Origin of the sequence: Escherichia sp. MOD1-EC6300 (assembly GCF_002965045.1) — a bacterium.
GTDB classification, from domain to species: domain Bacteria; phylum Pseudomonadota; class Gammaproteobacteria; order Enterobacterales; family Enterobacteriaceae; genus Escherichia; species Escherichia coli_F.
The window spans coordinates 57,672-173,014 of record NZ_PTRH01000011.1 but is presented as its reverse complement, the minus strand read 5'-3'; the positions used below and the strand labels follow the sequence as shown (position 1 = coordinate 173,014).

Genomic DNA, 115,343 nt, shown 5'->3' with positions numbered 1-115,343 from the left:
TGACCAACGACGTCTCGGATAACTCGGGGCTTGGTCAGCACACCACGACCGCCGCGCGGCTGTATCACTTCCCGCACGGCGGTGATGTGATTGATTCCCCAGGTGTGCGTGAGTTTGGTCTCTGGCATCTGGAACCGGAACAAATTACTCGGGGTTTTGTCGAATTCCATGACTACTTAGGTCTGTGTAAATATCGCGATTGCAAACACGATACCGATCCGGGCTGCGCTATCCGGGAAGCAGTTGAGGAAGGGAAAATCGCGGAAACCCGTTTCGAAAACTATCACCGTATTCTGGAAAGCATGGCGCAGGTAAAAACGCGTAAAAACTTTTCTGATACGGATGACTGACAATTAAGCTAACCGTCGTTAGAATCGTCCCCTTTTTTTCAGGATCCGGCATGTAGGCCGGATCAGGAACGACAAAACAATGGCCTGGAGGCTACCTTGTTAAATTCATTTAAACTTTCGCTACAGTACATTCTGCCGAAATTATGGCTTACTCGCCTGGCGGGTTGGGGCGCAAGCAAGCGGGCAGGATGGCTGACAAAACTGGTTATCGATCTGTTCGTTAAATACTACAAGGTCGACATGAAAGAGGCGCAAAAGCCGGACACCGCCAGCTACCGCACCTTTAACGAATTCTTTGTCCGTCCGCTGCGTGACGAAGTACGCCCAATCGATACCGATCCTAATGTACTGGTCATGCCTGCCGATGGCGTTATCAGCCAGTTAGGTAAAATCGAAGAAGATAAAATCCTGCAAGCTAAAGGCCACAACTACAGCCTCGAAGCTCTGCTGGCAGGTAACTATCTGATGGCGGATCTTTTCCGTAACGGTACGTTTGTGACCACTTACCTCTCCCCGCGTGACTACCACCGCGTACACATGCCGTGCAACGGTATTCTGCGTGAGATGATCTATGTGCCGGGCGATCTCTTCTCCGTTAACCATCTCACCGCTCAGAACGTGCCGAATCTGTTTGCCCGTAACGAACGCGTGATCTGCCTGTTCGATACCGAATTTGGCCCGATGGCGCAGATTCTGGTCGGGGCGACGATTGTTGGCAGCATTGAAACTGTCTGGGCGGGCACCATTACGCCGCCGCGCGAAGGCATCATCAAGCGCTGGACCTGGCCTGCCGGAGAAAACGACGGTTCTGTGGCGCTGCTGAAAGGCCAGGAAATGGGTCGCTTTAAACTCGGCTCTACCGTTATCAACCTGTTTGCACCGGGTAAAGTTAATCTGGTTGAGCAACTGGAAAGCCTGTCTGTCACGAAAATTGGTCAGCCACTGGCAGTATCTACCGAAACCTTTGTTGCGCCAGACGCAGAACCTGCCCCGCTTCCTGCCGAAGAGATCGAGGCAGAACACGACGCCAGCCCATTGGTTGACGACAAAAAAGACCAGGTCTAATCCATCAAAGGAAACGCTGACGTGCGCCTGATTATCACTTTTCTGATGGCCTGGTGCCTCAGTTGGGGGGCGTACGCCGCGACGGCCCCCGATAGTAAACAAATCACCCAGGAACTGGAGCAGGCAAAAGCGGCGAAACCCGCGCAGCCGGAAGTCGTAGAGGCACTCCAGTCCGCCTTAAATGCGCTTGAGGAACGAAAAGGTTCCCTTGAGCGCATCAAGCAATATCAAGAAGTCATTGATAATTACCCGAAACTTTCCGCTACTCTGCGCGCGCAATTAAACAACATGCGTGACGAGCCGCGCAGCGTATCGCCGGGAATGTCTACCGACGCGCTGAATCAGGAAATTCTCCAGGTCAGCAGCCAGTTGCTGGATAAGAGCCGTCAGGCCCAGCAAGAGCAGGAGCGCGCCCGCGAGATTGCCGATTCGCTGAATCAACTGCCGCAACAGCAAACCGATGCCCGCCGCCAGTTGAATGAAATCGAGCGCCGCCTTGGAACGCTTACCAGCAATACCCCGCTTAATCAGGCGCAAAATTTTGCATTGCAGTCTGACTCTGCGCGACTGAAGGCGCTCGTTGATGAACTGGAACTGGCACAGCTGTCTGCCAATAACAGGCAAGAATTAGCGCGCTTGCGCTCAGAGCTGGCAGAAAAAGAGAGCCAACAGCTGGATGCATATTTGCAGGCCTTGCGTAATCAGTTGAACAGCCAACGCCAGCTTGAGGCGGAGCGGGCGCTGGAAAGCACCGAACTTCTGGCAGAAAACAGCGCCGACTTGCCGAAAGATATCGTCGCGCAATTCAAAATTAACCGCGAGCTGTCGGCGGCGTTGAATCAACAGGCGCAGCGGATGGATCTCGTTGCCTCGCAACAGCGTCAGGCTGCCAGCCAGACGTTACAGGTCCGGCAGGCGTTGAATACGCTGCGTGAACAATCACAATGGCTGGGATCGTCCAACCTGCTCGGCGAAGCGTTGCGGGCGCAGGTGGCACGGCTGCCGGAAATGCCAAAACCACAACAGCTTGATACCGAAATGGCGCAGTTGCGTGTGCAACGGTTACGTTATGAGGATCTGCTTAATAAACAGCCGCTGCTACGACAAATCCATCAGGCCGACGGTCAGCCGCTGACCGCCGAGCAAAACCGTATTCTTGAAGCACAGCTGCGCACTCAGCGTGAGTTACTTAACTCATTGTTACAGGGCGGCGACACGTTACTGCTGGAGCTGACCAAGCTGAAAGTCTCCAACGGGCAACTGGAAGATGCGCTGAAAGAAGTGAATGAAGCGACGCACCGATACCTGTTCTGGACTTCTGACGTGCGCCCGATGACCATCGCCTGGCCGCTGGAGATCGCCCAGGATCTGCGTCGTCTCATTTCGCTGGACACCTTCAGTCAGTTGGGCAAAGCCAGCGTAATGATGCTGACCAGCAAAGAGACGATTTTGCCGCTGTTTGGCGCGTTGATTCTGGTCGGTTGCAGTATTTACTCGCGCCGCTATTTCACCCGTTTTCTTGAACGTTCGGCGGCGAAAGTCGGCAAAGTAACTCAGGATCACTTCTGGCTGACGTTGCGCACTCTTTTCTGGTCGATTCTCGTCGCGTCACCGCTCCCGGTGCTGTGGATGACGCTGGGTTACGGCTTGCGCGAGGCGTGGCCTTATCCGCTGGCGGTCGCAATTGGTGATGGCGTAACGGCCACCGTACCGCTGCTGTGGGTAGTGATGATTTGCGCCACCTTTGCCCGTCCGAACGGCTTGTTTATCGCTCATTTCGGCTGGCCACGCGAACGGGTTTCCCGTGGGATGCGTTACTACCTGATGAGCATCGGGCTTATTGTGCCGCTGATTATGGCGCTGATGATGTTCGATAACCTCGACGACCGTGAATTCTCCGGTTCGCTGGGACGGCTTTGTTTTATCCTCATTTGCGGTGCACTGGCGGTAGTCACCCTCAGCCTGAAAAAGGCCGGGATTCCGTTGTATCTCAACAAAGAAGGCAGCGGCGACAACATTACCAACCATATGCTGTGGAACATGATGATTGGCGCGCCGTTGGTAGCCATTCTGGCGTCGGCGGTGGGTTATCTGGCAACGGCGCAGGCACTGTTAGCAAGGCTTGAAACCTCAGTTGCCATCTGGTTCCTACTATTAGTGGTTTATCACGTTATCCGTCGCTGGATGCTGATCCAACGCCGCAGGCTGGCGTTTGACCGGGCGAAGCATCGCCGGGCAGAGATGTTAGCGCAGCGTGCGCGTGGCGAAGAGGAAGCGCATCATCACAGTAGCCCGGAAGGGGCAATTGAAGTCGATGAAAGCGAAGTCGATCTCGATGCCATCAGTGCACAATCCTTGCGGCTGGTGCGCTCAATTTTGATGTTGATCGCCTTGCTTTCGGTCATTGTGCTGTGGTCAGAAATCCATTCCGCTTTCGGCTTCCTTGAAAATATTTCGCTGTGGGATGTCACTTCCACGGTACAGGGCGTAGAAAGTTTGGAGCCGATTACCCTCGGTGCGGTGCTGATTGCCATTCTGGTGTTTATCATCACCACGCAGCTGGTGCGCAACCTGCCCGCGCTGCTGGAACTGGCGATTTTGCAGCACCTCGATTTAACGCCGGGTACGGGTTACGCCATCACCACCATCACCAAATATCTGCTGATGCTGATTGGCGGGCTGGTCGGCTTCTCAATGATTGGTATTGAATGGTCGAAATTGCAGTGGCTGGTCGCCGCGCTCGGTGTTGGTCTCGGTTTTGGTTTGCAGGAAATTTTCGCCAACTTTATCTCTGGCCTGATAATCCTGTTCGAAAAACCGATTCGCATTGGCGATACGGTGACGATCCGCGATCTCACCGGTAGTGTGACGAAAATTAACACCCGCGCCACCACCATCAGCGACTGGGACCGCAAAGAAATTATCGTGCCGAACAAGGCATTTATTACCGAGCAGTTTATCAACTGGTCGCTCTCTGACTCGGTCACGCGCGTGGTGTTGACGATTCCGGCCCCTGCCGATGCCAACAGTGAAGAAGTGACGGAAATCCTGCTAACCGCAGCGCGTCGCTGCTCGCTGGTGATCGACAACCCGGCACCGGAAGTCTTCCTGGTGGATCTACAACAGGGGATTCAGATTTTCGAGCTGCGTATTTACGCCGCTGAGATGGGTCACCGCATGCCACTTCGCCATGAAATCCATCAACTGATTCTGGCGGGCTTCCACGCCCACGGTATCGATATGCCATTCCCGCCCTTCCAGATGCGTCTGGAAAGCCTCAACGGTAAACAAACGGGGAGAACATTAACTTCTGCGGGCAAAGGTCGTCAGGCGGGAAGTTTGTAAGGTCTTTGTGGCCGGATGAACCCATCCGGCTCACAAGCAAAACTGATAGCGCAGAAAAAACTGCCACAACCAGTAGCCGAAAATAGCCAGCGCGGTGGCGTACATAAACCAGCCGCGTTTTTTTCGCCACAAAGCGAACCAGAGAAAAGGGAAAAAGAGCGGTAACGTTATTATCACACCGACATCGCGAGTATCGTCATCTTCGAGATACATCAAAACATCACAGACGTTGTTAATCCCGCGTCCATCAATCATCCACTCTTTGTCCAGCGCGGAGGTAATGGTTATCCAGAGGAACGCCACAATGAACCAGATGCAGCACAAGACAAACATGCGCGCACTCATGAGATAATCGGTCGCTTAATTTCGCTATAGCGCATACGAAACCCCGCTAATTCCCTGTCATTGCGCCCTATCGTCAGGCAGACGATAGGGCATCGGGTTATTCCACCGCCCACTGCGGATTTTTTGCCACTCTACTGCAATAGTTCTGGTAAATCGCCATCGCTAACAGCGAGAAGAAGACAGGGCCGCCAATCATCCACAATGTGCTGTCCCAGTCTCCGGCTTCAACCACAGGTTGAATGATGGTGAAGACGTTCGCAAATGTCACCACCAGTACGACAACCACCGTCGCAATCATTGCCGACATACGCGTTTTGAAAATCACAAACGGTCTGTCGAGATCCTGACGTGCTTTAAAGAACGGGAAAGCCAGTGCAAGGAACAGGTAAGGAAGCGTCATAGACACGTTCGCCATCAGCGTTAGCTTGTTAAAGAATGCCGATGCGGTGCCACCACCAAACGAAACCAGCAGGATGAAGACAGTAACCAACCCGCACTGCATCCACATGGCGATAGACGGCATGCCCATCGCATTCAGCCGCGTCATCGGTTCCGGCCACAACGCTTTCGGCGTCCCCTGGATGATGGCTTTCAGCGGTGAATAGCAAAGCGTAAAGAACGCACCGGTATAAGCGAGGAACATCGAAAGTCCGGTAATACGCGCAAACCATACGCCCAGCGACAATGACGCTTCAGGTGACAAATGCAGTGCGTTACCCAGCGTCATCCCGAGGCTCTTCATCAGCACATAGGTAATATTGCCAAGGTTAACGGAACCATTACTTAATACCTGCTGCCAGTTTGTGCTGACGCCCCATAAAAATATTGCCAGCGAATAACCGATTGAAATAACAATAGCGGCAAAAACAATACCTTTGGCAAAGTTCTTTTCTGGATTTTCCGTTTTATCGACCAGACCACCAACCGCTTCAATTCCGCCATAGGCAAAAATGGCAAATACCACAAACGATAGCATTGCCAGACCGGACTGATAACCTGGATTCGGTGATGTCAGGAAATTAATATCCTGCGCGAAATGCCCACCATTTAATAACAAAATAGTAATGCTTACTAACAGTAATACTAAATTCAGGCACATTACTGCAATACCGCCCACCGCAGTAATGCGGGCAATTTTATTAATCCCTTTTGAAGCAACGACGGTGACCAGAATCATCCATGCCACTGCCAGCAGACCAACCACCTGCGTAGGTTCCAGTCCGGCAATATGCCAGTGCTGGGTCATGTCGCTACCGTAGAGAAATGTTGAGAACGGTACCCAAACTTTCGCGGAGGTGCTCACCATCCAGATGATATAAGAGGAAAACCACATAAACGTACCAATGAAGGCAAAACGGGGTCCGACACTATTATTCATCCAGGAATAGATACCGCCTTCTTCTTTGCGATACGCAGCGCCCATTTCAGCCATCATTAAGGCGAATGGAATAAAGAATAACAATGCAGAAAATATATAAAAGGGAATCGCACTATAACCCATTAAGTAATAAGCCGATGGGCTATTGGCAAATCCAAATACGGAAGTAAAGATCATCAATATGAGTCCTATCAGACTCATCTTTTTTATCGTGTGAGGCATGAAACCATCCTTCATTTCAGCGCGTGTATAAAACGCGCCCACTGAACTGCACCGCCCAACATTGAGCGGGCAGCGTAAAAACCAATACAGAATTGATACCTGGATGATATCAAATATCCAGTCTTAAATTGTGGCCTTTAGCGGAAAAATGAAAACATATGCTACAGAATGGCGCTCATCACGCCATTCTTCGCTGTTAATTCAGTAATTTTTCAGAATTATGCCCGGTCAACGCTAAAGGCGATGACTTCAGCCAGTGTCTCCGCGCCCAGCGCCAACATCACCAGACGATCAACGCCTAATGCCACGCCGGAACAGTCAGGCATACCGACTTTCAAGGCTTCAATAAGATTCTGGTCAATGGGGTGCTGCGGCAAACCGCGCGCCGCGCGCTTACGGTTATCTTGTTCAAAACGTTGTTGCTGCTCACGGGCATCCGTCAATTCATGGAAACCATTCGCCAGCTCAATACCTTTATAATAAACCTCAAAGCGTTCAGCGACCCGATGATCTTCGGTACTGATTTGCGCCAGTGATGCCTGGCTGGCCGGAAAGTGGTACACAAAGGTCGGTTTTTCTTTGCCAATATTTGGCTCTACGCCAAAGGTAAACAGCAGTTGTAGCAGCGTGTCGCGGTCTTCTTCGGTATCGGCAACGTTGCTCAAATCCAGTTTCGCTGCCACTTCCCGCAGTTGCGTTTTGTCGGCAGAGAGCGGGTCAATTTCCAGATAACGCAAGAAAGCTTGTTGATAAGAAAGACTTTCTGCTGCCGGGCAGTCCAGCACCTGTTGCAAGAGATCGTCCACCTCGTTCATCAACCGGTACATATCATAGTGCGGTCGATACCACTCCAGCATAGTGAATTCAGGGTTGTGATAACGCCCCATCTCTTCATTACGGAAGCTGCGACACAGCTGGAAAACCGGCCCACAACCGGCAACCAGCAGGCGTTTCATATGGTATTCCGGGCTGGTCATTAACCAGAGATTCATCCCCTGCGAATGCCCGGGGCCAACGAAACGCGTCTCAAACGGGACCAAATGAATATCGGTTACCGTCGCCTGGCTCATACAAGGCGTCTCCACCTCCAGCACTCCACGATCGGCAAAGAAACGACGGATCTCCGCCATAATCGCCGCGCGTTTTAATAAGTTAGGAATGGATGCGCTCGGCTGCCAGGATGCCGTTTCGCTCATAGTTAAATCTCCATTTTTTGACAAGGGCACGAAGTCTACTCGCAACGCGGCGGCGAGACAAATTTTACGCAGGTATCAATCAACGGTGGGCGGTGACTAAAAAAAGCACGATCTGATGGTTTAGTAATTAAATTAATCATCTTCAGTGATAATTTAGCCCTCTTGCGCACTAAAAAAATCGATCTCGTCAAATTTCAGACTTATCCATCAGACTATACTGTTGTACCTATAAAGGAGCAGTGGAATAGCGTTCGCAGACCGTAACTTTCAGGCACTTACCCTGAAGTACGGGGCTGTGGGATAAAAACAATCTGGAGGAATGTCGTGCAAACCTTTCAAGCCGATCTTGCCATTGTAGGCGCCGGTGGCGCGGGATTACGTGCTGCAATTGCTGCCGCGCAGGCAAATCCAAATGCAAAAATCGCACTAATCTCAAAAGTATACCCTATGCGTAGCCATACCGTTGCTGCAGAAGGGGGCTCCGCCGCTGTCGCGCAGGATCATGACAGCTTCGAATATCACTTTCACGATACAGTAGCGGGTGGCGACTGGTTGTGTGAGCAGGATGTCGTGGATTATTTCGTCCACCACTGCCCAACCGAAATGACCCAACTGGAACTGTGGGGATGCCCATGGAGCCGTCGCCCGGATGGTAGCGTCAACGTACGTCGCTTCGGCGGCATGAAAATCGAGCGTACCTGGTTCGCCGCCGATAAGACCGGCTTCCATATGCTGCACACGCTGTTCCAGACCTCTCTGCAATTCCCGCAGATCCAGCGTTTTGACGAGCACTTCGTACTGGATATTCTGGTTGATGATGGTCATGTTCGCGGCCTGGTAGCAATGAACATGATGGAAGGCACGCTGGTGCAGATCCGCGCTAACGCGGTCGTTATGGCTACCGGCGGTGCGGGTCGCGTTTATCGTTACAACACCAACGGCGGTATCGTTACCGGTGACGGTATGGGTATGGCGCTAAGCCACGGCGTTCCGCTGCGTGACATGGAATTCGTTCAGTATCACCCAACCGGTCTGCCAGGTTCCGGTATCTTGATGACCGAAGGCTGCCGCGGTGAAGGCGGTATTCTGGTCAACAAAAATGGCTACCGTTATCTGCAAGATTACGGCATGGGCCCGGAAACTCCGCTGGGCGAGCCGAAAAACAAATATATGGAACTGGGTCCACGCGACAAAGTTTCTCAGGCCTTCTGGCACGAATGGCGTAAAGGCAACACCATCTCCACACCGCGTGGCGATGTGGTTTATCTCGACCTGCGTCACCTCGGCGAGAAAAAACTGCATGAACGTCTGCCGTTCATCTGCGAACTGGCGAAAGCGTACGTTGGCGTCGATCCGGTTAAAGAACCGATTCCAGTACGTCCGACCGCACACTACACCATGGGCGGTATCGAAACCGATCAGAACTGTGAAACCCGCATTAAAGGTCTGTTCGCCGTGGGTGAATGTTCCTCTGTTGGTCTGCACGGCGCAAACCGTCTGGGCTCCAACTCCCTGGCGGAACTGGTGGTCTTCGGTCGTCTGGCCGGTGAACAAGCGACAGAACGTGCAGCAACTGCCGGTAATGGCAACGAAGCGGCAATTGAAGCGCAGGCAGCTGGCGTTGAACAACGTCTGAAAGATCTGGTTAACCAGGATGGCGGCGAAAACTGGGCGAAGATCCGCGACGAAATGGGCCTGGCTATGGAAGAAGGTTGCGGTATCTACCGTACGCCGGAACTGATGCAGAAAACCATCGACAAGCTGGCTGAGCTGCAGGAACGCTTCAAGCGCGTGCGCATCACCGACACCTCCAGCGTGTTCAACACCGACCTGCTCTACACCATTGAACTGGGTCACGGTCTGAACGTTGCTGAATGTATGGCGCACTCCGCAATGGCACGTAAAGAGTCCCGCGGCGCGCACCAGCGTCTGGACGAAGGTTGCACCGAGCGTGACGATGTCAACTTCCTCAAACACACCCTCGCCTTCCGCGATGCTGATGGCACTACTCGCCTGGAGTACAGCGACGTGAAGATTACTACGCTGCCGCCAGCTAAACGTGTTTACGGTGGCGAAGCGGATGCAGCCGATAAGGCGGAAGCAGCCAATAAGAAGGAGAAGGCGAATGGCTGAGATGAAAAACCTGAAAATTGAGGTGGTGCGCTATAACCCGGAAGTCGATACCGCACCGCATAGCGCATTCTATGAAGTGCCTTATGACGCAACTACCTCATTACTGGATGCGCTGGGCTACATCAAAGACAACCTGGCACCGGACCTGAGCTACCGCTGGTCCTGCCGTATGGCGATTTGTGGTTCCTGCGGCATGATGGTTAACAACGTGCCAAAACTGGCATGCAAAACCTTCCTGCGTGACTACACCGACGGTATGAAGGTTGAAGCGTTAGCTAACTTCCCGATTGAACGCGATCTGGTGGTCGATATGACTCACTTTATCGAAAGTCTGGAAGCGATCAAACCGTACATCATCGGCAACTCCCGCACCGCGGATCAGGGTACTAACATCCAGACCCCGGCGCAGATGGCGAAGTATCACCAGTTCTCCGGTTGCATCAACTGTGGTCTGTGCTACGCCGCGTGCCCGCAGTTTGGCCTGAACCCCGAGTTCATCGGTCCGGCTGCCATTACGCTGGCGCATCGTTATAACGAAGATAGCCGCGACCACGGTAAGAAGGAGCGTATGGCGCAGTTGAACAGCCAGAATGGCGTATGGAGCTGTACTTTCGTGGGCTACTGCTCCGAAGTCTGCCCTAAACACGTCGATCCGGCTGCGGCCATTCAGCAGGGCAAAGTAGAAAGTTCGAAAGACTTTCTTATCGCGACCCTGAAACCACGCTAAGGAGTGCAACATGACGACTAAACGTAAACCGTATGTACGGCCAATGACGTCCACCTGGTGGAAAAAATTGCCGTTTTATCGCTTTTACATGCTGCGCGAAGGCACGGCAGTTCCGGCTGTGTGGTTCAGCATTGAACTGATTTTCGGGCTGTTTGCCTTGAAAAATGGCCCGGAAGCCTGGGCGGGATTCGTCGACTTTTTACAAAACCCGGTTATCGTGATCATTAACCTGATCACTCTGGCAGCAGCTCTGCTGCACACCAAAACCTGGTTTGAGCTGGCACCGAAAGCGGCCAATATCATTGTAAAAGACGAAAAAATGGGACCAGAGCCAATTATCAAAAGTCTCTGGGCGGTAACCGTGGTTGCCACCATCGTAATCCTGTTTGTTGCCCTGTACTGGTAAGGAGCCTGAGATGATTAATCCAAATCCAAAGCGTTCTGACGAACCGGTATTCTGGGGCCTCTTCGGGGCCGGTGGTATGTGGAGCGCAATTATTGCGCCGGTGATGATCCTGCTGGTGGGTATTCTGCTGCCGCTGGGGCTGTTTCCGGGTGATGCGCTGAGCTACGAGCGCGTTCTGGCGTTCGCGCAAAGCTTCATTGGTCGCGTATTCCTGTTCCTGATGATCGTTCTGCCACTGTGGTGTGGTTTACACCGTATGCACCACGCGATGCACGATCTGAAAATCCACGTGCCTGCAGGCAAATGGGTTTTCTACGGTCTGGCTGCTATCCTGACAGTTGTCACGCTGATTGGTGTCGTTACAATCTAACGCATCGCCAATGTAAATCCGGCCCGCCTATGGCGGGCCGTTTTGTATGGAAACCAGACGCTATGTTCAAAACGACGCTCTGCGCCTTATTAATTACCGCCTCTTGCTCCGCACTTTCCGCCCCGCAACAGCTCAACGAGATTGTGCATCGCACAATTACCCCGCTTATAGAGCAACAAAAGATCCCCGGTATGGCGGTGGCGGTGATTTATCAGGGCAAACCTTATTACTTTACCTGGGGCTATGCGGACGTAGATAAAAAGCAGCCCGTCACGCAGCAAACGCTGTTTGAGTTAGGCTCGGTCAGCAAAACATTTACGGGCGTGCTTGGTGGCGACGCTATTGCGCGAGGGGAAATCAACCTAAGCGATCCCGCAACAAAATACTGGCCTGAACTTACCACTAAACAGTGGAATGGGATCACACTATTACATCTTGCGACCTACACCGCTGGCGGCCTGCCATTACAGGTGCCGGATGACGTTAAATCCTCAAGCGACTTGCTGCGCTTCTATCAAAACTGGCAGCCTGCATGGGCTCCAGGAACACAACGTCTGTATGCCAACGCCAGTATTGGTTTGTTCGGTGCACTGGCTGTGAAACCATCCGATTTGAGCTTTGAACAGGCGATGCAAACTCGTGTTTTCCAGCCACTCAAACTCAACCATACGTGGATTAATGTGCCGCCCGCAGAAGAAAAGCATTACGCCTGGGGATATCGCGAAGGTAAGGCAGTGCATGTTTCGCCAGGGGCGTTAGATGCTGAAGCTTATGGTGTGAAGTCGACCATTGAAGATATGGCCCGCTGGGTGCAAAGCAATTTAAAACCCCTTGATATCAATGAGAAAACACTTCAACAAGGGATACAACTGGCACAATCTCGCTACTGGCAAACCGGCGATATGTATCAGGGCCTGGGCTGGGAAATGCTGGACTGGCCGGTAAATCCTGACATTATCATTAACGGCAGTGACAATAAAATTGCACTGGCAGCACGCCCCGTAAAAGCGATTACGCCCCCAACTCCTGCAGTACGCGCATCATGGGTACATAAAACGGGGGCGACCGGCGGATTTGGTAGCTATGTCGCGTTTATTCCAGAAAAAGAGCTGGGTATCGTGATGCTGGCTAACAAAAATTATCCCAATCCAGCGAGAGTTACCGCCGCCTGGCAGATTCTCAACGCTCTACAGTAAAATTTCATCGGGTCCGAATTTTCGGACCTTTTCTCCGCTTTTCCTTGCTGTCATCTACACTTAGAAAAAAACCAGTAAGGAAACATTTATGCGCCTGCTCCCTCTCGTTGCCGCAGCGACAGCTGCATTCCTGGTCGTTGCCTGCAGTTCTCCTACGCCGCCGCGTGGCGTGACAGTAGTGAATAATTTCGACGCCAAACGTTATCTCGGTACCTGGTATGAGATTGCCCGTTTTGATCACCGCTTTGAACGTGGACTGGAAAAAGTCACCGCAACATACAGTCTGCGGGATGATGGCGGCCTGAATGTCATTAATAAAGGCTATAATCCTGACAGAGAAATGTGGCAGCAGAGTGAAGGGAAAGCGTACTTTACCGGCGCACCAACTCGCGCTGCGCTGAAAGTGTCATTCTTTGGTCCTTTCTATGGCGGTTATAACGTTATTGCGCTCGATCGGGAATACCGCCATGCGCTGGTTTGCGGCCCGGACCGCGACTACCTGTGGATACTCTCCCGCACGCCAACCATTTCTGACGAAGTGAAACAGGAAATGCTGGCAGTCGCGACCCGGGAAGGGTTTGATGTCAGTAAGTTTATTTGGGTACAGCAACCCGGTAGTTAGTGAGTGCTGAGTTTCAGACCAATAATCCCCAATACGATTAACGCCAGGCTCGCCAGGCGCATCGGGTTAGCGGACTCACCGAGCAGCACAATACCGGTGATGGCCGCGCCGACTGCGCCAATACCCGTCCACACGGCATAAGCTGTCCCTACTGGTAACGATTTCATCGCCCAGGCAAGTAGCGCCATACTGACAATCATCGCCGTCACGGTAATAACACTTGGCGTCAAACGACTAAAACCGTGGGTATATTTCAGACCAACGGCCCATACCACTTCCAGCAGACCAGCAATAACTAAGATAATCCAGGACATATCAGGCTCCGGAGAATTGGGGCCGTCCCCGGTGAAAAGAGGCGTTTGCAGGTCGTCCTGCAAAGCTGATGGTTGAACGGATATTTTGCCAGGTGGCAGAGGAATTTCAACTATTACCTTTGTAACTATCGCAGAAAAAAACAAACGGCACGACACAGCTGTCGTACCGTTATTGCTTATTGCTGCGCTTTCGTTGCTGCGCCAGAAATCGCGTTACCGCCATCAGAAATGTCTTCACCAACGCCACGCGTGGTGTTGCAGGCAGTTAATACTGTTGAAAGCACCAGAACAGAAAAGATCGCTGCAATTGTCTTCTTCACCATAACGTCTTCCTTTTAGGTAATGTTATTTATGTTTGCCTATAGCAAATTAATAATAGACAACATCGCCAAAAATGATGGAAATCTGATGATTTTTCGGAAGAGAAGAAAAATTAGCTGGCAGCGCGGGAGATGGAGTTGCCGAGATGTTTGATATCTTCGCCGAAACCGCGAGCGGTATTACAGCCCGTGAGCAGCGTGCTGGCAAGCAAAACAAGAACGATAAGGCGTTTCATCATCTCTGACCAGAATAAGTGATGGTGCAGCCAACAGGCCGCACCAAAACCGCATTACTTCACGCGAGAGACGTATTCACCAGAGCGGGTATCCACTTTGATGACTTCGCCGATCTGCACGAACAGCGGAACTTTAACCACAGCGCCAGTAGACAGGGTAGCCGGTTTGCCGCCAGTACCTGCGGTATCCCCTTTCAGGCCTGGATCGGTATCAACGATTTCCAGTTCAACAAAGTTCGGCGGAGTAACGGAGATCGGCTGACCATTCCACAGAGTTACGATACACTCTGCCTGATCCAGCAACCATTTAGCGTTGTCGCCAATTGCTTTTGCATCAGCAGACAGTTGCTCGAAAGTTTCGTTGTTCATGAAGTGCCAGAACTCACCGTCGTTGTACAGGTAAGTCAGGTTCATATCGACAACATCAGCGCCTTCAGCGGAATCAGTAGATTTGAAGGTTTTTTCTACGCGAGTACCGGTCAGCAGACGACGCAGTTTAACGCGAGCAAATGCCTGGCCTTTACCCGGTTTTACGAATTCACTCGCTTCAACCGCGTAAGGTTCGCCGTCTAACATGATTTTAAGACCAGCACGAAAATCGTTGCTATAGTACGTTGCCATAAGGCCCTCTGAAATTTGTTAATTGGTAGCTAAGCCACAAAATGGCGCATATTGTAACCCTAAATACCCCATCCAGAGAAGATTGGTTAACGCAACTTGCCGATGTTGTGACCGATCCTGATGAACTTCTGCGTCTTTTGAATATAGACGCGGACGAAAAACTGTTGGCCGGACGCAGCGCCAAAAAGCTGTTTGCCCTGCGTGTGCCCCGCTCATTTATCGATCGCATGGAGAAAGGCAATCCGGACGATCCACTTTTGCGTCAGGTACTTACCTCGCAAGATGAGTTTGTCGTCGCGCCCGGATTCTCCACCGACCCGCTGGAAGAACAGCACAGCGTAGTGCCAGGTTTGTTGCATAAATACCACAACCGGGCGCTTTTGCTGGTCAAAGGCGGCTGCGCGGTAAATTGCCGCTATTGCTTCCGTCGCCATTTCCCGTATGCCGAAAATCAGGGCAACAAGCGTAACTGGCAGACTGCACTAGAGTATGTTGCTGCGCATCCGGAACTGGACGAGATGATTTTCTCCGGCGGCGATCCGCTGATGGCGAAAGATCACGAGCTGGACTGGTTGCTTACACAACTGGAAGCCATCCCGCATATCAAACGTCTGCGGATTCACAGCCGTCTGCCGATTGTGATCCCGGCACGCATCACAGATGCGCTGGTTGAACGCTTTTCACATTCTACGCTGCAAATCTTGCTGGTGAATCACATCAACCATGCCAATGAGGTAGATGAAACATTCCGCCAGGCGATGGCTAAGTTGCGCCGGGTAGGCGTTACTTTGCTGAACCAGAGCGTTCTGTTACGTGGTGTGAACGATAACGCACAAACGCTGGCAAACCTGAGTAATGCGTTGTTCGATGCGGGCGTGATGCCGTATTACCTGCATGTGCTCGATAAAGTACAGGGCGCGGCGCATTTTATGGTGAGTGATGACGAAGCACGGCAGATTATGCGTGAGTTGCTGACACTGGTATCTGGATATATGGTGCCGAAACTGGCGCGCGAGATTGGCGGCGAACCCAGTAAAACGCCACTGGATCTCCAGCTACGCCAGCAGTAACTGATTAAACAGGGAAGTTTAATCTTTGCACGTTGCATAACCTTTAATTATTCATATACATTGCTGTTATTACTTTTTATATAACCAACACCAATAATTAACCTTTCTTTTCTGTTTATATAGAGTGAGCACGGCTATTTATGTTATTTTAACAACTATTACTACCAAGCCCATTTATCTGGCTTATAAATTAAAATTAATTATTTAATTGAGAAATGGTTAGGGAGAACCTACATGGCCATAAGCATCAAGGGAGTTAATACCGGTGTTATTCGCAAGAGTAATAATTTCATTGCACTGGCGCTGAAAATTAAAGAGCCTCGCAATAAAGAATCGTTGTTCTTTATGTCTGTCATGGAACTGCGAGACCTGCTGATTGCGCTGGAAAGCCGTCTGCATCAAAAGCATAAACTGGATGCTGATGCACGTCTTCAGTATGAGCAGACTCGCGATAAAGTTATTAAGAAAATGGCAGAAAATATCCCAGAAATTCTGGTTGATGAGCTTAAAAATGCCGATATTAATCGCCGAGTTAATATGCTGGAACTTACCGATAATCAGGGCGAAAATCTTAGCTTCGTATTAACGTTACATGACGGTAGCAAATGTGAGTTAGTCGTCAATGAGTTGCAGATTGAAATGCTGGCGCGAGCAATCATTCATGCAATTAATAATGCGGAAATGCGCGAACTGGCATTACGTATTACCTCACTCTTAGATTTCCTGCCGTTATACGACGTTGACTGCCAGGACAATGGCAATCTGGAATATGACACCTATTCCCAACCGGAATGGAAACATAACTTGTTCAACCATTATCTGGCAGTGCTTTATCGCTTTAAAGATGAAAATGGCAAAGAGCAATTTAGCGGCGCGGTGGTGAAAACGCGTGAAGCAACGCCGGGTAAAGAAGTGGAGGCGATCACTCGCCGAATGCTTGATTTCAGCCCCAGACTGAAAAAACTCGCGGGTGTGCCATGTCAGGTCTATGTTCGCACCGTAGCGGCAAATAACACCCAACCGCTAACCCAGGATCAATGCTTACGCGCGCTGCATCACTTACGTGTTCAGTCCATCAGCAAAAGTGCACCACAAGCGAAATAATCTCATCTTTGCTAATGCGAGGCTGGAGTCATCCAGCCTCTGAATCACATCAATTCGGGCACTTATATACCTGGCCGATAATCTGGCTATCCGTCGGGACAAAACTGGACAACATTCCCTGCGACGGGCTGCTGATACCATAAATCACGTTACCACCCATTGCCGCTGCCTGGTTGCGCAGATCGTTTGCCGCACCACGCATAGAACCGCCTTCTTCACCGTGTTGCCCGGAAAGCCAGTTACTTTGCTTACCTGTCGCAGTACCAATCAGCTGGCACTCTGCGCCTGGCTGCTCGTCCACAATGCGTACACTCTGACCGGCAGCACTCAATTCGTTGCTGGAGCTACAACCCGCCATCAGTAGCGCGGCACCGACAATCCCTGCTAAGTATTTTACGTGCATGTTATTCCCCATAATCAATGAGCTGGACGCCACTCGCGTCGTCCGTGTCTGAATCTTATACTAGAAAGATGACCAAAAGAAAAACCCCCAGACATTTCTGCCCGGGGGTTTGTTTATTTCTGCGAGTTGCAGGGCAATTACATCATGCCGCCCATGCCACCCATGCCGCCCATACCGCCAGCAGCGCCTAAGTCAGCTGCATCGTTTTTCGGCAGGTCGGTAACCATGCACTCGGTGGTGATCATCAGACCAGCCACAGAAGCCGCGTACTGCAGAGCAGAGCGGGTTACTTTGGTTGGGTCCAGGATACCCATGTCGATCATGTTGCCGTATTCTTCGGTTGCTGCGTTGTAACCGTAGTTGCCGTCGCCGCCTTTAACGGTGTTAGCAACAACAGACGGTTCTTCGCCGCAGTTCAGGACGATCTGACGCAGCGGAGCTTCCATTGCACGCAGTGCAACTTTGATACCCACGTTCTGGTCTTCGTTCTGACCACGCAGGTCAGCCAGTTTAGACGCTACGCGGATCAGCGCAACACCACCACCAGCAACCACGCCTTCTTCTACCGCAGCACGGGTCGCGTGCAGGGCGTCTTCAACGCGTGCTTTTTTCTCTTTCATTTCAACTTCGGTAGCAGCACCAACTTTGATAACTGCAACGCCGCCTGCCAGTTTCGCTACGCGCTCCTGCAGTTTTTCACGGTCGTAGTCAGAAGTTGCTTCTTCAATCTGCTGACGGATCTGAGCAACACGGCCCTGGATTGCAGCTTCTTCACCCACGCCATCGATGATGGTGGTGGTGTCTTTGTTGATTACAACACGTTTAGCCTGACCCAGGTCTTCCAGGGTTGCTTTTTCCAGCTCCATACCAATCTCTTCAGAGATCACGGTACCGCCAGTCAGGGTTGCGATATCCTGCAGCATAGCTTTACGACGATCGCCGAAGCCCGGTGCTTTAACCGCAGCGACTTTCACGATGCCACGCATGGTGTTAACAACCAGAGTTGCCAGCGCTTCGCCTTCAACATCTTCAGCGATGATCAGCAGCGGTTTGCCTGCTTTTGCAACGGCTTCCAGAACCGGCAGCATTTCGCGGATGTTGGAGATTTTCTTGTCAGCCAGCAGGATGAACGGGCTTTCCAGTTCTACTGCGCCAGTTTCCGGCTTGTTGATGAAGTAAGGAGACAGGTAGCCACGGTCGAACTGCATACCTTCAACCACGTCCAGTTCATCCTGCAGACCGGTACCGTCTTCAACGGTGATAACGCCTTCTTTACCGACTTTGTCCATCGCTTCAGCGATCAGTTTACCTACGGTTTCGTCGGAGTTAGCGGAGATGGTACCAACCTGAGCAATCGCTTTAGAGTCAGAGCACGGTACGGACAGGGCTTTCAGTTCTTCAACTGCAGCGGTAACGGCTTTGTCGATACCACGTTTCAGGTCCATCGGGTTCATGCCCGCAGCAACAGCTTTCAGGCCTTCAGTGATGATAGCCTGAGCCAGTACGGTTGCGGTGGTGGTACCGTCGCCTGCAGCGTCGTTCGCTTTAGAGGCAACTTCTTTCACCATCTGCGCACCCATGTTTTCGAACTTGTCTTCCAGTTCGATTTCACGAGCAACGGAAACACCATCTTTGGTGATGGTCGGTGCACCGAAAGATTTATCCAGAACTACGTTACGGCCTTTCGGACCGAGGGTAACTTTCACTGCATCTGCCAGTACGTTTACGCCGCGCAGCATTTTCACACGAGCGTCGTTACCGAATTTTACGTCTTTAGCTGCCATTATCTTTATTCCTTAAATTCGTATGTTCAGTGTCGTGCGCGGATTACGCTTCAACAATTGCCAGAATGTCGCTTTCGGACATGATCAACACTTCTTCATTGTCGATCTTCTCAGATTTCACACCGTAGCCATCGTTGAAAATAACGATGTCGCCAACTTTCACGTCCAGCGGCTTCACTTCGCCATTTTCAAGGATACGGCCATTGCCGACAGCCAGCACTTCGCCACGGGTAGATTTAGCCGCTGCAGAGCCGGTCAGAACGATGCCGCCAGCAGATTTAGTTTCAACTTCTTTACGCTTGACGATCACGCGATCATGCAATGGACGAATATTCATTGATAACTCTCCTTTGAGAAAGTCCGTATCTGTTATGGGTGACGCCGGACCTTAAGTGGTTTCCCGGCTGGTGACCAGAGAAATGGGGGTGAGGCTTCGCCCCTTCAAGGGGGAAAATGAAAAAAAATTCTGATCAGCACAAAATCGGGTGAAAACACTGATTCACCTCACATTTCATCGCAATTTATTCATCGCCGTCATAAGCGAATCTGATTGTGCTACCATCGAAAATCTACGCAGTTGCCCAAGATTTGGGCGCAATCGGACATCAACCCATGAGTGGACTCAAACAAGAACTGGGGCTGGCCCAGGGCATCGGCCTGCTATCGACGTCATTATTAGGCACTGGCGTGTTTGCCGTTCCTGCGTTAGCTGCACTGGTAGCAGGCAATACCAGCCTGTGGGCGTGGCCCGTTTTGATTATCTTAGTGTTCCCGATTGCGATTGTGTTTGCGATTCTGGGTCGCCACTATCCCAGTGCAGGCGGCGTCGCACACTTCGTCGGTATGGCGTTTGGTTCGCGGCTTGAGCGAGTCACCGGCTGGCTGTTTTTATCGGTCATTCCCGTAGGTTTGCCTGCCGCGCTACAAATTGCTGCCGGATTCGGCCAGGCGATGTTTGGCTGGCATAGCTGGCAACTGTTGTTAGCAGAACTCGGTACGCTGGCGTTGGTGTGGTATATCGGTACTCGCGGTGCCAGTTCCAGTGCTAATCTACAAACAGTTATTGCCGGACTTATCGTCGCGCTGATTGTCGCTATCTGGTGGGCGGGCGATATCAAACCTGCGAATATCCCCTTCCCTGCGCCAGGAAATATCGAACTTACCGGGTTATTTGCTGCGTTATCAGTGATGTTCTGGTGCTTTGTCGGTCTGGAGGCATTTGCCCATCTTGCCTCGGAATTTAAAAATCCAGAGCGTGATTTTCCTCGTGCTTTGATGATTGGTCTGCTGCTGGCAGGATTAGTCTACTGGGGCTGTACGGTAGTCGTCTTACACTTCGACGCCTATGGTGAACAAATGGCGGCAGCAGCATCGCTTCCAAAAATTGTAGTGCAACTGTTCGGTGTAGGAGCGTTATGGATTGCCTGCGTGATTGGCTATCTGGCCTGCTTTGCCAGTCTCAACATTTATATACAGAGCTTCGCCCGCCTGGTCTGGTCGCAGGCGCAACATAATCCTGACCACTACCTGGCACACCTCTCTTCTCGTCATATCCCGAATAATGCCCTCAATGCGGTGCTCGGCTGCTGCGTGGTGAGCACGTTGGTGATTCATGCTTTAGAGATCAATCTGGACGCACTTATCATCTATGCCAATGGCATCTTTATTATGATTTATCTGTTATGCATGCTGGCAGGCTGTAAATTATTGCAAGGACGTTATCGACTACTGGCGGTGGTTGGCGGGCTGTTATGCGTTCTGTTACTGGCAATGGTCGGCTGGAAAAGTCTCTATGCGCTGATCATGCTGGCGGGGTTATGGCTGTTTCTGCCTAAACGAAAAACGCCGGAAAATGGCATAACCACATAATCCGGCGTTTCGGCATTAATCCTGGCGATCGTCTTTATGATCAAGGCGGTCGCGCTCATCATCCTTTCGCTGGTACTCACCATCAAAAGTATTACCGCCACCGGTCCCGGCGCTAAAACCGCCGCCTGGCATGCGAGAAAAGCGCAAATGCGGCATCAACTTCACTGTCAGATGCTTTTGCACCGGCGGTAATAAAAGCAGAAGACCGAGGAAGTCGGTGAAAAAGCCCGGTAATAAAAGCAGCAAACCGGCAATGATCAGCGAAACACTTTTAATCATCTCCGCCGCTGGGTTTTCACCTGCCGCCATTTTTTGCTGCATCAGCACGAAATTCTTAAAGCCCTGGTTACGTACCAGTGACATACCAATAACTGACGTGAATATAACCAGCACGAGGGTCAGCAATACCCCCAATACATGGGCAACTTGAATAAAGATTGAAATCTCAATATAGACATAAAGGAAAATGGCAATAAAAGGTAACCAGCGCAAAGGTTTCTCCTGTAATAGCAGCCGGTTAAACCCGGCTACCTGAATGGGTTGCGAATCGCGTTCAGCTTATATTGTGGTCATTAGCAAAATTTCAAGATGTTTGCGCAACTATTTTTGGTAGTAATCCCAAAGCGGTGATCTATTTCACAAATTAATAATTAAGGGGTAAAAACCGACACTTAAAGTGATCCAGATTACGGTAGAAATCCTCAAGCAGCATATGATCTCGGGTATTCGGTCGATGCAGGGGATAATCGTCGGTCGAAAAACATTCGAAACCACATATATTCTGTGTGTTTAAAGCAAATCATTGGCAGCTTGAAAAAGAAGGTTCACATGTCAAACAACATTCGTATCGAAGAAGATCTGTTGGGTACCAGGGAAGTTCCAGCTGATGCCTACTATGGTGTTCACACTCTGAGAGCGATTGAAAACTTCTATATCAGCAACAACAAAATCAGTGATATTCCTGAATTTGTTCGCGGTATGGTAATGGTTAAAAAAGCCGCAGCTATGGCAAACAAAGAGCTGCAAACCATTCCTAAAAGTGTAGCGAATGCCATCATTGCCGCATGTGATGAAGTCCTGAACAACGGAAAATGCATGGATCAGTTCCCGGTAGACGTCTACCAGGGCGGCGCAGGTACTTCCGTAAACATGAACACCAACGAAGTGCTGGCCAATATCGGTCTGGAACTGATGGGTCACCAGAAAGGTGAATATCAGTACCTGAACCCGAACGACCATGTTAACAAATGTCAGTCCACTAACGACGCCTACCCGACCGGTTTCCGTATCGCAGTTTACTCTTCCCTGATTAAGCTGGTAGATGCGATTAACCAACTGCGTGAAGGCTTTGAACGTAAAGCTGTCGAATTCCAGGACATCCTGAAAATGGGTCGTACCCAGCTGCAGGACGCAGTACCGATGACCCTCGGTCAGGAATTCCGCGCTTTCAGCATCCTGCTGAAAGAAGAAGTGAAAAACATCCAACGTACCGCTGAACTGCTGCTGGAAGTTAACCTTGGCGCAACAGCAATCGGTACTGGTCTGAACACGCCGAAAGAGTACTCTCCGCTGGCAGTGAAAAAACTGGCTGAAGTCACTGGCTTCCCATGCGTACCGGCTGAAGACCTGATCGAAGCGACCTCTGACTGCGGCGCTTATGTTATGGTTCACGGCGCGCTGAAACGCCTGGCTGTGAAGATGTCCAAAATCTGTAACGACCTGCGCTTGCTCTCTTCTGGTCCACGTGCCGGCCTGAACGAGATCAACCTGCCGGAACTGCAGGCGGGCTCTTCCATCATGCCAGCTAAAGTAAACCCGGTTGTTCCGGAAGTGGTTAACCAGGTATGCTTCAAAGTCATCGGTAACGACACCACTGTTACCATGGCAGCAGAAGCAGGTCAGCTGCAGTTGAACGTTATGGAGCCGGTCATTGGCCAGGCTATGTTCGAATCCGTTCACATTCTGACCAACGCTTGCTACAACCTGCTGGAAAAATGCATTAACGGCATCACTGCTAACAAAGAAGTGTGCGAAGGTTACGTTTACAACTCTATCGGTATCGTTACTTACCTGAACCCGTTCATCGGTCACCACAACGGTGACATCGTGGGTAAAATCTGTGCCGAAACCGGTAAGAGTGTACGTGAAGTCGTTCTGGAACGCGGTCTGTTGACTGAAGCGGAACTTGACGATATTTTCTCCGTACAGAATCTGATGCACCCGGCTTACAAAGCAAAACGCTATACTGATGAAAGCGAACAGTAATCGTACAGGGTAGTACAAATAAAGAAGGCACGTCAGATGACGTGCCTTTTTTCTTGTGAGCAGTAACTTAAAAATAACAATCTAATATCAACTTGTTAAAAAACAAGGAAGGCTAATATGCTAGTTGTAGAACTCATCATAGTTTTGCTGGCGATCTTCTTGGGCGCCAGATTGGGGGGAATAGGTATTGGTTTTGCAGGCGGATTGGGGGTGCTGGTTCTTGCCGCTATTGGCGTTAAACCCGGTAACATCCCGTTCGATGTCATTTCCATTATCATGGCGGTTATCGCCGCTATTTCTGCCATGCAGGTTGCTGGCGGTCTGGACTATCTGGTTCATCAGACAGAAAAGCTGCTGCGCCGTAACCCGAAATACATCACGATCCTCGCACCGATCGTGACCTATTTCCTGACTATCTTTGCTGGTACTGGCAACATCTCTCTGGCGACACTGCCTGTTATCGCTGAAGTTGCGAAGGAACAAGGCGTTAAACCTTGCCGTCCGCTGTCTACTGCAGTGGTATCCGCGCAGATTGCGATCACCGCATCGCCAATCTCAGCAGCAGTGGTTTACATGTCTTCCGTGATGGAAGGTCATGGCATCAGCTACCTCCATCTGCTCTCCGTGGTCATCCCGTCCACCCTGCTGGCGGTTCTGGTGATGTCCTTCCTGGTCACTATGCTGTTCAACTCCAAACTCTCTGACGATCCGATTTATCGCAAGCGTCTGGAAGAGGGCCTGGTTGAACTGCGCGGTGAAAAGCAGATTGAAATCAAATCCGGTGCAAAAACGTCCGTCTGGCTGTTCCTGCTGGGCGTAGTTGGCGTTGTTATCTATGCAATCATCAACAGCCCAAGCATGGGTCTGGTTGAAAAACCGCTGATGAACACCACCAACGCAATCCTGATCATCATGCTCAGCGTTGCAACTCTGACCACCGTTATCTGTAAAGTCGATACCGACAACATCCTCAACTCCAGCACCTTCAAAGCAGGTATGAGCGCCTGTATTTGTATCCTGGGTGTTGCGTGGCTGGGCGATACTTTCGTTTCCAACAACATCGACTGGATCAAAGATACCGCTGGTGAAGTGATTCAGGGTCATCCGTGGCTGCTGGCCGTCATCTTCTTCTTTGCTTCTGCTCTGCTGTACTCTCAGGCTGCAACCGCAAAAGCACTGATGCCGATGGCTCTGGCACTGAACGTTTCTCCGCTGACCGCTGTTGCTTCTTTCGCTGCGGTGTCTGGTCTGTTCATTCTGCCGACCTACCCGACGCTGGTTGCTGCGGTACAGATGGATGACACGGGTACTACCCGTATCGGTAAATTCGTCTTCAACCATCCGTTCTTCATCCCGGGTACTCTGGGTGTTGCCCTGGCCGTTTGCTTCGGCTTCGTGCTGGGTAGCTTCATGCTGTAATGACCAATCGCGGGGCTTCAGGCCCCGCTTTCTTTCCCGCCGACTAACATCCTTCCCCCGTCCGTTGTATAGTGACCTCTCTCTTGCGGTTCCATCTGTTCTTGCGAGGTGTTTATGCTTGATGAAAAAAGTTCGAATACCGTGTCTGTCGTGGTGCTATGTACCGCACCGGATGAAGCGACAGCCCAGGATTTAGCCGCCAAAGTGCTGGCGGAAAAACTGGCAGCCTGCGCGACCTTGATCCCCGGCGCGACCTCTCTCTATTACTGGGAAGGTAAGCTGGAGCAAGAATACGAAGTACAGATGATTTTAAAAACTACCGTATCTCACCAGCAGGCACTGCTGGAATGCCTGAAGTCTCATCATCCATATCAAACCCCGGAACTTCTGGTTTTACCTGTTACACACGGAGACACAGATTACCTCTCATGGCTCAACGCATCTTTACGCTGATCCTGCTACTTTGCAGCACTTCCGTTTTTGCCGGATTATTCGACGCGCCGGGACGTTCGCAATTTGTCCCCGCGGATCAAGCCTTTGCTTTTGATTTTCAGCAAAACCAACATGACCTGAATCTGACCTGGCAGATCAAAGACGGTTACTACCTCTACCGTAAACAGGTCCGCATTACGCCGGAACACGCGAAAATTGCCGACGTGCAGCTGCCGCAAGGCGTCTGGCATGAAGATGAGTTTTACGGCAAAAGCGAGATTTACCGCGATCGGCTGACGCTTCCCGTAACCATCAACCAGGCGAGTGCGGGAGCGACGTTAACTGTCACCTACCAGGGCTGTGCTGATGCTGGTTTCTGTTATCCGCCAGAAACCAAAACCGTTCCGTTAAGCGAAGTGGTCGCCAACAACGCAGCGTCACAGCTTGTGTCTGTTCCGCAGCAAGAGCAGCCCACCGCGCAATTGCCCTTTTCCGCGCTCTGGGCGTTGTTGATCGGTATTGGTATCGCCTTTACGCCATGCGTGCTGCCAATGTACCCACTGATTTCTGGCATCGTGCTGGGCGGTAAACAGCGGCTCTCCACTGCCAGAGCATTGTTGCTGACCTTTATTTATGTGCAGGGGATGGCGCTGACTTACACGGCACTGGGTCTGGTGGTTGCCGCCGCAGGGTTACAGTTCCAGGCGGCGCTACAGCACCCATACGTGCTCATTGGCCTCGCTATCGTCTTTACCTTGCTGGCGATGTCAATGTTTGGCTTGTTTACCCTGCAACTCCCCTCTTCGCTGCAAACGCGCCTCACGCTGATGAGCAATCGCCAACAGGGCGGCTCACCTGGCGGTGTGTTTGTTATGGGGGCGATTGCCGGACTGATCTGTTCACCATGCACCACCGCACCGCTTAGCGCGATTCTGCTGTATATCGCCCAAAGCGGGAACATGTGGCTGGGCGGCGGCACGCTTTATCTCTATGCGTTGGGCATGGGCCTGCCGCTGATGCTAATTACCGTCTTTGGTAACCGCTTGCTGCCGAAAAGCGGCCCGTGGATGGAACAAGTCAAAACCGCGTTTGGTTTTGTGATCCTCGCACTGCCGGTCTTCCTGCTGGAGCGAGTGATTGGTGATATATGGGGATTACGCTTGTGGTCGGCGCTTGGTGTCGCATTCTTTGGCTGGGCCTTTATCACCAGCCTACAGGCCAAACGCGGCTGGATGAGCGTAGTGCAAATAATTCTGCTGGCAGCAGCATTGGTTAGCGTGCGCCCACTTCAGGATTGGGCATTTGGTGCGACGCATACCGCGCAAACTCAGACGCATCTCAACTTTACGCAAATCAAAACGGTAGATGAGTTAAATCAGGCGCTCGTTGAAGCCAAAGGCAAACCAGTGATGTTAGATCTCTATGCCGACTGGTGCGTCGCCTGTAAAGAGTTTGAGAAATACACCTTCAGCGACCCGCAGGTGCAAAAAGCGTTAGCAGACACGGTATTACTTCAGGCCAACGTCACTGCCAACGACGCCCAAGATGTGGCGCTGTTAAAGCATCTTAATGTCCTTGGCCTACCGACAATTCTCTTTTTTGACGGACAAGGCCAGGAGCATCCACAAGCACGCGTCACGGGCTTTATGGATGCTGAAACCTTCAGCGCACATTTGCGCGATCGCCAACCGTGAACGACACTTGCAGTGGGAAAGACGGAGGAAAATAGCGTGCAACGTGAAGATGTACTGGGAGAAGCCCTGAAATTATTAGAATTACAAGGGATTGCCAACACCACGCTGGAGATGGTTGCTGAACGTGTGGATTATCCACTGGACGAGCTACGCCGCTTCTGGCCAGACAAAGAGGCAATCCTCTATGATGCGCTGCGCTATCTTAGCCAACAGATAGATGTCTGGCGTCGTCAGCTGATGCTGGACGAAACGCAAACCGCCGAACAAAAGCTGCTGGCGCGTTATCAGGCGCTATCGGAGTGCGTTAAAAACAACCGCTATCCGGGCTGTCTGTTTATCGCTGCCTGTACGTTTTATCCCGATCCTGGCCACCCTATTCATCAACTGGCCGATCAGCAAAAAAGCGCGGCCTACGATTTCACCCACGAACTGTTAACCACGCTGGAAGTTGACGATCCGGCGATGGTAGCAAAGCAGATGGAACTGGTGCTGGAAGGCTGTTTAAGCCGAATGCTGGTGAATCGTAGCCACGCGGATGTCGACACCGCACATCGGCTGGCAGAAGATATCCTGCGCTTCGCTCGCTGCCGCCAGGGTGGCGCACTGACCTGACAGAAACACAGAAAAGAAGCGATTTGCCGCAATCTTAAGCAGTTGAATCGCTTTTACTGAAATTAGGTTGACGAGATGTGCAGATTACGGTTTAATGCGCCCCGTTGCCCGGATAGCTCAGTCGGTAGAGCAGGGGATTGAAAATCCCCGTGTCCTTGGTTCGATTCCGAGTCCGGGCACCAAATTCATATAAACGGACCTCCACGGAGGTCCGTTTTTCGTTTCAGGACGCCATGTGATTTAAGCGTTCTGCCTTCAAATCATTTCTAACAATCTCAACCAAATTTTCCCACATCGCCAGCATGTTGCGGGTATACCCCAGCTCTGGGAAATTTATCCCTAAGCTATGAATGACTCTCACGAAATGTCGTGCGGCTGCGTGATGCAGTTGAAAATCAAATGATGTCATCAAGAGCTTAACGGTATCGTTGCCGATGACATATATAAAGCACAACCTCGGGCAGAACGCCGACTGATGAGATTTTCTGAATGAGAACAAAGAGAAATGTATCAGTCCGCTTGCTCATGCAAAGACTAACAATCCATTAAAATAGTAAGCGCTCCGGGCAATTTTCCATGGATTATTTTCTGCACATTTTTCTTTGGCAAAGATGATGAATAATGATGGTAAGGTAAATTACTTCTGGTGCTCATTAAACTCCTTTCGTAATACTATGTAATCAAGAAGTTTATGGCGGGTAAAAATAACGTCTTACATTCACCAATAATATGTAAATAAACCAATCTATAGATGGTAAAAATAGGTCATGGCAATTATCATTGAACCATTCCCTTTTCGAATGAGTTTCTATTATGCAACAACCTGTAGTTCGCGTTGGCGAATGGCTTGTTACTCCGTCCATAAACCAAATTAGCCGCAATGGGCGTCAACTTACCCTTGAGCCGAGATTAATCGATCTTCTGGTTTTCTTTGCTCAACACAGTGGCGAAGTACTTAGCAGGGATGAACTTATCGATAATGTCTGGAAGAGAAGTATTGTCACCAATCACGTTGTGACGCAGAGTATCTCAGAACTACGTAAGTCATTAAAAGATAATGATGAAGATAGTCCTGTCTATATCGCTACTGTACCAAAGCGCGGCTATAAATTAATGGTGCCGGTTATCTGGTACAGCGAAGAAGAGGGAGAGGAAATAATGCTATCTTCGCCTCCCCCTATACCAGAGGCGGTTCCTGACACAGATTCTCCCTCCCAAAGTCTTAACATTCAAAACACCGCAACACCACCTGAACAATCCCCAGTTAAAAGCAAACGATTCACTACCTTTTGGGTATGGTTTTTTTTCCTGTTGTCGTTAGGTATCTGTGTAGCACTGGTAGCGTTTTCAAGTCTTGATACACGTCTTCCTATGAGCAAATCGCGTATTTTGCTCAATCCACGCGATATTGACATTAATATGGTAAATAAAAGTTGTAACAGCTGGAGTTCCCCGTATCAGCTCTCTTACGCGATAGGCGTGGGTGATTTGGTGGCGACATCACTTAACACCTTCTCCACCTTTATGGTGCATGACAAAATCAACTACAACATTGATGAACCGAGCAGTTCCGGTAAAACATTATCTATTGCGTTTGTTAATCAGCGCCAATACCGTGCTCAACAATGCTTTATGTCGGTAAAATTGGTAGACAATGCAGATGGTTCAACCATGCTGGATAAACGTTATGTCATCACTAACGGTAATCAGCTGGCGATTCAAAATGATTTACTGGAGAGTTTATCAAAAGCGTTAAACCAACCGTGGCCACAACGAATGCAGGAGATGCTCCAGCAAATTTTGCCGCATCGTGGTGCGTTATTAACTAATTTTTATCAGGCTCATGATTATTTACTGCATGGCGATGATAAATCATTGAACCGTGCCAGTGAATTACTAGGTGAGATTGTTCAATCATCCCCCGAATTTACCTACGCGAGAGCAGAAAAAGCATTAGTTGATATCGTGCGCCATTCTCAACATCCTTTAGATGAAAAACAATTAGCAGCACTGAATACAGAAATAGATAACATTGTTACACTGCCGGAATTGAACAACCTGTCCATTATATATCAAATAAAAGCGGTCAGTGCTCTGGTAAAAGGTAAAACAGATGAGTCTTACCAGGCGATAAATACTGGCATTGATCTTGAAATGTCCTGGCTAAATTATGTGTTGCTTGGCAAGGTTTATGAAATGAAGGGGATGAACCGGGAAGCAGCTGATGCATATCTCACCGCCTTTAATTTACGCCCAGGGGCAAACACCCTTTACTGGATTGAAAATGGTATATTCCAGACTTCTGTTCCTTATGTTGTACCTTATCTCGACAAATTTCTCGCTTCAGAATAAGTGAATCCGGGTTGATTCATACTCGGGAATATTTGTTGTTGATTTTTTGTATGCTTTTGTTGGTATAATATGTTGCGGCAATTTATTTGCCGCATAATTTTTATCACATAAATTTAACCATGGAATATTCCGCAATCTATTGTAAACATTGAATGTTTATCTTTTCATGATATCAACTTGCGATCCTGATGTGTTAATAAAAAACCTCAAGTTCTCACTTACAGAAACTTTTGTGTTATTTCACCTAATCTTTAGGATTAATCTTTTTTTTTGAGTAATCTTGTCGCCAGTTTGGTCTGGTCAGTAAATAGTTACGCATCATGACCCGGACTCCAAATTCAAAAATGAAATTAGGAGAAGAGCATGAGTTCTGCCAAGAAGATCGGGCTATTTGCCTGTACCGGTGTTGTTGCCGGTAATATGATGGGGAGCGGCATTGCATTATTGCCTGCGAACCTTGCAAGTATCGGTGGTATTGCTATCTGGGGTTGGATTATCTCTATTATTGGTGCAATGTCGTTGGCTTATGTATATGCCCGACTGGCAACAAAAAACCCGCAACAAGGTGGCCCAATTGCTTATGCCGGAGAAATTTCTCCTGCATTTGGTTTTCAGACAGGTGTTCTTTATTACCATGCTAACTGGATTGGTAACCTGGCGATTGGTATTACCGCTGTATCTTATCTTTCCACCTTCTTCCCTGTATTAAATGATCCTGTTCCGGCGGGTATCGCTTGTATTGCTATCGTCTGGGTATTTACCTTTGTAAATATGCTCGGCGGTACCTGGGTAAGCCGTTTAACCACTATTGGTCTGGTGCTGGTTCTTATTCCTGTAGTTATGACTGCTATTGTTGGCTGGCATTGGTTTGATGCTGCAACTTATGCTGCTAACTGGAATACCGCAGGTACTACTGATGGTCATGCGATCATTAAAAGTATTCTGCTCTGCCTGTGGGCCTTCGTGGGTGTTGAATCCGCAGCGGTAAGTACTGGTATGGTTAAAAACCCGAAACGTACCGTTCCGCTGGCAACCATGCTGGGTACTGGTTTAGCAGGTATTGTTTACATCGCTGCGACTCAGGTGCTTTCCGGTATGTATCCGTCTTCTGTAATGGCAGGCTCCGGTGCTCCGTTTGCAATCAGTGCTTCTACTATCCTGGGTAACTGGGCTGCGCCGATGGTTTCTGCATTCACCGCTTTTGCGTGCCTGACTTCTCTGGGCTCCTGGATGATGCTGGTAGGTCAGGCAGGTGTGCGTGCCGCTAACGACGGTAACTTCCCGAAAGTTTATGGTGAAGTCGACAGCAACGGTATTCCGAAAAAAGGTCTGCTGCTGGCTGCAGTGAAAATGACTGCCCTGATGATCCTCATCACTCTGATGAACTCTGCCGGTGGTAAAGCATCTGACCTGTTCGGTGAACTGACCGGTATCGCAGTACTGCTGACTATGCTGCCGTACTTCTACTCTTGCGTTGACCTGATTCGTTTTGAAGGCGTTAACATCCGCAACTTTGTCAGCCTGATCTGCTCTGTACTGGGTTGCGTGTTCTGCTTCATCGCGCTAATGGGCGCAAGCTCCTTCGAGCTGGCAGGTACCTTCATCGTCAGCCTGATTATCCTGATGTTCTACGCTCGCAAAATGCACGAGCGCCAGAGCCACTCAATGGATAACCACACAGCGTCTAACGCACATTAATTAAAAGTATTTTCCGAGGCTCCTCCTTTCATTTTGTCCCATGTGTTGGGAGGGGCCTTTTTTACCTGGAGATATGACTATGAACGTTATTGCAATATTGAATCACATGGGGGTTTATTTTAAAGAAGAACCCATCCGTGAACTTCATCGCGCGCTTGAACGTCTGAACTTCCAGATTGTTTACCCGAATGACCGTGACGACTTATTAAAACTGATCGAAAACAATGCGCGTCTGTGCGGTGTTATTTTTGACTGGGATAAATATAATCTCGAGCTGTGCGAAGAAATTAGCAAAATGAACGAGAACCTGCCGTTGTACGCGTTCGCTAATACGTATTCCACTCTCGATGTCAGCCTGAATGACCTGCGTTTACAGATTAGCTTCTTTGAATATGCGCTGGGTGCTGCTGATGATATTGCTAACAAGATCAAGCAGACCACTGACGAATATATCAACACTATTCTGCCTCCGCTGACCAAAGCACTGTTTAAATATGTTCGTGAAGGTAAATATACTTTCTGTACTCCTGGTCACATGGGCGGTACTGCATTCCAGAAAAGCCCGGTAGGTAGCCTGTTCTATGATTTCTTTGGTCCGAACACCATGAAATCTGATATTTCCATTTCAGTATCTGAACTGGGTTCTCTGCTGGATCACAGTGGTCCACACAAAGAAGCAGAACAGTATATCGCTCGCGTCTTTAACGCAGACCGCAGCTACATGGTGACCAACGGTACTTCCACTGCGAACAAAATTGTTGGTATGTACTCTGCTCCGGCAGGCAGCACCATTCTGATTGACCGTAACTGCCACAAATCGCTGACCCACCTGATGATGATGAGCGATGTTACGCCAATCTATTTCCGCCCGACCCGTAACGCTTACGGTATTCTTGGTGGTATCCCACAGAGTGAATTCCAGCACGCTACCATTGCTAAGCGCGTAAAAGAAACACCAAACGCGACCTGGCCGGTACATGCCGTAATTACTAACTCAACCTATGATGGTCTGCTGTACAACACCGACTTCATCAAGAAAACACTGGATGTAAAATCCATCCACTTTGACTCCGCGTGGGTGCCTTACACCAACTTCTCACCGATTTACGAAGGTAAATGCGGTATGAGCGGTGGCCGTGTAGAAGGGAAAGTGATTTACGAAACCCAGTCCACTCACAAACTGCTGGCGGCATTCTCTCAGGCTTCCATGATCCACGTTAAAGGTGACGTAAACGAAGAAACCTTTAACGAAGCCTACATGATGCACACCACCACCTCTCCGCACTACGGTATCGTGGCGTCCACTGAAACCGCTGCGGCGATGATGAAAGGTAATGCTGGTAAGCGTCTGATCAACGGTTCCATTGAACGTGCGATCAAGTTCCGTAAAGAGATCAAACGCCTGAGAACGGAATCTGATGGCTGGTTCTTTGATGTATGGCAGCCGGATCATATCGATACCACTGAATGCTGGCCGCTGCGTTCTGACAGCTCCTGGCACGGCTTCAAGAACATCGACAATGAGCACATGTATCTTGACCCGATTAAAGTTACCCTGCTGACCCCGGGGATGGAAAAAGACGGCACCATGAGCGACTTTGGTATTCCGGCCAGCATCGTGGCGAAATACCTCGACGAACATGGCATCGTTGTTGAGAAAACCGGCCCGTATAACCTGCTGTTCCTGTTCAGCATCGGTATTGATAAGACCAAAGCATTGAGTCTGCTGCGTGCTCTGACTGACTTCAAACGTGCGTTCGACCTGAACCTGCGTGTGAAAAACATGCTGCCGTCTCTGTATCGTGAAGATCCTGAATTCTATGAAGATATGCGTATTCAGGAACTGGCTCAGAATATCCACAAACTGATTGTTCACCACAATCTGCCGGATCTGATGTATCGCGCATTTGAAGTTCTGCCGACAATGGTTATGACTCCGTATGCGGCGTTCCAGAAAGAGCTGCACGGTATGACCGAAGAAGTTTACCTCGACGAAATGGTAGGTCGTATTAACGCCAATATGATCCTTCCGTATCCGCCGGGAGTTCCTCTGGTAATGCCGGGTGAAATGATCACCGAAGAAAGCCGTCCGGTGCTGGAGTTCCTGCAGATGCTGTGTGAAATCGGCGCTCACTATCCGGGCTTTGAAACCGATATTCACGGTGCATACCGTCAGGCTGATGGCCGCTATACCGTTAAGGTATTGAAAGAAGAAAGCAAAAAATAATTAGCTCGTACAAGGGAAGTGGCTTGCCACTTCCCTTTTTTGCTCATAAGGAGAACACATGAAAACACCCTCACAGCCGCGCGCGATATACTATATCGTGGCGATCCAAATCTGGGAGTACTTCAGTTTTTACGGCATGCGTGCCTTACTCATTCTCTATCTCACCCATCAGCTTGGTTTTGATGATAACCATGCCATCAGTCTGTTCAGCGCATATGCATCTCTGGTTTACGTTACCCCTATTCTCGGCGGCTGGCTTGCCGACCGCCTGCTCGGCAATCGTACTGCGGTAATTGCCGGCGCGCTGTTAATGACCCTTGGCCATGTAGTGCTGGGCATTGATACAAATTCAACCTTTAGCCTGTATCTGGCGCTGGCAATCATTATTTGTGGCTACGGTTTATTCAAATCAAACATCAGCTGTTTGCTTGGCGAGCTCTATGCCCCTGACGATCATCGACGTGATGGCGGTTTTTCGCTGCTGTATGCTGCGGGCAATATCGGTTCTATCGCAGCCCCCATCGCCTGCGGCCTGGCTGCTCAGTGGTATGGATGGCATGTTGGCTTTGCCCTTGCGGGTGGTGGCATGTTTATCGGTTTGTTGATTTTCTTAAGCGGTCATCGTCATTTCCAGTCCACGCGTAGTATGGATAAAAAAGCACTCACTCGAGTGAAATTTGCCTTACCGGTATGGAGCTGGTTAGTGGTGATGCTCTGTTTAGCCCCAGTATTTTTTACCCTACTGCTGGAGAACGACTGGTCCGGATATTTGCTGGCGATCGTTTGCCTTATTGCTGCACAAATCATTGCCCGCATGATGATCAAATTCCCCGAACACCGCCGTGCTCTTTGGCAAATTGTATTGTTGATGCTTGTCGGAACGTTGTTCTGGGTACTGGCACAACAGGGCGGCAGCACCATCAGCTTGTTTATCGATCGCTTTGTGAATCGTCAGGCATTCAATATTGAAGTGCCGACTGCGCTATTCCAGTCAGTGAATGCGATTGCAGTGATGCTCGCTGGGGTTGTTCTGGCCTGGCTGGCGTCGCCAGAAAGCCGCGGCAATTCAGCATTGCGCGTCTGGCTGAAGTTTGCCTTTGGCTTACTGCTGATGGCTTGTGGCTTTATGTTGCTGGCATTTGATGCCCGACATGCAGCGGCTGGCGGTCAAGCGTCAATGGGCGTGATGATATCCGGGCTGGCGCTAATGGGCTTTGCTGAACTCTTTATTGACCCGGTGGCGATTGCGCAAATCACGCGTCTGAAAATGTCTGGCGTATTAACCGGTATTTATATGCTGGCAACAGGCGCGGTCGCCAACTGGCTGGCAGGCGTCGTGGCACAGCAGACGACAGAGTCGCAAATTAGCGGTATGGCAATTGCAGCTTACCAGCGATTCTTTTCTCAGATGGGAGAGTGGACGTTGGCTTGTGTCGCGATCATCGTGGTATTGGCCTTTGCTGTCCGTTTTCTGTTTAGCACGCCGACGAATATGATACAGGAGAGCAACGATTAACTGTCGTAAAAACAATTGGTTATGAATAAATTAACTTTCAGTTTATCACACTAATAAATCGAGATTAATAAGTCATTTAAACCATTTTTATGGTTATTTATTAGTGATATCAACTTGAGGTAAGCGTTAGTTTCGATAAGATAAACTGAGTTATTAATAGTCGAGGCAGATAATACAGTGTACCGATCTGTCTCTTTATCTACGCTAAATTGAAAGCTGGATTTAGAGGAACCAAAATGTCTGAACGAGAAACACGGGGAGCCAATGAGGCTATTGATTTTAACGATGAACTGAGAAATCGCCGCGAAAAACTGGCGGCACTACGTCAGCAAGGTGTGGCGTTTCCCAATGATTTTCGCCGCGACCATACCTCTGACCAGTTGCACGAAGAGTTTGATGCGAAGGATAACCAGGAACTGGAATCCTTAAACATTGAAGTCTCGGTTGCTGGCCGAATGATGACCCGTCGTATCATGGGGAAAGCCTCCTTTGTAACGTTGCAGGATGTCGGTGGCCGTATTCAACTGTACGTTGCACGAGATAGCCTGCCAGAAGGTGTTTATAACGATCAGTTTAAAAAATGGGACCTCGGCGACATTATCGGTGCCCGCGGTACGCTGTTTAAGACGCAAACTGGTGAGCTTTCCATTCACTGTACTGAGTTACGCCTGCTGACTAAGGCACTGCGTCCATTGCCGGATAAATTCCATGGCTTACAGGATCAGGAAGTCCGTTATCGTCAACGTTATCTGGACCTCATCGCTAACGATAAATCCCGTCAAACGTTTGTTGTCCGTTCAAAAATTCTGGCCGCTATCCGTCAGTTCATGGTCGCTCGCGGTTTTATGGAAGTAGAAACCCCAATGATGCAGGTAATTCCAGGTGGGGCATCTGCTCGCCCGTTTATTACCCATCATAATGCTCTGGATTTGGATATGTACCTGCGTATTGCGCCGGAGCTATATCTGAAACGTCTGGTTGTAGGTGGTTTTGAACGGGTATTCGAAATCAACCGTAACTTCCGTAATGAAGGTATTTCTGTTCGTCATAATCCTGAGTTCACGATGATGGAACTCTACATGGCGTATGCGGATTACCACGATTTGATTGAACTGACGGAATCACTGTTCCGCACTCTGGCACAAGAGGTACTGGGTACCACTAAAGTCACTTATGGCGAGCATGTGTTTGATTTCGGCAAACCGTTTGAAAAACTCACCATGCGCGAAGCAATCAAAAAATATCGTCCAGAAACCAATATGGCGGACCTGGATAATTTTGATGCTGCTAAAGCATTAGCTGAATCTATCGGAATTACGGTAGAGAAAAGCTGGGGGCTGGGACGCATTGTCACGGAGATCTTTGATGAAGTGGCAGAAGCACATCTGATTCAGCCAACCTTTATCACGGAATATCCGGCAGAAGTGTCACCGCTGGCGCGCCGTAATGATGTTAACCCGGAAATCACCGACCGTTTTGAATTCTTCATCGGTGGTCGTGAAATCGGTAATGGTTTTAGCGAATTAAACGACGCAGAAGATCAGGCGGAACGTTTCCAGGAACAGGTTAACGCTAAAGCTGCAGGTGACGACGAAGCCATGTTCTATGACGAAGATTACGTGACTGCGCTGGAATATGGTCTGCCGCCAACCGCGGGTCTGGGTATTGGTATCGACCGAATGATTATGCTGTTTACTAACAGTCATACTATTCGCGACGTTATTCTCTTCCCGGCGATGCGTCCACAGAAATAAATTTCATTTTAACGAACGAAGCAGTCAGACGACTGCTTCGTTCGTCGTTCCACAAATCCAGTTTCGAGGAGAGACGCTTCGTTTCAAGATAACCAGCGGGTCCACTCAACTACAGCTCCTAAAAGAGAGAAAAAAGTAATGCCACAGGCAGGCTCATTGGCCAGGTTATTCCGACCAGAAATGCACTAAGTAAACGAATATGTGTTTTCTCATGTGAGATAAACCAGATAATGACAAAGGATATGTTCACACCAATCACATAAAAAATTAATATTTTAGAGAATAGTGCCATTTTTTATGTTCTTCTTATCCTTCCTGACTACTTGTAAAACTGACGGAAATAGTCATCAACTGTCATAATGTTGAGGTCAAAATCAATATCCGGTAAGTCTAAGCATTTGAGCCTGATTAAATCTTCGATTTCACTTGCGGCTAACGATGTCGTTATTGCGAAGGAATTTTCATTCAATTGTCGTGGTATCCCATATTCATCAGCCACGATAGAGGAGAAATTCATATCATACATCAATGATCTTAACCTTAAGAACACTGAGGAATAAGATGATGGATAATCAAAAGAAACAACATAAGTATTGAACTTGTTTTTACCTTCCATAATATGACTCCTATCAATATTAAACGCTCTGGGGACGCACAACTTATTAACCCCGATCGATGATTCTCATATAGGAGATATTCTTTTTTTTTTGCTCAGTAAAGGGGATGACTTGGGACAAGAAAACGCTCTCTCTGACCATTCTTTGTGCATCCCCCTACCCTTCAGATTCTCTCCTGCATCACACCGCGGAGAGCATGAAAAATATCGTGACTCTGTACTCTCCCATCAACTGCGAATATCATCATACTCCCGCGTTTTATCAAATTCGTGTTTCGCAAATGGACATAATGGGATAATTTTTCGTTTTTCCCGACGCATTTTTTCCACGACTTTCGCAACCAGCTGTTTACCAATCCCTTGCCCTTTCAGGCTTTCATCGACATCGGTATGTTCGATAATCGCTAAATTCTCTCCGGTCGGCACAAAGACAATTTCAGCGATTTGCTTGCCCTGTTCGTCATTAATGTAAAATTTATTGTGGCCTTCGTGTATTTCCATTTTACCCTCGCTTATTTATGACGGTATTTCAGCGCGCCGCTCGGGCACGTATCAATCACTTTAACCACAGTGGCAACGTCGACTTCATCCGGCATGATCCACGGCTTTCGTTTGAGATTAAATAACTTGCCGTTGCCACGTACGCAATTGCCAGAATGCTGACATATCGCAGTGTTGAAATAGACATCGATCTTTTCGCCGGTATAACAGCGATAACCCCCGTCCAGTAGCGCCTGATCCATGACCTTCCCTCTCTCATCAGTATGGTTTTCACTATAAGCATAGCCCTGGAATCTTCATACAGCACTGGCAGTTTCCGTTGCCAGAGTCTCTTCCCCTATATAGCCAATCATTCTTACTCCCTTTGAATTACCCGCCTCATCAGAGATAATGCTTAAGAAATTTGTCACACAAGGAAGCTGATGAGACATTCATTGCCCTACCGTATGTTACGCAAACGTCCGATGAAATTGAGTACCACTGTGATCTTAATGGTCAGCGCGGTACTGTTCTCGGTGCTATTGGTGGTGCATCTGATTTACTTCTCGCAAATCAGTGATATGACGCGAGACGGGCTAGCCAACAAGGCACTGGCAGTGGCGCGTACCCTCGCCGACTCGCCGGAAATCCGTCAGGGCTTGCAGAAAAAACCGCAGGAGAGCGGCATCCAGGCCATCGCGGAAGCCGTGCGCAAACGCAACGATCTGCTGTTTATTGTCGTTACCGATATGCAAAGTCTTCGCTACTCGCATCCTGAAGCCCAGCGTATTGGTCAGCCATTTAAAGGTGATGACATCCTTAAAGCGCTGAATGGCGAAGAAAATGTCGCTATCAATCGCGGTTTTCTGGCGCAGGCTTTACGCGTATTTACCCCCATCTACGATGAAAATCATAAACAAATTGGCGTGGTGGCGATCGGCCTTGAGTTAAGTCGCGTGACCCAACAGATCAATGACAGTCGCTGGAGCATCATCTGGTCGGTATTATTTGGCATGCTGGTCGGGCTGATTGGCACCTGCATTCTGGTTAAGGTACTGAAAAAAATCCTTTTCGGCCTGGAACCCTACGAAATCTCCACGCTGTTTGAGCAACGCCAGGCCATGTTGCAGTCTATCAAAGAAGGCGTCGTTGCCGTGGACGATCGCGGCGAGGTCACGCTGATCAACGATGCCGCACAAGAATTGCTGAATTACCGTAAGTCGCAGGACGATGAGAAACTGTCGACGCTAAGCCACGCGTGGTCACAGGTGGTAGATGTCTCGGAAGTGTTACGCGACGGTACCCCGCGGCGCGACGAAGAGATTACGATTAAAGACCGGCTATTACTGATCAACACCGTTCCGGTGCGCAGTAATGGCGTTATCATCGGTGCCATTTCAACCTTCAGAGACAAAACTGAAGTACGTAAACTGATGCAGCGACTCGATGGTCTGGTCAACTATGCTGACGCACTTCGTGAACGATCCCACGAATTTATGAATAAATTGCACGTGATTCTCGGATTATTGCATCTGAAGAGTTATAAGCAGTTGGAAGATTACATTCTCAAAACAGCCAATAACTATCAGGAAGAGATTGGCTCTCTGCTGGGTAAGATCAAATCTCCGGTTATCGCTGGTTTTTTAATCAGCAAGATTAACCGCGCGACCGATTTAGGCCATACGCTGATTTTAAACAGTGAAAGCCAGTTGCCAGACAGCGGCAGTGAAGACCAGGTCGCGACGCTGATTACCACGTTGGGAAATCTGATAGAAAACGCGCTGGAGGCATTAGGACCGGAACCCGGTGGCGAAATTAGCGTAACATTGCACTACCGTCACGGCTGGCTGCACTGTGAAGTTAACGATGATGGACCGGGGATCGCACCCGACAAAATCGATCACATTTTTGACAAAGGTGTCTCGACAAAAGGAAGCGAGCGAGGCGTCGGTTTAGCACTTGTCAAACAACAGGTAGAAAATCTCGGCGGCAGCATCGCCGTGGAATCGGAACCCGGGATTTTCACACAATTTTTTGTCCAGATACCCTGGGACGGGGAGAGGTCGAACAGATGATCAATGTATTAATTATCGATGACGACGCAATGGTCGCGGAGCTGAATCGCCGATACGTGGCACAAATCCCAGGCTTTCAATGCTGTGGAACAGCCTCGACGCTGGAGAAAGCCAAAGAGATTATCTTCAATAGCGATACGCCTATCGACCTGATATTGCTCGATATCTATATGCAAAAAGAGAACGGGCTCGATTTACTGCCTGTCCTGCATAACGCGCGTTGCAAAAGTGATGTGATTGTCATCTCCTCCGCAGCCGATGCGGCAACCATTAAAGATTCGCTGCATTACGGTGTCGTGGATTACCTGATCAAACCCTTCCAGGCTTCCCGCTTTGAAGAGGCGCTCACCGGCTGGCGGCAAAAGAAAATGGCGCTGGAAAAACATCAGTATTATGACCAGGCCGAGCTTGATCAGCTAATCCACGGCAGCAGCTCCAACGAGCAAGATCCTCGTCGCTTGCCAAAAGGCTTAACACCACAGACGTTACGCACGCTGTGCCAGTGGATTGACGCGCATCAGGACTATGAGTTTTCAACCGACGAGCTGGCTAATGAGGTTAACATCTCGCGTGTTTCCTGCCGTAAATATCTCATCTGGCTGGTCAACTGCCACATCTTGTTCACCAGTATCCATTATGGCGTCACAGGTCGTCCGGTTTATCGTTATCGTATTCAGGCAGAACATTACTCACTACTTAAACAATATTGCCAATAACGATCACGGTTATCTGTAAGTAATAATTATTACAGTAATGCAAAATACCCCTGGCACAAGTTACATCGTTCATCAGTAAAACTTGTGCCAGATCAAATATAATTCCCCCTCTCTCACCGCTGAAAATTAATATCTCTTCGGATGAACGGTGTTTTTAATTTCAAAACGCTAACAAAAGTTAATTAACTATTATGTCGCCCGCATTATGTGTATTTTTACCCACAAATGGGTAGTTAAGAATAATCTATAAACCTGATGATACCTACCCTGAGAACAAAAAATATACCGATAAGTATCAATAAGATAGCAGCAAACAAAACATTAACATCTGCGTAGTACAAACTATAAACCCATCGCCAGAGAGTATTTCTCTCTGAAAAAACCGCTTATCACAGTGCATAAATTTGCCGCTGCTTTAATCAGCCAATATTCACTGTGAGGTATTTACTCAAGCCGGTAACGACCAAACGGATATTTAGTCAAGCTCTGAAAACAGTTCATACAAAACAGAACGTGACTGTGATCTATTCAGCAAAAATTTAAATAGGATTATCGCGAGGGTTTACACATGTTATTTACTATCCAACTTATCATAATACTGATATGTCTGTTTTATGGTGCCAGAAAGGGCGGTATCGCGCTGGGTTTATTAGGCGGTATCGGCCTGGTCATTCTGGTCTTCGTCTTCCACCTTCAGCCAGGTAAACCACCGGTTGATGTCATGCTGGTTATCATTGCGGTGGTGGCGGCCTCGGCGACCTTGCAAGCTTCGGGCGGTCTTGATGTCATGCTGCAAATTGCCGAGAAGCTGCTGCGCCGCAATCCGAAATATGTCTCAATTGTCGCACCGTTTGTAACCTGCACGCTGACCATTCTTTGCGGTACGGGTCATGTGGTTTACACCATTCTGCCGATCATCTACGACGTTGCTATTAAGAACAACATCCGTCCGGAACGTCCGATGGCGGCAAGTTCTATCGGTGCACAGATGGGGATTATCGCAAGTCCAGTGTCGGTTGCGGTTGTATCTCTGGTTGCGATGCTGGGTAATGTCACCTTTGATGGCCGCCATCTTGAGTTCCTCGACCTGCTGGCAATCACCATTCCATCGACGTTAATCGGTATCCTGGCGATCGGTATCTTCAGTTGGTTCCGCGGTAAAGATCTGGATAAAGATGAAGAGTTCCAGAAATTCATCTCCGTACCGGAAAACCGTGAGTATGTTTACGGTGATACCGCGACGCTGCTGGATAAAAAACTGCCGAAAAGCAACTGGCTAGCAATGTGGATCTTCCTCGGGGCAATCGCTGTAGTTGCACTTCTTGGTGCTGATTCGGACCTGCGTCCATCCTTCGGTGGCAAACCGCTGTCGATGGTACTGGTTATTCAGATGTTTATGCTGCTAACCGGGGCGCTGATTATTATCCTGACCAAAACCAATCCCGCGTCTATCTCAAAAAACGAAGTCTTCCGTTCCGGTATGATCGCCATCGTGGCGGTGTACGGTATCGCATGGATGGCAGAAACCATGTTCGGTGCGCATATGTCTGAAATTCAGGGCGTACTGGGTGAAATGGTGAAAGAGTATCCGTGGGCCTATGCCATTGTTCTGCTGCTGGTTTCCAAATTTGTAAACTCTCAGGCTGCGGCGCTGGCGGCGATTGTTCCGGTCGCGCTGGCGATCGGCGTTGATCCGGCATACATCGTGGCTTCAGCACCGGCTTGCTACGGTTATTACATCCTGCCGACTTATCCGAGCGACCTGGCAGCGATTCAGTTTGACCGTTCCGGCACCACCCACATCGGTCGCTTCGTCATCAACCACAGCTTTATTCTGCCGGGGTTGATTGGTGTGAGCGTATCGTGCGTCTTCGGCTGGATCTTCGCTGCGATGTACGGGTTCTTATAAATGCACTTTGCGTGCCGCCCGTGACTGCGCGGCACGCCATTTTCGAATAACAAATACAGAGTTACAGGCTGGAAGCTATGTCAAACAAACCCTTTATCTACCAGGCACCTTTCCCGATGGGGAAAGACAATACCGAATACTATCTACTCACGTCCGATTACGTTAGCGTTGCCGACTTCGACGGCGAAACCATCCTGAAAGTGGAACCAGAAGCCCTGACCTTGCTGGCGCAGCAAGCCTTCCACGACGCTTCTTTCATGCTCCGCCCGGCACACCAGAAACAGGTTGCTGCAATTCTTCACGATCCAGAAGCCAGCGAAAACGACAAGTACGTGGCGCTGCAATTCTTAAGAAACTCAGAAATCGCCGCCAAAGGCGTGCTGCCAACCTGCCAGGATACTGGCACCGCGATCATCGTCGGTAAAAAAGGTCAGCGCGTGTGGACCGGAGGCGGCGATGAAGAAGCGCTGTCGAAAGGTGTCTATAACACCTATATCGAAGATAACCTGCGTTACTCACAAAACGCGCCGCTGGACATGTACAAAGAGGTCAACACCGGCACGAACCTGCCTGCGCAAATCGACCTGTACGCGGTAGATGGCGACGAATACAAATTCCTCTGCGTCGCCAAAGGCGGTGGCTCTGCCAATAAAACGTATCTCTACCAGGAAACCAAAGCTTTGCTGACTCCCGGCAAACTGAAAAACTTCCTCGTCGAGAAAATGCGTACACTCGGTACTGCAGCCTGCCCGCCGTACCATATCGCGTTTGTGATTGGCGGTACGTCTGCGGAAACCAACCTGAAAACCGTCAAGTTAGCAAGCGCTCACTATTACGATGAACTGCCGACCGAAGGGAACGAACATGGTCAGGCGTTCCGAGATGTCCAGCTGGAACAGGAACTGCTGGAAGAGGCCCAGAAACTCGGCCTTGGCGCGCAGTTTGGCGGTAAATACTTCGCGCACGACATCCGCGTGATCCGTCTGCCACGTCACGGCGCATCCTGCCCGGTAGGTATGGGCGTCTCCTGCTCCGCTGACCGTAACATTAAAGCGAAAATCAACCGCGAAGGTATCTGGATCGAAAAACTGGAACACAATCCAGGCCAGTACATTCCACAAGAACTGCGTCAGGCCGGTGAAGGCGAAGCGGTGAAAGTCGACCTTAACCGCCCGATGAAAGAGATCCTCGCCCAGCTTTCGCAATACCCGGTATCCACCCGCTTGTCGCTCACCGGCACTATTATCGTGGGTCGCGATATTGCACACGCCAAACTGAAAGAGCTGATTGACGCCGGTAAAGAACTGCCGCAGTACATCAAAGATCACCCGATCTACTACGCGGGTCCGGCGAAAACGCCTGCCGGTTATCCATCAGGTTCACTTGGCCCAACCACCGCAGGTCGTATGGACTCCTACGTGGATCTGCTGCAATCCCACGGCGGCAGCATGATCATGCTGGCGAAAGGTAACCGCAGTCAGCAGGTTACCGACGCGTGTCATAAACACGGCGGCTTCTACCTCGGTAGTATCGGCGGCCCGGCGGCGGTACTGGCGCAGCAGAGCATCAAGCATCTGGAATGCGTCGCTTATCCGGAGCTGGGTATGGAAGCTATCTGGAAAATCGAAGTAGAAGATTTCCCGGCGTTTATCCTGGTCGATGACAAAGGCAACGACTTCTTCCAGCAAATCGTCAACAAACAGTGCGCGAACTGCACTAAGTAACCTCTTCGGCCCAGCGCCTGGCAGCATGCTGCCAGGTGATCCCCCTGGGCCACCTCTTTTGCGATTGTAATTTCACGCTTGCTGGTGAATAGTCAGTATTTTTCCTGACTTGCGAACTCACCATGACCCGCACACTCAAGCCGTTAATTCTTAACACCGGCGCACTGGCGCTAACGTTAATCCTGATTTATACCGGCATTTCGGCCAATGACAAACTCACCTGGCTGATGGAAGTGACACCGGTGATTATTGTCGTGCCGCTACTGCTTGCCACCGCCAGACGTTACCCGTTAACGCCGCTGCTCTATACGCTCATTTTCTTTCATGCCATCATCCTGATGGTCGGCGGGCAATACACCTACGCGAAAGTCCCCGTTGGTTTTGAGGTGCAGGAATGGCTGGGGTTGAGCCGTAATCCGTATGACAAGCTGGGGCATTTTTTCCAGGGGCTGGTGCCTGCACTGGTGGCGCGAGAAATTCTCGTTCGCGGGATGTACGTGCACGGACGTAAAATGGTGGCGTTTCTGGTCTGCTGCGTGGCGCTGGCGATAAGCGCGATGTATGAATTAATCGAGTGGTGGGCAGCGCTGGCAATGGGTCAGGGAGCGGATGATTTTCTCGGCACCCAGGGCGACCAGTGGGACACGCAATCCGATATGTTCTGCGCGCTGCTTGGCGCATTAACGACGGTGATATTCCTCGCTCGCTTTCATTGCCGCCAGCTACGGCGCTATGGCTTAATCACCAGAGCGCCGGAAGCGATTACCTCTTAACGGTGCAACCAGCCTGGCAGCCAGTCGCCGTGGGCGGCAATCAGGTCGTCAACAAGAGCATATATTTCGTCAATGCCCAGCACGGCGGCAGTATGCGGGTCCATCATCGCGGCGTGGTAAACACGGTCGCGATTTTCTGTGAGAATGGCTTCCGTCAGCAGCGTCTGTACGTTGATGTTGGTTTGCATCAGGGCGGCCAGATGCGAAGGTAGCGTACCGACTTTGGTCGGCTGAATGCCATTAGCATCAACTAAACAGGCCACTTCCACGCAACATCCTTGTGGCAGGTTATCAATCAAACCATCGTTACGGACGTTGCCATAAATCACACTCGGCTCGCCAGTCCAGATAGCGTTCATGATTGTGCTGGCATATTCCCGTGACGGTTTAATATCAATCCGGGAGGCGTTCTTATACTCCTCCAGCTCTTTATGCCAGTTCGCCAGCTGCTCGACGCAGCGTTTCGGGTACTCATCCAGCGGTACTTTATAACGCTCAATCAAATCCTCACGACCTGGCTTAATAAACCACGGCGTGTACTCAGCAAAATGTTCTGACGATTCCGTGACGAAGTAGCCCAGCTTTTTGAACATTTCGTAGCGCACAATATTCTGGCAGCGAGTATTGCCATGAATATTCGGCTTCGGTGCCTGCCCTGCTTCATAAGCCGCCAGCAGTTCCGGGTAGAGATTCACGTAACTGCCGTCGGCGGTTTTGCGCTCCAGTTCCAGGTAAAACGCCATATGGTTGATACCTGCGCAACGGTAACGCAGCGTAGCCGGGTCGATATTGAGGTCACGCGCCAGCTCTTCCGCCGTTCCCTGCACCGAATGGCACAGCCCTACCTGTTTGATATGCGGATAGCGGGCATACATCGCCCAGGTATTCATCGCCATTGGGTTAACATAGTTGAGCATGGTGGCATCGGGGCAGACTTCCGTCATGTCCTCGCAAATTTGCCACAGGTGCGGAATGGTACGCAGCGCGCGCATAATACCGCCCGGCCCCAGCGTATCGGCAATGGTTTGTTCCAGACCGTGGCGCTTACAGACCTCGAAATCAGTCACCGTGCAAGGTTCATAACCGCCAATCTGAAATGCCACCACGACAAAATCGGCATCCTGTAAGGCTTCTTTCTGTTGGGTGTGGCAGGTGATTTTGCCGCTGGCCCCTGCTGAATCCATCAGCTTGCGCACCACAATATGCGACTCTTCCAGGCGGGTGGGATCAATGTCCATCAGGGCAATATGCGCCGTTTTCAGCGCCTCGCGATGGAACACATCACCAAGAATATTTTTAACGAAAATCGTCGAACCAGCGCCGATAAATGTAATTTTGGGTGCAGACATCATGCAGATCTCCTGGCTTGCTTGAATAACTTCATCATGGCAGGCGAATCTGCAGAAAACCTCCGGCTTCCAGGTTGAGCATTCCCATAAACTCAGATCCTGCGTGAAGTGTCAGTAAATCTGAGTTTATGGGAATAAATTACCTGAAAAGCAGAGTTTTCGGCCTCATGGTACTCGGATGATCCCTTCGCCCCTCTGGCAAGAGGACGAAAACCGTGCTCCCACTCGCAGTCATCCTCCCTCACTCCTGCCATAATTCTGATATTCCAGGAAAGAGAGTCATCCATGAATACAGATACGTTTATGTGCAGCAGCGACGAAAAACAGACCCGCAGCCCGCTGTCGCTGTATTCGGAATACCAGCGGATGGAGATTGAGTTTCGCGCACCGCATATCATGCCCACCAGCCACTGGCATGGTCAGGTCGAAGTGAATGTGCCTTTCGATGGCGATGTGGAATACCTGATCAACAATGAAAAAGTGAGTATCAATCAGGGACATATCACGCTGTTCTGGGCCTGTACACCGCACCAACTAACAGATACCGGAACCTGTCAGAGCATGGCGATTTTTAATCTGCCGATGCATCTGTTTCTCTCCTGGCCGCTGGATAAAGACCTGATTAACCACGTCACTCACGGCATGGTGATCAAATCACTGGCGACACAGCAACTTAGCCCGTTTGAAGTGCGCCGCTGGCAGCAGGAATTGAACAGTCCGAACGAGCAAATTCGCCAGCTCGCCATTGATGAAATTGGCCTGATGCTCAAGCGATTTAGCCTCTCTGGCTGGGAACCGATTCTGGTCAATAAAACCTCGCGCACACACAAAAACAGCGTCTCGCGCCATGCGCAATTTTATGTCAGCCAGATGCTGGGCTTTATTGCCGAAAACTATGATCAGGCGCTGACCATCAACGATGTGGCTGAGCACGTCAAACTTAACGCCAACTATGCAATGGGGATATTCCAGCGGGTCATGCAATTGACGATGAAACAGTACATTACCGCGATGCGCATCAACCACGTTCGCGCGTTACTGAGCGATACCGATAAAAGTATTCTCGATATTGCCCTGACGGCAGGCTTTCGTTCGAGTAGCCGTTTTTACAGCACGTTCGGCAAATATGTCGGCATGTCACCGCAACAATACCGCAAACTTAGCCAACAGCGCCGCCAGACGTTTCCCGGCTAAAGACGATATCAGTATCAGCCAAAAAAATAGTTTAGCCGTCGATAATAAGCAGTGAAAATAAATCAAAATAATCACATAACATATTGTTTATAAAAATGAATATATAAAAAATGTTTGTTTTTCATGCGCTTTACAGCCCGAAAAGGCCGGAAGATACTTGCCCGCAACGAAGATTCCTTCATAACCGGGTAAGCAATGATGAAAGTATTAATTGTTGAAAGCGAGTTTCTCCATCAGGACACCTGGGTCGGTAACGCCGTTGAGCGTCTGGCAGATGCTTTAAGCCAGCAAAATGTTACCGTGATTAAATCCACCTCCTTTGATGATGGCTTTGCCATTCTCTCTTCAAACGAAGCCATTGACTGCCTGATGTTCAGCTATCAAATGGAACATCCGGACGAACATCAAAACGTCAGACAATTGATCGGTAAGCTTCATGAGCGCCAACAAAACGTGCCGGTCTTCCTGTTGGGCGATCGGGAAAAAGCCCTCGCCGCAATAGACCGAGATCTGCTGGAGCTTGTCGATGAATTCGCCTGGATTCTGGAAGATACCGCCGACTTTATCGCCGGACGCGCCGTTGCCGCAATGACCCGCTACCGCCAGCAGCTGTTGCCGCCACTGTTCAGCGCGCTGATGAAATATAGCGACATCCATGAATATTCCTGGGCAGCGCCAGGCCACCAGGGCGGCGTTGGCTTTACCAAAACACCCGCCGGACGTTTTTACCATGACTACTATGGTGAAAATCTGTTCCGCACCGACATGGGCATCGAACGGACTTCCCTCGGTTCTTTGCTTGACCATACTGGCGCATTTGGCGAAAGCGAAAAATATGCCGCACGCGTATTTGGTGCCGATCGCTCCTGGTCGGTAGTCGTCGGTACTTCCGGCTCTAACCGTACCATCATGCAGGCTTGCATGACCGATAACGATGTAGTGGTCGTTGACCGTAACTGCCATAAATCCATCGAACAAGGCTTGATGCTGACAGGCGCGAAACCGGTCTACATGGTGCCAAGCCGCAACCGCTACGGCATTATCGGGCCAATTTATCCGCAGGAAATGCAACCTGAAACCTTGCAGAAGAAAATCAGTGAAAGCCCGCTGACCAAAGACAAAGCCGGGCAAAAACCGTCTTACTGCGTGGTAACCAACTGCACCTATGACGGCGTGTGTTATAACGCTAAAGAAGCGCAGGATCTGCTGGAAAAAACTTCCGATCGTCTGCACTTTGACGAAGCCTGGTACGGCTATGCACGTTTCAACCCGATCTATGCCGATCACTATGCCATGCGCGGTGAACCTGGCGATCACAACGGTCCTACCGTTTTCGCCACCCACTCAACCCACAAACTGCTGAATGCGCTGTCACAGGCCTCTTACATTCATGTGCGTGAAGGTCGTGGGGCGATTAACTTCTCCCGCTTCAACCAGGCATACATGATGCATGCCACCACCTCCCCGCTGTATGCCATCTGTGCATCTAACGACGTGGCGGTGTCGATGATGGACGGCAACAGCGGCCTGTCACTGACCCAGGAAGTGATCGACGAAGCGGTTGATTTCCGTCAAGCGATGGCACGGCTGTATAAAGAGTTCACCCATGACGGTAGCTGGTTCTTCAAACCGTGGAACAAAGAAGTGGTCACCGATCCACAAACCGGCAAAACCTACGACTTTGCTGACGCGCCAACCAAACTGCTGACCACCGTTCAGGACTGCTGGGTAATGCATCCGGGCGAAAGCTGGCACGGCTTCAAAGATATTCCGGATAACTGGAGTATGCTCGACCCAATTAAAGTCAGCATTCTCGCACCGGGAATGGGTGAAGATGGTGAACTGGAAGAAACCGGTGTTCCGGCGGCGCTGGTCACTGCCTGGCTTGGTCGCCACGGCATTGTGCCTACCCGCACCACTGACTTCCAGATTATGTTCCTGTTCTCTATGGGCGTAACCCGTGGGAAATGGGGAACTCTGGTTAACACCCTTTGCTCCTTCAAACGCCACTACGACGCCAACACACCGCTGGCGCAGGTGATGCCGGAACTTGTTGAACAATATCCTGACACTTACGCGAATATGGGGATTCACGATCTGGGTGACACCATGTTTGCCTGGCTAAAAGAAAATAACCCTGGCGCACGGTTGAACGAAGCCTATTCCGGCCTGCCGGTGGCGGAAATCACCCCGCGTGAAGCGTACAACGCAATTGTCGATAACAATGTCGAACTGGTATCCATTGAAAATCTGCCTGGACGCATCGCGGCAAACTCAGTTATCCCGTATCCGCCAGGAATCCCGATGCTACTGTCTGGTGAAAACTTCGGCGATAAAAACAGTCCACAGGTAAGTTATTTACGCTCCCTGCAATCCTGGGACCATCATTTCCCTGGATTTGAACACGAAACTGAAGGGACTGAAATTATTGACGGTATTTACCACGTCATGTGTGTGAAAGCGTAACCACTATTCCGCTGAAGGCGTAATTGTTAAATAACATTACGCCGCCTGGCTTGAGGCCTTTTTAGTATGGCAACGTTTTCATAAAAATTGCTGCAAACAAAAATGTCATACTTTTTGCGCGGTCCCACCCCGCGCTTTTTTTCGCCTGTTATTTATCCTGTAAAAAAATATGTACATGAGAAATTACTATAAAAATTTGTAATATTAGTAAAACTCGTTATTTTTATGCATGTTTATATTCATCATACAATTATATAACCATTTCCCGGTATCGCTTTGCTTTAGCGAGAACTGGTCTTTTATTCGCACTCAGGAGTACATGTATGAGGATTTGCAGCGACCAACCTTGTATTGTTTTATTGACTGAAAAAGATGTCTGGATAAGGGTGAATGGGAAAGAACCTATTAGCCTTAAAGCTAACCATATGGCGTTATTAAATTGTGAAAATAATATTATCGACGTCTCCTCTCTTAATAACACTTTGGTTGCTCATATTAGTCACGACATCATCAAAGATTACCTCCGGTTTCTGAATAAAGATCTCTCGCAAATACCAGTATGGCAACGTAGTGCTACGCCCATCCTCACCCTGCCATGCCTGACGCCAGACGTCTTTCGCGTTGCCGCGCAACATAGCATGATGCCCGCTGAAACTGAGTCAGAAAAAGAACGAACACGTGCATTATTATTCACAGTGCTATCCCGTTTTCTCGACAGTAAAAAATTCCTTTCATTAATGATGTATATGTTACGTAATTGTGTAAGTGACAGCGTTTATCAAATTATTGAAAGCGATATCCACAAAGACTGGAATCTTAGTATGGTAGCCAGTTGTTTATGTCTTAGCCCAAGCCTGTTAAAGAAAAAGCTGAAAAGCGAAAACACCAGTTATAGCCAAATAATCACCACCTGCCGCATGCGTTATGCCGTCAATGAATTAATGATGGACGGTAAAAATATCTCTCAGGTCTCACAGTCGTGTGGCTACAACAGTACGTCGTACTTTATTTCTGTCTTTAAAGACTTCTACGGTATGACGCCTCTGCATTATGTTAGTCAGCACAGAGAGCGCACTGTCGCCTGATTTTTAACCTTAACGAAGAGCTATATTAATAACGGCATCAGCGATAACCCGGTCGATAATAATTCAACTATCGAATGCAGGCGTATGATATGACGTAATTTATTGTCACGAAGCTCGCCTTCGCAGGAGTTTAATTATGTCTTCGGATGCTGATGCTCACAAAGTGGGCTTAATCCCCGTCACCCTGATGGTGTCGGGGAATATTATGGGGTCAGGTGTTTTTCTGTTACCTGCAAACCTGGCCTCCACTGGCGGGATTGCCATTTATGGATGGTTGGTGACGATTATCGGTGCGCTGGGGCTCTCGATGGTATACGCCAAAATGTCGTTCCTCGACCCAAGTCCTGGTGGTTCTTACGCTTACGCCCGCCGCTGCTTTGGCCCGTTTCTCGGTTATCAAACCAACGTCCTCTACTGGCTGGCCTGCTGGATCGGCAATATCGCCATGGTGGTCATTGGCGTAGGATATTTAAGTTACTTCTTCCCGATTCTGAAAGATCCACTGGTATTAACCATCACCTGCGTCGTGGTGCTGTGGATCTTCGTCCTGCTGAACATTGTCGGTCCGAAAATGATCACCCGCGTGCAGGCCGTTGCCACCGTGCTGGCGCTGATCCCCATCGTCGGGATTGCCGTATTTGGCTGGTTCTGGTTCCGTGGTGAAACCTATATGGCGGCATGGAACGTCAGCGGCCTGGGCACCTTCGGCGCGATTCAAAGTACCCTTAACGTTACGCTGTGGTCGTTCATCGGTGTGGAAAGTGCCTCCGTTGCCGCAGGTGTGGTGAAAAACCCGAAACGCAACGTCCCTATCGCCACCATTGGTGGGGTATTGATTGCCGCCGTTTGCTATGTACTTTCTACCACCGCGATTATGGGGATGATCCCTAATGCCGCACTGCGCGTTTCTGCTTCGCCATTCGGTGATGCCGCACGGATGGCGCTGGGTGACACCGCCGGGGCCATTGTTTCTTTCTGCGCAGCTGCGGGTTGCTTAGGTTCACTGGGCGGCTGGACATTGCTGGCGGGTCAAACGGCGAAAGCCGCTGCCGATGACGGGCTGTTCCCACCGATTTTTGCTCGTGTAAACAAAGCGGGTACGCCAGTGGCGGGGCTGATTATCGTCGGAATTTTGATGACCATCTTCCAGCTCAGCAGCATTTCGCCAAACGCGACCAAAGAATTCGGTCTGGTTTCTTCCGTGTCGGTCATCTTTACACTGGTGCCATATCTTTACACCTGTGCGGCGTTACTGCTGCTCGGCCACGGCCACTTTGGTAAAGCACGCCCTGCATATCTGGCTGTTACTACCATTGCCTTCCTCTACTGCATCTGGGCCGTGGTGGGGTCCGGGGCGAAAGAGGTTATGTGGTCATTTGTCACCCTGATGGTCATCACCGCCATGTATGCGCTGAATTACAACCGGCTGCATAAAAACCCGTATCCCTTAGATGCACCAATAAGCAAAGATTAATTCCCCTTAATCCAGCAAACATAAAAGCCAACCTTAAGAACTTAAGGTTGGCTTAATTTTGCTTTGCGAGCATATGCGCACTTTGTTCGATGGAAACACCGTGATGTTGAAGCGCCTACTAAAAAGACCCTCTTTGAATTTACTCGCCTGGCTATTGTTGGCCGCTTTTTATATCTCTATCTGCCTGAATATTGCCTTTTTTAAACAGGTGTTGCAGGCGCTGCCGCTGGACTCGCTGCATAACGTACTGGTTTTCTTGTCGATGCCGGTCGTCGCTTTCAGCGTGATTAATATTGTCCTGACACTAAGCTCTTTCTTATGGCTTAATCGACCGCTGGCCTGCCTGTTTATTCTGGTTGGCGCGGCTGCACAATATTTCATAATGACTTACGGCATCGTCATCGACCGCTCGATGATTGCCAATATTATTGATACCACCCCAGCAGAAAGTTATGCGCTGATGACACCGCAAATGTTATTAACGCTGGGACTCAGCGGCGTACTTGCTGCGCTAATTGCCTGCTGGATTAAAATCAAACCGGCCACCTCGCGCCTGCGCAGTGTTCTTTTCCGTGGAGCCAATATTCTGGTTTCTGTGCTCCTGATTCTGCTGGTCGCCGCACTGTTTTATAAAGACTACGCCTCGCTGTTTCGCAACAACAAAGAGCTGGTGAAGTCCTTAAGCCCCTCTAACAGCATTGTTGCCAGCTGGTCATGGTACTCCCATCAGCGACTGGCAAATCTGCCGCTGGTGCGAATTGGTGAAGACGCGCACCGCAACCCGTTAATGCAGAACGAGAAACGTAAAAATTTGACCATTTTGATTGTCGGCGAAACCTCGCGGGCGGAGAACTTCTCCCTCAACGGCTACCCGCGTGAAACTAACCCGCGGCTGGCGAAAGATAACGTGGTCTATTTCCCTAATACCGCATCTTGCGGCACGGCAACGGCAGTTTCAGTACCGTGCATGTTCTCGGATATGCCGCGTGAGCATTACAAAGAAGAGTTGGCACAGCACCAGGAAGGCGTGCTGGATATCATTCAGCGAGCGGGCATCAACGTGCTGTGGAATGACAACGATGGTGGCTGCAAAGGTGCCTGCGATCGCGTGCCTCACCAGAACGTCACTGCGCTGAACCTGCCTGGTCAGTGTATCAACGGCGAATGTTATGACGAAGTGCTTTTCCACGGGCTGGAAGAGTACATCAATAACCTGCAAGGTGATGGCGTAATTGTCTTACACACCATCGGCAGTCACGGCCCGACCTATTACAATCGCTATCCGCCACAGTTCAGGAAATTTACCCCTACCTGCGACACCAACGAGATCCAGACCTGTACCCAAGAGCAACTGGTAAACACTTACGACAATACGCTGGTCTACGTCGACTATATTGTTGATAAAGCAATTAATCTACTGAAAGAACATCAGGATAAATTTACCACCAGCCTGGTTTATCTTTCTGACCACGGTGAATCGTTAGGTGAAAATGGCATCTATCTGCACGGTTTGCCTTATGCCATCGCCCCGGATAGCCAAAAACAGGTGCCGATGCTGCTGTGGCTGTCTGAGGATTATCAAAAACGGTATCAGGTTGACCAAAGTTGCCTACAGAAACAGGCGCAAACGCAACACTATTCACAAGACAATTTATTCTCCACGCTATTGGGATTAACTGGCGTTGAGACGAAGTATTACCAGGCTGCGGATGATATTCTGCAAACTTGCAGGAGAGTGAGTGAATGAAAATTCTGATTGTTGAAGACGATACGCTGTTATTGCAGGGATTGATTCTGGCGGCGCAAACCGAAGGCTACGCGTGCGATGGCGTGACAACCGCGCGGATGGCGGAACAAAGCCTTGAGGCAGGTCATTACAGCCTGGTGGTACTGGATTTAGGGTTACCCGACGAAGATGGGCTGCATTTTCTCGCCCGAATCCGGCAGAAAAAATACACCCTGCCGGTGTTAATTCTCACCGCCCGCGATACCCTTACCGACAAAATCGCCGGGCTGGATGTCGGTGCCGATGACTATCTGGTGAAGCCTTTTGCGCTGGAAGAGTTACATGCCCGTATCCGCGCCCTGCTACGACGCCATAATAATCAGGGTGAAAGTGAGCTGATTGTTGGCAATCTGACGCTGAATATGGGTCGCCGTCAGGTATGGATGGGCAGTGAAGAGTTGATTCTGACGCCCAAAGAATATGCTCTGCTATCACGGTTAATGCTCAAAGCAGGCAGTCCGGTGCATCGGGAAATTCTCTACAACGACATCTATAACTGGGACAATGAACCCTCGACCAACACCCTGGAAGTGCATATCCACAATCTGCGCGACAAAGTGGGCAAAGCCCGTATCCGCACCGTGCGCGGCTTTGGCTATATGCTGGTCGCGAATGAGGAAAACTAATTGAATCTGATGCGTTTTCTGCGCCGACCAATATCGCTGCGCCAACGGCTGATATTGACCATCGGGGCCATTTTGTTGGTGTTTGAGCTGATCAGCGTCTTCTGGCTATGGCATGAAAGTACCGAGCAGATTCAGCTGTTTGAGCAGGCGCTACGCGACAATCGTAACAACGATCGCCACATCATGCGTGAGATCCGCGAGGCGGTCGCCAGCCTGATTGTCCCTGGCGTCTTTATGGTCAGCCTGACGCTATTTATCTGCTATCAGGCGGTACGCCGCATCACCCGCCCGCTGGCGGAGCTGCAAAAAGAGCTGGAAGCGCGCACCGCCGACAACTTAACGCCCATTGCCATTCACAGCGCCACCCTCGAAATCGAAGCGGTGGTTTCAGCGTTAAACGATCTGGTCAGTCGCCTGACCAACACGCTGGATAACGAAAGGTTGTTTACCGCTGACGTCGCGCACGAACTGCGAACGCCACTGGCGGGGGTGCGTTTGCATCTGGAACTGCTGGCGAAAACGCATCACATTGATGTAGCACCGTTAGTGGCACGACTTGATCAGATGATGGAGAGTGTCTCCCAGCTACTGCAACTGGCGCGTGCCGGACAGTCATTTTCTTCCGGTAATTATCAACATGTAAAACTGCTGGAAGATGTCATTCTCCCCTCGTATGACGAACTCAGTACCATGCTCGACCAGCGCCAGCAAACCCTGCTATTACCAGAGAGCGCCGCCGACATCATCGTTCAGGGTGATGCAACCCTGCTGCGGATGTTATTGCGAAACCTGGTAGAAAATGCCCATCGTTACAGCCCGCAAGGCAGCAACATTATGATTAAGCTGCAAGAAGATGGCGGAGCGGTCATGGCCGTTGAAGATGAAGGACCGGGTATTGATGAGAGTAAATGCGGGGAGTTGAGTAAAGCGTTTGTACGTATGGACAGCCGTTATGGCGGGATTGGTCTGGGGTTAAGTATTGTCAGCCGCATTACACAGTTGCATCACGGGCAGTTTTTCCTGCAAAACCGGCAAGAGACTTCTGGCACACGGGCCTGGATACGGCTGAAAAAAGATCAGTACGTGGCAAACCAGATATAAAGAAAGCTGCTGACCACCAGCACGCTGAACACGGTAGTTAAACTTTCATAAACACGGTTTTTCATTGCACTCTCCTCCGTTAACCTGGAGGAGAGTATGCGCGTCAGAGATTAAGTGAACCTTAAGAGTTCAATTGGCCTGATAAGACAGCGTCACATCAGGCCATCCGTTTCAGCTTATTCATCAATTCGCGGATGTTGCTGCACCAGGCGGGTACGTTTCGCCTGCAAATCGGCAATCTCGTGGTCAATATCATCGATTTTCTGCTCGATATTATCGTAATGCTCGACGAGAATTTCCTTCGCTTCCTGTATATCTGACGCCGCCGGTGTCGCACCTTTCAACGGACGATTCGCCGTCTCTTTCATGGTTACGCCGGTGATTAAACCAACCACCGCCACTACCATCAGGTAATAGGCAGGCATCATCAGATTCTGCGAGCTTTCGACCAGCCAGGCCGCCAACGTTGGCGTCAGACCGGCAACCAGCACCGAAATATTAAATGCCGCCGCCAGCGCGCTGTAACGGATATGCGTCGGGAACATCGCTGGCAAGGTAGAAGCCATAACGCCCGTGAAGCAGTTAAGGATCACCGCCAGCATCAGTAACCCGGCAAAAATCAGGCCGATGACGTTACTGTTAATCAGAATAAACGCCGGGATCGCCAACACAAACAGTGCAACACTACCAAGTAGCACAAACGGACGACGGCCAAAACGGTCACTCAGCAAGCCCATCACCGGCTGGACAAACAGCATACCGATCATAATGGCGATAATAATCAGCACCCCGTGGTCTTCGGAGTAATGCAGGTTATGCGACAAATAACTCGGCATATAGGTCAGCAACATGTAGTAAGTCACGTTGGTGGCAATTACCAGACCAATACATGTCAACAGGCTGCGCCAGTATTTAGTGGCAATCTCTTTAAACGAGACTTTCGGACCATCCTGCAAACCTTCGCGGTCGCCCTGTTCCAGTTTATCAACATGCTGCTGGAACGCCGGAGTTTCTTCCAGCGCATGGCGCAGGTAAAGCCCGATAATCCCTAACGGCAGAGCAATAAAGAACGGAATACGCCAGCCCCAGTCGAGGAAGTTCGCTTCGCCGACAATGGTCGAAATTAACACCACCACGCCCGCACCCAGCACAAACCCGGCAATAGAACCGAAGTCCAGCCAGCTGCCCATAAAGCCACGTTTACGGTCAGGGGAGTATTCCGCAACAAATATCGACGCCCCGGTATATTCACCGCCGACCGAGAAACCTTGTGCCATCTTACAGATCAACAGCAGAATCGGTGCCCAAATACCAATCGTGTCGTAGGACGGTATTAAACCAATACAGAACGTACTGATCGACATAATCACAATAGTGATAGCGAGGATCTTCTGGCGACCATATTTATCGCCCAACATACCAAAGAAGAGTCCGCCAAGCGGTCGAATCAGAAAGGGAACGGAGAAAGTGGCAAGTGCAGCAACCATCTGCACGCTGGGGTCAGCCCCCGGGAAAAAAACTTTACCTAATGCGTAAGCAACAAAACCATAAACACCAAAATCGAACCATTCCATTGCATTACCCAGTGATGCTGCGGTAATGGCTTTACGCAGTTTACCGTCATCAATAATAGTGACATCACGAAGGGTAATCGGTTTTACTTTTTTCCTTTTCAGCATAGCTTTCCTCGCAGAGTTGGCCCATTTCCGCAAACGCCAGAAAAATCAGCGCGACGGCCGCAAAAGGGGAGCGGGAATTGCAGGATGCAATCTCTGTAACAAGCGTAGCGGGTTTGCTTACACCCTCCGGTTAAGGAATGTACAATCAAACCAGTTGACGCCTGAATTGGGCAGTTAATGAGCTTTTTACCCTACCAGTGTTTAAATTTGTGATCAACTTCACACATGGTTTTCGTTTAGGAGTCATTGATGTAACTGATTATTTACACCAAATTTACAGAGAAGATTTCCTCGACCATTGCCCCCGCCAGACGCTGCGCTGAACAGAGTCGTGGCATCCCCAGTGCGACAGTTTGCCAGCGTTGGGTCACTGACCAGCAAACGGGTTGTTTATCTGCCGTGGACCACTTTCCCAGCCAACTTAAAAAATCAGCATGATCCCCACCCGTCGGGGCGGTTGAAGAGGTAAACCACTGATGGTAATAGTGACGAGTGGTCGTTGCCGCATTAATACTCTCTGCCAGATGTTGTGTCGCTTTCACGCGCAAATCATCAAGCAACAACGCCACCGCTTGCGGGCTTCCCAGACGGCAGGCATCGCCAAATGCCCCCCAGCGCAACTCCTCCAGAACGATAAAACAGCGCCCAGGCAACGACCAGGCGTTATACGCACCAGCACGCCAGCGGGTAAAAATTTGCTCACTCTGATCACCGGCCTGTACCAGTAATCCTCGTTGCGTTAACGCCTTTTCCTTCCAGCGACAACGGGCTGAAAACAACTCATACAAGGCGGCAATTTGCTGGGGGAGCTCCGGGAAAGCAGAGTGCTGGCGGTGATCCATTTTTTGCAGCAGCGCCAGATGCTGCGCGATCTGCGTCAGCGCCAGATGACCGGGATCCAGCATCGACGCCAGTTTTTCCACCAATGTCAGACGCAGGCTAAGCGGCGCATTTAACATGCCGCCGTTCGTCCATGACTGAAGCTGTACGCGCGCAAGAAGTTCCTGCATCAGTCGTTCACGAAACTGCTGCTGATGGGCTTGTGGATGGCGGGCATCATCGCCCTGCGCCAGATCCACTAAAAAGCGGGGATGAATCGACTCCAGCACACGACCGGGGCCGTCAAGTAACGTCTTGGTCAATATCGTTCTGCCGTGAAAAGTGTTTGAATATCATCGCGTAACAGCTGAGCGTCGATGTAAATCCAGCCATGAGTCATCACAGTCTGCTGCAATTGCTGCTGCATCAGCCTGACCACCGATTCATTTTGTTGACGCAGAGCCAGACTTTCGCGTAAACGCGTCTGTAATTCCGTCAAACATGAAGCAAACTCAGCGAAAAAAGTATTCATGCCTGCCGTAACAGATTCATCGACCTGCTCTGCCAGAACTTTAGCCATTTGTTGGCAATAAAGATCGACTTCTGCGCTTAATGCTCGTTGCAACGCACTGTAATCAACCGTCTCTATCGGGGATTTCTCATTTCCCCGTCCCCAGTCGGGCTGATTCAACCAGCGCGAAAAAGTCTCACGCACAACGCCTAAACGCGTGCTCTGCTCGTCCATTGCGTCCTGGCGCGAAATGACTTCACTGAACAGCTGGCGAGTGTTGAAGTGGGGAACTGCGCCGTGAAAAACAGGAAAATGAAACCCAGAACGAAACCCTGACTCGCTCAATTCCATTTTGACTTGTTGCTCAATGGGCCGAATAACATCGGTTAACACCCGGCAAAGAGTGGATTCAAGCTCGGCAAAACGCAGCGTAAAGTCGCGACTGATGGTGTTCTGCGCCGTCTGTAACAGTGTCTCACAGCAGGTACGAATCTCGCTTAATGACCCCGAATCATCCTGAAACAACGCGGCTAACTGGGCATTCACCGCATCTTGCTGTTGACGCAGAAAGAGGTTGGCGGAGGTCAGGGCCAGCTCGATTTCATGTTTAATCTCGCCGCTCACCTGAGCCTGATTGAGTTGAAATAGCTGCAAACTTTCTTCGATCTGGTGGATATTTTGCCGCAATTGTTCACAAGCGACGTTTAACCCGTGCGCACGAAAATCCAGGTATTCCCGCGCCTGCTGCGCGTAATTCAACAGTTTATGCGCGGCAGATCGCAGAGCATACAACGAGGCGTTAGCGTAAGCGGCATGAAGCAACGCCTGAATTGGCTGGGCGAACAGCGAATCTTCCCACAACTGATCGGCAGCATGACGAATATGTTCGAGGTCCGCCAGGTCGGCATGACGCCAGCGCCTGCCGAGCGCGGCATGGGCAAAATCTTCCACCCAGCGTTGTTGCTCTGGCGCGGGTAACTTACCGTTGTTGGCTAACTCATTACGCGCCCGATTCGCCAGGTAGCCCCACATCGACGACACTGGAAATATCTGCTGTGGCGTAATACAGCCTTTCATCAGCGTCCCGGAAATCAGTGCCCGCACCTGGTCGGCGTCGTCACTGTTACGATCCTGTTGATCGAACTTATTGACCAGCACATACAGCGGCACCGATTGCCCCACCGCCAAAATCGCCTCACGGACCTCGTCATCGGAGATCGATTTCAGTTGCGTATAATCCAGCACCGCCAGTACCGCCGAGGCGCGAGCCAGCTGCTGGTTAAGCATTTTTTGCAGATGCGGTTGCCCGGCTTCATTTGGCCCAGGGGTATCCAGTAACGTCAACTGACCGGGATAACTCTCCAGCCCCGCCAGATGGACAAACTCCACTTCAATCACGGGAATATGCTCAATGGCGGCGTAAGCAGAAAAAGGAAAATCGACGTCCAGCGCCTTCGCCAGTCGCACCAAATCATTCAAACTTTTCAGACAATGAAAAATAGGCTGGGCACCCAGATAATATTTTTCGAAAGCGACGCCATTTTCGATCCGCTGCATAAGCGCACGCATATCTTTATCTATTTCCAGCACATCGGTCAGATGCTTAATATCGCAGTCACGCAGGCGCTGTTGTAATTGTTGAATTAAACAGTCGATTGGCGCGACATGTGAAAAATGCAGTACCGGTTCTTTTTGCCCGGGCGTATGACGAATAAGCGTCGGCAGCGCAGTCATTGGGCGATTGCGATTAGGCAGAACCTCCGTACCAACAATGGCATTAATGGTGGTTGATTTCCCTGCTTTCATAGTACCGACAATCGCCAGCACCATTTCCAGTCGGGAAATTTTACGCAACTCATTATTCAGCATCGCGTGACGTTCGGCGATATTAGGCTGACTCCAGGGTAAAGCCAGTTGTGGCGCATCGTCTCCGGGTACAGAGAGAGGCATTTTTTCCAGTAACTGCAACTGTTGGCGAGAAAGCTGTAACAGGCGTTCAGCCTCCTGACTTAACTCATACAGGGTCTGTGTGTACATAGAAAATTTTTCCTTAAAGCAAATTTTATTACTTTTATTTAGCCAGATTGTTTTTGAGTTCTGTTTTCGGCTTTTATAATTACTGCAAGAAATAATTTTATATTTAGAGTGTTGTTTTTTATTAGAATAAATAACGTCTTCCGATACGTTTAAAACGTCAGAAAGATAAAAATATCATTTGAATTAAAAAAAGAACAAGTAGAGCATTAACCTTATCTTAAATAATAAATGGAGGCAAAAAGATTATTTTCTTTTTGCGTTTCCTTTCAAATGAAAACGATCGTCGTCTAAAATCAGCAGTACCCCCGACAAACTCAGGGATTTTGTGTATAATTGCGGCCTTTTTCGGCAATCTGCCGTTTTTTGGCGCTTTTGCCCTGCTGACTTTTGAGGAAATCCACATGTCATTACCACACTGCCCAAAATGCAACTCCGAATACACCTACGAAGATAACGGCATGTACATCTGCCCGGAATGTGCCTACGAATGGAACGACGTAGAACCTGCACAGGAAAGCGACGAGCTGATCGTTAAAGATGCTAACGGCAATCTGCTGGCTGACGGCGACAGCGTTACCATCATTAAAGATCTGAAGGTGAAAGGTAGCTCTTCGATGCTGAAGATCGGTACCAAAGTGAAAAACATTCGCCTGGTTGAAGGCGACCACAACATCGATTGCAAAATCGACGGTTTTGGTCCGATGAAACTGAAATCTGAGTTTGTGAAAAAGAACTGATTGTATTGCTCAATGTAATATTGGCACATGATCGGTAGGCCGGATAAGGCGCTCGCGCCGCATCCGGCTACGGTGCCGACTGCCTGATGCGACGCTCGCGCGTCTTATCAGGCCTACAAATTCTCGCACCATCCGGCAACGGTGCCTAATGCGACGCTTACCGAGTCTTATCAGCCCCCGCTCATCTGTATAATTTTCGAACTACACTTAACTGGCTTCTCTTAACTGAGGTCACCATCATGCCGTTAAGTCCCTACCTCTCTTTTGCTGGTAACTGTTCCGATGCGATTGCCTATTATCAACGCACGTTGGGCGCGGAACTGCTTTATAAAATCAGCTTCGGCGAAATGCCGAAATCAGCGCAGGACAGCGCCGAGAACTGCCCTTCCGGAATGCAATTTCCCGATACCGCCATCGCTCATGCCAACGTGCGCATTGCCGGAAGCGACATCATGATGAGCGATGCCATACCGTCAGGAAAAGCCAGCTACTCCGGCTTTACGCTGGTACTCGATTCGCAACAGGTCGAAGAAGGAAAACGCTGGTTTGACAACCTTGCCGCTAACGGAAAAATCGAAATGGCCTGGCAGGAAACTTTCTGGGCGCATGGCTTCGGCAAAGTCACCGATAAATTTGGCGTACCGTGGATGATTAATGTCGTCAAACAACAACCAACGCACTAACCCGCCGGGAGGCCCGCCCTCCCGCACTGTCATCGAATTCCCGTTAACTCTTCATCTGTTAGTCACTTTTAGTTAACAAAATCGTCACGATAATCCGCCACGATGGAGCCACTTTTTTAGGGAGGCTGCATCATGCAAACGATTATCCGCGTCGAACAACTGAGCAAAACCTTCAATCAGCATCAGGCGCTGCACGCGGTTGATCTGAACATTCATCACGGTGAAATGGTGGCTCTGCTTGGGCCGTCGGGTTCCGGCAAATCCACCCTTTTACGTCACTTAAGCGGCCTGATTGTCGGCGATAAAAAGCCAGAATGCCGCGTCGAACTGCTGGGCCGCACCGTCCAGCAAAATGGCCGCCTGGCCCGCGATATCCGCAAAAGCCGCGCCAACACCGGCTACATCTTCCAACAATTCAACCTGGTGAATCGCCTGAGCGTACTGGAGAACGTGCTGATTGGCGCGCTCGGCAGCACGCCGTTCTGGCGTACCTGTTTTAGCTGGTTCACCCGCGAGCAGAAACAGCGTGCGTTACAGGCACTGACTCGCGTTGGGATGGTGCACTTTGCCCATCAGCGCGTTTCCACGCTCTCCGGCGGCCAGCAGCAGCGTGTGGCGATAGCCCGTGCGCTGATGCAGCAGGCGAAGGTGATTCTGGCCGATGAACCCATCGCCTCGCTGGACCCGGAATCGGCCCGCATCGTGATGGATACCCTGCGCGACATCAACCAGAACGACGGCATCACCGTGGTGGTGACGCTGCATCAGGTGGATTACGCCCTGCGCTACTGCGAACGCATCGTCGCCCTGCGCCAGGGGCACGTCTTCTACGACGGCAGCAGCCAACAGTTTGATAACGAACGTTTTGACCATCTCTACCGCAGCATTAACCGCGTCGAAGAGAACGCGAAAGCTGCCTGACATCCCCATCATTGAGGAAAACGAATGAACGCTAAGATAATTGCCTCGCTGGCCTTCACCAGCATGTTCAGCCTCAGCACCCTGTTCAGCCCGGCACACGCCGAAGAGCAGGAAAAGGCGCTGAATTTCGGCATTATTTCAACGGAATCACAGCAAAACCTGAAACCGCAATGGACGCCTTTCCTGCAAGATATGGAGAAGAAACTGGGCGTAAAGGTCAACGCCTTCTTTGCTCCGGACTACGCGGGCATTATCCAGGGGATGCGCTTCAATAAAGTGGATATCGCCTGGTACGGCAATCTGTCGGCGATGGAAGCGGTGGATCGCGCCAACGGTCAGGTCTTCGCCCAGACGGTCGCGGCGGATGGATCGCCGGGTTACTGGAGCGTGTTGATCGTCAACAAAGACAGTCCGATCAACAACCTGAACGATCTGCTGGCGAAGCGTAAAGATCTCACCTTTGGCAATGGCGATCCTAACTCCACCTCTGGCTTCCTCGTCCCCGGCTACTACGTCTTCGCCAAAAACAATATCTCCGCCAGCGACTTCAAGCGCACCGTCAACGCCGGGCATGAAACCAACGCGCTGGCCGTCGCCAACAAGCAGGTGGATGTGGCGACCAACAACACCGAGAACCTCGACAAGCTGAAAACCTCCGCACCGGAGAAGCTCAAAGAACTGAAGGTGATCTGGAAATCGCCGCTGATCCCAGGCGATCCGATCGTCTGGCGCAAAAATCTTTCCGAAACCACCAAAGACAAGATCTACGACTTCTTTATGAACTACGGCAAAACGCCGGAAGAGAAAGCGGTGCTGGAGCGCCTGGGCTGGGCCCCGTTCCGCGCCTCCAGCGACCTGCAACTGGTGCCAATTCGCCAGCTCGCGCTGTTTAAAGAGATGCAGGGCGTGAAAGGCAATAAGGGACTGAATGAGCAGGACAAGCTGGCAAAAACCACCGCCATTCAGGCGCAACTGGATGATTTGGACCGCCTGAACAACGCGTTAAGCGCAATGAGTTCGGTGAGTAAAGCGGTGCAGTAATGTGCTCGATCGGTCCCCTCTCCCTTGAGGGAGAGGGTTAGGGTGAGGGGGGAAATACGCACGCTGATGCCCTCACCCCGGCCCTCTCCTACAGGGAGAGGGAGAAAACATTAAACGGAGCCAAACATGCAAACCATCACCATCGCCCCACCCAAGCGCAGCTGGTTCTCGATCTTCAGCTGGGCCGTTGTTCTCGCCGTACTGGTCGTCTCGTGGCAGGGCGCGGAAATGGCCCCGCTCACGCTGATTAAAGACGGCGGCAACATGGCGACGTTCGCCGCCGACTTCTTCCCGCCCGATTTCAGCCAGTGGCAGGATTACCTCACCGAAATGGCCGTCACGCTGCAAATCGCCGTCTGGGGCACTGCGCTGGCAGTCGTTCTCTCCATCCCCTTCGGCCTGATGAGCGCCGAAAACCTGGTGCCGTGGTGGGTTTACCAGCCCGTTCGCCGCCTGATGGACGCCTGCCGCGCCATTAACGAGATGGTCTTCGCCATGCTGTTCGTGGTCGCCGTCGGTCTCGGTCCGTTCGCTGGCGTACTGGCGCTGTTTATCCACACCACCGGCGTGCTCTCCAAACTGCTTTCCGAAGCGGTAGAAGCAATTGAACCCGGCCCGGTGGAAGGTATTCGCGCCACTGGTGCCAACAAGCTCGAAGAGATCCTCTATGGCGTGCTGCCGCAGGTGATGCCGCTGCTGATCTCCTACTCCCTCTATCGCTTCGAATCCAACGTCCGTTCGGCCACCGTTGTTGGCATGGTCGGCGCTGGCGGGATCGGCGTCACGCTGTGGGAAGCGATTCGCGGTTTCCAGTTCCAGCAAACCTGCGCCCTGATGGTGCTGATTATCGTCACGGTCAGCCTGCTGGATTTCCTCTCTCAACGGTTGCGTAAGCACTTTATCTGATAAGCGAGGCATTGATAGCTATGCACTTGTCTACACATCCGACCAGCTACCCAACACGCTATCAGGAGATAGCCGCAAAACTTGAGCAGGAGCTTCGTCAACACTACCGCTGCGGCGACTATCTTCCCGCCGAGCATCAACTGGCGGCACGCTTTGAGGTGAATCGCCACACCCTGCGCCGCGCCATCGACCAACTGGTGGAAAAAGGCTGGGTACAGCGCCGTCAGGGCGTCGGCGTGCTGGTGCTGATGCGCCCGTTCGATTACCCGCTCAACGCCCAGGCGCGTTTTAGCCAGAACCTGCTGGATCAGGGTAGCCATCCCACCAGCGAAAAACTGCTGTCGGTGCTGCGCCCGGCCTCCGGCCACGTCGCTGACGCGCTGGGGATAACCGAGGGCGAGAACGTTATCCACCTGCGCACCCTGCGTCGGGTCAACGGCGTCGCACTCTGTTTAATCGACCACTACTTTGCGGACCTCACTCTCTGGCCGACGCTGCAACGCTTCGACAGCGGCTCGCTGCACGATTTTTTGCACGAGCAAACGGGAATTGCGCTGCGCCGCAGCCAGACGCGGATCAGCGCCCGCCGCGCCCAGGCCAAAGAGTGCCAGCGTCTTGAAATTCCGAATATGTCGCCGCTGCTGTGCGTGCGCACCCTTAACCACCGTGACGGTGAAAGCAGCCCGGCGGAGTACTCCGTCAGCCTGACGCGCGCCGACATGATTGAATTCACCATGGAGCACTGAATGCACGCAGATACCGCGACCCGCCAGCACTGGATGTCCGTGCTGGCGCACAGCCAACCGGCTGAACTGGCTAACCGCCTTAAAGCGCTAAACATCACCGCCGACTATGACATGATCCGCGCCGCCGAAACCGGCCTGGTACAGATTCAGGCGCGAATGGGTGGCACCGGCGAACGCTTTTTTGCTGGCGACGCTACGCTCACCCGCGCCGCTGTACGCCTTACTGACGGCACGCTCGGCTACAGCTGGGTGCTGGGGCGCGACAAACAGCACGCCGAACGCTGCGCGCTGATTGACGCGCTGATGCAGCAATCTCGCCACTTTCAAAACTTATCAGAAACCCTTATTGCCCCGCTGGACGCTGACCGTATGGCACGCATTGCCGCACGCCAGGCCGAAGTGAACGCCAGTCGGGTCGACTTCTTTACGATGGTTCGCGGAGACAACGCATGACCCTGGAAACCGCTTTTATGCTTCCCGTGCAGGATGCCCAGCACAGTTTTCGTCGCCTGTTAAAGGCCATGAGCGAGCCGGGCGTGATTGTCGCCCTGCATCAACTCAAACGCGGCTGGCAGCCGCTGAATATCGCCACCACCAGCGTGCTGCTGACGCTGGCCGATAACGACACGCCGGTGTGGCTTTCTGCGCCATTAAGTAACGATATCGTCAGCCAGAGCCTGCGTTTTCATACCAACGCGCCGCTGGTCAATCAGCCGGAACAGGCGACCTTCGCAGTGACGGATGAGGCGATTGCCAGCGAGCAGCTCAACGCCCTTTCCATCGGCACCGCCGTTGCGCCGGAAGCCGGTGCGACGTTGATTTTACAGGTCACCAGCCTGAGCGGCGGACGCATGCTGCGCCTCACCGGCGCGGGTATTGCCGAAGAACGGATGATCGCCCCGCAACTGCCGGAGTGCATTCTGCACGAACTCACCGAGCGCCCGCACCCGTTCCCGCTCGGCATCGACCTGATCCTGACCTGCGGCGAGCGCCTGCTGGCTATCCCGCGAACCACTCATGTGGAGGTGTGCTGATGTACGTTGCCGTGAAAGGGGGCGAAAAGGCGATCGACGCCGCCCACGCCCTGCAAGAGAGCCGACGCCGGGGCGATACTGATTTGCCTGAACTGAGCGTCGCCCAGATTGAACAGCAGCTTAATCTCGCGGTGGATCGCGTGATGACCGAAGGCGGCATTGCCGACCGTGAACTGGCGGCACTAGCGCTGAAACAGGCCAGCGGCGATAACGTTGAAGCGATTTTCCTGTTGCGCGCCTACCGCACGACGCTGGCAAAGCTGGCGGTGAGCGAGCCGCTCGACACCACCGAGATGCGGCTCGAACGCCGTATTTCGGCGGTTTATAAAGACATTCCCGGCGGCCAGTTGCTTGGCCCGACCTACGACTACACCCATCGCCTGCTCGATTTCACCCTGCTGGCGAATGGCGAAGCGCCGACGCTGACCACCGCCGACAGCGAGCAAGCCCCATCGCCGCACGTTTTCAGCCTGCTGGCGCGTCAGGGGCTGGCGAAGTTTGAAGAGGATAGCGGCGCACAGCCGGACGACATCACCCGCACGCCGCCGGTTTACCCCTGCTCACGTTCTTCCCGTTTGCAGCAGCTCATGCGCGGAGACGAAGGCTATTTGCTGGCGCTGGCCTACTCCACCCAGCGTGGTTACGGACGCAATCACCCGTTCGCAGGCGAAATCCGCAGTGGCTATATCGACGTGTCTATTGTGCCGGAAGAGCTGGGATTTGCGGTGAACATCGGCGAACTGCTGATGACCGAGTGTGAAATGGTCAACGGTTTTATCGACCCGCCGGATGAGCCGCCGCACTTCACGCGCGGCTACGGGCTGGTGTTCGGCATGAGCGAGCGCAAAGCGATGGCAATGGCGCTGGTTGACCGCGCTCTACAAGCCCCGGAGTACGGCGAGCACGCGACAGGCCCGGCGCAGGATGAAGAGTTCGTGCTGGCGCATGCCGACAACGTCGAAGCCGCAGGCTTTGTCTCGCACCTCAAACTCCCGCACTACGTCGATTTCCAGGCCGAACTGGAGCTACTCAAACGTCTGCAACAGGAGCAGAACCATGGCTAATCTGAGCGGCTACAACTTTGCCTACCTCGACGAGCAGACCAAACGTATGATCCGCCGCGCCATCTTAAAAGCGGTGGCGATCCCCGGTTATCAGGTGCCGTTTGGCGGGCGCGAGATGCCGATGCCATACGGCTGGGGAACTGGTGGTATCCAGCTTACCGCCAGCGTGATTGGCGAAAGCGACGTGTTGAAGGTGATTGACCAGGGCGCGGATGACACCACCAACGCCGTATCAATTCGCAACTTTTTCAAGCGCGTGACCGGGGTAAACACCACTGAACGTACGGATGATGCGACGCTTATCCAGACGCGCCACCGCATCCCCGAAACGCCGCTGACCGAAGATCAGATCATTATTTTCCAGGTGCCGATCCCCGAACCGCTGCGCTTTATCGAGCCGCGCGAAACGGAGACCCGCACTATGCACGCGCTGGAGGAGTACGGCGTGATGCAGGTGAAACTGTATGAAGATATCGCCCGCTTCGGTCATATCGCCACCACCTACGCCTATCCGGTGAAGGTGAACGGACGCTACGTAATGGACCCATCGCCGATCCCGAAATTTGATAACCCGAAAATGGACATGATGCCCGCCCTGCAACTGTTTGGCGCGGGGCGCGAGAAGCGTATTTATGCGGTGCCGCCGTTTACCCGCGTGGAAAGCCTCGATTTCGACGATCATCCGTTCACCGTTCAGCAGTGGGATGAACCCTGCGCCATCTGCGGATCGACCCACAGCTATCTCGATGAAGTGGTGCTGGATGACGCCGGAAACCGCATGTTTGTCTGTTCCGATACCGATTATTGCCGCCAACAGAGCGAGGCGAAAAGCCAATGAATCAACCGTTACTTTCGGTCAATAACCTGACCCACCTCTACGCACCGGGCAAAGGCTTCAGCGACGTTTCTTTTGATTTATGGCCGGGGGAAGTGCTGGGCATCGTCGGGGAATCCGGTTCCGGGAAGACCACGCTGCTGAAATCAATCTCCGCGCGCCTGACGCCGCAGCAGGGGGAGATTCGCTATGAAAACCGTTCCCTCTATGGCATGAGCGAAGCCGACCGCCGCCGTTTACTGCGCACCGAATGGGGCGTGGTACATCAGCATCCGCTCGACGGCCTGCGTCGCCAGGTCTCGGCAGGCGGCAATATCGGCGAACGGCTGATGGCGACCGGGGCGCGTCATTACGGCGATATTCGCGCCACCGCGCAGAAGTGGCTGGAAGAGGTGGAGATTCCCGCCAACCGGATCGACGACCTGCCGACCACTTTTTCCGGCGGTATGCAGCAGCGTTTGCAGATTGCCCGCAACCTGGTGACGCATCCGAAGCTGGTGTTTATGGATGAACCGACCGGCGGGCTGGATGTATCAGTGCAAGCGCGCCTGCTCGATCTGCTGCGCGGTCTGGTGGTGGAGCTGAACCTGGCGGTGGTGATTGTCACCCACGATCTGGGCGTCGCCCGCCTGCTGGCGGACCGTTTGCTGGTGATGAAGCAAGGGCAAGTGGTGGAGAGTGGGTTAACCGACCGCGTGCTCGACGACCCGCATCACCCGTATACCCAGCTGCTGGTGTCATCGGTTTTGCAGAATTGAGCCTTGCTTGTGTCGGGTGGCGCTGCGCTTACCCGACCTACGGTACATGTAGGCCGGATAAGGCGTAGCCGCCATCCGGCTTATCAGGCCTACAAAACCATCGTAATACATTGATATTGATTCATTTGTAGGCCGGATAAGGCGCAGCCGCCATCCGGCAAAAACACGAAGAGGCCAAAATGATCCGCGTCGAAAACGTCAGTAAAACCTTCATCCTGCACCAACAAAACGGCGTGCGCCTGCCCGTCTTACAACGCGCCTCGCTCACCGTCAACGCGGGCGAATGCGTGGTGCTCCACGGCCATTCCGGCAGCGGCAAATCAACCCTGCTGCGCTCGCTGTACGCTAACTATCTGCCCGACGAAGGGCAAATTCAGATCAAACATGGTGACGAGTGGGTAGACCTGGTCACCGCGCCAGCGCGCAAAGTGGTGGAAATCCGCAAAACCACCGTCGGCTGGGTGAGCCAGTTTCTGCGGGTCATCCCGCGTATTTCGGCGCTGGAAGTGGTAATGCAGCCGCTGCTCGATACCGGCGTTCCGCGTGAAGCCTGCGCCGCTAAAGCCGCCCGTCTGCTCACCCGCCTGAACGTGCCGGAACGTCTGTGGCACCTGGCGCCATCGACCTTCTCCGGCGGCGAACAGCAGCGCGTCAACATCGCGCGCGGCTTTATCGTCGATTACCCCATTCTGCTGCTCGACGAACCTACTGCCTCGCTGGACGCCAAAAACAGCGCCGCGGTGGTGGAACTGATCCGCGAAGCTAAAACCCGCGGCGCAGCCATCGTCGGCATCTTCCACGACGAAGCCGTACGCAATGACGTCGCCGACCGCCTCCACCCAATGGGAGCCTCTGCATGATTATCAATAACGTCAAACTGGTGCTGGAAAACGAAGTGGTACACGGTTCGCTGGAGGTGCAGGACGGCGAAATTCGCGCCTTTGCCGAAAGCCAGAGCCGCCTGCCAGAAGCGATGGACGGCGAAGGTGGCTGGCTGCTGCCGGGGCTGATTGAGCTGCATACCGACAACCTCGATAAATTCTTCACTCCGCGCCCGAAAGTGGACTGGCCTGCCCACTCAGCGATGAGCAGCCACGACGCGCTGATGGTGGCGAGCGGCATCACCACGGTGCTGGATGCCGTGGCGATTGGCGACGTGCGCGACGGCGGCGATCGGCTGGAGAATCTGGAGAAGATGATCAACGCCATCGAAGAGACGCAGAAACGCGGGGTCAACCGCGCCGAGCACCGTCTGCACCTGCGCTGTGAACTGCCGCATCACACTACGCTGCCGCTGTTTGAAAAACTGGTGCAGCGCGAGCCGGTCACGCTGGTGTCGCTGATGGACCACTCGCCGGGCCAGCGCCAGTTCGCCAATCGCGAGAAGTATCGCGAATATTACCAGGGCAAATACTCGCTCACCGATGCGCAGATGCAGCAGTACGAAGAGGAACAACTGGCGCTTGCCGCACGCTGGTCGCAGCCGAATCGCGAAACCATCGCCGCAATATGCCGCGCGCGACAAATTGCCCTCGCCAGCCACGATGATGCTACGCACGAGCACGTTGCCGAATCCCACCAGCTTGGCAGCGTAATCGCCGAATTTCCCACCACGTTCGAAGCGGCGGAAGCTTCGCGCAAGCATGGCATGAATGTATTGATGGGCGCGCCGAATATTGTGCGCGGCGGTTCGCACTCCGGCAACGTGGCGGCAAGCGAACTGGCACAGCTTGGCCTGCTGGATATCCTCTCTTCCGACTACTACCCCGCCAGCCTGCTCGATGCGGCATTTCGCGTCGCCGATGACGAGAGCAACCGCTTTACGCTGCCGCAGGCGGTGAAGCTGGTGACTAAAAATCCGGCGCAGGCGCTTAATCTTCAGGATCGCGGGGTGATTGGCGAGGGCAAACGCGCCGACCTGGTGCTGGCGCATCGCAAGGGCAACCACATTCATATCGATCACGTCTGGCGTCAGGGTAAAAGGGTGTTCTGATGACGGGAAAACTGATTTGGTTAATGGGGGCCTCTGGCTCCGGAAAAGACAGTCTGTTGACGGAACTCCGCCAGCGGGAACAAACTCAGCTACTGGTAGCGCATCGCTACATCACGCGCGCCGCCAGCGCCGGAAGTGAAAACCATATCGCCCTGAGCGAGCAGGAGTTTTTTACCCGCGCGGGGCAGAACCTTCTGGCCTTAAGCTGGCACGCCAACGGCCTGTATTATGGCATCGGCGTCGAGATTGACCTCTGGCTACACGCCGGATTCGACGTGGTGGTCAACGGCTCACGCGCGCATTTGCCGCAGGCGCGGGCGCGCTATCAATCGGCTCTGCTGCCTATCTGTTTACAGGTGTCACCGGAGATCCTGCGCCAGCGTCTGGAAAACCGTGGTCGTGAAAATGCCAGTGAAATTAACGCCCGGCTGGCGCGCGCTGCCCGCTATACTCCTCAGGATTGTCTTACGCTCAATAATGACGGCAGCCTGCGCCAGTCGGTCGACAAGCTGCTGACGCTGATTCATCAGAAGGAGAAACACCATGCCTGCTTGTGAGCTTCGTCCGGCCACGCAGTACGACACCGACGCGGTTTACGCGCTGATTTGTGAGCTAAAACAGGCGGAGTTTGACCACCATGCGTTTCGCGTGGGCTTTAACGCCAACCTGCGCGACCCGAACATGCGCTACCATCTGGCGCTGCTGGAAGGCGAAGTTGTCGGCATGATCGGCCTGCATTTGCAGTTTCATCTGCATCATGTCAACTGGATCGGCGAAATTCAGGAACTGGTGGTGATGCCGCAGGCGCGCGGTCTGAACGTCGGCAGTAAATTACTGGCATGGGCCGAAGAAGAAGCCCGCCAGGCCGGGGCCGAAATGACCGAGCTTTCCACCAACGTCAAGCGCCACGACGCGCACCGTTTCTATCTGCGCGAAGGCTACGAGCAGAGCCACTTCCGCTTCACCAAGGCGCTGTAACATGAGCCTGACCCTCACACTTACTGGCACTGGCGGCGCACAGGGTGTTCCCGCATGGGGCTGTGAGTGCGCGGCCTGCGCCAGAGCGCGGCGCTCACCGCAGTATCGCCGCCAGCCATGCAGCGGCGTCGTGAAGTTTAACGACGCGATCACCCTGATCGACGCCGGACTGCACGATCTCGCCGATCGCTGGTCGCCCGGATCGTTCCAGCAGTTTTTGCTGACGCACTACCATATGGATCACGTGCAGGGGCTGTTTCCGCTGCGCTGGGGCGTGGGCGATTCGATCCCGGTCTACGGCCCGCCGGATGAACAGGGCTGCGACGATCTGTTTAAACATCCGGGCCTGCTTGATTTCAGCCACACGGTGGAGCCATTTGTGATGTTTGATTTGCAGGGATTACAGGTCACGCCGCTGCCGCTCAACCATTCGAAACTCACTTTCGGCTATCTACTGGAAACGGCACATAGCCGGGTGGCGTGGCTGTCTGACACCGCAGGCCTGCCGGAAAAAACGGTGAAATTTTTATGCAATAATCAGCCACAGGTAATGGTGATTGATTGCAGCCACCCACCGCGCGCGAATTCGCCACGCAATCACTGTGATTTAAACACCGTGCTGGCGCTGAATGAAGTTATCCGCTCGCCGTGCGTGGTTCTGACACATATCAGCCATCAGTTTGATGCGTGGCTGATGGAGAACATACTGCCGTCAGGGTTTGAGGCGGGGTTTGATGGGATGGAGATTGGGGTGGAGTGATGGGTGAGGGGCGATGCCTGCTCTAAACTCAACATCACCGCCCATACTCATCTTCCATTCTCCGCTCTTCATCTTCTAGCTGCCGACGCTCCTGATCCAGCTGGCGCTGGCGATCGTCCAGCTGCCTGCGGCGATCTTCAAACTTGCGGCGGCGATCTTCATATTGTCTGCGCCGATCGTCGTTCACTTCACGCTGCCAGCCGTCGTCGCGCCAATCTTCATAGTCTCGCCCACGGTCAGGGTTATAAGCATCGTTAATCGCCTGCTGAATATTGCCAATGGTGTCGTCGATAATATCGGCCTGGGCCGGAACGGTGGACAGCGTGAGCAGGGTGAATAAAAGAAATAGCGGAAAACGTTTCATTAGCCAACCTCAAAAAGAAACTCTATCCACATTAGTCATTACTCATCCATGCAAGTAGTGGATGAATCTCAATTTTTCCGCTGCTCTATTGCCGTAATCGCCTCCACGCGTTGTTGATGACGACCGCCTTCGTACTGCGCGCCCAGCCACGCATCCACAATCATTTTTGCCAGTTCGAGGCCAACCACTCGTGAACCAAAAGCCAGTGCAACTTCACTGGCGTAATGCGGATAATCAGTGCGCTCTGACGACCTGGTTTCTTTATCAATCCCCTCACTCATTGACCATGAATAAAAGGCTGGCACAGCAACGCAGAATCCTGCGGTGCCAGCGACATGACCGCCCATTGCTCCGGTACGTTTTTTAATAAGAAACACCGGTTGCATTGATTAATTGTGCTCAGTATTTGCCGAAGTACAATATATATAATAAATATATAAAACACCTCATATTATTTACAGAGATAATAAATTCGCGTACTTTTCCCTCTTCAGCACAAATGCCTAATAAAATGGCTCGTTCCGCTCACACTTCCACTTATTAAAATCGCAATTTCCCAATTATGATAACGCCAGCTTTAAATGACGTATTTTGCATGGATTACATATTTACGACACAAATGATAAATGGAGATTTATATGAATAACTCTCGGTTATTCCGTTTGAGCAGGATTGTTATTGCGTTAACTGCCGCCAGCGGCATGATGGTAAATACCGCTCACGCAACAGATGAAGCGAAAGCCGCCACTCAATATACCCAACAGGTTAATCAGAATTACGCCAAATCATTACCGTTTAGCGATCGTCAGGATTTTGACGATGCCCAGCGCGGATTTATCGCCCCGCTGCTGGATGAAGGTATTCTGCGCGATGCGAATGGCAAAGTTTACTACCGCGCGAATGATTACAAATTTGATATTAATGCCGCTGCGCCGGAAACCGTAAACCCCAGCCTGTGGCGTCAGTCGCAGATCAACGGCATTTCTGGTCTGTTCAAAGTCACCGATAAAATGTATCAGGTGCGCGGCCAGGATATCTCTAACATTACATTCGTTGAGGGCGAGAAAGGCATTATTGTTATCGACCCACTGGTGACGCCGCCTGCCGCAAAAGCCGCACTTGACCTTTACTTCCAGCATCGTCCGCAAAAACCGATTGTTGCTGTTATTTACACCCACAGCCACGCCGACCATTATGGCGGTGTGAAAGGCATTATCTCTGAAGCGGATGTTAAATCTGGCAAAGTGCAGGTGATCGCTCCGGCAGGCTTTATGGACGAAGCCATCAGCGAAAACGTGCTGGCGGGTAACATCATGAGCCGCCGTGCGCTCTACTCTTACGGTCTGTTACTGCCGCACAACGCGCAAGGCAACGTGGGCAACGGCCTGGGCGTGACGCTGGCAACGGGCGACCCGAGCATTATTGCGCCAACCAAAACGATTGTCAGAACTGGCGAGAAGATGATTATCGACGGCCTGGAGTTTGACTTCCTGATGACTCCGGGTAGCGAAGCGCCAGCCGAAATGCACTTCTATATTCCGGCCCTGAAAGCCCTGTGTACCGCCGAAAACGCCACGCATACCCTGCACAACTTCTACACCCTGCGCGGCGCGAAAACCCGCGATACCAGCAAGTGGACAGAGTATCTGAACGAAACGCTGGATATGTGGGGTAACGACGCGGAAGTACTGTTTATGCCGCACACCTGGCCGGTCTGGGGCAATAAGCATATCAATGATTATATTGGTAAATATCGCGATACTATCAAATACATTCACGACCAGACCCTGCACCTGGCGAACCAGGGTTACACCATGAATGAAATTGGCGACATGATTAAGCTGCCACCTGCGCTTGCCAATAACTGGGCCAGCCGCGGCTATTACGGTTCTGTTAGCCACAACGCCCGTGCAGTGTATAACTTCTATCTCGGCTATTATGACGGCAATCCAGCTAACCTACATCCGTACGGTCAGGTGGAGATGGGCAAACGTTACGTGAAAGCGCTGGGCGGTTCCGCCCGTGTCATCAACCTGGCGCAAGAAGCGAACAAGCAAGGGGATTACCGCTGGTCAGCAGAGTTGCTGAAACAGGTGATTGCCGCCAATCCGGGTGACCAGGTGGCGAAGAATCTGCAAGCGAATAACTTTGAACAGCTGGGCTATCAGGCCGAGTCCGCCACCTGGCGCGGTTTCTACCTGACCGGCGCAAAAGAGCTGCGCGAAGGGGTGCATAAGTTCAGCCACGGCACCACGGGTTCTCCGGACACCCTTCGCGGGATGTCGGTCGAAATGCTGTTCGACTTTATGGCCGTTCGCCTCGATAGCGCGAAAGCCGCAGGTAAGAATATCAGCCTGAACTTCAATATGAGCAACGGCGATAACCTCAACCTGACGCTGAACGATAGCGTGCTTAACTACCGTAAAACGCTGCAACCTGAAGCCAACGCCTCTTTCTACATCAGCCGTGAAGATCTTCACGCCGTGCTGACCGGACAAGCCAAAATGGCGGATCTGGTAAAAGCGAAGAAAGCCAAAATTATTGGCAATGGCGCGAAACTGGAAGAAATTATTGCCTGTCTGGATAATTTCGATTTGTGGGTGAATATCGTAACCCCAAATTAATGCCACTCACTTTTGGGGGCGCTTAAGCCCCCAAAAGTATTTATTTTAAAAATACATACAACCAATTAATACATAAAATATATAAGTTATGAATGCGGTGGCTGAATAAAGCTATTTTTATTCATCGAGAAAATAGCCATACTGACGCCTTCAATGGATATTGATATTCACTACAGATATTGTTCGCAGCAGACAGGATGTATTTAATATGCCAACAGTTCTCTCTCGCATGGCGATGCAACTCAAAAAAACAGCCTGGATAATTCCCGTCTTCATGGTTTCGGGATGCTCATTATCTCCGGCAATCCCGGTGATCGGCGCTTATTATCCCAGCTGGTTTTTCTGCGCCATTGCCAGCCTTATTTTGACGCTCATCACGAGGCGAATTATTCAGCGGGCAAATATCAATCTGGCATTTGTCGGAATTATTTATACCGCCCTTTTTGCTCTCTACGCCATGCTGTTCTGGCTGGCATTTTTCTAATCTATTTGAGACGCGCTCATGGAAAGTACGCCGAAAAAAGCTCCTCGCAGTAAATTCCCTGCTCTGTTAGTGGTTGCGTTGGCGCTGGTTGCCCTTGTTTTCGTTATCTGGCGCGTAGACAGTGCGCCATCAACTAATGACGCCTACGCGTCAGCAGATACCATTGATGTGGTGCCGGAAGTCAGCGGTCGCATTGTAGAACTGGCGGTCACCGACAACCAGGCGGTGAAACAGGGCGATTTGCTGTTCCGCATCGACTCGCGCCCGTACGAAGCCAATCTGGCGAAAGCCGAAGCCTCCCTCGCGGCGCTGGATAAGCAAATTATGCTCACCCAGCGTAGCGTTGACGCACAACAGTTTGGTGCCGACTCGGTTAATGCCACGGTAGAAAAAGCCCGTGCCGCCGCGAAACAGGCCAGTGATACATTACGCCGCACCGAGCCATTACTGAAAGAAGGTTTCGTCTCAGCGGAAGACGTTGACCGTGCAAGAACGGCGCAGCGCGCCGCAGAAGCAGATCTTAATGCCGTATTGTTGCAGGCGCAGTCAGCCGCCAGCGCCGTCAGCGGCGTGGATGCGCTGGTGGCGCAACGTGCGGCAGTGGAAGCGGATATTGCGTTGACGAAACTGCATCTGGAAATGGCGACCGTTCGCGCGCCGTTTGATGGCCGAGTCATTTCCCTCAAAACCTCGGTTGGGCAATTTGCTTCTGCCATGCGCCCTATTTTCACCCTAATCGACACTCGTCACTGGTACGTGATCGCCAACTTCCGCGAAACCGATCTGAAAAATATTCGCTCGGGTACACCCGCAACGATTCGCCTGATGAGCGACAGCGGCAAAACCTTCGAGGGTAAAGTGGATTCGATTGGCTACGGCGTGCTACCGGATGACGGCGGTCTGGTGCTGGGCGGCCTGCCGAAAGTGTCTCGTTCTATTAACTGGGTCCGCGTTGCCCAGCGTTTTCCGGTCAAAATCATGGTTGAAAAACCTGACCCGGAAATGTTCCGCATCGGCGCTTCGGCAGTCGCTAATCTTGAGCCGCAATAATGAGCGCGCTCAACTCCCTGCCATTACCGGTGGTCAGGCTGCTGGCGTTCTTTCATGAAGAGTTAAGCGAGCGGCGACCAGGCCGCGTGCCGCAGACTATGCAACTCTGGGTAGGCTGCTTGCTGGTGATTCTGATCTCGATGACTTTTGAGATCCCTTTTGTGGCGTTATCACTGGCAGTGCTGTTTTACGGTATTCAGTCGAACGCGTTTTACACCAAATTTGTCGCGATCTTGTTTGTGGTCGCCACGATGCTGGAAATCGCCAGCCTGTTTTTGATCTACAAATGGTCATATGGCGAACCGTTGATCCGATTGATCATTGCCGGACCGATCCTGATGGGCTGTATGTTTTTGATGCGCACCCATCGGTTGGGGCTGGTCTTTTTCGCCGTCGCCATTGTCGCTATTTACGGGCAAACCTTCCCCGCCATGCTCGACTATCCGGAAGTGGTCGTGCGCTTAACGCTGTGGTGTATCGTTGTCGGCCTCTACCCGACGTTATTGATGACGTTAATCGGCGTGCTGTGGTTTCCCAGCCGTGCTATCACGCAGATGCATCAGGTGCTTAATGATCGGCTTGATGATGCCATTAGCCACCTGACGGACAGCCTCGCACCGCTACCCGAAACGCGGATTGAAAGAGAGGCGCTGGCGCTGCAAAAACTCAATGTCTTTTGCCTCGCGGACGATGCCAACTGGCGAACTCAGAGCGCATGGTGGCAAAGCTGCGTGGCAACGGTAACCTACATTTACTCGACGCTGAATCGCTACGATCCCACCTCTTTTGCTGATTCTCAGGCAATTATTGAATTTCGGCAAAAATTAGCCTCAGAAATCAACAAACTGCAGCATGCCATTGCCGAAGGTCAGCGCTGGCAAAGCGACTGGCGGATCACTGAAAGTGAAGCGATGGCGGCACGGGAATGTAACCTGGAGAATATCTGCCAGACATTGTTGCAACTGGGTCAGATGGACCCAAATACGCCGCCAACGCCCGCCGCCAAACCGCCATCAATGGTCGCCGATGCTTTTACCAATCCAGACTATATGCGCTACGCGGTAAAAACGCTGCTCGCCTGTTTGATCTGTTACACCTTCTACAGCGGCGTGGACTGGGAAGGCATTCACACCTGTATGCTGACCTGCGTGATCGTCGCTAACCCCAATGTCGGTTCGTCGTACCAGAAGATGGTGTTGCGTTTTGGCGGGGCTTTTTCCGGCGCAATTCTGGCGCTGTTATTCACGCTACTGGTCATGCCCTGGCTGGACAATATTGTCGAATTGCTATTTGTGCTGGCACCGATTTTCCTGTTAGGCGCATGGATTGCCACCAGCTCTGAACGCTCTTCTTATATCGGCACACAGATGGTGGTCACCTTCGCGCTCGCCACGCTCGAAAACGTTTTTGGCCCGGTGTACGACCTGGTGGAAATTCGCGATCGCGCCCTGGGTATCATCATTGGTACCGTGGTGTCCGCGGTGATTTACACCTTTGTCTGGCCTGAAAGTGAAGCGCGCACACTGCCGCAAAAACTGGCTGGCGCGCTGGGTATGTTGAGTAAAGTAATGCGGATCCCACGCCAGCAGGAAGTCACGGCTCTGCGCACTTATCTGCAAATTCGTATAGGTCTGCATGCGGCGTTTAATGCCTGTGAAGAGATGTGCCAACGCGTGGCGCTGGAGCGTCAACTGGACAGCGAAGAACGCGCGTTACTGATTGAACGTTCGCAAACGGTTATTCGTCAGGGCCGCGATATTCTTCACGCCTGGGATGCAACCTGGAACTCGGCGCAGGCGCTGGATAACGCACTACAGCCGGACAGAGCAGGCCTGTTTGCCGACGCACTGGAGAAATACGCCGCCGGCCTGGCAAGCGCATTCAGTCGTTCTCCTCAAATAACGCTTGAAGAAACACCCGCCTCGCAGGCCATTCTGCCGACCTTATTAAAACAGGAGCAACACGTCTGCCAGCTTTTCGCCCGCTTGCCAGACTGGACAGCCCCGGCATTAACGCCCGCCACGGAACAGGCACAAGGAGCCACGCAATGATCAATCGTCAACTTTCACGCCTGCTGTTGTGCAGCATTCTCGGCAGCACGACGCTGATTTCCGGCTGTGCCCTGGTACGTAAGGATTCTGCGCCTCATCAACAGCTCAAACCGGAACAAATCAAACTGGCCGATGATATTCATCTTGCCAGCTCCGGTTGGCCGCAGGCGCAGTGGTGGAAACAACTCAATGACCCGCAGTTGGATGCTTTGATCCAACGGACGCTAAGTGGTTCACACACCCTCGCCGAAGCGAAACTGCGGGAAGAAAAAGCGCAGTCGCAGGCCGATTTGTTAGATGCCGGTTCACAATTACAGGTCGCAGCGTTAGGGATGCTCAACCGCCAACGTGTCTCGGCGAACGGCTTTTTAAGCCCTTATGCTATGGATGCGCCAGCACTGGGTATGGACGGGCCGTACTATACGGAAGCCACAGTCGGTTTGTTTGCCGGACTGGATCTTGATTTGTGGGGTGTGCATCGCTCAGCGGTTGCCGCCGCCATTGGCGCGCATAATGCAGCGCTGGCAGAAACCGCAGCAGTAGAGCTATCGCTGACCACGGGCGTAGCGCAGCTTTATTACAGTATGCAGGCCAGCTATCAGATGCTCGATCTGTTAGAACAAACTCGCGATGTGATTGATTACGCGGTGAAAGCGCACCAGAGCAAAGTGGCGCACGGCCTGGAAGCGCAAGTGCCTTTCCACGGCGCGCGGGCGCAGATTCTGGCGGTCGATAAACAAATTGCTGCCGTTAAAGGGCAAATCACCGAAACGCGAGAATCTCTGCGTGCATTGATTGGCGCAGGAGCCAGCGATATGCCGGAGATCAAAGCGGTGGCATTACCGCAAGTCCAGACCGGTATTCCGGCGACACTCTCTTATGAGTTGCTCGCCAGACGCCCGGATCTGCAAGCCATGCGTTGGTATGTTCAGGCGTCATTAGATCAGGTGGATTCCGCGCGGGCGCTGTTCTACCCGAGCTTTGATATCAAAGCATTTTTCGGCCTTGATGCCATCCACCTGGATACCTTATTCAAAAAAACCAGTCGCCAGTTCAATTTCATTCCTGGTCTGAAATTACCGCTGTTTGATGGTGGACGGTTGAATGCCAATCTCGAAGGCACGCGCGCCGCCAGCAACATGATGATTGAACGTTACAACCAGTCAGTACTGAATGCGGTGCGCGACGTTGCAGTCAACGGCACGCGTCTGCAAACGCTCAACGACGAGCGGGAGATGCAGGCAGAACGCGTAGAAGCAACGCGCTTCACCCAGCGCGCTGCCGACGCCGCCTACCAACGAGGCTTAACCAGTCGCTTACAGGCCACCGAAGCCCAGTTGCCGGTGCTTGCCGAAGAGATGTCATTACTGATGCTGGACAGCCGCCGGGTGATCCAAAGCATTCAGTTGATGAAATCGCTGGGTGGCGGGTATCAGGCGGCTCCCGTCGTCGAGAAAAAATAAAATGTCAGCCGCGTGATGGCTGTCACGCGGTATTTCGTTTCGTCACGTCAAAACTGACGACAGCCTGTTTTTCGTCAGAGTTTTGAACAAATAGTGCCCGTAATATCAGGGAATGACCCCAAATAAAATGTGGCATAAAAGATGCATACTGTAGTCGAGAGCGCGTATGCGTGATTTGATTAACTGGAGCGAGACCGATGAAAAAAGTCGTCACGGTTTGCCCCTATTGCGCATCAGGTTGCAAAATCAACCTGGTCGTCGATAACGGCAAAATCGTCCGGGCGGAGGCAGCGCAGGGCAAAACCAACCAGGGTACCCTGTGTCTGAAGGGGTATTATGGCTGGGATTTCATTAACGATACCCAGATCCTGACCCCGCGCCTGAAAACCCCCATGATTCGTCGCCAGCGTGGCGGCAAACTCGAACCTGTTTCCTGGGATGAGGCACTGAATTACGTTGCCGAGCGCCTGAGCGCCATCAAAGAGAAGTACGGTCCGGATGCCATCCAGACGACCGGCTCCTCGCGTGGTACGGGTAACGAAACCAACTATGTAATGCAAAAATTTGCGCGCGCCGTTATTGGTACCAATAACGTTGATTGCTGCGCTCGTGTCTGACACGGCCCATCGGTTGCAGGTCTGCACCAATCGGTCGGTAATGGCGCAATGAGCAATGCTATTAACGAAATTGATAATACCGATTTAGTGTTCGTTTTCGGGTACAACCCGGCGGATTCCCACCCTATCGTGGCGAATCACGTAATTAACGCTAAACGTAACGGGGCGAAAATTATCGTCTGCGATCCGCGCAAAATTGAAACCGCGCGCATTGCTGACATGCACATTGCACTGAAAAACGGCTCGAATATCGCGCTGTTGAATGCAATGGGCCATGTCATTATTGAAGAAAATCTGTACGACAAAGCGTTCGTCGCTTCCCGTACAGAAGGCTTTGAAGAGTATCGTAAAATCGTTGAAGGCTACACGCCAGAGTCGGTTGAAGATATCACCGGCGTCAGCGCCAGTGAGATTCGTCAGGCGGCGCGGATGTATGCCCAGGCGAAAAGCGCCGCCATCCTGTGGGGCATGGGTGTAACCCAGTTCTACCAGGGCGTGGAAACCGTGCGTTCTCTGACCAGCCTCGCGATGCTGACCGGTAACCTCGGTAAGCCGCATGCGGGTGTAAACCCGGTTCGTGGGCAAAACAACGTGCAGGGTGCCTGCGATATGGGCGCGCTGCCAGATACTTACCCTGGCTACCAGTACGTGAAAGATCCGGCTAACCGCGAGAAATTCGCCAAAGCCTGGGGTGTAGAGAGTCTGCCAGCACATACCGGTTATCGCATCAGCGAGCTACCGCATCGCGCAGCGCATGGTGAAGTGCGTGCCGCGTACATTATGGGCGAAGATCCGCTACAAACTGACGCGGAGCTGTCGGCAGTACGTAAAGCCTTTGAAGATCTGGAACTGGTCATCGTTCAGGACATCTTTATGACCAAAACCGCGTCGGCGGCGGATGTCATTTTACCGTCAACGTCGTGGGGCGAGCATGAAGGCGTGTTTACTGCGGCTGACCGTGGCTTCCAGCGTTTCTTCAAAGCAGTTGAACCGAAATGGGATCTGAAAACGGACTGGCAGATTATCAGTGAAATCGCCACCCGTATGGGTTATCCGATGCACTACAACAACACCCAGGAGATCTGGGATGAGTTGCGTCATCTGTGCCCGGATTTCTACGGTGCGACTTACGAGAAAATGGGCGAACTGGGCTTCATTCAGTGGCCTTGTCGCGATACTTCAGATGCCGATCAGGGGACTTCTTATCTGTTTAAAGAGAAGTTTGATACTCCGAACGGTCTGGCGCAGTTCTTCACCTGCGACTGGGTAGCGCCAATCGACAAACTCACCGACGAGTATCCGATGGTACTGTCAACGGTGCGTGAAGTCGGTCACTACTCTTGCCGTTCGATGACCGGTAACTGTGCGGCACTGGCGGCGCTGGCTGATGAACCTGGCTACGCACAAATCAATACCGAAGACGCCAAACGTCTGGGTATTGAAGATGAGGCATTGGTTTGGGTGCACTCGCGTAAAGGCAAAATTATCACCCGTGCGCAGGTCAGCGATCGTCCGAACAAAGGGGCGATTTACATGACCTACCAGTGGTGGATTGGTGCCTGTAACGAGCTGGTTACCGAAAACTTAAGCCCGATTACGAAAACGCCGGAATACAAATACTGCGCCGTGCGCGTCGAGCCGATCGCCGATCAGCGCGCCGCCGAGCAGTACGTGATTGACGAGTACAACAAGTTGAAAACTCGCCTGCGCGAAGCGGCACTGGCGTAATACAGTCCTTTCTACAGCCTCCTTTCGGAGGCTGTTTTTTTATCCATTCGAACTCTTTATACTGGTTACTCCCTACCCAATCGTATTATCAAAATGAAAAAAATTATCGCATTGATGTTGTTTTTGACATTCTTTGCCCACGCGAACGGCTCCGAGCCTGGCAGTCAGTATCTCAAGGCTGCAGAGGCTGGAGACCGACGCGCACAATATTTTCTTGCCGACAGCTGGTTTAGCTCCGGCGATTTGAGCAAAGCCGAATATTGGGCACAGAAAGCCGCCGACAGCGGTGATGCTGATGCCTGCGCGCTGTTGGCGCAGATCAAAATCACCAATCCGGTCAGTCTGGACTATCCACAAGCAAAAGTTCTTGCAGAGAAAGCGGCGCAAGCGGGCAGTAAAGAAGGTGAAGTAACGCTGGCGCATATTCTGGTAAATACGCAAGCGGGTAAACCGGATTATCCAAAGGCGATTTCGCTGTTAGAAAACGCCTCGGAAGATCTGGAGAACGACTCTGCCGTCGATGCCCAAATGCTGCTTGGTTTGATTTACGCCAACGGCGTGGGCATTAAGGCCGACGATGACAAGGCAACCTGGTATTTCAAACGCAGCTCTGCGATTTCCCGAACCGGTTATTCCGAGTACTGGGCGGGAATGATGTTCTTAAATGGTGAAGAAGGTTTTATCGAGAAGAACAAACAGAAGGCGCTGCACTGGCTGAACCTGAGCTGTATGGAAGGGTTTGATACCGGGTGTGAAGAGTTTGAAAAATTAACTAACGGTTAATGTAGGCCTGATAAGACGCGGCAAGCGTCGCATCAGGCATCCACACATTGCCGGGTGTATGTCCCCGGCAATCCTCAATTATTGATCCGCAGTTTTATCAAATTTGCCCAGCACTTCGCGCTCATAAGCCAGCGCTTTCTTACGGTCAAATTTGTGTTCCCACTTGGCAATCACCAGCACCGCCAGCGCATTACCCACCACGTTCAGCGCAGTACGCGCCATGTCGAGGATACGGTCAACACCGGCAATAAACGCCAGACCTTCCAGCGGGATCCCTACGCTGCCCAGCGTTGCCAGCAACACCACAAACGACACGCCCGGCACGCCAGCAATCCCTTTCGAGGTCACCATCAGCGTCAGCACCAGAATGATTTCCTGCCAGATGGACAGGTCAATGCCATACAACTGCGCGATGAAAATAGCGGCAATACTTTGATACAGCGTCGAACCATCAAGGTTAAAAGAGTAACCGGTCGGCACCACGAAACTGGTGATCGACGCCGGTGCACCATAGGCTTCCATCTTCTCAATAATTCGCGGCAGCACGCTTTCAGAGCTGGCAGTGGAGTACGCCAGAATCAGCTCATCTTTCAGAATACGAATCAGGATCCAGACGCTTAACCCACACAGGCGCGCCACAATTCCCAATACCACCAGCGCGAAGAACAGAATGGCGAAATGCACCAGCAGCACCAGTTTCGCCAGTGGCCACAGAGACGAGAAACCAAAGTTAGCCACCGTCACCGCAATCAGCGCAAACACACCCACCGGCGCATAACGCATCACCATATGAGTCACTTTAAACATGGTTTCAGAGATGGAGCGGAACACGGTCACCAGCGGTTCACGATGCGTCGCGGGCAGGGAGGAAAGCCCCAGACCAAACAGTACCGAGAAGAAGATGATCGGTAACATTTCGCCTTTCGCCATCGACGCCACAATGTTCGTCGGCACCAGAGACAAAATCGTGCCCATAATACCGTGGGAACTGCTCTGTACCGCTTCTGTAGTGCTCTGATATTTCGAGATATCGACGGTTGCCAGCTGCGACATATCCACCCCGGCACCGGGCTGGAAGACGTTCGCCAGGGTGATCCCCAGAATGATGGCGACAGTGGTGATCACCTCGAAATAGATAATGGTTTTCGCGCCAATACGCCCGAGCTGTTTGGCATCACCAACACCCGCAATACCCACCACCAGCGTGGAAATAACAATCGGCACAACAATCATTTTGATCAGATGGATGAAGATATCACCCGCCGGAGAGAGCAAATTGACGACCAGCCATTCGCGACTGTCGCTATGGTAGTGCAGGTAGCTTCCCAGGAGAATGCCCAGCACCATAGCAAACAGAATCTGCCAGGCCAGGCTGAATTTTATATTTTTCATCAGAATAACTTCCTCAATGGAGCGCCGTTCCCGTTCAGAAACGCGAGAACGTGACATACTGCCAGGGCATGAATTGTGTTGCGTTGGTTTGTAGATTTTTTTAACGCTTATAATCAGTATCATTTGCGCGGTATGTTGCGCAACCCTTTAACAACAGAGCTTTTCGCTGCATTAATGCATAATAACGCGAGTTTATGGTAGGATTAATGAATAACCATTTGTTATGGAAAGATTTTTATTTGTTTAATCTGCAATAATACTGATTGGTGATTATTTTTGGTATATGTTCATTCGATTGTTTTTTATGCAGCTCAATAACATAATCTTCATCACCAAATGATTAATCTGATCTCCGCTGCAACAGTTTCGCCAAATTAATCGACTCGACCAGCTGTGTCCGGTTGATCCGGGGTGAGTTGAGATCCATCACTTTTTGCCATAGTTCGATGGCTTGCGCGTAATTCGCCTGCATAAACGCATCGGAAGCCAGCAGCATCAGAGCGGTGATTTCGTTAGAGTCCAGCGCGAGGGCTTTGTCGATCATTGCGCGAGTCTGGGCGGTCATATGCTGGCTGGCCTGGTAATAAAGCACCGTCGCCAGCGCCGCATACAGTTCAGCGTTCTCACCACGTAATTGCAACGCCTGACGGTACGCCAGCAGCGAATTGCTGTAATCGTTTTGCCACAGATAATACTCGCCCAGTAACGCCCATTGTTCGCTGTTTTGTGGATTAGCGCGGATTTTATCCTGCAATGCCTGAAGCTGCGCTTCCGGGGTTTGCTGGCTGGCAAACTGATGTAGCGGATCGCGCTGACGCTGATACTCCGCACGCACCGCCTGCCATTTCTGGCTTAACAGATAACTGCCAACACAGAGAAATACCATCAATATCGTGAGTGTTGTCAGCATCTTCACCGGTATTTGAGGCTGTTTCATCGCTTCGCCCTTACCCGCCAGAGGATCAAGGCCATCGCCAGTAACAACACCACTGGCAGCGCCCACAACACGAGCGTCTGACCGGTTAACGGTGGGTTATAGCGAACAAAATCTCCGTAACGTTCGGTCATCCAGCCAATGATTTCGACTTCACTTTTCCCCTCCGCCACCATGCTGTAAACCTGATGGCGCATACTGACTGCCACCGGCGCATTGGATTCCAGTAAGTTCTGATTCTGGCACTGCGGGCAGCGTAACTGGCTGGCAATAGTTAACGCCTGTTCCTGTTGTTGCGGATTGGCGAATTGCCATGTGTCTACGACCTGAGCGCGCGCAAAACAGGTAAATAACAGCAGTAGCGTGAGAAGACCTTTATTCATCGCGCTTCCTTCCCCGCCATCCGCTTAACAATGCGCCCGCAATCATCAACAATCCTCCCCCCCAGATCCAGCGCACACCGCTTTGTACATACAAACGAAAAGCGTAACGATCCGCTCCGGTTTTCTCGCCCATGACCGCATACCAGTCATGGATGCCGTTCCAGCGAATTGCCGGTTCCATCATTTGCTGACGACGTGCTTCGTAAAAACGCCGCTCCGGCGTCAGTTCACCAATGCGTTGCTGATGGTCAAACAGCGCCACTATCGCTTTTTCGCTGGTGTAATTACCTTTGGCTTGCAGATCGAGGCGCTCAAAACGGAAGGTATATCCTGCCAGAGTCACCTGCTGACCCGGCTGTAAATTCAGGCTGATCTCCTGACGGCTGACGCTTGAAACCACGATCCCCGCGGCAAATAACAGCACACCCGCATGCGCCAGCAGCGCCGGAAGCTGCACGCGTTTGCCAGAGACAAACGTCGTCAGCACAATCACCACCAGCATCAACAGACCAAACGGTAACGTTGCGCGGTTAAAATATGGCGCACCAACGGAGAGGCGTCCCCAGCCCAGCAGGCCGTAAATCATCGGATAAAGCGTTCCCACCAGCACGATCAGTAGCACTGCGCAAAACAGCAACAGCGTAGCGAGGATTAACATTTCCCGCGATAACCCCGATAAACGCACCGCCGGGCCACCGTCCCGCGCTCGCCAGCCATACAGAGCCAGAGACGCAAGGCTAATCAACGCAAACAGGCTGAACAACGGCACGGCGCGGACGTTATCCAGTGCGAACGCATGAACCGAAACCAGAATGCCAGAACGGACAATTAAGGTGCCCAGCAGCGACAGCATCAGAGTAACTATCGCCAGTAACAGCGACCAGTGGCGGAAAATCCCCCGCTGGCGTGTCAGGGACAAACTGTGCAGCAGCGCAGTGGCAGAAAGCCAGGGTAATAAAGAGGCGTTTTCCACCGGATCCCAGAACCACCAACCGCCCCAGCCCAGTTCGCAATAGGCCCACCAGGAACCAAGGATGATCCCCGCAGTTAATGCGCTCCAGCCAGGTAGTGCCCAATGCCAGCAAATTCGGGCGCTGACACAATCAAACTCGCCGCGCAGTAGACTCGCCAGCGCCACGCTCGCCGCTACCATCAAACCGCCATAGCCAAGGTAAAGCAGCGGTGGATGAAAGATAAGACCGGGATGTTGCAGCATCGGATTGAGATCTCGGCCTTCGATTGCTGGCGGAAATATCCGCGCAAACGGATCGGACCACAGCACCACAAACAGCAACAGTGCGGCGAGCATGAGAGATAAAACGGCTAATGTCAGCGGAAATAGCGGATCGGTTTGCTGCCGATAATGCCAGGCAAACAGCGCACTCCACGCGGAAAGGAGTAGCACCCAAAGTAGCAACGAACCTTCATGCCCTCCCCACACTGCCGCCAGTTTGAGTTCCCACGACAGCAGGCTGTAGCTATGTTGGGCGACATAAATGACCGAGAAATCGCTGATGAGAAAACAATACGACAGTACGCCAAAAGCGATCAGCAGGAGCGCGAACTGTGCCAGAGTGCCGATGCAAGTGAGTCGCATCATGGCAGGCCAGCGCAACCGCACTCCCGCAAAGGTTGTCAACGGGGTCAACACGTTGACCCCAAGACTTAACAACAACGCCAGAAAACCGACTTCAGGAAGGAATACGTCCAGAAACCACCTCTTTTCTGGCTTACGCCACCGTTAACTGCCCGGCGTAGAGAATGAAAAAGCGCAGCATCAACACGCCGACCAGGCTGGCTCCACACGCCGCCAGCACGGCAGGAATGCCGGAACTACGATTCACCCACGGTTTGAGCAACATTGGCACAATCAGCCCCAGCCCGGCGACACCAAGCCAGAACCACCACGTCCAGAAACCACCGCCCAATGCTGCCACCAGCGCACGCACTTTGCCGTCATCGCCCAGCGCCAGTCCAACAAAAAACGCCACCAGCAGGAAGATTTCGCCCCATACCACAGGGATCTCCATACGGTGTACAAAGTGCGCTTCCGTGGAGTGCGGATTACTGCGCTGGCGTATCGCCATAGCGATCAACGCCACCGCCGCACCGGACGAAATGCCGGAGAAGAGGAACAGCACCGGTAAAATCGGATTATTGAGGAACGGATATGATTTCAGCGCCGACAGCAGAAAGCCGGTATAAGCCCCCAGCAACACCGCCAGCACCAGCATTAGCGTTTCCAGTCCGCGGTGAACGGGCGTCAGCAGACTCAGAACCTTTTGTACGATCCCCAGCTTCGGCAACCAGCGTTGTTGCAGGGCAAGCAAATCATGTTCAAAGATTTTCGCCAGCCACAGCACCAGCACCACCATGTAGAGCTGAAACAGCATCACCCCCATCGACATCACCGAGGTAAAACTGTAATGGAACATCAGCTTCCAGAAGGTCCACGGTCTTGTCAGGTGGAAGACGAGAATCAACAGACCGAGGATCACCGCGCCAGGCCCGACAATCAGCGTGGTGCGCAACAACGTACTGTCTGCACCGCCCGCCTGCGGGTAGAAGCGACGTAACAGCACGGCCAGCGTCACCAGACCGGCAGAAATACCAATCAAAAACAGGTAGATGGCAATCGGCCAGTCCCACACCAGCGATTCAAAATGAAATGCGGAAGTCTGCGTCATTGGCTCACCTCCCCGTATTTAAACGGTACGCGGTACAGCTTCGGTTTGGTTCCCAGCGCCAGCTTGTAGCGGTAAGTGGGCTTCTGGCGTAGCAGTTGCGAAATCTCACTGTTGGGATCGTCCAGATTGCCAAACGTCAGCGCCTTCGTCGGGCAAGCCTCAACGCACGCAGGCAGCTTACCGGCCTGCAAATTGGTCTTACGGCAGAAATCGCATTTGTCCGCCGTCTTCGTGACCGGATGGATAAAGCGCACGCGGTACGGACAGGCGGCGATGCAGTACTGACAACCGACGCAGAGATCTGGGTTAACATCGACAATCCCGCTGGCAGCATCGCGAAAAGACGCACCCGTTGGGCAGACGTCAACGCACGGTGCATGGTCGCAGTGCTGGCAAGACTTACGAAAGAAGCGATATTTCACATCAGGAAATTCGCCCTGCGGCTCGCTACGAATAATTGTCAGGCGCGAGACGCCTTCCGGCACCTTGTTCACTTCCCGACAAGCATCCATACAGGCAGTACAGCCGATGCATAACGACTCGTCATGCACCATGCCGTAACGCACCCCATTGATATTCAACGTTTTCGCCACCACGCGTCCTGCGGTGCCGCTGACGGCTGCCAGCACGCCGACGCCGGTGAGAAACTGGCGACGAGACCAGGTCATGGCTGCTCCTTAAGCAACGGAACAGACGCCGGGTTAAAGTTCGGATTGGTGCGCTGATCGCTGTGGCAATCGACGCAAATCTTAATCCGTCCTTTGTCACTTAACGTCTGCATCGTATCTTGCTGTGGATGCAGGGAATGGCAGCTGGCGCACGCCACTTTGGTTACGTGGACATCGTGCGGCCAGAACGCTTTTTGCAACTGTTCCGGCAGATGGCAGGACATACAGACGCTGTTCTGCTCTCCAACCTTGTACATCGGCTCGTTAAAGCGCATCACATCTTTCACCCCTTCGCGGTGTTGCGGTGATGGCTGGCCGTGACAGTTGGTGCAGGTGACCGGCAGTTTGTTATTCGGGTTGATAACGGAAGCATGTTTGCCATGCATACCTTCGGTATCTGGTTTATGACAGTCCAGACAGGCGGCATCCGGGTTACGCTGCTGGGTAACTTCGTAGCGATCACCAGATGCCTGCGACGCAGGGGTAGCGGTAATTCCGTTCAGGCTCCACAACAGGCCCGACGCCAGCACCCCGGCAGTTAATAACGAACGTAATACGCTCATATTCACTCCATTGTGTTTTCCGCCCCTTGCGAGGCGGAACGGGGGTTATTGGCTTAACAGACCGTTTTTACGTGCCTGCTCTTCCCACTGCGGGATCACCGTTTTGATAAAGTCCTGCTTCTCGGCCTTGATTTGTTCCATGTTCAGGCCAATTGCCTGCTGGGCTTTCTCTTTGGTTGAGATATCCGGGATCGGGATTTCATGGGTAATGCCTTTGGTTGCCAGTAAACGCGCCAGTTTGGTACGCGCATCCGCCGCTTTATCCATCGCCGTACCGAGCATCCTCAGACCTTCTTCCGGTGCGTGCATATGAATGCCGTGGGAAGCGATCGCCAGATCCCAACGCCACTGAGCATGACGGATATCGTCCTGAATCGGTTTCATTTCGGCTTCCGTCGCGCCTGCATCCAGCGCCGCTTTCGCTTCGAAGTGAGCGTGAACCAGTTGATCTTCAACCTTGATTTTCAGGTCGTTAATTGACTGCTTACGTTCCGCGACCACTTTTTGCAGGGCAGCTTTGTCCTGGGTATGGCAGTTCGCACAAGTCTGGGCGAAGTTATCAAACGGATTACCAATTTTATGGTCGGTGTAGAGTTTGCCTTCAGCGTTCTGCACTTTTGGCATATGGCAGTCGATACAGGTCACGTTGTTTTTGCCGTGAATGCCCGCTGTCCAGGTTTCATATTCCGGGTGCTGCGCTTTCAGCATTGGCGTTTTCGACAGGGAGTTAGTCCAGTCAGAGAAGGCAATTTTGTCGTAATACTGCTCCATATTTTCGACTTTCATGCCGTCATCCCACGGGAATTTAACGGCTTTGTTTTTGCCATCGAAGTAATACTCCACATGGCACTGACCGCAAACCATCGATTGCTGGTCGAAGCGTCCGGCTTTCTCAAAAGGTTTACCAATGGCTTCCATCGCACGAGCCGCATACGGACGGGAAAGGGTTAACTCCGGTTTGCCTTTGGCGAACTCTGGTGAGGCGGTGTTATGGCAGTCGGCACAACCTAAGTTGTTGACGATTTCCGGGCCGCCACGCGCCCATTTACCATGGAAGTAGCCATCTTCGCCGTCTTTCTGGATCAGACGCGCCACATCCGGGCTTTTACAACTCCAGCATGCCATCGGTAGCGGACCATCCTCAGCATTTTTCGGCGCACCGGTACGCAGGGTTTCACGAACATCGGTTACCGCAAAGGCATGTCCGCGCGGCTTGTTGTAATCGCGCGAGAAGGGATACCCCGCCCACAGAATCACCAGTCGTGGATCTTCCGCCAGGGCGTCAACACGCTCTGACTGTTCCGAGGTGGCTTTCCAGGAGAGATATTGATCGGGATGCTGCGGAGCGAAGGTTTCATTCTTCGCTTCCACGGTTACAGGTTTCGTGGGAGCGGCCGTTTGTTCAGCGTGAACAGAAGTGAAAAAGAAAAAAGGAATCAACAAGCTGAAGATACGGCGTGCGTTTATTTTTATCCTTGTCATAGGGGCTTCATCCGAATTGCGCCATTGTTGCAATGGCGGTTTTTATTGTTTTTCACGACAGTAACCGCACCTACACTGTCATGACATTGCTCGCCCCTATGTGTAACAAATAACCACACTGTGAATGTTGTCTTTAATCAATTGTAAGTGCATGTAAAATACCACTTTAGAGTTAGTCAGTATTTTCCTCTTTTTCAATAGCATGCATAACTGCATGTTCCTCAAAGAATTAATCAACTTTTGTTGCTGACCTTCAAAAATTACCCTGCCGTTTATTTGCACAATTCTACTTTTGCGTGATCTGTCGCCCAAATACTAAACAAAACTGCCAATACCCCTACATTTAACGCTTATGCCACATATTATTAACATCCTACAAGGAGAACAAAAGCATGAGTCAAATTCACAAACACACCATTCCTGCCAACATCGCAGACCGTTGCCTGATAAACCCTCAGCAGTACGAGGCGATGTATCAACAATCTATTAACGCACCAGATACCTTCTGGGGCGAACAGGGAAAAATTCTCGACTGGATCAAACCTTACCAGAAGGTGAAAAACACCTCCTTTGCCCCGGGTAATGTGTCCATTAAATGGTACGAGGACGGCACGCTGAATCTGGCGGCAAACTGCCTTGACCGCCATCTGCAAGAAAACGGCGATCGCACCGCCATCATCTGGGAAGGCGACGACGCCAGCCAGAGCAAACATATCAGCTATAAAGAGCTGCATCGCGATGTTTGCCGCTTTGCCAATACCCTGCTCGAGCTGGGCATTAAAAAAGGTGATGTAGTGGCGATTTATATGCCAATGGTGCCGGAAGCTGCGGTCGCAATGCTGGCCTGCGCCCGCATTGGCGCGGTGCATTCGGTGATTTTCGGCGGCTTCTCACCAGAGGCCGTTGCCGGACGCATTATCGATTCCAACTCACGGTTGGTGATCACTTCTGACGAAGGTGTGCGCGCTGGGCGCAGTATTCCGCTGAAGAAAAACGTCGATGACGCGCTGAAAAATCCGAATGTCACTAGCGTTGAGCATGTGGTGGTACTGAAGCGTACTGGCGGAAAAATTGACTGGCAGGAAGGGCGCGATCTGTGGTGGCACGATCTGATTGAGCAAGCGAGCGATCAGCACCAGGCGCAAGAGATGAACGCCGAAGATCCGCTGTTTATTCTCTATACCTCCGGTTCCACCGGGAAGCCGAAAGGCGTGCTGCACACTACCGGCGGTTATCTGGTGTACGCGGCGCTGACTTTTAAATATGTCTTTGATTATCATCCGGGCGATATCTACTGGTGCACCGCCGATGTGGGCTGGGTTACCGGGCACAGTTATTTGCTGTACGGCCCGCTGGCATGCGGCGCGACCACGCTGATGTTTGAAGGCGTACCGAACTGGCCGACGCCTGCCCGTATGGCCCAGGTGGTGGACAAGCATCAGGTCAATATTCTCTATACCGCGCCCACGGCGATCCGCGCGCTGATGGCAGAAGGCGATAAAGCGATCGAAGGCACTGACCGTTCGTCGCTGCGCATTCTCGGTTCCGTAGGCGAGCCAATCAACCCGGAAGCGTGGGAGTGGTACTGGAAAAAAATCGGCAACGAGAAATGTCCGGTGGTCGATACCTGGTGGCAGACCGAAACCGGCGGTTTCATGATCACACCACTGCCTGGTGCTACCGAGCTAAAAGCAGGTTCTGCAACGCGTCCGTTCTTCGGCGTGCAACCGGCGCTGGTCGATAACGAAGGTAACCCGCTGGAAGGGGCTACCGAAGGCAGCCTGGTGATCACCGACTCCTGGCCTGGTCAGGCGCGTACATTGTTTGGCGATCACGAACGCTTTGAACAGACCTACTTCTCCACCTTCAAAAATATGTATTTCAGCGGCGACGGCGCGCGTCGTGATGAAGATGGCTATTACTGGATCACCGGGCGTGTGGACGACGTGCTGAACGTCTCGGGTCACCGTCTGGGAACAGCGGAGATTGAGTCGGCGCTGGTGGCGCATCCGAAGATTGCCGAAGCCGCTGTCGTGGGTATTCCGCACAATATTAAAGGTCAGGCTATCTACGCCTACGTCACGCTTAATCACGGGGAGGAACCGTCACCAGAACTGTACGCAGAAGTCCGCAACTGGGTGCGTAAAGAGATTGGCCCGCTGGCAACACCAGACGTGCTGCACTGGACCGACTCCCTGCCAAAAACCCGCTCCGGCAAAATTATGCGCCGTATTCTACGCAAAATTGCGGCGGGCGATACCAGCAACCTGGGCGATACCTCGACGCTTGCCGATCCTGGCGTAGTCGAGAAGCTGCTTGAAGAGAAGCAGGCTATCGCGATGCCCTCGTAACTCTCAATTACCGGATGCGATCCGGGCAACAAGTCGGAAACGATTTGTAGGCCTGATAAGACGCGACAGCGTCGCATCAGGCATTGATTGCCGGATGCGGCGTATAACGCCTTATCCAGCCTACATTCGGCGAGGGTTACCTGGGCGTTAACCCGCTCCCATAAGGGCGCGGGAATTAAAACAATCCCTACATTACCTCTGGAGAATCTGTGATGAATGGCACTATTTATCAGCGGATAGAAGACAATGCGCATTTCAGGGAGTTAGTCGAAAAACGGCAACGGTTTGCCACCATCCTGTCGATTATTATGCTGGCAGTTTATATCGGCTTTATTTTACTGATCGCCTTCGCGCCCGGCTGGCTGGGCACTCCGCTGAATCCGAACACCAGCGTCACACGCGGTATTCCGATTGGTGTTGGAGTGATTGTGATCTCCTTTGTTCTCACCGGTATCTACATCTGGCGGGCGAACGGCGAATTCGACCGTCTTAATAATGAAGTCCTGCATGAGGTACAAGCATCATGAAAAGAGTTCTGACGGCGCTTGCCGCCACACTCCCTTTCGCAGCTAACGCCGCGGATGCTATTAGCGGGGCCGTAGAGCGCCAGCCAACGAACTGGCAGGCAATAATTATGTTCCTGATCTTCGTCGTGTTTACGCTCGGCATTACCTACTGGGCGTCAAAACGCGTACGTTCGCGTAATGACTACTACACCGCAGGCGGCAATATCACCGGTTTTCAGAACGGGCTGGCGATTGCCGGGGACTATATGTCCGCTGCCTCATTCTTGGGGATCTCCGCGCTGGTGTTTACCTCCGGCTATGACGGCTTAATTTACTCGCTGGGCTTCCTGGTGGGCTGGCCGATCATTCTGTTCCTGATTGCCGAACGTCTGCGTAACCTCGGTCGCTACACCTTTGCCGATGTAGCCTCGTACCGCCTGAAACAGGGGCCTATCCGTATTCTTTCGGCCTGTGGTTCTCTGGTGGTGGTGGCGCTTTACCTTATCGCTCAGATGGTAGGCGCAGGTAAACTCATCGAACTGCTGTTTGGCCTTAACTATCACATTGCGGTAGTGCTGGTCGGCGTGCTGATGATGATGTACGTCCTGTTCGGCGGTATGCTGGCGACCACCTGGGTACAGATTATCAAAGCTGTGCTGTTACTGTTTGGTGCCAGCTTTATGGCCTTTATGGTGATGAAACACGTCGGCTTTAGCTTCAACAATCTGTTCAGCGAAGCGATGGCGGTACACCCGAAAGGTGTCGATATCATGAAGCCGGGCGGATTGGTGAAAGATCCCATCTCCGCGCTGTCTCTGGGTCTGGGGCTGATGTTTGGTACGGCTGGTTTGCCGCACATTCTGATGCGCTTCTTTACGGTCAGCGATGCCCGCGAAGCGCGTAAGAGCGTGTTCTACGCCACCGGATTTATGGGCTACTTCTATATCCTGACCTTTATTATCGGCTTTGGTGCGATCATGCTGGTCGGTGCGAATCCGGAATATAAAGACGCGGCGGGCCATCTGATTGGTGGTAACAACATGGCGGCAGTTCACCTGGCCAATGCTGTGGGCGGCAACCTGTTCCTCGGCTTTATTTCAGCGGTTGCTTTCGCCACCATTCTTGCGGTGGTTGCGGGACTGACGCTGGCAGGCGCTTCCGCGGTTTCGCATGACCTGTACGCTAACGTCTTCAAAAAAGGCGCGACTGAACGAGAAGAACTGCGAGTATCGAAAATCACCGTCCTGATTTTGGGCGTGATTGCGATTATCCTCGGCGTGCTGTTTGAGAATCAGAACATCGCATTTATGGTGGGCCTGGCGTTTGCCATCGCGGCGAGCTGTAACTTCCCGATCATTCTGCTTTCCATGTACTGGTCGAAACTGACCACCCGTGGCGCGATGATGGGAGGCTGGCTGGGGCTGATTACCGCAGTGGTACTGATGATTCTCGGCCCTACCATTTGGGTACAGATCCTCGGTCACGAAAAAGCCATCTTCCCGTACGAATACCCGGCGCTGTTCTCTATCAGTGTGGCATTCCTCGGCATATGGTTCTTCTCGGCAACGGATAATTCAGCGGAAGGTGCGCGCGAGCGTGAACTGTTCCGTGCGCAGTTTATCCGTTCCCAGACCGGCTTTGGCGTTGAGCAAGGCCGCGCGCATTAATCTCTCCCCTTCCCCGGTCGTCTGACCGGGGAATACTCTTCCTCTCCAATATGCATCATCTTTTCCCATAATATTAAACAAATAAACTCATTAAAAAAATGAGCGATTTTTGACAGTCGTAGAAAATGATAATGCAGAGAATATGCCTTTTCTTTCTTGTTAATTATAAGGATATTTTATGCGCTATAATGGTTTAAATAATATGTTTTTCCCTCTTTGCCTGATTAACGATAACCACCCTGTCACAAGTCCATCACATACAAAGAAAACAGAATCAGATAATTATAGCAAACATCATAAAGACACGTTAATTGACAATAAAGCCCTCTCTCTTTTCAAAATGGATGATCATGAAAAAGTGATAGGCTTGATTCAGAAAATGAAAAGAACTTATGATACTTTACCATCAGGAAAAATCACTAAAGAAACGGACAGGAAAATTCATAAATATTTTATAGATATAGCTTTATACGCAAGTAATAAATATGACGATAGAATTACGAGAAGAGTTTACCTTAATAAAGATAAGGAAGTGTCAATTAAGGTAGTGTATTTTATAAATAATGTCACTGTCCATAATAATACTATCGAAATCCCACAGACAGTAAATGGTGGTTACGATTTTTCACACCTTAGCCTGAAAGGTATCAGGATTAAAGATGAAGATTTATCCAATTCGGATTTTGCAGGTTGCAGACTACAAAATGCTATTTTCCAGGGCTGTAATATGTATCAAACGAATTTTAATTTTGCCATAATGGAAAAAATAATTTTTGATAATTGTATTCTCGATGACTCAAATTTCGCTCAGATAAAAATGACTGACGGAACTCTAAATGCATGCTCCGCTATGCATGTTGAATTCTTCAATGCAACAATGATTAGAGCTAAAATTAAAAATACCTTCCTTGACTATTCAAATTTTTATATGGCGTACATGGCTGAGGTGAATCTTTATAAAGTAATAGCGCCATATGTTAATTTATTTAGAGCCGACCTTAGTTTCTCTAAACTCGATTTAATTAACTTTGAACATGCTAATCTTTCTCGCGTCAACCTGAACAAAGCAACCCTCCAGAATATAAACTTAATTAATAGCAAACTCTTTTTTACGCGGCTGACAAATACGTTCCTCGAAATGGTTATATGTACCGATTCTAATATGGCTAATGCTAATTTTAATAATGCCAATTTAAGCAATTGCCATTTCAACTGTTCTATTTTAACAAAAGCCTGGATGTTTAATACCCGTTTCTATCGGGTTAATTTCGATGAGGCTATCGTCCAGGGAATGGGCATATCCATTCTCCGTGGGGAGGATAATATTCCCATTAATAGTGATATCCTGATAACACTACAGCAACTCTTTGAAGAGGATTGTGCCACTCATACTGGCATGTCACAAACTGAGCATAATATTCAGGAAGTGTCTATGAATACCACTGAAGATACTATGCAATACGCAGATTGAGATTAAGCCGAAGAATAGCCAATGAATTGACTTTAAAAGAGAGATACTCACGGACTTCTGACTTATTTATTTTAGAATCATGAATGTTAGCCCGAGGTAATCTGAAAAAGGTGCAAAAGATTGCACCTTTTTCAGATTACCTCGGGCCTGGTTACGTCGCTTTCGGCTTACTGATTTTCCTCAATCAGCAATGCTTCAAGCAAATCGAGATCGTGCAGTAATTTTTGCAGCGTTTCATTGCTGATCTCCCGCGTGGCGCGCAGGTGGTACAGTTCAGCACGTTCAGAACGCAATGCCGCCAGACGGAAGCGACGCTCAAGGTTCTCTTCCTGCACGGAACTTTCAACGTCGTTACGTCCATCGGCGCGACGACGCAGGTTACCAATGACGCGAGAACTGACCTCCGTGAGCAGCTGGTTATCGATATTCTCTTCGGTATCCGCCGCCAGACGCTCCTCCATTTTCTGGATTGCCACAATCGCCACTTCTGCCGTTGCCGCTCGCGCAATACGCTCCTCTTTCAACTGCTGCGAATGGTCTGCGACTTCAATGTGTTGCAGCAGAATGGGCAACATCACCACGCCGACAAACAGCGAAAAGAGAATGACGCCAGCCGCCAGGAACACCAACTCATAGCGCGCCGGGAAGACGTTGCCATCCGGCAAGAGTAGCGGGATAGAGAGCACACCGGCTAGTGTGATCGCCCCACGCACCCCGGCAAAAGACGCAATCAGGATTTCTCGTGTGGTCCACGAACCAAACTCCATCGGCTTCTTCTTCAGGAAACGGTTGCTGAACTTTTTCATCGTCCACAGCCAGCCAAAACGGACCAGCATCAGCGCCGCATAAATCAGAATGATATCGGTAAACAGCATCCAGATTTCGACGTTAGGGTCGATTTCTGCCGCCATCAGCGACGTCTCCAGAATACCCGGCAGCTGCAGACCTAACAGCAGGAACACCATGCCGTTAAAGACAAATTCCAGCATCGCCCAGGTGCTGTTTGCGCGCAGGCGCATTGCCAGCGGCGCACGGCGCATCACACCGGAGCGGGTGATGGTCATCCCGGCGGCAACCGCAGCGAGGATGCCGGAAACGCCAATATGTTCGGCAATCAGATAAGAAGCGAATGGCAGCAAGAACAGCAGAACAATCTGCGTCGCGGGTTCATCACCGCCCCAGCGGCTGAGGAATCGCAGCGAACGACCATACAGCCAGCTCACCACAAAACCGGCGAGAATACCGCCTATTGCCACTTTCATAAATTCCACCGTTGCACCGCCGACGGTGAAGATCATCGTCCCCATCGCCACTGCCACAGCAAACTTTAATGACACCAGGCCGGAGGCGTCATTCATCAACGCTTCGCCCTGCAAAATACCCATGATTTTTTTCGGGATGCGCCCTTCGCCAACAATACCGGAAAGCGCCACAGCATCGGTCGGAGAAAGCACCGCCGCCAGCGCAAAGGCGGGAATCAGCGGAATGCCCGGCACCACCCAGTAAATAAGGAAGCCAATGCCAACCACGGTGACCACCACCAGCGCCAGCGCGAGGCCGAAAATCTCCCGACCATGTTCGAGAAATTCACGGGTCGGCGTTTTCCAGCCATCTGCGAACAGCAACGGCGGGATAAACAAGACTAAAAAGAGTTCAGGATCAAACTCCACATGCAAACCAAACGTCGGCCACGCCAGTAGCGCACCGATGGCGATTTGCATAAGCGGAAGCGGGATCTGAAAGGGCATGACACGAGTGACCACCCCGGACAGCGAGACCACGAGGGTCATTATCAGTATGGTGAAGAAGATTTCCATGCGTTCCCTGTTTGCGATGTTTTTTTATGATCTGAGAAAGGCGTTATGCCTGAATTCTCATTTTTTCAGAATATCGCAAAAGCTCACACAATGTGCGGAGAAAATAAAAACGGGCAGCCATTGCCACCCGTTTTCAGAATCTTATTAAAGCTTAGATAGCCCAGCCGCCCGCATAGAAGGTCACCAGCGCCACGGCGATAACGACCGTACCGATGTTCAACTTGCGCCATTCGCCGGAAACCAGACGACCAATCACCAGAGTCGCGAAGCCGATCATGATGCCTGTTACGATGTTACAGGTCAGCACGATGAATACCGCCGTAACCAGACCCGCCATCGCATCAACAAAATCAGCAAAGTCGATTTTCGCCACGTTGCTCAGCATCAGCAGGCCAACGTACATCAGCGCTGGAGCCGTTGCGTACCCAGGAACGAGGTAAGAGAGTGGAGAGAGGAACAGAATCAGCAGGAACAACACGCCAACGGTGATAGCCGTCAGACCGGTTTTTCCGCCCGCCGCTGTACCCGCCGCAGACTCGATGTATACCGCTGCCGGTGCTGCCCCCACCAGACCAGAGAAAACACTGCTCATGGAGTCGGTGGTCAGTGCTTTCCCGCCGTCGATAATTTGCCCGTCTTTATCCAGCAGGTTTGCCTGGCCCGCGACGGCCCGGATGGTTCCGGTGGCATCGAAAACAGCAGTCATCACCAGTGCCAGCACGCTCGGCAGAACCACAGGGTTCAGCGCGCCCATAATGTCCAGGCTGCCAATCAGTGAATTGCCGTTTTCATCGCTCAATGAAGGCATGGCGAAAACGCCAGAGAAGTGGACGTTAGGATCGAAGATCAAACCGACAATTGAGATACCGATAATGGTCAGCAGAATGCCACCAGGGACTTTCAGTTTTTCCAGGCCGATGATCACCGCCAGACCTACCAGTGACATAATCACCGGGAAGGTCGCGAAATCACCCAGCGCAACGGGCAGACCATCAAGCGGGTTTTTAATCACCAGACCGACACCATTAGCGGCAATGAGCAGCAGGAAAAGACCGATACCGATCCCCGTGCCGTGCGCCACACCGTGCGGCAAGTTGCGCAAAATCCAGCTACGAATACCCGTGGCAGAAATTATCGTAAACAGCACACCCATCAGGAACACGGCACCCAGCGCGACAGGTACGCTAATATGTTGCCCCAGCACCAGACTGAATGCGGTAAACGCCGTCAGGGAGATGGCGCAACCAATCGCCAACGGCAGATTAGCCCACAGACCCATCACGATAGAACCGAGTCCGGCAACCAGACAGGTCGCAACGAAAACTGCCGCAGGCGGGAAGCCCGCTTTACCCAACATGCCTGGAACGACGATAACCGAGTAGACCATCGCCAGAAACGTTGTTAACCCGGCAACCACTTCCTGACGGACAGTGCTTCCACGTTGTGAAATTTTAAACCAGGCGTCGAGTGAACCGCCGGTACGCGCTGATGGCGTAGACATAAGAAAACATCCCCTGAGAGTTTAATTTTCGTCAAGATGCGTGGCGGACAATCCCCTGCCAGCGAAACGTTATCTTCCTGCTCCAGGTTTGCGACAAATTGGTGCGTCGCAAAAACGCAAACGTTTAGCTCCGCGCATACAAAACGGGTGGTAAAAAAAGCAAACGATTATCCGGCGATCATAGCGGCTTTTTCAACCGAAGTTTGCTGCTTTTTTCTCTTTTATTGTCTTGACGATGAAAAACCAGGCAATTGATGCGCAAACGTTATCGTCGATGCGCAAGATTGCAGCGTTATCGAACCGTATACCGTTCAGGATTGCGATAAAAAATCGTCTGAGATGACAAAAATATTGCGGCTAAAAAGTGTACTTTTACACTGGCGAAGAAACGCCGGTAACATACAATTAAAGCATCAACACCAACCGGAACCTCCACCACGTGCTCGAATGAGGTGTGTTGACGTCGGGGGAAACCCTCCTGTGTACCAGCGGGATAGAGAGAAAGACAAAGACCGGAAAACAAACTAAAGCGCCCTTGTGGCGCTTTAGTTTTGTTCATCTTCCAGCAAGCGTGCGCCGGTACCTTCTTCTCCTAATCGGTCGCCCGGGTTACGCAACGGGCAATCACTGCGCGAAAGGCAGCCACAACCAATACATCCATCCAGTTCGTCACGCAGCGCCACTAAGGTATGAATGCGCCGATCCAACTCTTCTCGCCATTGGGACGAAAGCTGTTTCCACTCTTTCGCACTTAACGTATGCCCTTCGGGCAACACGCCAAATGCTTCACGAATGGTCGCCAGCGGAATGCCAATACGCTGAGCAATTTTGATGATTGCGACATATCGCAACACATCACGTTTATATCGCCGCTGATTGCCACTATTACGGATACTGCTAATCAACCCTTTGCTTTCATAGAAATGCAGCGCCGATACCGCCACACCGCTGCGTTTTGCCACTTCGCCGGGGGTTAGCAGCGCTTTAATGCGGGGTAATTTCTTTTCCATAAATCGCTTTACCTCAAGTTAACTTGAGGAATTATACTCCCCAACAGATGAATTAACGAACTGAACACTGAAAAGAGGCAGATTTATGTCCCATCAGAAAATTATTCAGGATCTTATCGCATGGATTGACGAGCATATTGACCAGCCGCTTAACATTGATGTCGTCGCAAAAAAATCAGGCTATTCAAAGTGGTACTTACAGCGGATGTTCCGCACGGTGACGCATCAGACACTTGGTGATTACATTCGCCAACGCCGCCTGTTACTGGCCGCCGTTGAGTTGCGCACCACCGAGCGTCCGATTTTTGATATCGCAATGGACCTTGGTTATGTCTCGCAGCAGACTTTTTCCCGCGTTTTCCGTCGGCAGTTTGATCGCACTCCCAGCGATTATCGCCACCGCCTGTAGTTTTATTGCCTGCGCGTTAACCCCCGCGCGGGTAATTGCTCCATCCATTGCATAAACACCTGCGGCGGCATCGCCTTCGCAAAGAACCATCCCTGGCAATAACGCACGCCGCGTTTACGCAACCAGTTAACCTGATCCTCAGTTTCTACCCCTTCTGCGATCGTTTTTAACCCCAGACTGTGCGCCAGCTCGATGATGTGTTCCGCAATCAAATGACTGGTTTTATGGGTGGTCAGCGTCTCAACAAACGATTTATCGATTTTCAAAATATCGACATTCAATGATTTAAGGTTATGCAAGTTAGAGTAGCCAATACCAAAATCATCAATTGCCACTTCGTAACCAGCCTGGCGGAAAGCCAGAATAATTGGTGTCATTTTGTCGACATCAAGAAATGCATGTTCAGTCACTTCAAATTTAATTTGCTGTGGACGCACCGCGTATTGCTCTGTTTTCTGATTGGTTCGCGCTATCAACCGTGACGTATGAAAATCGGAGGCCGACAGGTTAATAGAAACATAGCGATCGGCATGTGTTGCCAGGTACGCGCCCAGATCGCGGAAGACATTATCAATAACATAATCAGTTACCTGTCCGATCATTCCCTCCTTTTCTGCCAGCGGAATAAACTCTGCCGGATTCATTACTTGCCCCTGCTCACCAGGCCAACGTAACAATGCTTCAGCGCCGATACATTTTTCTGTTTTGATATCGATTATTGGCTGGTAATAAAGGCAAAGTTGATGTTTTTCGAGGGCGCGTTGCAATTTGCGTTTGGGAGACAAATAGTTTTGTCGAATACGTAGCCAGAGTAATAACAGAACAAGACTCCCCAAAATACCGGCGGGTAACGCAAAAATAAGATGATTATAAAAATGCGCTATAAGACGTTGATATGAAGTCGCAACAATGGCTGCAATTGGGCGTTTTGTCGAATAAACTGTCGCATATAAATAGCCATTTCTTTGTACGGTTAAATCATTCAAATGAATCAGTGGAGAAAACGTTGCTGCCGAGGCCTCGTTGCTTAACGAGAAAAAGGTTTTCGTTACCGTATCATACACACCCCATTGCAATGTCGGATCATCAGACATCACTTCACTCCAGAAGAGAGGGTTGATGACCACCACATAATTTCCCCGCTGCATATAGGTCATTTTATAGCCAGAGAAAAAAGGCGTATCGCGGTAATAATAGATAGAAACCTTAGGTTCACGCTTATAATCGGCCGGTGCAATCGTATAGCCGTTTACAGGCGCTATCAGCGATGAGCATAAAAAATGGTTATCACGGGCATAGATCAATTCATTAATATAAAGATAGCCACGAATAATATTCAACATTCGCTTTTGATGGGCTGGAGTGCAAACTTGCCCCTGATAGCGTTCTGCTGCATCGCTCACTAAATCTGCCTGGCGAATGACCAGCTCGGATTTATCCAGCGCCAGCTGAGCAAAAGTTTGGAGCTGACTATTCACTTCTGATTTTGCCCAAAGGAAGGCAATCCATAGCGACAGTATGATGGGAAAGAGAACTAAAAAGATAATGCCCGGCAACGCCAGTAATTGGTGTCGTGCACGATGACTCATTGCTATCAATTTCCTGCCTGTTTATACCCGGTCATTGCAAGGCGAGAACCCTGGTTATCGACGTCTTTAGATAAATCTTACGGTATAAATAGCACTTTTGCCTGATTTGAAATTGATACCTTTTTAATCGTCACCTGAATAAAAATAATTCATTGATATTCAAAATTAATTTTCTACAGGAATACAGAGGCGGCGGGAAGATATACCCTTAATGCCCCTGAAAAACCACATAATCTGTACAGCAATAAAAGTCACGTCCTAATATGGCTAACAAACAATCAATTGTGATATAGTTCACAAAATTAATGAAACAAAAAGAGTGTTTCATTTTTGTGTTCTGCAAGCCCCGCGATAGCCAGAGTGTACCACGCCTCCCGTGAACAACGCCGCGCTGTCCAGGGCATCGGCTCTTTTCAGAGGAATTGTTTGATGGCTACCCTCACCACTGGCGTGGTTCTTCTTCGCTGGCAACTTCTTAGTGCCGTAATGATGTTTCTGGCCAGCACACTCAACATCCGTTTTCGCAAATCAGATTATATTGGTCTTGCGGTGATTAGCAGCGGCCTGGGCGTTGTTTCTGCCTGCTGGTTCGCTACCGGATTGCTCGGTATTACCATGATGGATATTACCGCTATCTGGCACAACATTGAGTCGGTGATGGTGGAAGCCATAAATCAGGCGCCACCTGAATGGCCAATGATTATGACCTGATGGCGGGAGTTTGTGCAGGATCCCCGGTGATTCTGCACAAACAAATGATTAAGACCTACAGTTTGATTGTAATCTGAGTTCCCACAACCCAGGCGTCGTCGATTTCACTCACCCCACCGGGATCAATCAGCAACTGCACATTGGGTCGCAATGTTAACCACGGCGTCACCACAAAACTGTAATGCAATTCTGCCGCATACTCAGCGTCTCTTACTGGCGTCCAGGCGGGATTATCATAATCATCAAGACCCTTTTTATCATTGAGCAATTGCGCCCGTCTGGCTACTTTACTGTTTTCGTGCATTTTGCTGACGCCAAAGCCAATGTAATCCTGCCCCCGACCGGAAAATGGCCCTTTATAAATAGCGCCAATTTGCGTCTGGTAATCCATTGTCGCAGTATCCCGATCATTCATCGCCAGATGCCAGAACAGAGAAAGGCCACCACGAGGAGAACGGGGATCAGCAGTCACTTGCTGGAGTAAGTAGATCCAGCCACCGTAACGCCCATCGTGAGTCGCCGGGGGACGTTGGCTCGTAACGTAGTCATCGCCTTCTGCATCCTTCAGGACGTCACTGGCTTTTGCTGTGTTATACCAGGCTCCTACTTTCCAGGCACCCGGAAGTTTATTCGCACCCAGCGTTGGTGTATACCCAAATTCCATAAGGTACATATTTCCTAATCTTCCAGTATTATCCAACTGGAAACTGCCGCTTCGCGTCGCATAATTTGGGTTATACATAAACGCGCCGGTCTGCAAATAAACTTGCGGTGTAAAATTATAACGTAACCTGGCCCCCCACTGACCAATCGGTGTGTTATACCAGACTCCCGCACCATGACCTGCCAACGAACCACAGAGGGAAAGGTTCTGGAAATAACAACCATTGTTATCGAAGTCTTCGCCAACCGGCATTAATCCTAACTTTAAATCAATCGTTTTTGCATACCATGATTGACGATACCAGAATTGCGCGGCATGCCAGGTTTGACCCCGGCCATAGTTACTGTTTACCGTCGAGCCAATCACTGGGGCTCGAGGATCCTGAATTCTGTCGCTGGTAAGATCGCGGCCGTTACGATCGATAACAGAGACTTTAAACTCTCCATCCGTGATACCCGCAATTTTTTGCAGATCAAAATCGGCACCGATAATATACTGGTCGCTATATCGCGCCGTCCGATCCTTGTTATAACCGCCTGAAATATTCGATGTCACCATCGAGCCATATTCCAGAGTAAAATCATATCCTTTGTTTTTTAACTCACTACGCACTCCATTCCAATCTCCAGCCATATATTTTCCGGTTGAGGAAAAAGGTAACTCATTGGCTAACGAACCAAATGGGAACATCAGTATCATCAGGAAAATATAATTTTCCCGTATAGAATGATCCATATTATTTATCCTTTGCAATCCGAATATAACATTCAGAGAAGCGCTACTGGCAAATATTTCTTAATGCTGGTGAAACACAGAAATTCTCTGGCAGGCCGATCCTTTCTTCCCGGTCAGTACGGCTACGGCGAAAGCTCTTCCAGTGATTTTCCCTTCGTTTCAATAGCGAACAAATAGGTAACCAGGCCGCCTATTAACGCGATGACTGCGAACACAATAAAAACAAAGCGGATCCCAAAACCAGAAACAATGAATCCCACCAGCAACGGTCCAACGGAAGAGCCAGCCCGCAACCAGGCACTGGAAAATGCCGTTCCAATCGCTCTCAGGCGAGTGGGGTATAGCTCTGCAGAGTAGAGATAAAGAGAGAAGGCAATGGTCTGGAGAATGGCATACGTCATACTACCGAAAATAAGGATTTCAATGGCAGATTTGGCTCCGAAAATACAAAGAGTCACTAACGGGATAATGGCCAGTAAATAAGCCCAGGTATACCAGCATTTTCTTCCAATACGATCGATAAGCAGTGCACAAATTACCGACGCAAAAACTCCACAGGAGGAAGTAATCCAACCATAAGCCAGACTGGTTTCCAGTGGTAAGTGAAAAAGCGTTTTATACATGGTAGGAAACCAGGTGATCATACCATTGTTCACCGTATAAACGGTCAGCCATAGTCCCCATAACATAAACGTGCGTGATTTATAGATGCCGGAAAATAGTTCTTTTACGCCACCTGCAGGTTCCTTTTGCACAACTGCAGGATTAATCACCGGCTCAGGTAATTCCATTCCTCGCTGCAGCGCTTCTTTCTCAAACGCCGCAACGACTTTCTCAGCCTGAACATGGCGACCTTTCGCTGTTAACCAGCGTGGAGACTCAGGCATTAACCAGCGTAACGGAACCGTCAATGCCGAAGGGATAAGACCTATCAAAAACATCACTTTCCAGCCGTAAAGCGGAACAAGAAAATAGCCTACAAGACCAGCAAACATCATACCGATCGGAAAAATCACCTCGTAGAGTAAAAAAAAGCGGCCACGTTTTTTTGCTCCGATAAATTCATTGATATAAGCGCTGGCAACCGGAACTTCTGCCCCTATTCCTAATCCTTGCAGGAAACGGATAACCAGAATCGACCATCCATTCCAGGCAAACAGGCAAGCGGCATCCATCGCGACGAACATCACAATGGTGATACGCAACACGCCAATGCGGCCAATTTTTTCTGCCAGAGAGCCAAAAAAGAGTGCGCCGCAGAGCTGCCCAACATAGCTTGCGGCAATGATCAGCCCGATGAAGGTTGGTGTTAATCCCCATTCCTGAGTGAGTTGCGGTAGCGCAAAAGCTATCGCGATAATGGTGTAAGCATCAAAGAATGTCGATAAACCCACCACTACACGAATAGCTAAAAGACGCCTGGTGACAGGGAGTCGTTCGAGCCTGGCAAGCAGCGTTGCGGGATCGCCTTCCCGCGGACTGGCAATAATACTTTCAGAAGTAATAACCTGAGTTGACATAGCGATATCCTGTTGATTGATTCGCAAGACAACGAACTGCGCCAAACCCAGCGGCTGGCAGCTATTCACTTGCAGTTATTTGAGAATCTATCTGCATAAAAACCATAATGAAAACGTTTCTGCAATCGTTTTCATGTATAATTATCGTCATTAGTTTCCCGGGGGATGTCAATTCGACTCAGCGAATATTTGTTAATCAGTTCACATTCCGGATATCTGCTTAGAGAAAAAATGTGATGTTGTTCTTAAAGCCATCAAGAAAGCTCGCGACAAAGATCGGATACGTACACGCTCAGGACGTAGTAAACATCCAACATTTCTTTGTACATACAAAAAATTGCCGTACCATTTTACAAGGCCAATCATTACGCACTGGCCTTTTGAATGACGGGACCTTTCAGGTAATTAATACATACGGGAGTCAGCTATGAGCCTGGAAAGCGAAGAAAAAGACCAAACAGAAAAAAAGCTGATCACCATGCGTGACGTGGCGAATGCTGCCGGGGTGAGTATTTCTACCGTTTCGCGTATCCTGGATGAAAGATTACCGCCATCTAAAAGCGCTTCTGCCGAAAAAGTACGCCAGGTCGCACGCGAATTGGGCTATCGTCGGGATTATGTTGCCTCCAGTCTCCGTCGCGGCGGCACCGGGACACTTGGTGTATTAGTTCCACGCCTGACTGATGCAGTTACTGCAATGTTGTTTGAAGAAATCGCTAAAGCAGCGTCGCATCGTGGTTACTTCGCAGTGGTCGCGACTTGTGGAGACGATCCCCAGCAAGAGCGAGAATCTGTAGAATCACTTCTCGACAGGCGGGTCGACGGCTTGATTATGTCAACCTGTCGCCTCGGCGATCCCCTACCGCAAACTTTGCGTGAAAGGGATATTCCCCATGTGCTCGCCCTGCGTACTGATGGTGTTAGCCCATCATCCATCGGCGATGATGAACTGGGTGGTTACCTTGCTACTCGCCATCTTATTGATTTAGGACATAAAAACATCGGTTTGATAGGTGGCCCGGATTTTGCCTCAAATGCGCTTAATCGCCGTAAAGGTTTTGAAAAGGCAATGCGCGAAGCCGGACTAACTATACAGCCGCAATGGTGCTGTTCATCAGACTTTAACATCCAGTCGGGAGAAGAAGCAGGGATGAAACTCCTCAGAACGACTCCTGCTCCAACCGCTATTTTTGCGGTAAATGACGAAATAGCGATTGGTGTGGTTGCTGCCGCTCACCATTTGGGGATAACAATCGGCCAAGAGTTGTCGTTAGTGGGTTATAACGACATTCCTCTGGTCAGCCGACTTCCTGTGGCGCTCACTTCCGTAAGAACGCCGCTAGAGCATATCGCCAGTAATGCTGTGGACATGTTGATTAATGCCGACAGTGGCCGCTCTTTGCGTACAACCATACCGACTTTAATACCAAGAAAATCAACGAGTTCACCCAAGTAAAGCCTGTCTTTCATTTGCTGCAAAACCCGGGGTTTTGCAGCAAATGAAGAACATTAAAATTCTTATATTCCTTCCCTGATTTTGTGATCCCTGCTGCATTTTTCAACAACTGTTGATTGACAACCTCATTCATCAGGTTCAAATTCAATCTTGTGAAAACGATTGCAAGAACGTTTTCATTTCGTTTCTTGCATTGTCCACATAATAAAAAAGACTAAATTATTAAGGAGATAGTCATGATCAATATAGATCTCAGAGGTTTGACCCCGGCACCGGTTACCCCTTTCAATCGTGATGGTAGTATTGATTTTGATGCTATCCAGCGTCTGGGAAGCTGGCTGGGTAGTATTGACGGCGTTAAAGGGTTAGTTGTACTTGGTCATGCTGGTGAAGGTACTTTCCTGACACAAGATGAACAGGCCGCTGTGATCCGTGCTTTCGTAAAATCCGTAGATGGCAAGCTGCCTATCATTGCCGGTATCACCGGTGAAGGGACTGACGTCGCTGCTAAAGAAGCCAAACGTGCCGTGGAAGCTGGTGCTTCAGCAGGCCTGTTATATCCTTCTCATGGATGGTTGCGTTTCGGCTACCAGGACGGCGCACCACAAGATCGCTACCGCGTTGTCTATGAAGAAAGCGGCCTGCCCTTGATCCTGTTTCAGTATCCTGATGTGACTAAAGCAACCTATAATCTGCAAACACTGCTGGATATTTCCGCACAACCCGGTGTTTTTGCTATGAAAAATGGTGTACGCAATATGCGTCGTTGGGATACAGAGATCCCGGTTATCCGCCGCGAGCGTCCGGAATTACAGATCCTCAGTTGCCATGATGAATATCTGGTACACACTGCTTTTGACGTAGATGGTTTCCTTGTCGGCTATGGCAATATTGCGCCAGAACCGCTCATCGAGATGATCAAAGCAGGTAAAGCTGGCGATTATAAAAAAGCACGCGCGATACATGACCGTCTGCTGCCAGTAACGAAGTGCGTATATCATCGCGGTTCCCATATGGAAGGAACCGTCGCCCTGAAACACGCGCTGGTTGCTCGCGGTATTCTCGAACATGCTACTGTTCGTTCACCGCTATTACCGCTGGAGCATGGTGCCGAAGAAGAAATTCATGCTGCTATGCGTGCAGCTGACCTGCCGCGCGTTAAATAACTCCGGCAACAGAAAAGAAAGCAGTATTCTAAATCACTACTCCTGATGGTTATTGCTTTCTTTCACTTAATGCCACATTAACGACGACAGCCACCTTTACATACAATCATAAGGTGGCTCATTCTCTTCATCAGCCTATTGTCGCGCCGGGCTATTTTGAATAACTCAGATGTAATAATGATGAGATTGTTAGAATCCAGGCCATAGTACAACGTCTCAGAAGCCAGAAGGTAAGTAATGCCCTGATCATGGCATGAATTGAAGGAACATCATGAAACTGCTCAGTTTTTCTGTAGATAACGAAGAAAAGTATGGTGCCATCGTATCCGATGGAATTATTGACTTGCATAAATTATTTCCCGAACTTCCCGACCTGAAATCATACGTTGCCAGTCAACATTCATTAGACATCGCTTTGTTTGCAGGTAAAAAAGCCGATTACCATCAGGGCGAAGTGACTTTTCTGCCCGTAATTACTCGACCAAATAAAATCATCTGCGCAGGTATGAACTACCGGGAAAAATGTGCAGAATTTAATGAAAAAGGTGGCGATCCGACGCTATTTATCCGTTTTGCTGATACTCAGACGGGCCACCGTTGTGGGTTAATAAAACCGACCCTGAGTAATGAATTTGATTATGAAGGCGAACTGGCGGTAATTATAGGTCGCCAGGGTTCTCACATTCCTGCTGATGAAGCATTTAACTATATTGCCGGGTATAGCTGTTATATGGATGGTTCCGTTCGTGACTGGCAGCACAGCTGGTTTACTGCCGGTAAAAATTGGCCTGCAACAGGTGGATTCGGGCCATGGATGGTTACGCCAGATGAAATTCCTGACCCTCAAAATCTGAATATTATCACCCGTCTTAACGGCAAGGAAGTGCAGAATGATAATACACATAGCATGCTGCACTCTATTAAGGATTTGATTGCCTATATCAGTACTTTCACCACCTTATCGCCCGGTGACGTGATATTAACAGGCTCTCCGGGTGGGGTCGGTAAAAAACGCTCTCCACCGCTCTTCTTGTGGCCTGGTGATATTGTTGAAGTTGAGATTTCAAGAATTGGTTGCCTGATAAATCACATTATAAGCGACAACGAAGAGTATCCGGTCACTTTACAATCAGAACTCGATAACGCCTGCTGATTATAAAGTTAACGAAAAATTCGGATAGATAGCCTGGCACTTTAGAAATTAACATTAAGTGGTAGGCAATCCTTTCAAGGAGTATGCGTGATGATCATGCTGCAATTTATTATCGTTTTATTTTTCCTGTTTTTAGGAATGCGTATTGGCGGCATTGGTGTCGGATTTGCTGGTGGGGCAGGTGTCATCGCCTTGTGCGCCCTTGGTGCAACACCCGGCGATTTACCGATGCTGGTGATCGTTTTTATTATGGTTGTCATCATTGCAATTGCTGCAATGCAAGAAGCGGGTGGGATTGACTATCTGGTTGGTTTAACCGAAAAAATGCTTCGCCGCTACCCTCGCCTGCTGGTAATAACTGCACCTCTGTCTACATGGCTATTAACCATGATGGCCAGTACCGGTCAGGTGTCATTTGCCTGTATGCCGGTTATTGTGGGTGTCGCGAAGGAAAATCAACTTCGTCCCACCCGGGCGTTGGCGCTTTCGGTTACCGCTTCATTGTTAGGTATTGTTGCCTCGCCTATCTCTGCCGCCGTTATTTTCTTTTCAGGCATCCTGGAAAAAAATCACCAGGGATGGGGATATTTGCAACTCATTGCCGTTTCTATACCGGCTACTTTATTAGCGTTGATTTGTACTTCGCTTTTTTACCTGTTCTGGGACAAACTTCGCCAGAATGATCAATTACCCGTACATATGGCTGTAACGAAAAAATCTCTGTCTGCGCCTGTGGTACAGGGAGCTCGTCGCTCAGTACTAATATTTATTTTTGGCCTAGTTGTAGTACTTTTTTACGCCCTCATTGCCAGTCCGAAAACAGGCGTTATCATACATCCCGTTTTAAATAGTGGACAGGTCCGTATTTCAGTAATGATGGCTGTAGCACTCGCCATTGTTATGTTTTGCCGGGTAAATGTGAATAACATTCCTGCGACATCAGTTTTTAAAACAGGGATGACGTCATGCATCTGTATTTTAGGTGTCGCCTGGCTCGGTTCTACATTCATGGATAGTAACCAGGTGTGGTTTCAAAGCATGATTTCCGGATATTTATTAGATTCACCATTGTTGCTGGCAATTATTATTATGCTGGCGTCATGTTTTCTATATTCTCAGGCGGCCTCCACCAAAATACTTTTTCCTATTGCATTAAGTATGGGTATCGCCCCTGCCACTCTGGTCGCCTGCTTTCCAGCAACGGCTTCTCTTTTTATTTTACCTAACTACCCCACATTATTAGCCGCCGTGACTCTTGATGATACGGGGTCAACGAAATTAGGAAATCGAATAATCGATCATCCGTTTATTGTTCCTGGTTTAATGGCAACCGTGTTATCGATACTCTTCGCCGCGGGATTCGCATTGTTTATTTAAAATGTATATGGCAGGAGTCAATATCATCAGACTCATAGTTCACATAAAACAAACTGCAGCATCATCAACATCACTCAGGTATTAAAAATCCCCAACCAGCCTGTTGGGGATAAATATGTATTTTTCAATGTCCCGAGTAGCTACCGGGCAGATATCAATCTGAGGCTGTGGCTAACGCACACTGGCGGTAACCACCTGAACCAAAAGAAATCTTAGAACGGAATGTCGTCATCAAAATCCATCGGCGGCTCATTAGACGGTGCTGCCGGAGCAGACTGCTGCGGGCGAGACTGCGCGCCGCCGCTGAACTGATTGCCGCCCTGCGGCTGCTGAGGCTGACCCCAACCGCCCTGCGGCTGACCACCACCGATATTGCCACCTGCAGGAGCGCCACCACCCTGACGACCACCCAGCATCTGCATGGTGCCGCCAACGTTTACCACAACTTCAGTGGTGTAGCGATCTTGACCGGATTGATCGGTCCATTTGCGGGTACGCAGCTGACCTTCGATATAAACCTGAGAACCTTTACGCAGATATTCGCTGGCCACTTCTGCCAGTTTGCCGAACAGCACAACGCGGTGCCATTCAGTCTGCTCTTTCATCTCGCCGGTCGCTTTATCACGCCAGGATTCGGAAGTAGCCAGCGTAATGTTGGCAACTGCGCCACCATTTGGCATGTAGCGTACTTCCGGGTCCTGACCCAGATTACCAACGAGAATAACCTTGTTTACGCCTCTGCTGGCCATGTTCGTGTCTCCTGAAAAAAAATCGTTCTGAATAAGTGTAAACGCGCGATTGTACCATTACCAATAGCGCTTTTACTATGTTGTGACCTCGGTTCAGGGAAACAAACCTGGCCAGACATTGTTACACAACACTCCGGGTAATGCATTCCAATACTGTATATTCATTCAGGTCAATTTGTGTCATAATTAACCGTTTGTGATCGCCGGTAGCACCATGCCACCGGGCAAAAAAGCGTTTAATCCGGGAAAGGTGAATGGATAAGATCGAAGTTCGGGGCGCCCGCACCCATAATCTCA

The 115,343-nt window shown here is 51.0% G+C and carries 105 protein-coding genes and 1 tRNA gene (2 of these 106 cut by a window edge); 69 read left to right on the top strand and 37 right to left on the bottom strand.

Features of this window, described 5'->3' with window-relative positions; genetic code table 11:
* From rsgA to mscM, 3 genes are all read left to right on the top strand, one after another.
* Window positions 1-350: the final stretch of a small ribosomal subunit biogenesis GTPase RsgA gene (rsgA, locus tag BGE37_RS17430; RefSeq protein ID WP_000041977.1), read on the top strand. The gene continues 703 nt to the left of window position 1, outside the view; the window shows 350 of its 1,053 coding nt (coding positions 704-1,053); the start codon falls outside the window, past its left edge; its stop codon occupies window positions 348-350.
* A 96-nt stretch (window positions 351-446) separates the two neighbouring features.
* Window positions 447-1,415 (top strand): archaetidylserine decarboxylase, encoded by a 969-nt coding sequence (gene asd / locus BGE37_RS17425; protein ID WP_032185738.1) that lies wholly within the window; start codon window positions 447-449, stop codon window positions 1,413-1,415.
* A gap of 21 nt (window positions 1,416-1,436) precedes the next feature.
* Entirely contained in the window at window positions 1,437-4,760 is a 3,324-nt protein-coding gene (gene mscM, locus BGE37_RS17420) for a miniconductance mechanosensitive channel MscM (protein WP_105288263.1), read from the top strand.
* 30 nt (window positions 4,761-4,790) lie between these two features.
* Here the strand turns inward: mscM and BGE37_RS17415 are convergent, their stop codons facing one another.
* From BGE37_RS17415 to epmA, 3 genes are all read right to left on the bottom strand, one after another.
* Window positions 4,791-5,105, bottom strand: coding sequence for a YjeO family protein (locus BGE37_RS17415; RefSeq protein ID WP_032185736.1), 315 nt, complete (start codon window positions 5,103-5,105; stop codon window positions 4,791-4,793).
* Between the two features lie 97 nt (window positions 5,106-5,202).
* Window positions 5,203-6,705, bottom strand: coding sequence for a glutamate/gamma-aminobutyrate family transporter YjeM (gene yjeM, locus BGE37_RS17410; protein WP_032185735.1), 1,503 nt, complete (start codon window positions 6,703-6,705; stop codon window positions 5,203-5,205).
* A 218-nt stretch (window positions 6,706-6,923) separates the two neighbouring features.
* The gene (gene epmA, locus BGE37_RS17405; protein ID WP_000004771.1) at window positions 6,924-7,901 is read right to left on the bottom strand and encodes an elongation factor P--(R)-beta-lysine ligase; all 978 of its coding nucleotides are present in this window, start codon (window positions 7,899-7,901) and stop codon (window positions 6,924-6,926) included.
* 324 nt (window positions 7,902-8,225) lie between these two features.
* Between epmA and frdA the strand changes: the two genes are divergently transcribed.
* From frdA to blc, 6 genes are all read left to right on the top strand, one after another.
* Window positions 8,226-10,034, top strand: a complete 1,809-nt coding sequence (gene frdA / locus BGE37_RS17400) for a fumarate reductase (quinol) flavoprotein subunit (RefSeq protein ID WP_001192973.1) — start codon at window positions 8,226-8,228, stop codon at window positions 10,032-10,034.
* Window positions 10,027-10,761, top strand: a complete 735-nt coding sequence (gene frdB, locus BGE37_RS17395; protein WP_000829498.1) for a fumarate reductase iron-sulfur protein — start codon at window positions 10,027-10,029, stop codon at window positions 10,759-10,761. Before frdA ends, frdB begins: the two co-directional genes overlap by 8 nt.
* Before the next feature lie 10 nt (window positions 10,762-10,771).
* Window positions 10,772-11,167 (top strand): fumarate reductase subunit FrdC, encoded by a 396-nt coding sequence (gene frdC / locus BGE37_RS17390; RefSeq protein ID WP_000208757.1) that lies wholly within the window; start codon window positions 10,772-10,774, stop codon window positions 11,165-11,167.
* Between the two features lie 10 nt (window positions 11,168-11,177).
* The gene (frdD, locus tag BGE37_RS17385; RefSeq protein ID WP_000609663.1) at window positions 11,178-11,537 is read left to right on the top strand and encodes a fumarate reductase subunit FrdD; all 360 of its coding nucleotides are present in this window, start codon (window positions 11,178-11,180) and stop codon (window positions 11,535-11,537) included.
* 62 nt (window positions 11,538-11,599) lie between these two features.
* Entirely contained in the window at window positions 11,600-12,733 is a 1,134-nt protein-coding gene (locus BGE37_RS17380; protein WP_105288262.1) for a BlaEC family class C beta-lactamase, read from the top strand.
* An 88-nt stretch (window positions 12,734-12,821) separates the two neighbouring features.
* Window positions 12,822-13,355 carry a lipocalin Blc gene (gene blc, locus BGE37_RS17375; protein WP_001238369.1) on the top strand — a complete coding sequence of 178 codons (534 nt, stop codon included), beginning with the start codon at window positions 12,822-12,824 and terminating at the stop codon, window positions 13,353-13,355.
* Here the strand turns inward: blc and sugE are convergent.
* From sugE to efp, 4 genes are all read right to left on the bottom strand, one after another.
* On the bottom strand, window positions 13,352-13,669 hold the full coding sequence (gene sugE / locus BGE37_RS17370) for a quaternary ammonium compound efflux SMR transporter SugE (protein ID WP_000118482.1): 318 nt from the start codon (window positions 13,667-13,669) through the stop codon (window positions 13,352-13,354). The two genes, blc and sugE, sit on opposite strands and share 4 nt — an antisense overlap.
* Before the next feature lie 176 nt (window positions 13,670-13,845).
* The gene (gene ecnB, locus BGE37_RS17365) at window positions 13,846-13,992 is read right to left on the bottom strand and encodes a lipoprotein toxin entericidin B (protein ID WP_000239596.1); all 147 of its coding nucleotides are present in this window, start codon (window positions 13,990-13,992) and stop codon (window positions 13,846-13,848) included.
* Between the two features lie 110 nt (window positions 13,993-14,102).
* Window positions 14,103-14,228, bottom strand: a complete 126-nt coding sequence (gene ecnA, locus BGE37_RS17360; RefSeq protein WP_000977757.1) for a lipoprotein antitoxin entericidin A — start codon at window positions 14,226-14,228, stop codon at window positions 14,103-14,105.
* A 51-nt stretch (window positions 14,229-14,279) separates the two neighbouring features.
* The gene (gene efp, locus BGE37_RS17355) at window positions 14,280-14,846 is read right to left on the bottom strand and encodes an elongation factor P (RefSeq protein WP_000257278.1); all 567 of its coding nucleotides are present in this window, start codon (window positions 14,844-14,846) and stop codon (window positions 14,280-14,282) included.
* Between the two features lie 41 nt (window positions 14,847-14,887).
* Here efp and epmB point away from each other — a divergent pair, with 41 nt between their 5' ends.
* Both epmB and BGE37_RS17345 read left to right on the top strand, forming a co-directional pair.
* Window positions 14,888-15,916, top strand: a complete 1,029-nt coding sequence (gene epmB, locus BGE37_RS17350) for an EF-P beta-lysylation protein EpmB (RefSeq protein WP_000940518.1) — start codon at window positions 14,888-14,890, stop codon at window positions 15,914-15,916.
* 234 nt (window positions 15,917-16,150) lie between these two features.
* The gene (locus BGE37_RS17345) at window positions 16,151-17,020 is read left to right on the top strand and encodes a YjeJ family protein (RefSeq protein ID WP_032185732.1); all 870 of its coding nucleotides are present in this window, start codon (window positions 16,151-16,153) and stop codon (window positions 17,018-17,020) included.
* Window positions 17,021-17,069: 49 nt separating this feature from the next.
* Here the strand turns inward: BGE37_RS17345 and BGE37_RS17340 are convergent, their stop codons facing one another.
* From BGE37_RS17340 to BGE37_RS17325, 3 genes are all read right to left on the bottom strand, one after another.
* Window positions 17,070-17,423: a DUF4156 domain-containing protein gene (locus tag BGE37_RS17340; RefSeq protein ID WP_000558209.1), complete on the bottom strand. Its 354-nt coding sequence runs from the start codon at window positions 17,421-17,423 to the stop codon at window positions 17,070-17,072.
* 137 nt (window positions 17,424-17,560) lie between these two features.
* Window positions 17,561-19,207: a chaperonin GroEL gene (gene groL / locus BGE37_RS17330; protein WP_000729117.1), complete on the bottom strand. Its 1,647-nt coding sequence runs from the start codon at window positions 19,205-19,207 to the stop codon at window positions 17,561-17,563.
* Window positions 19,208-19,250: 43 nt separating this feature from the next.
* Entirely contained in the window at window positions 19,251-19,544 is a 294-nt protein-coding gene (locus BGE37_RS17325; RefSeq protein ID WP_001026276.1) for a co-chaperone GroES, read from the bottom strand.
* Between the two features lie 275 nt (window positions 19,545-19,819).
* Here BGE37_RS17325 and yjeH point away from each other — a divergent pair, with 275 nt between their 5' ends.
* Complete coding sequence (gene yjeH / locus BGE37_RS17320) at window positions 19,820-21,076, top strand: L-methionine/branched-chain amino acid transporter (RefSeq protein WP_105288264.1); 1,257 nt, start codon at window positions 19,820-19,822, stop codon at window positions 21,074-21,076.
* A gap of 15 nt (window positions 21,077-21,091) precedes the next feature.
* Here the strand turns inward: yjeH and BGE37_RS17315 are convergent, their stop codons facing one another.
* On the bottom strand, window positions 21,092-21,568 hold the full coding sequence (locus BGE37_RS17315; RefSeq protein WP_001267448.1) for an FxsA family protein: 477 nt from the start codon (window positions 21,566-21,568) through the stop codon (window positions 21,092-21,094).
* Window positions 21,569-21,904: 336 nt separating this feature from the next.
* Between BGE37_RS17315 and aspA the strand changes: the two genes are divergently transcribed.
* From aspA to lysS, 11 genes are all read left to right on the top strand, one after another.
* Entirely contained in the window at window positions 21,905-23,341 is a 1,437-nt protein-coding gene (gene aspA / locus BGE37_RS17310) for an aspartate ammonia-lyase (RefSeq protein WP_000069437.1), read from the top strand.
* A 117-nt stretch (window positions 23,342-23,458) separates the two neighbouring features.
* A complete protein-coding gene (gene dcuA, locus BGE37_RS17305; protein WP_000961959.1) occupies window positions 23,459-24,760 on the top strand; it encodes an anaerobic C4-dicarboxylate transporter DcuA in 1,302 nt (433 codons plus the stop codon).
* A 114-nt stretch (window positions 24,761-24,874) separates the two neighbouring features.
* Entirely contained in the window at window positions 24,875-25,213 is a 339-nt protein-coding gene (cutA, locus tag BGE37_RS17300; protein ID WP_032304347.1) for a divalent cation tolerance protein CutA, read from the top strand.
* On the top strand, window positions 25,189-26,886 hold the full coding sequence (gene dsbD / locus BGE37_RS17295) for a protein-disulfide reductase DsbD (RefSeq protein WP_032185730.1): 1,698 nt from the start codon (window positions 25,189-25,191) through the stop codon (window positions 26,884-26,886). The genes cutA and dsbD overlap by 25 nt, the downstream gene beginning before the upstream one ends.
* A 36-nt stretch (window positions 26,887-26,922) precedes the next feature.
* On the top strand, window positions 26,923-27,498 hold the full coding sequence (locus BGE37_RS17290; RefSeq protein WP_001317578.1) for a transcriptional regulator: 576 nt from the start codon (window positions 26,923-26,925) through the stop codon (window positions 27,496-27,498).
* A gap of 106 nt (window positions 27,499-27,604) precedes the next feature.
* Window positions 27,605-27,680: transfer RNA gene (locus tag BGE37_RS17285), tRNA-Phe, on the top strand.
* A 631-nt stretch (window positions 27,681-28,311) separates the two neighbouring features.
* A complete protein-coding gene (cadC, locus tag BGE37_RS17275; RefSeq protein ID WP_001187201.1) occupies window positions 28,312-29,850 on the top strand; it encodes a lysine decarboxylation/transport transcriptional activator CadC in 1,539 nt (512 codons plus the stop codon).
* Between the two features lie 363 nt (window positions 29,851-30,213).
* The gene (gene cadB / locus BGE37_RS17270) at window positions 30,214-31,548 is read left to right on the top strand and encodes a cadaverine/lysine antiporter (RefSeq protein ID WP_000092915.1); all 1,335 of its coding nucleotides are present in this window, start codon (window positions 30,214-30,216) and stop codon (window positions 31,546-31,548) included.
* 79 nt (window positions 31,549-31,627) lie between these two features.
* Window positions 31,628-33,775 (top strand): lysine decarboxylase CadA, encoded by a 2,148-nt coding sequence (gene cadA / locus BGE37_RS17265; protein WP_001355092.1) that lies wholly within the window; start codon window positions 31,628-31,630, stop codon window positions 33,773-33,775.
* 58 nt (window positions 33,776-33,833) lie between these two features.
* Window positions 33,834-35,291: a dipeptide/tripeptide permease DtpC gene (gene dtpC / locus BGE37_RS17260; RefSeq protein ID WP_105288261.1), complete on the top strand. Its 1,458-nt coding sequence runs from the start codon at window positions 33,834-33,836 to the stop codon at window positions 35,289-35,291.
* A gap of 236 nt (window positions 35,292-35,527) precedes the next feature.
* Window positions 35,528-37,045 carry a lysine--tRNA ligase gene (gene lysS / locus BGE37_RS17255; RefSeq protein WP_105288260.1) on the top strand — a complete coding sequence of 506 codons (1,518 nt, stop codon included), beginning with the start codon at window positions 35,528-35,530 and terminating at the stop codon, window positions 37,043-37,045.
* A 118-nt stretch (window positions 37,046-37,163) separates the two neighbouring features.
* On the opposite strand, the gene ghoT is transcribed toward lysS, so the two are convergent.
* From ghoT to yjdI, 4 genes are all read right to left on the bottom strand, one after another.
* Window positions 37,164-37,337 carry a type V toxin-antitoxin system toxin GhoT gene (ghoT, locus tag BGE37_RS17250; RefSeq protein WP_001173343.1) on the bottom strand — a complete coding sequence of 58 codons (174 nt, stop codon included), beginning with the start codon at window positions 37,335-37,337 and terminating at the stop codon, window positions 37,164-37,166.
* 27 nt (window positions 37,338-37,364) lie between these two features.
* Entirely contained in the window at window positions 37,365-37,661 is a 297-nt protein-coding gene (ghoS, locus tag BGE37_RS17245; RefSeq protein ID WP_000398619.1) for a type V toxin-antitoxin system endoribonuclease antitoxin GhoS, read from the bottom strand.
* 228 nt (window positions 37,662-37,889) lie between these two features.
* The gene (locus tag BGE37_RS17240) at window positions 37,890-38,162 is read right to left on the bottom strand and encodes a GNAT family N-acetyltransferase (protein WP_024704987.1); all 273 of its coding nucleotides are present in this window, start codon (window positions 38,160-38,162) and stop codon (window positions 37,890-37,892) included.
* A gap of 11 nt (window positions 38,163-38,173) precedes the next feature.
* On the bottom strand, window positions 38,174-38,404 hold the full coding sequence (gene yjdI, locus BGE37_RS17235; protein ID WP_000371704.1) for a 4Fe-4S mono-cluster protein YjdI: 231 nt from the start codon (window positions 38,402-38,404) through the stop codon (window positions 38,174-38,176).
* Window positions 38,405-38,584: 180 nt separating this feature from the next.
* On the opposite strand from yjdI, the gene BGE37_RS17230 reads away from it, so the two are divergent.
* The 5 genes from BGE37_RS17230 (at window position 38,585) to BGE37_RS17205 (ending at window position 45,338) form a co-directional block, all read left to right on the top strand.
* Window positions 38,585-40,216: a sensor histidine kinase gene (locus BGE37_RS17230; RefSeq protein ID WP_001216471.1), complete on the top strand. Its 1,632-nt coding sequence runs from the start codon at window positions 38,585-38,587 to the stop codon at window positions 40,214-40,216.
* Window positions 40,213-40,932, top strand: coding sequence for a two-component system response regulator DcuR (gene dcuR / locus BGE37_RS17225; protein ID WP_000611288.1), 720 nt, complete (start codon window positions 40,213-40,215; stop codon window positions 40,930-40,932). The genes BGE37_RS17230 and dcuR overlap by 4 nt, the downstream gene beginning before the upstream one ends.
* Window positions 40,933-41,500: 568 nt before the next feature.
* Window positions 41,501-42,841, top strand: a complete 1,341-nt coding sequence (gene dcuB / locus BGE37_RS17215; protein WP_000899522.1) for an anaerobic C4-dicarboxylate transporter DcuB — start codon at window positions 41,501-41,503, stop codon at window positions 42,839-42,841.
* A gap of 77 nt (window positions 42,842-42,918) precedes the next feature.
* A complete protein-coding gene (fumB, locus tag BGE37_RS17210; RefSeq protein WP_000066704.1) occupies window positions 42,919-44,565 on the top strand; it encodes a class I fumarate hydratase in 1,647 nt (548 codons plus the stop codon).
* Window positions 44,566-44,687: 122 nt separating this feature from the next.
* Window positions 44,688-45,338: a DUF2238 domain-containing protein gene (locus tag BGE37_RS17205; protein WP_105288259.1), complete on the top strand. Its 651-nt coding sequence runs from the start codon at window positions 44,688-44,690 to the stop codon at window positions 45,336-45,338.
* Here the strand turns inward: BGE37_RS17205 and melA are convergent.
* Window positions 45,335-46,690 (bottom strand): alpha-galactosidase, encoded by a 1,356-nt coding sequence (gene melA / locus BGE37_RS17200; RefSeq protein WP_000986622.1) that lies wholly within the window; start codon window positions 46,688-46,690, stop codon window positions 45,335-45,337. The two genes, BGE37_RS17205 and melA, sit on opposite strands and share 4 nt — an antisense overlap.
* Before the next feature lie 258 nt (window positions 46,691-46,948).
* Here melA and melR point away from each other — a divergent pair, with 258 nt between their 5' ends.
* The 7 genes from melR (at window position 46,949) to pmrB (ending at window position 56,419) form a co-directional block, all read left to right on the top strand.
* The gene (melR, locus tag BGE37_RS17190) at window positions 46,949-47,881 is read left to right on the top strand and encodes a transcriptional regulator MelR (protein WP_255756424.1); all 933 of its coding nucleotides are present in this window, start codon (window positions 46,949-46,951) and stop codon (window positions 47,879-47,881) included.
* Window positions 47,882-48,079: 198 nt separating this feature from the next.
* Window positions 48,080-50,347 (top strand): arginine decarboxylase, encoded by a 2,268-nt coding sequence (gene adiA / locus BGE37_RS17185; RefSeq protein ID WP_077757039.1) that lies wholly within the window; start codon window positions 48,080-48,082, stop codon window positions 50,345-50,347.
* A gap of 323 nt (window positions 50,348-50,670) precedes the next feature.
* Window positions 50,671-51,432 (top strand): DNA-binding transcriptional activator AdiY, encoded by a 762-nt coding sequence (adiY, locus tag BGE37_RS17180; protein WP_001217059.1) that lies wholly within the window; start codon window positions 50,671-50,673, stop codon window positions 51,430-51,432.
* A 136-nt stretch (window positions 51,433-51,568) separates the two neighbouring features.
* Window positions 51,569-52,906, top strand: a complete 1,338-nt coding sequence (gene adiC, locus BGE37_RS17175) for an arginine/agmatine antiporter (RefSeq protein WP_000093154.1) — start codon at window positions 51,569-51,571, stop codon at window positions 52,904-52,906.
* Window positions 52,907-53,009: 103 nt separating this feature from the next.
* Window positions 53,010-54,653, top strand: a complete 1,644-nt coding sequence (gene eptA / locus BGE37_RS17170; RefSeq protein WP_088541536.1) for a phosphoethanolamine transferase EptA — start codon at window positions 53,010-53,012, stop codon at window positions 54,651-54,653.
* Window positions 54,650-55,318: a two-component system response regulator BasR gene (basR, locus tag BGE37_RS17165; protein ID WP_088541537.1), complete on the top strand. Its 669-nt coding sequence runs from the start codon at window positions 54,650-54,652 to the stop codon at window positions 55,316-55,318. The genes eptA and basR overlap by 4 nt, the downstream gene beginning before the upstream one ends.
* Window positions 55,319-56,419 (top strand): two-component system sensor histidine kinase PmrB, encoded by a 1,101-nt coding sequence (pmrB, locus tag BGE37_RS17160; RefSeq protein ID WP_160529938.1) that lies wholly within the window; start codon window positions 55,319-55,321, stop codon window positions 56,417-56,419.
* Here pmrB and pmrR read toward each other — a convergent pair.
* From pmrR to crfC, 4 genes are all read right to left on the bottom strand, one after another.
* Window positions 56,395-56,484: an LpxT activity modulator PmrR gene (gene pmrR / locus BGE37_RS17155; protein WP_000797657.1), complete on the bottom strand. Its 90-nt coding sequence runs from the start codon at window positions 56,482-56,484 to the stop codon at window positions 56,395-56,397. The two genes, pmrB and pmrR, sit on opposite strands and share 25 nt — an antisense overlap.
* Before the next feature lie 111 nt (window positions 56,485-56,595).
* On the bottom strand, window positions 56,596-58,098 hold the full coding sequence (gene proP / locus BGE37_RS17150; RefSeq protein WP_001298520.1) for a glycine betaine/L-proline transporter ProP: 1,503 nt from the start codon (window positions 58,096-58,098) through the stop codon (window positions 56,596-56,598).
* A gap of 263 nt (window positions 58,099-58,361) precedes the next feature.
* Window positions 58,362-59,240: a diguanylate cyclase regulator RdcB family protein gene (locus BGE37_RS17145; protein ID WP_105288258.1), complete on the bottom strand. Its 879-nt coding sequence runs from the start codon at window positions 59,238-59,240 to the stop codon at window positions 58,362-58,364.
* Window positions 59,237-61,465, bottom strand: coding sequence for a clamp-binding protein CrfC (gene crfC / locus BGE37_RS17140; RefSeq protein ID WP_105288257.1), 2,229 nt, complete (start codon window positions 61,463-61,465; stop codon window positions 59,237-59,239). Before crfC ends, BGE37_RS17145 begins: the two co-directional genes overlap by 4 nt.
* A 401-nt stretch (window positions 61,466-61,866) precedes the next feature.
* On the opposite strand from crfC, the gene BGE37_RS17130 reads away from it, so the two are divergent.
* The 16 genes from BGE37_RS17130 to phnP all read left to right on the top strand — a co-directional run bounded on the left by BGE37_RS17130 (window position 61,867) and on the right by phnP (window position 73,921).
* A complete protein-coding gene (locus BGE37_RS17130) occupies window positions 61,867-62,202 on the top strand; it encodes a zinc ribbon domain-containing protein YjdM (protein WP_097330822.1) in 336 nt (111 codons plus the stop codon).
* Between the two features lie 239 nt (window positions 62,203-62,441).
* Window positions 62,442-62,885 carry a VOC family metalloprotein YjdN gene (yjdN, locus tag BGE37_RS17125; RefSeq protein WP_001131334.1) on the top strand — a complete coding sequence of 148 codons (444 nt, stop codon included), beginning with the start codon at window positions 62,442-62,444 and terminating at the stop codon, window positions 62,883-62,885.
* A 132-nt stretch (window positions 62,886-63,017) separates the two neighbouring features.
* Complete coding sequence (gene phnC / locus BGE37_RS17120) at window positions 63,018-63,806, top strand: phosphonate ABC transporter ATP-binding protein (protein ID WP_053883866.1); 789 nt, start codon at window positions 63,018-63,020, stop codon at window positions 63,804-63,806.
* A 24-nt stretch (window positions 63,807-63,830) separates the two neighbouring features.
* Entirely contained in the window at window positions 63,831-64,847 is a 1,017-nt protein-coding gene (gene phnD / locus BGE37_RS17115; RefSeq protein WP_105288256.1) for a phosphonate ABC transporter substrate-binding protein, read from the top strand.
* A gap of 126 nt (window positions 64,848-64,973) precedes the next feature.
* Window positions 64,974-65,753, top strand: a complete 780-nt coding sequence (phnE, locus tag BGE37_RS17110) for a phosphonate ABC transporter, permease protein PhnE (RefSeq protein ID WP_001193492.1) — start codon at window positions 64,974-64,976, stop codon at window positions 65,751-65,753.
* A gap of 20 nt (window positions 65,754-65,773) precedes the next feature.
* The gene (phnF, locus tag BGE37_RS17105) at window positions 65,774-66,499 is read left to right on the top strand and encodes a phosphonate metabolism transcriptional regulator PhnF (protein ID WP_105288255.1); all 726 of its coding nucleotides are present in this window, start codon (window positions 65,774-65,776) and stop codon (window positions 66,497-66,499) included.
* Entirely contained in the window at window positions 66,500-66,952 is a 453-nt protein-coding gene (phnG, locus tag BGE37_RS17100) for a phosphonate C-P lyase system protein PhnG (protein WP_105288254.1), read from the top strand.
* Window positions 66,949-67,533, top strand: coding sequence for a phosphonate C-P lyase system protein PhnH (phnH, locus tag BGE37_RS17095; RefSeq protein ID WP_105288253.1), 585 nt, complete (start codon window positions 66,949-66,951; stop codon window positions 67,531-67,533). Before phnG ends, phnH begins: the two co-directional genes overlap by 4 nt.
* Window positions 67,533-68,597 (top strand): alpha-D-ribose 1-methylphosphonate 5-triphosphate synthase subunit PhnI, encoded by a 1,065-nt coding sequence (phnI, locus tag BGE37_RS17090; protein ID WP_105288252.1) that lies wholly within the window; start codon window positions 67,533-67,535, stop codon window positions 68,595-68,597. The genes phnH and phnI overlap by 1 nt, the downstream gene beginning before the upstream one ends.
* On the top strand, window positions 68,590-69,435 hold the full coding sequence (phnJ, locus tag BGE37_RS17085) for an alpha-D-ribose 1-methylphosphonate 5-phosphate C-P-lyase PhnJ (RefSeq protein ID WP_000002284.1): 846 nt from the start codon (window positions 68,590-68,592) through the stop codon (window positions 69,433-69,435). The genes phnI and phnJ overlap by 8 nt, the downstream gene beginning before the upstream one ends.
* On the top strand, window positions 69,432-70,190 hold the full coding sequence (phnK, locus tag BGE37_RS17080) for a phosphonate C-P lyase system protein PhnK (RefSeq protein ID WP_001075536.1): 759 nt from the start codon (window positions 69,432-69,434) through the stop codon (window positions 70,188-70,190). The genes phnJ and phnK overlap by 4 nt, the downstream gene beginning before the upstream one ends.
* Before the next feature lie 179 nt (window positions 70,191-70,369).
* Window positions 70,370-71,050, top strand: a complete 681-nt coding sequence (gene phnL / locus BGE37_RS17070) for a phosphonate C-P lyase system protein PhnL (RefSeq protein ID WP_105288251.1) — start codon at window positions 70,370-70,372, stop codon at window positions 71,048-71,050.
* Window positions 71,047-72,183, top strand: a complete 1,137-nt coding sequence (phnM, locus tag BGE37_RS17065) for an alpha-D-ribose 1-methylphosphonate 5-triphosphate diphosphatase (RefSeq protein WP_105288250.1) — start codon at window positions 71,047-71,049, stop codon at window positions 72,181-72,183. Before phnL ends, phnM begins: the two co-directional genes overlap by 4 nt.
* Window positions 72,183-72,740, top strand: a complete 558-nt coding sequence (gene phnN / locus BGE37_RS17060) for a ribose 1,5-bisphosphokinase (RefSeq protein WP_032185702.1) — start codon at window positions 72,183-72,185, stop codon at window positions 72,738-72,740. The genes phnM and phnN overlap by 1 nt, the downstream gene beginning before the upstream one ends.
* Window positions 72,727-73,161, top strand: coding sequence for an aminoalkylphosphonate N-acetyltransferase (gene phnO, locus BGE37_RS17055; RefSeq protein ID WP_088541545.1), 435 nt, complete (start codon window positions 72,727-72,729; stop codon window positions 73,159-73,161). The genes phnN and phnO overlap by 14 nt, the downstream gene beginning before the upstream one ends.
* Before the next feature lies 1 nt (window position 73,162).
* Window positions 73,163-73,921, top strand: coding sequence for a phosphonate metabolism protein PhnP (gene phnP, locus BGE37_RS17050; protein ID WP_105288249.1), 759 nt, complete (start codon window positions 73,163-73,165; stop codon window positions 73,919-73,921).
* A gap of 34 nt (window positions 73,922-73,955) precedes the next feature.
* Here the strand turns inward: phnP and yjdP are convergent, their stop codons facing one another.
* Window positions 73,956-74,285, bottom strand: a complete 330-nt coding sequence (gene yjdP, locus BGE37_RS17045; protein ID WP_105288248.1) for a DDRRRQL repeat protein YjdP — start codon at window positions 74,283-74,285, stop codon at window positions 73,956-73,958.
* 68 nt (window positions 74,286-74,353) lie between these two features.
* Entirely contained in the window at window positions 74,354-74,671 is a 318-nt protein-coding gene (locus tag BGE37_RS17040) for an RpiB/LacA/LacB family sugar-phosphate isomerase (protein ID WP_001183291.1), read from the bottom strand.
* Between the two features lie 252 nt (window positions 74,672-74,923).
* On the opposite strand from BGE37_RS17040, the gene yjcS reads away from it, so the two are divergent.
* The 7 genes from yjcS to yjcO all read left to right on the top strand — a co-directional run bounded on the left by yjcS (window position 74,924) and on the right by yjcO (window position 85,085).
* On the top strand, window positions 74,924-76,909 hold the full coding sequence (gene yjcS, locus BGE37_RS17035; protein WP_105288247.1) for an alkyl sulfatase YjcS: 1,986 nt from the start codon (window positions 74,924-74,926) through the stop codon (window positions 76,907-76,909).
* Window positions 76,910-77,117: 208 nt separating this feature from the next.
* Entirely contained in the window at window positions 77,118-77,393 is a 276-nt protein-coding gene (locus BGE37_RS17030) for a YtcA family lipoprotein (protein WP_001305715.1), read from the top strand.
* 18 nt (window positions 77,394-77,411) lie between these two features.
* Window positions 77,412-78,443 (top strand): multidrug efflux transporter periplasmic adaptor subunit MdtN, encoded by a 1,032-nt coding sequence (gene mdtN, locus BGE37_RS17025; RefSeq protein WP_105277338.1) that lies wholly within the window; start codon window positions 77,412-77,414, stop codon window positions 78,441-78,443.
* Complete coding sequence (gene mdtO, locus BGE37_RS17020) at window positions 78,443-80,494, top strand: multidrug efflux transporter permease subunit MdtO (protein ID WP_105277337.1); 2,052 nt, start codon at window positions 78,443-78,445, stop codon at window positions 80,492-80,494. Before mdtN ends, mdtO begins: the two co-directional genes overlap by 1 nt.
* Entirely contained in the window at window positions 80,491-81,957 is a 1,467-nt protein-coding gene (gene mdtP / locus BGE37_RS17015; protein WP_105288246.1) for a multidrug efflux transporter outer membrane subunit MdtP, read from the top strand. Before mdtO ends, mdtP begins: the two co-directional genes overlap by 4 nt.
* 197 nt (window positions 81,958-82,154) lie before the next feature.
* Complete coding sequence (gene fdhF / locus BGE37_RS17010; RefSeq protein ID WP_001300547.1) at window positions 82,155-84,302, top strand: formate dehydrogenase subunit alpha; 2,148 nt, start codon at window positions 82,155-82,157, stop codon at window positions 84,300-84,302.
* Window positions 84,303-84,395: 93 nt separating this feature from the next.
* Complete coding sequence (gene yjcO / locus BGE37_RS17005; RefSeq protein WP_000719893.1) at window positions 84,396-85,085, top strand: Sel1 family TPR-like repeat protein YjcO; 690 nt, start codon at window positions 84,396-84,398, stop codon at window positions 85,083-85,085.
* Between the two features lie 78 nt (window positions 85,086-85,163).
* Here yjcO and gltP read toward each other — a convergent pair whose 3' ends face one another.
* From gltP to nrfA, 8 genes are all read right to left on the bottom strand, one after another.
* The gene (gltP, locus tag BGE37_RS17000; RefSeq protein ID WP_001361135.1) at window positions 85,164-86,477 is read right to left on the bottom strand and encodes a glutamate/aspartate:proton symporter GltP; all 1,314 of its coding nucleotides are present in this window, start codon (window positions 86,475-86,477) and stop codon (window positions 85,164-85,166) included.
* Window positions 86,478-86,817: 340 nt separating this feature from the next.
* Window positions 86,818-87,414 (bottom strand): heme lyase NrfEFG subunit NrfG, encoded by a 597-nt coding sequence (gene nrfG, locus BGE37_RS16990; protein WP_105288245.1) that lies wholly within the window; start codon window positions 87,412-87,414, stop codon window positions 86,818-86,820.
* Window positions 87,411-87,794 carry a heme lyase NrfEFG subunit NrfF gene (gene nrfF, locus BGE37_RS16985; protein ID WP_105288244.1) on the bottom strand — a complete coding sequence of 128 codons (384 nt, stop codon included), beginning with the start codon at window positions 87,792-87,794 and terminating at the stop codon, window positions 87,411-87,413. Before nrfF ends, nrfG begins: the two co-directional genes overlap by 4 nt.
* Entirely contained in the window at window positions 87,787-89,505 is a 1,719-nt protein-coding gene (locus tag BGE37_RS16980; protein WP_105288243.1) for a heme lyase CcmF/NrfE family subunit, read from the bottom strand. Before BGE37_RS16980 ends, nrfF begins: the two co-directional genes overlap by 8 nt.
* Window positions 89,506-89,524: 19 nt before the next feature.
* A complete protein-coding gene (gene nrfD / locus BGE37_RS16975; protein ID WP_000195167.1) occupies window positions 89,525-90,481 on the bottom strand; it encodes a cytochrome c nitrite reductase subunit NrfD in 957 nt (318 codons plus the stop codon).
* Window positions 90,478-91,149, bottom strand: a complete 672-nt coding sequence (nrfC, locus tag BGE37_RS16970; protein WP_000220281.1) for a cytochrome c nitrite reductase Fe-S protein — start codon at window positions 91,147-91,149, stop codon at window positions 90,478-90,480. Before nrfC ends, nrfD begins: the two co-directional genes overlap by 4 nt.
* Window positions 91,146-91,712 carry a cytochrome c nitrite reductase pentaheme subunit gene (gene nrfB, locus BGE37_RS16965; RefSeq protein ID WP_001353532.1) on the bottom strand — a complete coding sequence of 189 codons (567 nt, stop codon included), beginning with the start codon at window positions 91,710-91,712 and terminating at the stop codon, window positions 91,146-91,148. Before nrfB ends, nrfC begins: the two co-directional genes overlap by 4 nt.
* A 45-nt stretch (window positions 91,713-91,757) precedes the next feature.
* Complete coding sequence (nrfA, locus tag BGE37_RS16960; protein ID WP_105288242.1) at window positions 91,758-93,194, bottom strand: ammonia-forming nitrite reductase cytochrome c552 subunit; 1,437 nt, start codon at window positions 93,192-93,194, stop codon at window positions 91,758-91,760.
* Between the two features lie 392 nt (window positions 93,195-93,586).
* Here nrfA and acs point away from each other — a divergent pair, with 392 nt between their 5' ends.
* The 4 genes from acs to BGE37_RS16935 all read left to right on the top strand — a co-directional run bounded on the left by acs (window position 93,587) and on the right by BGE37_RS16935 (window position 99,189).
* Window positions 93,587-95,545, top strand: coding sequence for an acetate--CoA ligase (gene acs, locus BGE37_RS16950; RefSeq protein ID WP_000078206.1), 1,959 nt, complete (start codon window positions 93,587-93,589; stop codon window positions 95,543-95,545).
* 212 nt (window positions 95,546-95,757) lie between these two features.
* A complete protein-coding gene (locus tag BGE37_RS16945) occupies window positions 95,758-96,072 on the top strand; it encodes a DUF485 domain-containing protein (protein WP_001014565.1) in 315 nt (104 codons plus the stop codon).
* A complete protein-coding gene (actP, locus tag BGE37_RS16940; protein ID WP_000832550.1) occupies window positions 96,069-97,718 on the top strand; it encodes a cation/acetate symporter ActP in 1,650 nt (549 codons plus the stop codon). Before BGE37_RS16945 ends, actP begins: the two co-directional genes overlap by 4 nt.
* A 178-nt stretch (window positions 97,719-97,896) precedes the next feature.
* On the top strand, window positions 97,897-99,189 hold the full coding sequence (locus BGE37_RS16935) for a pentapeptide repeat-containing protein (RefSeq protein ID WP_105288241.1): 1,293 nt from the start codon (window positions 97,897-97,899) through the stop codon (window positions 99,187-99,189).
* Window positions 99,190-99,356: 167 nt separating this feature from the next.
* On the opposite strand, the gene BGE37_RS16930 is transcribed toward BGE37_RS16935, so the two are convergent.
* The 3 genes from BGE37_RS16930 to soxR all read right to left on the bottom strand — a co-directional run bounded on the left by BGE37_RS16930 (window position 99,357) and on the right by soxR (window position 103,517).
* The gene (locus BGE37_RS16930; RefSeq protein WP_000402207.1) at window positions 99,357-101,006 is read right to left on the bottom strand and encodes a Na+/H+ antiporter; all 1,650 of its coding nucleotides are present in this window, start codon (window positions 101,004-101,006) and stop codon (window positions 99,357-99,359) included.
* A gap of 151 nt (window positions 101,007-101,157) precedes the next feature.
* Entirely contained in the window at window positions 101,158-102,507 is a 1,350-nt protein-coding gene (gene ghxP / locus BGE37_RS16925) for a guanine/hypoxanthine transporter GhxP (protein ID WP_000106871.1), read from the bottom strand.
* A 545-nt stretch (window positions 102,508-103,052) separates the two neighbouring features.
* Complete coding sequence (soxR, locus tag BGE37_RS16905; RefSeq protein WP_000412424.1) at window positions 103,053-103,517, bottom strand: redox-sensitive transcriptional activator SoxR; 465 nt, start codon at window positions 103,515-103,517, stop codon at window positions 103,053-103,055.
* Window positions 103,518-103,602: 85 nt separating this feature from the next.
* Between soxR and soxS the strand changes: the two genes are divergently transcribed.
* Entirely contained in the window at window positions 103,603-103,926 is a 324-nt protein-coding gene (gene soxS / locus BGE37_RS16900) for a superoxide response transcriptional regulator SoxS (RefSeq protein WP_000019358.1), read from the top strand.
* 2 nt (window positions 103,927-103,928) lie between these two features.
* On the opposite strand, the gene pdeC is transcribed toward soxS, so the two are convergent.
* The gene (gene pdeC, locus BGE37_RS16895) at window positions 103,929-105,515 is read right to left on the bottom strand and encodes a c-di-GMP phosphodiesterase PdeC (protein ID WP_105288240.1); all 1,587 of its coding nucleotides are present in this window, start codon (window positions 105,513-105,515) and stop codon (window positions 103,929-103,931) included.
* Between the two features lie 429 nt (window positions 105,516-105,944).
* Here pdeC and BGE37_RS16885 point away from each other — a divergent pair, with 429 nt between their 5' ends.
* Window positions 105,945-106,226 carry a YjcB family protein gene (locus tag BGE37_RS16885; protein WP_001346558.1) on the top strand — a complete coding sequence of 94 codons (282 nt, stop codon included), beginning with the start codon at window positions 105,945-105,947 and terminating at the stop codon, window positions 106,224-106,226.
* 55 nt (window positions 106,227-106,281) lie between these two features.
* Here the strand turns inward: BGE37_RS16885 and BGE37_RS16880 are convergent, their stop codons facing one another.
* Together BGE37_RS16880 and BGE37_RS16875 are read right to left on the bottom strand one after the other, a co-directional pair.
* A complete protein-coding gene (locus tag BGE37_RS16880) occupies window positions 106,282-107,625 on the bottom strand; it encodes a carbohydrate porin (protein ID WP_000350093.1) in 1,344 nt (447 codons plus the stop codon).
* Between the two features lie 122 nt (window positions 107,626-107,747).
* A complete protein-coding gene (locus tag BGE37_RS16875) occupies window positions 107,748-109,145 on the bottom strand; it encodes an MFS transporter (RefSeq protein WP_000107353.1) in 1,398 nt (465 codons plus the stop codon).
* Window positions 109,146-109,572: 427 nt separating this feature from the next.
* Between BGE37_RS16875 and BGE37_RS16870 the strand changes: the two genes are divergently transcribed.
* The 4 genes from BGE37_RS16870 (at window position 109,573) to BGE37_RS16855 (ending at window position 114,297) form a co-directional block, all read left to right on the top strand.
* Window positions 109,573-110,601 (top strand): LacI family DNA-binding transcriptional regulator, encoded by a 1,029-nt coding sequence (locus BGE37_RS16870; RefSeq protein WP_000051319.1) that lies wholly within the window; start codon window positions 109,573-109,575, stop codon window positions 110,599-110,601.
* 236 nt (window positions 110,602-110,837) lie between these two features.
* On the top strand, window positions 110,838-111,767 hold the full coding sequence (locus tag BGE37_RS16865) for a dihydrodipicolinate synthase family protein (RefSeq protein ID WP_000607107.1): 930 nt from the start codon (window positions 110,838-110,840) through the stop codon (window positions 111,765-111,767).
* 271 nt (window positions 111,768-112,038) lie between these two features.
* Complete coding sequence (locus tag BGE37_RS16860) at window positions 112,039-112,920, top strand: fumarylacetoacetate hydrolase family protein (protein ID WP_105288239.1); 882 nt, start codon at window positions 112,039-112,041, stop codon at window positions 112,918-112,920.
* 90 nt (window positions 112,921-113,010) lie between these two features.
* On the top strand, window positions 113,011-114,297 hold the full coding sequence (locus BGE37_RS16855) for an anaerobic C4-dicarboxylate transporter family protein (RefSeq protein ID WP_105288238.1): 1,287 nt from the start codon (window positions 113,011-113,013) through the stop codon (window positions 114,295-114,297).
* Between the two features lie 212 nt (window positions 114,298-114,509).
* Here the strand turns inward: BGE37_RS16855 and ssb1 are convergent, their stop codons facing one another.
* On the bottom strand, window positions 114,510-115,046 hold the full coding sequence (gene ssb1, locus BGE37_RS16850) for a single-stranded DNA-binding protein SSB1 (protein WP_000168305.1): 537 nt from the start codon (window positions 115,044-115,046) through the stop codon (window positions 114,510-114,512).
* Between the two features lie 254 nt (window positions 115,047-115,300).
* Between ssb1 and uvrA the strand changes: the two genes are divergently transcribed.
* On the top strand, window positions 115,301-115,343 hold the 5' portion of the coding sequence (gene uvrA, locus BGE37_RS16845; protein WP_032185682.1) for an excinuclease ABC subunit UvrA. Its footprint extends 2,780 nt past the window's final position; only the first 43 of its 2,823 coding nucleotides appear in the window; it begins with the start codon at window positions 115,301-115,303; its stop codon lies beyond the right edge, outside the window.

What these genes read in the sequence shown, in the direction of transcription:
- sugE (WP_000118482.1), bottom strand. Translation starts at nt 13,669, where the DNA reads ATGTCCTGGATTATCTTAGTTATTGCTGGTCTGCTGGAAGTGGTATGG.
- BGE37_RS17325 (WP_001026276.1), bottom strand. Translation starts at nt 19,544, where the DNA reads ATGAATATTCGTCCATTGCATGATCGCGTGATCGTCAAGCGTAAAGAA.
- soxR (WP_000412424.1), bottom strand. Translation starts at nt 103,517, where the DNA reads ATGGAAAAGAAATTACCCCGCATTAAAGCGCTGCTAACCCCCGGCGAA.
- mdtP (WP_105288246.1), top strand. Translation starts at nt 80,491, where the DNA reads ATGATCAATCGTCAACTTTCACGCCTGCTGTTGTGCAGCATTCTCGGC.
- yjeH (WP_105288264.1), top strand. Translation starts at nt 19,820, where the DNA reads ATGAGTGGACTCAAACAAGAACTGGGGCTGGCCCAGGGCATCGGCCTG.
- proP (WP_001298520.1), bottom strand. Translation starts at nt 58,098, where the DNA reads ATGCTGAAAAGGAAAAAAGTAAAACCGATTACCCTTCGTGATGTCACT.
- actP (WP_000832550.1), top strand. Translation starts at nt 96,069, where the DNA reads ATGAAAAGAGTTCTGACGGCGCTTGCCGCCACACTCCCTTTCGCAGCT.
- BGE37_RS17030 (WP_001305715.1), top strand. Translation starts at nt 77,118, where the DNA reads ATGCCAACAGTTCTCTCTCGCATGGCGATGCAACTCAAAAAAACAGCC.
- nrfD (WP_000195167.1), bottom strand. Translation starts at nt 90,481, where the DNA reads ATGACGCAGACTTCCGCATTTCATTTTGAATCGCTGGTGTGGGACTGG.
- nrfF (WP_105288244.1), bottom strand. Translation starts at nt 87,794, where the DNA reads ATGAATAAAGGTCTTCTCACGCTACTGCTGTTATTTACCTGTTTTGCG.
- BGE37_RS17130 (WP_097330822.1), top strand. Translation starts at nt 61,867, where the DNA reads ATGTCATTACCACACTGCCCAAAATGCAACTCCGAATACACCTACGAA.
- phnL (WP_105288251.1), top strand. Translation starts at nt 70,370, where the DNA reads ATGATCCGCGTCGAAAACGTCAGTAAAACCTTCATCCTGCACCAACAA.
- BGE37_RS17240 (WP_024704987.1), bottom strand. Translation starts at nt 38,162, where the DNA reads ATGGAAATACACGAAGGCCACAATAAATTTTACATTAATGACGAACAG.
- BGE37_RS16935 (WP_105288241.1), top strand. Translation starts at nt 97,897, where the DNA reads ATGCGCTATAATGGTTTAAATAATATGTTTTTCCCTCTTTGCCTGATT.
- phnO (WP_088541545.1), top strand. Translation starts at nt 72,727, where the DNA reads ATGCCTGCTTGTGAGCTTCGTCCGGCCACGCAGTACGACACCGACGCG.
- BGE37_RS16945 (WP_001014565.1), top strand. Translation starts at nt 95,758, where the DNA reads ATGAATGGCACTATTTATCAGCGGATAGAAGACAATGCGCATTTCAGG.
- yjdI (WP_000371704.1), bottom strand. Translation starts at nt 38,404, where the DNA reads ATGGATCAGGCGCTACTGGACGGGGGTTATCGCTGTTATACCGGCGAA.
- phnH (WP_105288253.1), top strand. Translation starts at nt 66,949, where the DNA reads ATGACCCTGGAAACCGCTTTTATGCTTCCCGTGCAGGATGCCCAGCAC.
- ghoS (WP_000398619.1), bottom strand. Translation starts at nt 37,661, where the DNA reads ATGGAAGGTAAAAACAAGTTCAATACTTATGTTGTTTCTTTTGATTAT.
- phnN (WP_032185702.1), top strand. Translation starts at nt 72,183, where the DNA reads ATGACGGGAAAACTGATTTGGTTAATGGGGGCCTCTGGCTCCGGAAAA.
- BGE37_RS16870 (WP_000051319.1), top strand. Translation starts at nt 109,573, where the DNA reads ATGAGCCTGGAAAGCGAAGAAAAAGACCAAACAGAAAAAAAGCTGATC.
- phnP (WP_105288249.1), top strand. Translation starts at nt 73,163, where the DNA reads ATGAGCCTGACCCTCACACTTACTGGCACTGGCGGCGCACAGGGTGTT.
- phnF (WP_105288255.1), top strand. Translation starts at nt 65,774, where the DNA reads ATGCACTTGTCTACACATCCGACCAGCTACCCAACACGCTATCAGGAG.
- adiY (WP_001217059.1), top strand. Translation starts at nt 50,671, where the DNA reads ATGAGGATTTGCAGCGACCAACCTTGTATTGTTTTATTGACTGAAAAA.
- dsbD (WP_032185730.1), top strand. Translation starts at nt 25,189, where the DNA reads ATGGCTCAACGCATCTTTACGCTGATCCTGCTACTTTGCAGCACTTCC.
- blc (WP_001238369.1), top strand. Translation starts at nt 12,822, where the DNA reads ATGCGCCTGCTCCCTCTCGTTGCCGCAGCGACAGCTGCATTCCTGGTC.
- epmA (WP_000004771.1), bottom strand. Translation starts at nt 7,901, where the DNA reads ATGAGCGAAACGGCATCCTGGCAGCCGAGCGCATCCATTCCTAACTTA.
- BGE37_RS17230 (WP_001216471.1), top strand. Translation starts at nt 38,585, where the DNA reads ATGAGACATTCATTGCCCTACCGTATGTTACGCAAACGTCCGATGAAA.
- BGE37_RS17340 (WP_000558209.1), bottom strand. Translation starts at nt 17,423, where the DNA reads ATGCACGTAAAATACTTAGCAGGGATTGTCGGTGCCGCGCTACTGATG.
- BGE37_RS16930 (WP_000402207.1), bottom strand. Translation starts at nt 101,006, where the DNA reads ATGGAAATCTTCTTCACCATACTGATAATGACCCTCGTGGTCTCGCTG.
- frdB (WP_000829498.1), top strand. Translation starts at nt 10,027, where the DNA reads ATGGCTGAGATGAAAAACCTGAAAATTGAGGTGGTGCGCTATAACCCG.
- ecnB (WP_000239596.1), bottom strand. Translation starts at nt 13,992, where the DNA reads ATGGTGAAGAAGACAATTGCAGCGATCTTTTCTGTTCTGGTGCTTTCA.
- BGE37_RS16855 (WP_105288238.1), top strand. Translation starts at nt 113,011, where the DNA reads ATGATCATGCTGCAATTTATTATCGTTTTATTTTTCCTGTTTTTAGGA.
- eptA (WP_088541536.1), top strand. Translation starts at nt 53,010, where the DNA reads ATGTTGAAGCGCCTACTAAAAAGACCCTCTTTGAATTTACTCGCCTGG.
- BGE37_RS16860 (WP_105288239.1), top strand. Translation starts at nt 112,039, where the DNA reads ATGAAACTGCTCAGTTTTTCTGTAGATAACGAAGAAAAGTATGGTGCC.
- phnK (WP_001075536.1), top strand. Translation starts at nt 69,432, where the DNA reads ATGAATCAACCGTTACTTTCGGTCAATAACCTGACCCACCTCTACGCA.
- BGE37_RS17345 (WP_032185732.1), top strand. Translation starts at nt 16,151, where the DNA reads ATGGCCATAAGCATCAAGGGAGTTAATACCGGTGTTATTCGCAAGAGT.
- nrfG (WP_105288245.1), bottom strand. Translation starts at nt 87,414, where the DNA reads ATGAAACAGCCTCAAATACCGGTGAAGATGCTGACAACACTCACGATA.
- ghxP (WP_000106871.1), bottom strand. Translation starts at nt 102,507, where the DNA reads ATGTCTACGCCATCAGCGCGTACCGGCGGTTCACTCGACGCCTGGTTT.
- yjcS (WP_105288247.1), top strand. Translation starts at nt 74,924, where the DNA reads ATGAATAACTCTCGGTTATTCCGTTTGAGCAGGATTGTTATTGCGTTA.
- yjcO (WP_000719893.1), top strand. Translation starts at nt 84,396, where the DNA reads ATGAAAAAAATTATCGCATTGATGTTGTTTTTGACATTCTTTGCCCAC.
- nrfC (WP_000220281.1), bottom strand. Translation starts at nt 91,149, where the DNA reads ATGACCTGGTCTCGTCGCCAGTTTCTCACCGGCGTCGGCGTGCTGGCA.
- dcuR (WP_000611288.1), top strand. Translation starts at nt 40,213, where the DNA reads ATGATCAATGTATTAATTATCGATGACGACGCAATGGTCGCGGAGCTG.
- nrfA (WP_105288242.1), bottom strand. Translation starts at nt 93,194, where the DNA reads ATGACAAGGATAAAAATAAACGCACGCCGTATCTTCAGCTTGTTGATT.
- efp (WP_000257278.1), bottom strand. Translation starts at nt 14,846, where the DNA reads ATGGCAACGTACTATAGCAACGATTTTCGTGCTGGTCTTAAAATCATG.
- pdeC (WP_105288240.1), bottom strand. Translation starts at nt 105,515, where the DNA reads ATGAGTCATCGTGCACGACACCAATTACTGGCGTTGCCGGGCATTATC.
- dtpC (WP_105288261.1), top strand. Translation starts at nt 33,834, where the DNA reads ATGAAAACACCCTCACAGCCGCGCGCGATATACTATATCGTGGCGATC.
- BGE37_RS17380 (WP_105288262.1), top strand. Translation starts at nt 11,600, where the DNA reads ATGTTCAAAACGACGCTCTGCGCCTTATTAATTACCGCCTCTTGCTCC.
- ghoT (WP_001173343.1), bottom strand. Translation starts at nt 37,337, where the DNA reads ATGGCACTATTCTCTAAAATATTAATTTTTTATGTGATTGGTGTGAAC.
- BGE37_RS16865 (WP_000607107.1), top strand. Translation starts at nt 110,838, where the DNA reads ATGATCAATATAGATCTCAGAGGTTTGACCCCGGCACCGGTTACCCCT.
- soxS (WP_000019358.1), top strand. Translation starts at nt 103,603, where the DNA reads ATGTCCCATCAGAAAATTATTCAGGATCTTATCGCATGGATTGACGAG.
- lysS (WP_105288260.1), top strand. Translation starts at nt 35,528, where the DNA reads ATGTCTGAACGAGAAACACGGGGAGCCAATGAGGCTATTGATTTTAAC.
- nrfB (WP_001353532.1), bottom strand. Translation starts at nt 91,712, where the DNA reads ATGAGCGTATTACGTTCGTTATTAACTGCCGGGGTGCTGGCGTCGGGC.
- dcuA (WP_000961959.1), top strand. Translation starts at nt 23,459, where the DNA reads ATGCTAGTTGTAGAACTCATCATAGTTTTGCTGGCGATCTTCTTGGGC.
- cadA (WP_001355092.1), top strand. Translation starts at nt 31,628, where the DNA reads ATGAACGTTATTGCAATATTGAATCACATGGGGGTTTATTTTAAAGAA.
- frdD (WP_000609663.1), top strand. Translation starts at nt 11,178, where the DNA reads ATGATTAATCCAAATCCAAAGCGTTCTGACGAACCGGTATTCTGGGGC.
- phnM (WP_105288250.1), top strand. Translation starts at nt 71,047, where the DNA reads ATGATTATCAATAACGTCAAACTGGTGCTGGAAAACGAAGTGGTACAC.
- BGE37_RS16875 (WP_000107353.1), bottom strand. Translation starts at nt 109,145, where the DNA reads ATGTCAACTCAGGTTATTACTTCTGAAAGTATTATTGCCAGTCCGCGG.
- ecnA (WP_000977757.1), bottom strand. Translation starts at nt 14,228, where the DNA reads ATGATGAAACGCCTTATCGTTCTTGTTTTGCTTGCCAGCACGCTGCTC.
- phnD (WP_105288256.1), top strand. Translation starts at nt 63,831, where the DNA reads ATGAACGCTAAGATAATTGCCTCGCTGGCCTTCACCAGCATGTTCAGC.
- dcuB (WP_000899522.1), top strand. Translation starts at nt 41,501, where the DNA reads ATGTTATTTACTATCCAACTTATCATAATACTGATATGTCTGTTTTAT.
- ssb1 (WP_000168305.1), bottom strand. Translation starts at nt 115,046, where the DNA reads ATGGCCAGCAGAGGCGTAAACAAGGTTATTCTCGTTGGTAATCTGGGT.
- pmrR (WP_000797657.1), bottom strand. Translation starts at nt 56,484, where the DNA reads ATGAAAAACCGTGTTTATGAAAGTTTAACTACCGTGTTCAGCGTGCTG.
- cadB (WP_000092915.1), top strand. Translation starts at nt 30,214, where the DNA reads ATGAGTTCTGCCAAGAAGATCGGGCTATTTGCCTGTACCGGTGTTGTT.
- phnE (WP_001193492.1), top strand. Translation starts at nt 64,974, where the DNA reads ATGCAAACCATCACCATCGCCCCACCCAAGCGCAGCTGGTTCTCGATC.
- yjeM (WP_032185735.1), bottom strand. Translation starts at nt 6,705, where the DNA reads ATGCCTCACACGATAAAAAAGATGAGTCTGATAGGACTCATATTGATG.
- mdtO (WP_105277337.1), top strand. Translation starts at nt 78,443, where the DNA reads ATGAGCGCGCTCAACTCCCTGCCATTACCGGTGGTCAGGCTGCTGGCG.
- cutA (WP_032304347.1), top strand. Translation starts at nt 24,875, where the DNA reads ATGCTTGATGAAAAAAGTTCGAATACCGTGTCTGTCGTGGTGCTATGT.
- melA (WP_000986622.1), bottom strand. Translation starts at nt 46,690, where the DNA reads ATGATGTCTGCACCCAAAATTACATTTATCGGCGCTGGTTCGACGATT.
- mdtN (WP_105277338.1), top strand. Translation starts at nt 77,412, where the DNA reads ATGGAAAGTACGCCGAAAAAAGCTCCTCGCAGTAAATTCCCTGCTCTG.
- yjdP (WP_105288248.1), bottom strand. Translation starts at nt 74,285, where the DNA reads ATGAAACGTTTTCCGCTATTTCTTTTATTCACCCTGCTCACGCTGTCC.
- phnI (WP_105288252.1), top strand. Translation starts at nt 67,533, where the DNA reads ATGTACGTTGCCGTGAAAGGGGGCGAAAAGGCGATCGACGCCGCCCAC.
- phnJ (WP_000002284.1), top strand. Translation starts at nt 68,590, where the DNA reads ATGGCTAATCTGAGCGGCTACAACTTTGCCTACCTCGACGAGCAGACC.
- BGE37_RS17205 (WP_105288259.1), top strand. Translation starts at nt 44,688, where the DNA reads ATGACCCGCACACTCAAGCCGTTAATTCTTAACACCGGCGCACTGGCG.
- frdC (WP_000208757.1), top strand. Translation starts at nt 10,772, where the DNA reads ATGACGACTAAACGTAAACCGTATGTACGGCCAATGACGTCCACCTGG.
- groL (WP_000729117.1), bottom strand. Translation starts at nt 19,207, where the DNA reads ATGGCAGCTAAAGACGTAAAATTCGGTAACGACGCTCGTGTGAAAATG.
- BGE37_RS17415 (WP_032185736.1), bottom strand. Translation starts at nt 5,105, where the DNA reads ATGAGTGCGCGCATGTTTGTCTTGTGCTGCATCTGGTTCATTGTGGCG.
- phnG (WP_105288254.1), top strand. Translation starts at nt 66,500, where the DNA reads ATGCACGCAGATACCGCGACCCGCCAGCACTGGATGTCCGTGCTGGCG.
- phnC (WP_053883866.1), top strand. Translation starts at nt 63,018, where the DNA reads ATGCAAACGATTATCCGCGTCGAACAACTGAGCAAAACCTTCAATCAG.
- BGE37_RS16880 (WP_000350093.1), bottom strand. Translation starts at nt 107,625, where the DNA reads ATGGATCATTCTATACGGGAAAATTATATTTTCCTGATGATACTGATG.
- acs (WP_000078206.1), top strand. Translation starts at nt 93,587, where the DNA reads ATGAGTCAAATTCACAAACACACCATTCCTGCCAACATCGCAGACCGT.
- fumB (WP_000066704.1), top strand. Translation starts at nt 42,919, where the DNA reads ATGTCAAACAAACCCTTTATCTACCAGGCACCTTTCCCGATGGGGAAA.
- cadC (WP_001187201.1), top strand. Translation starts at nt 28,312, where the DNA reads ATGCAACAACCTGTAGTTCGCGTTGGCGAATGGCTTGTTACTCCGTCC.
- adiA (WP_077757039.1), top strand. Translation starts at nt 48,080, where the DNA reads ATGAAAGTATTAATTGTTGAAAGCGAGTTTCTCCATCAGGACACCTGG.
- BGE37_RS17040 (WP_001183291.1), bottom strand. Translation starts at nt 74,671, where the DNA reads ATGCAACCGGTGTTTCTTATTAAAAAACGTACCGGAGCAATGGGCGGT.
- basR (WP_088541537.1), top strand. Translation starts at nt 54,650, where the DNA reads ATGAAAATTCTGATTGTTGAAGACGATACGCTGTTATTGCAGGGATTG.
- yjdN (WP_001131334.1), top strand. Translation starts at nt 62,442, where the DNA reads ATGCCGTTAAGTCCCTACCTCTCTTTTGCTGGTAACTGTTCCGATGCG.
- BGE37_RS16885 (WP_001346558.1), top strand. Translation starts at nt 105,945, where the DNA reads ATGGCTACCCTCACCACTGGCGTGGTTCTTCTTCGCTGGCAACTTCTT.
- aspA (WP_000069437.1), top strand. Translation starts at nt 21,905, where the DNA reads ATGTCAAACAACATTCGTATCGAAGAAGATCTGTTGGGTACCAGGGAA.
- crfC (WP_105288257.1), bottom strand. Translation starts at nt 61,465, where the DNA reads ATGTACACACAGACCCTGTATGAGTTAAGTCAGGAGGCTGAACGCCTG.
- gltP (WP_001361135.1), bottom strand. Translation starts at nt 86,477, where the DNA reads ATGAAAAATATAAAATTCAGCCTGGCCTGGCAGATTCTGTTTGCTATG.
- adiC (WP_000093154.1), top strand. Translation starts at nt 51,569, where the DNA reads ATGTCTTCGGATGCTGATGCTCACAAAGTGGGCTTAATCCCCGTCACC.
- epmB (WP_000940518.1), top strand. Translation starts at nt 14,888, where the DNA reads ATGGCGCATATTGTAACCCTAAATACCCCATCCAGAGAAGATTGGTTA.